This window comes from Rhizobium sp. A37_96 (genome assembly GCF_053521765.1).
Genome location: NZ_JBNWDS010000018.1, coordinates 1 through 111639 on the forward strand (window position 1 = coordinate 1; position 111639 = coordinate 111639).

General features: G+C 59.5%; 110 protein-coding genes and 3 pseudogenes. 49 read left to right on the top strand and 64 right to left on the bottom strand.

Annotated features, from left to right (window positions below; translation table 11 throughout):
- Positions 1 to 612: 612 nt before the first annotated feature.
- Positions 613 to 1395 carry an AraC family transcriptional regulator gene (locus tag ACQZ6J_RS29195; protein WP_449086579.1) on the bottom strand — a complete coding sequence of 261 codons (783 nt, stop codon included), beginning with the start codon at positions 1393 to 1395 and terminating at the stop codon, positions 613 to 615.
- 105 nt (positions 1396 to 1500) lie between these two features.
- Here ACQZ6J_RS29195 and ACQZ6J_RS29200 point away from each other — a divergent pair, with 105 nt between their 5' ends.
- Positions 1501 to 1917 carry a nuclear transport factor 2 family protein gene (locus ACQZ6J_RS29200; protein WP_449086580.1) on the top strand — a complete coding sequence of 139 codons (417 nt, stop codon included), beginning with the start codon at positions 1501 to 1503 and terminating at the stop codon, positions 1915 to 1917.
- Between the two features lie 39 nt (positions 1918 to 1956).
- Here the strand turns inward: ACQZ6J_RS29200 and ACQZ6J_RS29205 are convergent, their stop codons facing one another.
- Positions 1957 to 2799, bottom strand: a complete 843-nt coding sequence (locus ACQZ6J_RS29205; RefSeq protein ID WP_449086581.1) for an alpha/beta hydrolase — start codon at positions 2797 to 2799, stop codon at positions 1957 to 1959.
- Between the two features lie 182 nt (positions 2800 to 2981).
- On the opposite strand from ACQZ6J_RS29205, the gene ACQZ6J_RS29210 reads away from it, so the two are divergent.
- Positions 2982 to 4253, top strand: a complete 1272-nt coding sequence (locus tag ACQZ6J_RS29210; RefSeq protein WP_163989355.1) for a metal-dependent hydrolase family protein — start codon at positions 2982 to 2984, stop codon at positions 4251 to 4253.
- Between the two features lie 65 nt (positions 4254 to 4318).
- On the opposite strand, the gene ACQZ6J_RS29215 is transcribed toward ACQZ6J_RS29210, so the two are convergent.
- The 6 genes from ACQZ6J_RS29215 to ACQZ6J_RS29240 all read right to left on the bottom strand — a co-directional run bounded on the left by ACQZ6J_RS29215 (position 4319) and on the right by ACQZ6J_RS29240 (position 10577).
- Complete coding sequence (locus tag ACQZ6J_RS29215; RefSeq protein WP_449086582.1) at positions 4319 to 4849, bottom strand: hypothetical protein; 531 nt, start codon at positions 4847 to 4849, stop codon at positions 4319 to 4321.
- Positions 4846 to 6228 carry a substrate-binding domain-containing protein gene (locus ACQZ6J_RS29220; protein ID WP_163989351.1) on the bottom strand — a complete coding sequence of 461 codons (1383 nt, stop codon included), beginning with the start codon at positions 6226 to 6228 and terminating at the stop codon, positions 4846 to 4848. The genes ACQZ6J_RS29215 and ACQZ6J_RS29220 overlap by 4 nt, the downstream gene beginning before the upstream one ends.
- Before the next feature lie 109 nt (positions 6229 to 6337).
- A complete protein-coding gene (locus ACQZ6J_RS29225) occupies positions 6338 to 7363 on the bottom strand; it encodes an ABC transporter ATP-binding protein (protein WP_449086583.1) in 1026 nt (341 codons plus the stop codon).
- 31 nt (positions 7364 to 7394) lie between these two features.
- Positions 7395 to 8276: an ABC transporter permease subunit gene (locus ACQZ6J_RS29230; RefSeq protein ID WP_204326702.1), complete on the bottom strand. Its 882-nt coding sequence runs from the start codon at positions 8274 to 8276 to the stop codon at positions 7395 to 7397.
- Positions 8273 to 9181 carry a carbohydrate ABC transporter permease gene (locus ACQZ6J_RS29235; protein ID WP_449086584.1) on the bottom strand — a complete coding sequence of 303 codons (909 nt, stop codon included), beginning with the start codon at positions 9179 to 9181 and terminating at the stop codon, positions 8273 to 8275. The genes ACQZ6J_RS29230 and ACQZ6J_RS29235 overlap by 4 nt, the downstream gene beginning before the upstream one ends.
- A gap of 73 nt (positions 9182 to 9254) precedes the next feature.
- A complete protein-coding gene (locus ACQZ6J_RS29240; RefSeq protein ID WP_449086585.1) occupies positions 9255 to 10577 on the bottom strand; it encodes an ABC transporter substrate-binding protein in 1323 nt (440 codons plus the stop codon).
- Positions 10578 to 10950: 373 nt separating this feature from the next.
- On the opposite strand from ACQZ6J_RS29240, the gene ACQZ6J_RS29245 reads away from it, so the two are divergent.
- Positions 10951 to 12120, top strand: coding sequence for a Gfo/Idh/MocA family protein (locus ACQZ6J_RS29245; protein WP_449086586.1), 1170 nt, complete (start codon positions 10951 to 10953; stop codon positions 12118 to 12120).
- A 13-nt stretch (positions 12121 to 12133) separates the two neighbouring features.
- Entirely contained in the window at positions 12134 to 12895 is a 762-nt protein-coding gene (locus tag ACQZ6J_RS29250) for a sugar phosphate isomerase/epimerase family protein (protein WP_449086587.1), read from the top strand.
- Positions 12896 to 13091: 196 nt separating this feature from the next.
- Here ACQZ6J_RS29250 and ACQZ6J_RS29255 read toward each other — a convergent pair whose 3' ends face one another.
- Positions 13092 to 13994 (bottom strand): NAD-dependent epimerase/dehydratase family protein, encoded by a 903-nt coding sequence (locus tag ACQZ6J_RS29255; protein WP_449086588.1) that lies wholly within the window; start codon positions 13992 to 13994, stop codon positions 13092 to 13094.
- A gap of 113 nt (positions 13995 to 14107) precedes the next feature.
- Here ACQZ6J_RS29255 and ACQZ6J_RS29260 point away from each other — a divergent pair, with 113 nt between their 5' ends.
- Positions 14108 to 14920 (top strand): helix-turn-helix domain-containing protein, encoded by an 813-nt coding sequence (locus ACQZ6J_RS29260; RefSeq protein ID WP_449086589.1) that lies wholly within the window; start codon positions 14108 to 14110, stop codon positions 14918 to 14920.
- 109 nt (positions 14921 to 15029) lie between these two features.
- On the opposite strand, the gene ACQZ6J_RS29265 is transcribed toward ACQZ6J_RS29260, so the two are convergent.
- Positions 15030 to 16004 carry an SDR family NAD(P)-dependent oxidoreductase gene (locus tag ACQZ6J_RS29265; RefSeq protein WP_449086590.1) on the bottom strand — a complete coding sequence of 325 codons (975 nt, stop codon included), beginning with the start codon at positions 16002 to 16004 and terminating at the stop codon, positions 15030 to 15032.
- A gap of 140 nt (positions 16005 to 16144) precedes the next feature.
- Here ACQZ6J_RS29265 and ACQZ6J_RS29270 point away from each other — a divergent pair, with 140 nt between their 5' ends.
- Positions 16145 to 16732, top strand: a complete 588-nt coding sequence (locus tag ACQZ6J_RS29270) for a TetR/AcrR family transcriptional regulator (RefSeq protein WP_348643501.1) — start codon at positions 16145 to 16147, stop codon at positions 16730 to 16732.
- 198 nt (positions 16733 to 16930) lie between these two features.
- Here ACQZ6J_RS29270 and atzF read toward each other — a convergent pair whose 3' ends face one another.
- From atzF to ACQZ6J_RS29310, 8 genes are read right to left on the bottom strand one after another with little or no spacing between them, the layout of a single operon-like run.
- Positions 16931 to 18730: an allophanate hydrolase gene (atzF, locus tag ACQZ6J_RS29275; protein WP_449086591.1), complete on the bottom strand. Its 1800-nt coding sequence runs from the start codon at positions 18728 to 18730 to the stop codon at positions 16931 to 16933.
- Positions 18727 to 19080 carry a cupin domain-containing protein gene (locus ACQZ6J_RS29280; RefSeq protein ID WP_163989323.1) on the bottom strand — a complete coding sequence of 118 codons (354 nt, stop codon included), beginning with the start codon at positions 19078 to 19080 and terminating at the stop codon, positions 18727 to 18729. The genes atzF and ACQZ6J_RS29280 overlap by 4 nt, the downstream gene beginning before the upstream one ends.
- Positions 19073 to 19741 carry a cysteine hydrolase family protein gene (locus ACQZ6J_RS29285; RefSeq protein ID WP_449086592.1) on the bottom strand — a complete coding sequence of 223 codons (669 nt, stop codon included), beginning with the start codon at positions 19739 to 19741 and terminating at the stop codon, positions 19073 to 19075. Before ACQZ6J_RS29285 ends, ACQZ6J_RS29280 begins: the two co-directional genes overlap by 8 nt.
- On the bottom strand, positions 19741 to 21291 hold the full coding sequence (locus tag ACQZ6J_RS29290; protein WP_449086593.1) for an ABC transporter ATP-binding protein: 1551 nt from the start codon (positions 21289 to 21291) through the stop codon (positions 19741 to 19743). The genes ACQZ6J_RS29285 and ACQZ6J_RS29290 overlap by 1 nt, the downstream gene beginning before the upstream one ends.
- On the bottom strand, positions 21288 to 22004 hold the full coding sequence (gene biuH / locus ACQZ6J_RS29295) for a biuret amidohydrolase (RefSeq protein ID WP_449086594.1): 717 nt from the start codon (positions 22002 to 22004) through the stop codon (positions 21288 to 21290). The genes ACQZ6J_RS29290 and biuH overlap by 4 nt, the downstream gene beginning before the upstream one ends.
- A 10-nt stretch (positions 22005 to 22014) precedes the next feature.
- Positions 22015 to 22941, bottom strand: coding sequence for an ABC transporter permease (locus ACQZ6J_RS29300; protein ID WP_449086661.1), 927 nt, complete (start codon positions 22939 to 22941; stop codon positions 22015 to 22017).
- The gene (locus tag ACQZ6J_RS29305) at positions 22941 to 24071 is read right to left on the bottom strand and encodes an ABC transporter permease (RefSeq protein ID WP_163989315.1); all 1131 of its coding nucleotides are present in this window, start codon (positions 24069 to 24071) and stop codon (positions 22941 to 22943) included. The genes ACQZ6J_RS29300 and ACQZ6J_RS29305 overlap by 1 nt, the downstream gene beginning before the upstream one ends.
- Before the next feature lie 22 nt (positions 24072 to 24093).
- Positions 24094 to 25221 (bottom strand): BMP family ABC transporter substrate-binding protein, encoded by a 1128-nt coding sequence (locus ACQZ6J_RS29310; RefSeq protein ID WP_449086595.1) that lies wholly within the window; start codon positions 25219 to 25221, stop codon positions 24094 to 24096.
- Positions 25222 to 25557: 336 nt separating this feature from the next.
- Between ACQZ6J_RS29310 and ACQZ6J_RS29315 the strand changes: the two genes are divergently transcribed.
- The 4 genes from ACQZ6J_RS29315 (at position 25558) to ACQZ6J_RS29330 (ending at position 29766) form a co-directional block, all read left to right on the top strand.
- Positions 25558 to 26229 (top strand): GntR family transcriptional regulator, encoded by a 672-nt coding sequence (locus tag ACQZ6J_RS29315; RefSeq protein WP_449086596.1) that lies wholly within the window; start codon positions 25558 to 25560, stop codon positions 26227 to 26229.
- Positions 26230 to 26654: 425 nt separating this feature from the next.
- On the top strand, positions 26655 to 27236 hold the full coding sequence (locus ACQZ6J_RS29320) for a cytochrome b (protein ID WP_449086597.1): 582 nt from the start codon (positions 26655 to 26657) through the stop codon (positions 27234 to 27236).
- 46 nt (positions 27237 to 27282) lie between these two features.
- A complete protein-coding gene (locus ACQZ6J_RS29325) occupies positions 27283 to 28827 on the top strand; it encodes a DHA2 family efflux MFS transporter permease subunit (protein WP_449086598.1) in 1545 nt (514 codons plus the stop codon).
- Positions 28828 to 29031: 204 nt separating this feature from the next.
- The gene (locus ACQZ6J_RS29330; protein ID WP_449086599.1) at positions 29032 to 29766 is read left to right on the top strand and encodes an SDR family oxidoreductase; all 735 of its coding nucleotides are present in this window, start codon (positions 29032 to 29034) and stop codon (positions 29764 to 29766) included.
- Here the strand turns inward: ACQZ6J_RS29330 and ACQZ6J_RS29335 are convergent.
- The 7 genes from ACQZ6J_RS29335 to ACQZ6J_RS29365 all read right to left on the bottom strand — a co-directional run bounded on the left by ACQZ6J_RS29335 (position 29717) and on the right by ACQZ6J_RS29365 (position 37123).
- Positions 29717 to 30655: a LysR family transcriptional regulator gene (locus ACQZ6J_RS29335; RefSeq protein ID WP_449086600.1), complete on the bottom strand. Its 939-nt coding sequence runs from the start codon at positions 30653 to 30655 to the stop codon at positions 29717 to 29719. The genes ACQZ6J_RS29330 and ACQZ6J_RS29335 overlap by 50 nt on opposite strands.
- A gap of 708 nt (positions 30656 to 31363) precedes the next feature.
- Positions 31364 to 31585 (bottom strand): Sf3a2-prov protein, encoded by a 222-nt coding sequence (locus tag ACQZ6J_RS29340; RefSeq protein ID WP_449086601.1) that lies wholly within the window; start codon positions 31583 to 31585, stop codon positions 31364 to 31366.
- A gap of 521 nt (positions 31586 to 32106) precedes the next feature.
- Positions 32107 to 32799 carry an alpha/beta fold hydrolase gene (locus ACQZ6J_RS29345; protein ID WP_449086602.1) on the bottom strand — a complete coding sequence of 231 codons (693 nt, stop codon included), beginning with the start codon at positions 32797 to 32799 and terminating at the stop codon, positions 32107 to 32109.
- Positions 32800 to 32913: 114 nt separating this feature from the next.
- Positions 32914 to 33681 (bottom strand): alpha/beta fold hydrolase, encoded by a 768-nt coding sequence (locus ACQZ6J_RS29350; protein WP_449086603.1) that lies wholly within the window; start codon positions 33679 to 33681, stop codon positions 32914 to 32916.
- Between the two features lie 157 nt (positions 33682 to 33838).
- Positions 33839 to 34741 carry a helix-turn-helix domain-containing protein gene (locus ACQZ6J_RS29355; RefSeq protein WP_163993368.1) on the bottom strand — a complete coding sequence of 301 codons (903 nt, stop codon included), beginning with the start codon at positions 34739 to 34741 and terminating at the stop codon, positions 33839 to 33841.
- Between the two features lie 155 nt (positions 34742 to 34896).
- Positions 34897 to 35862: a helix-turn-helix transcriptional regulator gene (locus ACQZ6J_RS29360; RefSeq protein WP_449086604.1), complete on the bottom strand. Its 966-nt coding sequence runs from the start codon at positions 35860 to 35862 to the stop codon at positions 34897 to 34899.
- 343 nt (positions 35863 to 36205) lie between these two features.
- Complete coding sequence (locus ACQZ6J_RS29365) at positions 36206 to 37123, bottom strand: LysR family transcriptional regulator (RefSeq protein WP_163993460.1); 918 nt, start codon at positions 37121 to 37123, stop codon at positions 36206 to 36208.
- A gap of 81 nt (positions 37124 to 37204) precedes the next feature.
- Here ACQZ6J_RS29365 and ACQZ6J_RS29370 point away from each other — a divergent pair, with 81 nt between their 5' ends.
- Entirely contained in the window at positions 37205 to 38101 is an 897-nt protein-coding gene (locus ACQZ6J_RS29370; protein WP_449086605.1) for a DMT family transporter, read from the top strand.
- Here ACQZ6J_RS29370 and ACQZ6J_RS29375 read toward each other — a convergent pair.
- Positions 38085 to 38549, bottom strand: coding sequence for a hypothetical protein (locus ACQZ6J_RS29375; RefSeq protein ID WP_449086606.1), 465 nt, complete (start codon positions 38547 to 38549; stop codon positions 38085 to 38087). The genes ACQZ6J_RS29370 and ACQZ6J_RS29375 overlap by 17 nt on opposite strands.
- A gap of 54 nt (positions 38550 to 38603) precedes the next feature.
- Between ACQZ6J_RS29375 and ACQZ6J_RS29380 the strand changes: the two genes are divergently transcribed.
- The 3 genes from ACQZ6J_RS29380 (at position 38604) to ACQZ6J_RS29390 (ending at position 43553) form a co-directional block, all read left to right on the top strand.
- On the top strand, positions 38604 to 39488 hold the full coding sequence (locus ACQZ6J_RS29380) for an MBL fold metallo-hydrolase (RefSeq protein ID WP_449086607.1): 885 nt from the start codon (positions 38604 to 38606) through the stop codon (positions 39486 to 39488).
- 242 nt (positions 39489 to 39730) lie between these two features.
- Positions 39731 to 40939 (top strand): diguanylate cyclase, encoded by a 1209-nt coding sequence (locus ACQZ6J_RS29385; RefSeq protein WP_449086608.1) that lies wholly within the window; start codon positions 39731 to 39733, stop codon positions 40937 to 40939.
- Positions 40940 to 40982: 43 nt separating this feature from the next.
- Complete coding sequence (locus ACQZ6J_RS29390) at positions 40983 to 43553, top strand: bifunctional diguanylate cyclase/phosphodiesterase (protein ID WP_449086609.1); 2571 nt, start codon at positions 40983 to 40985, stop codon at positions 43551 to 43553.
- Positions 43554 to 43999: 446 nt separating this feature from the next.
- On the opposite strand, the gene ACQZ6J_RS29395 is transcribed toward ACQZ6J_RS29390, so the two are convergent.
- Entirely contained in the window at positions 44000 to 44362 is a 363-nt protein-coding gene (locus tag ACQZ6J_RS29395) for a hypothetical protein (RefSeq protein WP_449086610.1), read from the bottom strand.
- A gap of 207 nt (positions 44363 to 44569) precedes the next feature.
- Positions 44570 to 44758 carry a helix-turn-helix transcriptional regulator gene (locus ACQZ6J_RS29400; RefSeq protein ID WP_449086611.1) on the bottom strand — a complete coding sequence of 63 codons (189 nt, stop codon included), beginning with the start codon at positions 44756 to 44758 and terminating at the stop codon, positions 44570 to 44572.
- 578 nt (positions 44759 to 45336) lie between these two features.
- Here ACQZ6J_RS29400 and dld point away from each other — a divergent pair.
- Entirely contained in the window at positions 45337 to 47106 is a 1770-nt protein-coding gene (dld, locus tag ACQZ6J_RS29405; RefSeq protein WP_449086662.1) for a D-lactate dehydrogenase, read from the top strand.
- A gap of 21 nt (positions 47107 to 47127) precedes the next feature.
- On the opposite strand, the gene ACQZ6J_RS29410 is transcribed toward dld, so the two are convergent.
- Positions 47128 to 47475: an amidase family protein gene (locus ACQZ6J_RS29410; protein WP_449086663.1), complete on the bottom strand. Its 348-nt coding sequence runs from the start codon at positions 47473 to 47475 to the stop codon at positions 47128 to 47130.
- 14 nt (positions 47476 to 47489) lie between these two features.
- Here ACQZ6J_RS29410 and ACQZ6J_RS29415 point away from each other — a divergent pair, with 14 nt between their 5' ends.
- Positions 47490 to 47648: a hypothetical protein gene (locus tag ACQZ6J_RS29415; protein WP_449086612.1), complete on the top strand. Its 159-nt coding sequence runs from the start codon at positions 47490 to 47492 to the stop codon at positions 47646 to 47648.
- Positions 47649 to 47829: 181 nt separating this feature from the next.
- Here the strand turns inward: ACQZ6J_RS29415 and ACQZ6J_RS29420 are convergent, their stop codons facing one another.
- Positions 47830 to 48471 carry an HD domain-containing protein gene (locus ACQZ6J_RS29420; RefSeq protein ID WP_449086613.1) on the bottom strand — a complete coding sequence of 214 codons (642 nt, stop codon included), beginning with the start codon at positions 48469 to 48471 and terminating at the stop codon, positions 47830 to 47832.
- Between the two features lie 118 nt (positions 48472 to 48589).
- On the opposite strand from ACQZ6J_RS29420, the gene ACQZ6J_RS29425 reads away from it, so the two are divergent.
- The 3 genes and pseudogenes from ACQZ6J_RS29425 (at position 48590) to ACQZ6J_RS29435 (ending at position 51117) form a co-directional block, all read left to right on the top strand.
- On the top strand, positions 48590 to 49549 hold the full coding sequence (locus tag ACQZ6J_RS29425) for a GlxA family transcriptional regulator (RefSeq protein WP_449086614.1): 960 nt from the start codon (positions 48590 to 48592) through the stop codon (positions 49547 to 49549).
- A gap of 35 nt (positions 49550 to 49584) precedes the next feature.
- Positions 49585 to 49872: pseudogene (locus ACQZ6J_RS29430) on the top strand (NAD(P)-dependent oxidoreductase); the annotation flags it as partial.
- Positions 49873 to 50205: 333 nt separating this feature from the next.
- Entirely contained in the window at positions 50206 to 51117 is a 912-nt protein-coding gene (locus tag ACQZ6J_RS29435; protein ID WP_449086615.1) for an HNH endonuclease, read from the top strand.
- Positions 51118 to 51420: 303 nt separating this feature from the next.
- Here ACQZ6J_RS29435 and ACQZ6J_RS29440 read toward each other — a convergent pair whose 3' ends face one another.
- The 3 genes from ACQZ6J_RS29440 to ACQZ6J_RS29450 all read right to left on the bottom strand — a co-directional run bounded on the left by ACQZ6J_RS29440 (position 51421) and on the right by ACQZ6J_RS29450 (position 53794).
- Positions 51421 to 52197, bottom strand: coding sequence for a molybdopterin-dependent oxidoreductase (locus ACQZ6J_RS29440; RefSeq protein WP_449086616.1), 777 nt, complete (start codon positions 52195 to 52197; stop codon positions 51421 to 51423).
- Positions 52194 to 53054 (bottom strand): cytochrome b/b6 domain-containing protein, encoded by an 861-nt coding sequence (locus tag ACQZ6J_RS29445; protein ID WP_449086617.1) that lies wholly within the window; start codon positions 53052 to 53054, stop codon positions 52194 to 52196. Before ACQZ6J_RS29445 ends, ACQZ6J_RS29440 begins: the two co-directional genes overlap by 4 nt.
- A gap of 128 nt (positions 53055 to 53182) precedes the next feature.
- On the bottom strand, positions 53183 to 53794 hold the full coding sequence (locus ACQZ6J_RS29450) for a hypothetical protein (protein WP_163993910.1): 612 nt from the start codon (positions 53792 to 53794) through the stop codon (positions 53183 to 53185).
- A 260-nt stretch (positions 53795 to 54054) separates the two neighbouring features.
- Between ACQZ6J_RS29450 and ACQZ6J_RS29455 the strand changes: the two genes are divergently transcribed.
- From ACQZ6J_RS29455 to ACQZ6J_RS29465, 3 genes are read left to right on the top strand one after another with little or no spacing between them, the layout of a single operon-like run.
- Positions 54055 to 54612, top strand: coding sequence for a sigma-70 family RNA polymerase sigma factor (locus tag ACQZ6J_RS29455; RefSeq protein ID WP_449086618.1), 558 nt, complete (start codon positions 54055 to 54057; stop codon positions 54610 to 54612).
- Positions 54599 to 55240 (top strand): NrsF family protein, encoded by a 642-nt coding sequence (locus ACQZ6J_RS29460; protein WP_449086619.1) that lies wholly within the window; start codon positions 54599 to 54601, stop codon positions 55238 to 55240. The genes ACQZ6J_RS29455 and ACQZ6J_RS29460 overlap by 14 nt, the downstream gene beginning before the upstream one ends.
- 31 nt (positions 55241 to 55271) lie before the next feature.
- Positions 55272 to 55712 carry a hypothetical protein gene (locus ACQZ6J_RS29465; RefSeq protein ID WP_449086620.1) on the top strand — a complete coding sequence of 147 codons (441 nt, stop codon included), beginning with the start codon at positions 55272 to 55274 and terminating at the stop codon, positions 55710 to 55712.
- Positions 55713 to 55790: 78 nt separating this feature from the next.
- Here the strand turns inward: ACQZ6J_RS29465 and ACQZ6J_RS29470 are convergent, their stop codons facing one another.
- Positions 55791 to 56651 (bottom strand): NmrA family NAD(P)-binding protein, encoded by an 861-nt coding sequence (locus ACQZ6J_RS29470; RefSeq protein ID WP_449086621.1) that lies wholly within the window; start codon positions 56649 to 56651, stop codon positions 55791 to 55793.
- Positions 56652 to 56708: 57 nt separating this feature from the next.
- On the bottom strand, positions 56709 to 57131 hold the full coding sequence (locus ACQZ6J_RS29475) for a DoxX family protein (RefSeq protein WP_163990730.1): 423 nt from the start codon (positions 57129 to 57131) through the stop codon (positions 56709 to 56711).
- 120 nt (positions 57132 to 57251) lie between these two features.
- Between ACQZ6J_RS29475 and ACQZ6J_RS29480 the strand changes: the two genes are divergently transcribed.
- The 4 genes from ACQZ6J_RS29480 to ACQZ6J_RS29495 all read left to right on the top strand — a co-directional run bounded on the left by ACQZ6J_RS29480 (position 57252) and on the right by ACQZ6J_RS29495 (position 60548).
- Entirely contained in the window at positions 57252 to 58157 is a 906-nt protein-coding gene (locus tag ACQZ6J_RS29480; RefSeq protein ID WP_449086622.1) for a LysR family transcriptional regulator, read from the top strand.
- A 452-nt stretch (positions 58158 to 58609) separates the two neighbouring features.
- Complete coding sequence (locus tag ACQZ6J_RS29485) at positions 58610 to 59194, top strand: NUDIX hydrolase (RefSeq protein WP_449086623.1); 585 nt, start codon at positions 58610 to 58612, stop codon at positions 59192 to 59194.
- 89 nt (positions 59195 to 59283) lie between these two features.
- On the top strand, positions 59284 to 59892 hold the full coding sequence (locus tag ACQZ6J_RS29490; RefSeq protein ID WP_449086624.1) for a DUF2026 domain-containing protein: 609 nt from the start codon (positions 59284 to 59286) through the stop codon (positions 59890 to 59892).
- Positions 59893 to 60065: 173 nt separating this feature from the next.
- Complete coding sequence (locus tag ACQZ6J_RS29495; RefSeq protein ID WP_449086625.1) at positions 60066 to 60548, top strand: hypothetical protein; 483 nt, start codon at positions 60066 to 60068, stop codon at positions 60546 to 60548.
- On the opposite strand, the pseudogene ACQZ6J_RS29500 reads toward ACQZ6J_RS29495, so the two are convergent.
- The 8 genes and pseudogenes from ACQZ6J_RS29500 to ACQZ6J_RS29535 all read right to left on the bottom strand — a co-directional run.
- A pseudogene (locus ACQZ6J_RS29500) lies at positions 60545 to 60721 on the bottom strand (Lrp/AsnC ligand binding domain-containing protein); the annotation flags it as partial. The gene ACQZ6J_RS29495 and the pseudogene ACQZ6J_RS29500 overlap by 4 nt on opposite strands.
- Positions 60722 to 60727: 6 nt before the next feature.
- Positions 60728 to 61525, bottom strand: a complete 798-nt coding sequence (locus ACQZ6J_RS29505) for an SDR family oxidoreductase (protein WP_449086626.1) — start codon at positions 61523 to 61525, stop codon at positions 60728 to 60730.
- Entirely contained in the window at positions 61522 to 62133 is a 612-nt protein-coding gene (locus tag ACQZ6J_RS29510) for a cysteine hydrolase family protein (RefSeq protein WP_449086627.1), read from the bottom strand. The genes ACQZ6J_RS29505 and ACQZ6J_RS29510 overlap by 4 nt, the downstream gene beginning before the upstream one ends.
- Complete coding sequence (locus ACQZ6J_RS29515) at positions 62130 to 62663, bottom strand: aromatic-ring-hydroxylating dioxygenase subunit beta (RefSeq protein WP_449086628.1); 534 nt, start codon at positions 62661 to 62663, stop codon at positions 62130 to 62132. Before ACQZ6J_RS29515 ends, ACQZ6J_RS29510 begins: the two co-directional genes overlap by 4 nt.
- An 11-nt stretch (positions 62664 to 62674) precedes the next feature.
- On the bottom strand, positions 62675 to 64012 hold the full coding sequence (locus tag ACQZ6J_RS29520) for an aromatic ring-hydroxylating dioxygenase subunit alpha (RefSeq protein WP_449086629.1): 1338 nt from the start codon (positions 64010 to 64012) through the stop codon (positions 62675 to 62677).
- A gap of 130 nt (positions 64013 to 64142) precedes the next feature.
- Positions 64143 to 65399 (bottom strand): NAD(P)/FAD-dependent oxidoreductase, encoded by a 1257-nt coding sequence (locus ACQZ6J_RS29525; protein WP_449086630.1) that lies wholly within the window; start codon positions 65397 to 65399, stop codon positions 64143 to 64145.
- Between the two features lie 3 nt (positions 65400 to 65402).
- The gene (locus ACQZ6J_RS29530) at positions 65403 to 65726 is read right to left on the bottom strand and encodes a 2Fe-2S iron-sulfur cluster-binding protein (protein WP_163990706.1); all 324 of its coding nucleotides are present in this window, start codon (positions 65724 to 65726) and stop codon (positions 65403 to 65405) included.
- Positions 65727 to 65926: 200 nt separating this feature from the next.
- Positions 65927 to 67381 carry an aldehyde dehydrogenase family protein gene (locus tag ACQZ6J_RS29535; protein ID WP_449086631.1) on the bottom strand — a complete coding sequence of 485 codons (1455 nt, stop codon included), beginning with the start codon at positions 67379 to 67381 and terminating at the stop codon, positions 65927 to 65929.
- Between the two features lie 278 nt (positions 67382 to 67659).
- Between ACQZ6J_RS29535 and ACQZ6J_RS29540 the strand changes: the two genes are divergently transcribed.
- From ACQZ6J_RS29540 to ACQZ6J_RS29550, 3 genes are all read left to right on the top strand, one after another.
- On the top strand, positions 67660 to 68610 hold the full coding sequence (locus ACQZ6J_RS29540; RefSeq protein WP_163990702.1) for an AraC-like ligand-binding domain-containing protein: 951 nt from the start codon (positions 67660 to 67662) through the stop codon (positions 68608 to 68610).
- Positions 68611 to 68741: 131 nt separating this feature from the next.
- Positions 68742 to 70127, top strand: coding sequence for an aminotransferase (locus ACQZ6J_RS29545; RefSeq protein ID WP_449086632.1), 1386 nt, complete (start codon positions 68742 to 68744; stop codon positions 70125 to 70127).
- Between the two features lie 144 nt (positions 70128 to 70271).
- Positions 70272 to 71732, top strand: coding sequence for an APC family permease (locus tag ACQZ6J_RS29550; RefSeq protein ID WP_449086633.1), 1461 nt, complete (start codon positions 70272 to 70274; stop codon positions 71730 to 71732).
- A 281-nt stretch (positions 71733 to 72013) separates the two neighbouring features.
- On the opposite strand, the gene ACQZ6J_RS29555 is transcribed toward ACQZ6J_RS29550, so the two are convergent.
- The 10 genes from ACQZ6J_RS29555 to ACQZ6J_RS29600 all read right to left on the bottom strand — a co-directional run bounded on the left by ACQZ6J_RS29555 (position 72014) and on the right by ACQZ6J_RS29600 (position 81471).
- Positions 72014 to 72547 (bottom strand): NADH-quinone oxidoreductase subunit B family protein, encoded by a 534-nt coding sequence (locus ACQZ6J_RS29555; RefSeq protein ID WP_449086634.1) that lies wholly within the window; start codon positions 72545 to 72547, stop codon positions 72014 to 72016.
- A 12-nt stretch (positions 72548 to 72559) separates the two neighbouring features.
- Positions 72560 to 74074 carry a hydrogenase large subunit gene (locus tag ACQZ6J_RS29560; RefSeq protein ID WP_449086635.1) on the bottom strand — a complete coding sequence of 505 codons (1515 nt, stop codon included), beginning with the start codon at positions 74072 to 74074 and terminating at the stop codon, positions 72560 to 72562.
- A 12-nt stretch (positions 74075 to 74086) separates the two neighbouring features.
- Entirely contained in the window at positions 74087 to 75550 is a 1464-nt protein-coding gene (locus ACQZ6J_RS29565) for a hydrogenase 4 subunit F (RefSeq protein WP_449086636.1), read from the bottom strand.
- Entirely contained in the window at positions 75547 to 76212 is a 666-nt protein-coding gene (locus ACQZ6J_RS29570) for a hydrogenase-4 component E (protein ID WP_449086637.1), read from the bottom strand. Before ACQZ6J_RS29570 ends, ACQZ6J_RS29565 begins: the two co-directional genes overlap by 4 nt.
- Positions 76212 to 77168 carry a respiratory chain complex I subunit 1 family protein gene (locus ACQZ6J_RS29575; protein ID WP_449086638.1) on the bottom strand — a complete coding sequence of 319 codons (957 nt, stop codon included), beginning with the start codon at positions 77166 to 77168 and terminating at the stop codon, positions 76212 to 76214. The genes ACQZ6J_RS29570 and ACQZ6J_RS29575 overlap by 1 nt, the downstream gene beginning before the upstream one ends.
- Positions 77159 to 79180, bottom strand: coding sequence for a hydrogenase 4 subunit B (hyfB, locus tag ACQZ6J_RS29580; protein WP_449086639.1), 2022 nt, complete (start codon positions 79178 to 79180; stop codon positions 77159 to 77161). Before hyfB ends, ACQZ6J_RS29575 begins: the two co-directional genes overlap by 10 nt.
- Entirely contained in the window at positions 79177 to 79566 is a 390-nt protein-coding gene (locus tag ACQZ6J_RS29585) for a helix-turn-helix domain-containing protein (RefSeq protein ID WP_449086640.1), read from the bottom strand. Before ACQZ6J_RS29585 ends, hyfB begins: the two co-directional genes overlap by 4 nt.
- Before the next feature lie 577 nt (positions 79567 to 80143).
- Positions 80144 to 80407: a hypothetical protein gene (locus ACQZ6J_RS29590; protein ID WP_449086641.1), complete on the bottom strand. Its 264-nt coding sequence runs from the start codon at positions 80405 to 80407 to the stop codon at positions 80144 to 80146.
- Between the two features lie 97 nt (positions 80408 to 80504).
- Positions 80505 to 80651 (bottom strand): hypothetical protein, encoded by a 147-nt coding sequence (locus ACQZ6J_RS29595; protein WP_449086642.1) that lies wholly within the window; start codon positions 80649 to 80651, stop codon positions 80505 to 80507.
- Positions 80652 to 81174: 523 nt separating this feature from the next.
- On the bottom strand, positions 81175 to 81471 hold the full coding sequence (locus ACQZ6J_RS29600) for a hypothetical protein (protein ID WP_163990680.1): 297 nt from the start codon (positions 81469 to 81471) through the stop codon (positions 81175 to 81177).
- A gap of 381 nt (positions 81472 to 81852) precedes the next feature.
- On the opposite strand from ACQZ6J_RS29600, the gene ACQZ6J_RS29605 reads away from it, so the two are divergent.
- The 11 genes from ACQZ6J_RS29605 (at position 81853) to ACQZ6J_RS29655 (ending at position 90129) form a co-directional block, all read left to right on the top strand.
- Positions 81853 to 82062, top strand: a complete 210-nt coding sequence (locus ACQZ6J_RS29605; RefSeq protein WP_163990678.1) for a cold-shock protein — start codon at positions 81853 to 81855, stop codon at positions 82060 to 82062.
- 146 nt (positions 82063 to 82208) lie between these two features.
- Positions 82209 to 82394, top strand: coding sequence for a hypothetical protein (locus ACQZ6J_RS29610; protein WP_449086643.1), 186 nt, complete (start codon positions 82209 to 82211; stop codon positions 82392 to 82394).
- Between the two features lie 221 nt (positions 82395 to 82615).
- The gene (locus ACQZ6J_RS29615) at positions 82616 to 82873 is read left to right on the top strand and encodes a hypothetical protein (protein WP_449086644.1); all 258 of its coding nucleotides are present in this window, start codon (positions 82616 to 82618) and stop codon (positions 82871 to 82873) included.
- Between the two features lie 79 nt (positions 82874 to 82952).
- Positions 82953 to 83093: a hypothetical protein gene (locus ACQZ6J_RS29620; RefSeq protein ID WP_204326745.1), complete on the top strand. Its 141-nt coding sequence runs from the start codon at positions 82953 to 82955 to the stop codon at positions 83091 to 83093.
- Between the two features lie 313 nt (positions 83094 to 83406).
- A complete protein-coding gene (locus ACQZ6J_RS29625; RefSeq protein WP_163990672.1) occupies positions 83407 to 83652 on the top strand; it encodes a hypothetical protein in 246 nt (81 codons plus the stop codon).
- A gap of 59 nt (positions 83653 to 83711) precedes the next feature.
- Positions 83712 to 84611: a transglutaminase family protein gene (locus tag ACQZ6J_RS29630; RefSeq protein WP_449086645.1), complete on the top strand. Its 900-nt coding sequence runs from the start codon at positions 83712 to 83714 to the stop codon at positions 84609 to 84611.
- A 67-nt stretch (positions 84612 to 84678) separates the two neighbouring features.
- Positions 84679 to 85494, top strand: a complete 816-nt coding sequence (locus ACQZ6J_RS29635; RefSeq protein ID WP_449086646.1) for a transglutaminase-like domain-containing protein — start codon at positions 84679 to 84681, stop codon at positions 85492 to 85494.
- A gap of 204 nt (positions 85495 to 85698) precedes the next feature.
- A complete protein-coding gene (locus tag ACQZ6J_RS29640; protein WP_281411076.1) occupies positions 85699 to 85923 on the top strand; it encodes a DUF4167 domain-containing protein in 225 nt (74 codons plus the stop codon).
- A complete protein-coding gene (locus ACQZ6J_RS29645; RefSeq protein ID WP_163990663.1) occupies positions 85920 to 86957 on the top strand; it encodes a fatty acid desaturase in 1038 nt (345 codons plus the stop codon). The genes ACQZ6J_RS29640 and ACQZ6J_RS29645 overlap by 4 nt, the downstream gene beginning before the upstream one ends.
- 232 nt (positions 86958 to 87189) lie before the next feature.
- Positions 87190 to 89547 carry an Orn/Lys/Arg family decarboxylase gene (locus tag ACQZ6J_RS29650; RefSeq protein ID WP_449086647.1) on the top strand — a complete coding sequence of 786 codons (2358 nt, stop codon included), beginning with the start codon at positions 87190 to 87192 and terminating at the stop codon, positions 89545 to 89547.
- Between the two features lie 21 nt (positions 89548 to 89568).
- Complete coding sequence (locus tag ACQZ6J_RS29655; RefSeq protein ID WP_163990661.1) at positions 89569 to 90129, top strand: GNAT family N-acetyltransferase; 561 nt, start codon at positions 89569 to 89571, stop codon at positions 90127 to 90129.
- Positions 90130 to 90205: 76 nt separating this feature from the next.
- Here the strand turns inward: ACQZ6J_RS29655 and ACQZ6J_RS29660 are convergent, their stop codons facing one another.
- The 7 genes from ACQZ6J_RS29660 to ACQZ6J_RS29690 all read right to left on the bottom strand — a co-directional run bounded on the left by ACQZ6J_RS29660 (position 90206) and on the right by ACQZ6J_RS29690 (position 98523).
- On the bottom strand, positions 90206 to 91240 hold the full coding sequence (locus ACQZ6J_RS29660; protein ID WP_449086648.1) for a DUF1254 domain-containing protein: 1035 nt from the start codon (positions 91238 to 91240) through the stop codon (positions 90206 to 90208).
- Between the two features lie 11 nt (positions 91241 to 91251).
- A complete protein-coding gene (locus tag ACQZ6J_RS29665; protein WP_449086649.1) occupies positions 91252 to 92649 on the bottom strand; it encodes a DUF1254 domain-containing protein in 1398 nt (465 codons plus the stop codon).
- 20 nt (positions 92650 to 92669) lie between these two features.
- Complete coding sequence (locus tag ACQZ6J_RS29670) at positions 92670 to 93500, bottom strand: hypothetical protein (protein WP_449086650.1); 831 nt, start codon at positions 93498 to 93500, stop codon at positions 92670 to 92672.
- Positions 93501 to 93932: 432 nt separating this feature from the next.
- Entirely contained in the window at positions 93933 to 95444 is a 1512-nt protein-coding gene (locus ACQZ6J_RS29675; protein WP_449086651.1) for a sugar ABC transporter ATP-binding protein, read from the bottom strand.
- 1 nt (position 95445) lies between these two features.
- On the bottom strand, positions 95446 to 96402 hold the full coding sequence (locus ACQZ6J_RS29680; RefSeq protein WP_163990657.1) for an ABC transporter permease: 957 nt from the start codon (positions 96400 to 96402) through the stop codon (positions 95446 to 95448).
- Positions 96399 to 97412 carry an ABC transporter permease gene (locus ACQZ6J_RS29685; RefSeq protein ID WP_449086652.1) on the bottom strand — a complete coding sequence of 338 codons (1014 nt, stop codon included), beginning with the start codon at positions 97410 to 97412 and terminating at the stop codon, positions 96399 to 96401. Before ACQZ6J_RS29685 ends, ACQZ6J_RS29680 begins: the two co-directional genes overlap by 4 nt.
- 76 nt (positions 97413 to 97488) lie before the next feature.
- The gene (locus ACQZ6J_RS29690) at positions 97489 to 98523 is read right to left on the bottom strand and encodes a sugar ABC transporter substrate-binding protein (protein ID WP_449086653.1); all 1035 of its coding nucleotides are present in this window, start codon (positions 98521 to 98523) and stop codon (positions 97489 to 97491) included.
- Between the two features lie 175 nt (positions 98524 to 98698).
- Between ACQZ6J_RS29690 and ACQZ6J_RS29695 the strand changes: the two genes are divergently transcribed.
- From ACQZ6J_RS29695 to csgH, 6 genes are all read left to right on the top strand, one after another.
- Positions 98699 to 99664 (top strand): alpha/beta hydrolase, encoded by a 966-nt coding sequence (locus ACQZ6J_RS29695; protein WP_449086654.1) that lies wholly within the window; start codon positions 98699 to 98701, stop codon positions 99662 to 99664.
- 1 nt (position 99665) lies between these two features.
- Positions 99666 to 100682 carry a GntR family transcriptional regulator gene (locus tag ACQZ6J_RS29700; RefSeq protein WP_449086655.1) on the top strand — a complete coding sequence of 339 codons (1017 nt, stop codon included), beginning with the start codon at positions 99666 to 99668 and terminating at the stop codon, positions 100680 to 100682.
- Between the two features lie 500 nt (positions 100683 to 101182).
- Positions 101183 to 102478 (top strand): hypothetical protein, encoded by a 1296-nt coding sequence (locus ACQZ6J_RS29705; RefSeq protein WP_449086656.1) that lies wholly within the window; start codon positions 101183 to 101185, stop codon positions 102476 to 102478.
- Between the two features lie 723 nt (positions 102479 to 103201).
- The gene (locus ACQZ6J_RS29710) at positions 103202 to 104326 is read left to right on the top strand and encodes a helix-turn-helix transcriptional regulator (RefSeq protein ID WP_449086657.1); all 1125 of its coding nucleotides are present in this window, start codon (positions 103202 to 103204) and stop codon (positions 104324 to 104326) included.
- Between the two features lie 193 nt (positions 104327 to 104519).
- Positions 104520 to 104879 carry a hypothetical protein gene (locus ACQZ6J_RS29715; RefSeq protein ID WP_163990649.1) on the top strand — a complete coding sequence of 120 codons (360 nt, stop codon included), beginning with the start codon at positions 104520 to 104522 and terminating at the stop codon, positions 104877 to 104879.
- 61 nt (positions 104880 to 104940) lie between these two features.
- Positions 104941 to 105255 carry a curli-like amyloid fiber formation chaperone CsgH gene (gene csgH, locus ACQZ6J_RS29720; RefSeq protein ID WP_163990648.1) on the top strand — a complete coding sequence of 105 codons (315 nt, stop codon included), beginning with the start codon at positions 104941 to 104943 and terminating at the stop codon, positions 105253 to 105255.
- Between the two features lie 84 nt (positions 105256 to 105339).
- On the opposite strand, the pseudogene ACQZ6J_RS29725 reads toward csgH, so the two are convergent.
- Positions 105340 to 106076 (bottom strand): annotated as a pseudogene (locus tag ACQZ6J_RS29725) (oxidoreductase); the annotation flags it as partial.
- A 78-nt stretch (positions 106077 to 106154) separates the two neighbouring features.
- Complete coding sequence (locus ACQZ6J_RS29730) at positions 106155 to 106868, bottom strand: SDR family NAD(P)-dependent oxidoreductase (protein WP_449086658.1); 714 nt, start codon at positions 106866 to 106868, stop codon at positions 106155 to 106157.
- Positions 106869 to 107003: 135 nt separating this feature from the next.
- Here ACQZ6J_RS29730 and ACQZ6J_RS29735 point away from each other — a divergent pair, with 135 nt between their 5' ends.
- Both ACQZ6J_RS29735 and ACQZ6J_RS29740 read left to right on the top strand, forming a co-directional pair.
- Positions 107004 to 107927 carry a LysR substrate-binding domain-containing protein gene (locus ACQZ6J_RS29735; protein ID WP_449086664.1) on the top strand — a complete coding sequence of 308 codons (924 nt, stop codon included), beginning with the start codon at positions 107004 to 107006 and terminating at the stop codon, positions 107925 to 107927.
- Between the two features lie 127 nt (positions 107928 to 108054).
- A complete protein-coding gene (locus ACQZ6J_RS29740) occupies positions 108055 to 108705 on the top strand; it encodes a glutathione S-transferase family protein (RefSeq protein ID WP_449086659.1) in 651 nt (216 codons plus the stop codon).
- 15 nt (positions 108706 to 108720) lie between these two features.
- Here the strand turns inward: ACQZ6J_RS29740 and ACQZ6J_RS29745 are convergent, their stop codons facing one another.
- A complete protein-coding gene (locus tag ACQZ6J_RS29745) occupies positions 108721 to 109323 on the bottom strand; it encodes a TetR/AcrR family transcriptional regulator (protein ID WP_163990631.1) in 603 nt (200 codons plus the stop codon).
- Positions 109324 to 109458: 135 nt separating this feature from the next.
- Here ACQZ6J_RS29745 and ACQZ6J_RS29750 point away from each other — a divergent pair, with 135 nt between their 5' ends.
- Complete coding sequence (locus ACQZ6J_RS29750; protein ID WP_449086660.1) at positions 109459 to 110682, top strand: MFS transporter; 1224 nt, start codon at positions 109459 to 109461, stop codon at positions 110680 to 110682.
- A gap of 60 nt (positions 110683 to 110742) precedes the next feature.
- On the opposite strand, the gene ACQZ6J_RS29755 is transcribed toward ACQZ6J_RS29750, so the two are convergent.
- Complete coding sequence (locus ACQZ6J_RS29755) at positions 110743 to 111528, bottom strand: class I SAM-dependent methyltransferase (protein WP_163990627.1); 786 nt, start codon at positions 111526 to 111528, stop codon at positions 110743 to 110745.
- Between the last annotated feature and the right edge of the window lie 111 nt (positions 111529 to 111639).

A 111639-nucleotide genomic window follows, 5' to 3' on the forward strand; every position in this document is an offset into this window, starting at 1 on the left:
ATGATATTGGCGCTCATCGCATCGAGCGCACCGGTTTTCATCGTTCCAGCAGCACCATGGAGTCCTAACATCACCGTCATATCCTTCCGGCTATTCAACCACTGATTTATTCAACGCGGGGGGCTAATTCGTTCGAATTCGTAAAATTAGTATTCTCAATTTTATTAATCTATAATACTTAACAAAGACTTTAGCATGTGGTTTTACGCTTTCTTTACTTCGTGAACCGGATTGCAATACCTGAGGCGGGTAGTTTAGTTTAGCGCGTATGTAGAATTCCATGTAACGTTCGCGTTCTTGTTGCGCTTTTATGTTTTCGAGTGCCCACGAGACGAAAGCTGTCAATTTGCAATTCGAACCTAGGTTGCAGCGCCTGATGATGATTTCGATTGCTGGCGAACGATCTGCAACCTAGGAGTTTATCCCTTGCTCAAGTGCATGGAGGCTTCGATTCCCATGCGCCCCTCGAGCTATTCTCGGATTTCCATGAGAAGCAGCCATTGCTTTCCTGAGATTGAAATTGCGCGACCACTACATTCATTCGCGCGCAATATTCACGCCGACACCGGCGCGTCCGATGGCGATCCGGACTCCCTCCGCTGGTATCTTCGTTCAGGTGTGCCCGCGCTTGAAGTAGCGCGCGGGTGTCGTGCCGAAATGGCCGCGGAACAATTCGATGAAGGCACTCACCGTTTCGTAACCCAGATCGAAAGCAATGGTGGTGACCGAGTTTCCGGCCGCCAGCATTTCCAGGGATCGCAATAGCAGCGCGCGCTGTCGCCAGGCGCTGAATGTCAGGCCGGTTTCCAACACGAATCGCCGGCTCAAGGTACGCGGTGCAATACCCGCAAAAGCGGCCCAATCCGCCATGTGCTGCCGTGTTGCCGGATCATCGGCAAGAGATCGCGCAATTTTCTGCAGTCGCGGATCGGTCGGCATCGGCAATTCAAATGCCTCTTCCGGCGTTGTGGCGATCTCATCCAGAATGACGCCGGCGATGCGTTCCTGCGCCGGAGTAAGCGATCCGCCCGGCCAATTCGCCGCACGGGCTACCGCCTCGTTCAACAGGCCCGAAAGGCGGATGACGCGCGGCCTGTCCGGCAGGGCGAGGCAGGCAGCTTCCGCCACATACACGCTCCAGCCGTGGAAGGCGCCGTGTGAAACAAACTCGTGCTCGACATGCGGGGGAAGCCATATCGCGTTGATGGGCGGAATGAGCCAGCGACCGTCATCGGTCCCCAGCGCGATCAGGCCCTGCATCGTACCAAGCAATTGACCGCGCGCATGGCCATGTCGATCGGTGCGCCGCATTTCGCCCTGTTGCCGGCGGGTGGCAAGGATCACCGGTTCCGCCGTTGAATCAAGACGAAGGGGATCGATCAGGAAATCGTGCATGGCCTCAAACCCGTATTGAATGGCCTGGATACGTTAGCAGCGCAAAATCCTTCGAGCTAGATACGAGATCGTCGCAACTCATGAAGCACCACGGAGAACCCAACCATGACCAAGACCGCCATGACACAAGAGGAAGTCCACGACCTGCTCCGCCGCATGTTTGACGCCTTCACCAATCCGGCCACCAAGGCGGAGCAATTCGCCGAGCTGCTGACGCCCGACTACATCCAGCGTGTCGATGGCAAGCAGCTCGACTATGAAGGTTTCCTTCGTCACAGCGAGGCGCTCAAAGCCAGCCTTGTTTCGAGCAGCGTTACGTTCGAGCACATCGTTACCGACGGAGTTTCCGCGGCGACGGTTCACATTGCCGAAGCCGTGAAGACCGGCGGCGAGCGCATTCGCCTCAAAGTGGTCGCCTACTATCAGTTTTGCGGAAATCGCATCAGCCTGGTGGACGAGCTGACACACCTTGTCGAGGGTTCGGCGCAAGACCAGGATCTGGGTTCGCGAATGCCGGGCTGAGGGACGGGACACGGCAACGGACGTGTGACCGATGGCGCATCAATATCCCCGGATTGACGCCTCGGTCTCCAGAAACTCTCGAAAATGACATCCCATCTGCGTGCTCGCGTCGCCCATGTCGCGTACGATCGACATGTGATCGGCGCCGCGGATATGAAGCTGAAGGCTGGATGATGTCATGTTTCCAAGGGCTTGCGCCTGTTCGATGAAGGGCCTTGTTTCCTTGCCGCCGACCGCGATCGTGATGCCCGTGCCGGGGCGAGGCTTCGAATTGAGCGGAGACCATTCCACGGTCTCGTCATCCCGCAGCGATATTTCGGCCTGCAGGAAGCTGGAGACGATCGGTCGTAGATCATAAATTCCGCTGACCAGAAGGATCGATTTGACCGGTGTCGGCTGAAAGCCGGTCTCGGACGGCCCGCGGGCGGTGAGATAGAAGGCGAGATGCGCCCCGGCGGAATGACCACTTGCCGATATCGCCTCGGGATTTCCGCCGAAACTCGAGGCGTTGCGTTCCAGCCAGCGTACCGCGCCGCGAACCTGCTCGACCAGCGCGGCCATCCTCATTTTGGGGAGCCGGCCGTATTCCACTATGGCGGCGATCGAGCCTGCGGCGCAAACCGTGTTCGCGATGAAGGCATAGTCTTCCTTGACGTTTGCCCGCCAATATCCGCCGTGAACGAAGATATGGATCGGGCACCTGCCATCCGCATTCTCGGGGAAGAACAGGTCGAGACGATCGGAAGGACCGGGGCCATAGGCCATATCGGTCCTCGCCGACCATCGTGATCGTGCGGCATCGCTTGCCCGGCGATATTCCTCGGAGATGGGATCGAATTCGGGAACATGCGCCCGGATACGGAACGGATCGGTCTCAGACATGGGTCAATCCAGAATTGGCAAGGTATGCCTGCACAGAAGACAAGAGAGCGTCTTCCGTCAATTGATGTGTCTCAAATGGACGACTCCCCACCATGAAACGGCGTGGCGAGTTCGAAACCGCCCTCATATCCTTCTCGCCACCTGCCGCCAGAACGACCGGCGGAACCATGTGGAGGAAAAGAATGGGCTCTTATCTATTTCGAAACGTCACGGTCTGGGACGGCATCAATGACGAAGCCTACAACGGCGAGGTACTCGTCGAGGGCAACCGGATCAGGACCGTCGCGCGGGGCTCGAACCAGATCAGCAGCGAGAACGCCGCCGAAGTGATCGATGGCCGTCAGCGCTTTCTGATGCCCGGCCTCGTGGAGGGCCATTGCCATCTTTCCTTTGTCGGACCGACGCGAAACCAGGACCTCGGCGAGATCCCGCCAGAGGAGCATCTGCTCAAAACCTGCCGCAACGCCACGATGATCCTCAACCACGGTTTCACGTCATGCTATTCCGCCGCCTCCGCGAAGCTGCGCATCGACGTCGTCGTCCGCCAGGAAATCGAGGATGGCTATCTTGCCGGCCCGCGCTACAAGGCGGCCGGCCCCGAAATCACCGTGACTGGAGGTCTCGGCGACGAACGCAAGGCGCACATGCATGCTGAAAGCTTCGGGATGCTCGCGGATGGGCCGGACGAGATACGGCGCGCTGTTCGGCTTTGCTGCAGGGAAAACGTCGACAACGTGAAGTTCAACGTTTCCGGCGACGAGTTCGTGGGGCATGCCAGAGCGGAAATCGTGTCTCTGTCGGAAGAGGAGCTGCGTATCGGAGTGGAGACCGCCCATGATTGGGGAAAGCGCGTCGCCTGCCATAGCCGGGCGGCGGAGTCGGTAAAGCGGGCGGTGCGGGCCGGCGTCGACTGCATCTATCATTGCGATTTTGCCGATGAGGAGGCGCTCGACATGCTCGAGGCCGCCAAGGATCGCGTGATCGTTGGCCCGGCCTTCGGCCTTGTGCATAATTCGGTATTCGAGGGGGATGTCGTCGGGCTGACGAAAGACGTGGTCGACAGAATGGGGCTGCCGAGAAAGCTTGAGCATACGGTTGCCACCTATCACGAAATGCGCAGACGCGGCATGCGCGTCGTCGTCGGCGGAGACTATGGTTTCACCATTACGCCCATGGGGCAGAACGCCCGGGATATCGGCCATTTCGTCAAGTTTTTCGGCTACAGCCCGGCCGAAGCGTTGAAATGTGCAACGGCTGTTGGCGGCGACCTCATGGGTCACAAGGGCGAGCTCGGCGTGATTTCCGAGGGTGCCTTGGCGGACATCCTGCTTGTCGACGGGAATCCGCTGCTGGATCAGTCCGTTCTGGTCGGTCCCTCGAAATTCGACATGATCATGAAGGACGGGTCCATGTACCGCGATCCCCGCACGTCGCAGGCGTGGCGTTCGCATTGAGGCCGGCCGCAGGGTTTCGGCCGACGGAACCCTGCCATGTCCGGTTGGGCTCACGAGCGAATTGCTCAGGCGCGCAGAAAGTTTTCCAGTTCCCTGGCCGTTGTCGCCGCGAGCTCCTCGCATCGTCCGAGGTCCTCGGCTCCGGTGTCGGGGTGTGGCGTGACGCGCAGCAGCGCGACTTCGGCGCATTGATATTTAAGGGAGATCATGATCGGTGGCTTGCGCGGCTTGCCGTGATCCCATCTGGCGGCATAGTTCAGCAGCATCGTGAACTTGGCGCCGTCGGAGGCGAGCAACGCTATCGAAGCGTTCGTTCTTTCGCGAAGCCAGGGAAGGAGTGTCTGCGCTGGACCGAACAAGGGCCCGACCCGCATTCCCGCATAGGCGAATTCTCCGGCGGCATTGCCCGGCAGAAGGTGTCCGTTCGGGTGCCTCGATACCAACCCCGCCGCTTCCATCCGCTTGACGACGTCAAATGCGGTCGAGCGCACGATTCCCTCGCTCTCGACGAGGCTGGCGACATTCTCCACGTTGCCATCCGCGATCCGTGAAAAGATCCGGGCGAATGCCGCGATGCCGGCCGATTCCTTGCTCATGGACCGAGCCTCGGTTCGGCGGAGGAGCGATTGTGATGGTTGCCCGGATAGTTCACCTTGAATGCCGCCGGGTTATAGGCCGCGCCCAATCCTGCGCCCATGATAAGCTCGTCCGGCATATCCCACCGCACGCGTTCTTCCGCCCAGAGGTGCGGTTTCGTCGGCCTTGTTCCACCCGTCCTCGTCGTGATGAAGGGAGAGGCGACGTCGAGATATTTTGGAATCCAGCTTCCCCTCAGGGCGCATAGCAGGATTTCAAACGCCCTGATCCCCATCACCGGCGGATAGTCGATCGATCCAAGCGGTACGCCCGCTCCCAGGGCAAGCTTGTACGAAAGGTTGAGATCGCCTCCGGTGTGCGGCGGAACGTGGCCAGGCTTGTAGCCAGCATCCAGAAACGCCTGGATCGAACCGGCGGAATTCAAACCGCTGTCGCACCACACGCCGGCGATCCGTTCGCCATGGTGTTCGATGACCTCCATTGCCGTTCCATAGGCTCTGTGCCGGTTGAAGTCGGTGGAACTGGCGACGACCGTGCGGATATTCGGATATCGCGCAAACACCTGCGCCGCCGCCGCCTGCCGGCTCTGCGTGAGTTCCGGATCCGCATGGCCGAAGAGCATCATCACGAGCCCGTTTCCCTCAAGCGTCCGGGCAAGCCATTCGGCTGTGAGTTTTCCGATCGTCACGTTGTCGGACGTCACGAAGCTGGCGCACGGCAGGTTCGGAGTGCCGCCACGCTCGACGAAGACGACCGGGACGCCGTGTCTCATGAGATGTGCGGACACAGGCGCGAGTTTACGGGGGGAAACGGCGCTGACCAGAAGTCCGTCGACACCGCTTTTTTCGAGAGAGAGAATATCTTCCGTCTGCTTTTCCGCATCGCCGTCGGCGTGCACGACGGTAACGCATTCCAAGATGTCGCTTAGTCTCGAGGCGGCAAATTCAACGCTGTGGACGAGGGCGACCTGCCATGGATTGTCCATTGCGCCATTCGAAAAGCCGATGCGGAACCGCTTGCGGCGCGTCGCTATCGCCGGCCGTGACAAGGGCGGCGGCTTCGGCGCTGCGATTTCGGTCGAAGTGACGACCGGACGGACTGCCTCGCCCAACAGATGATCCCGCTTTCGGTCGGCGACCTGCATTTCATGGCAGAACGCCGAAACCAGCTTGTTGGCTACCGGTCCGACGCCGACCTTGCCTCTGGAACAGATAACGATGCCATGCTGTGCGAGAATCCGGGTCATGCGGTGAAAGCTGGCGCGAGGGATTCCCAATTCCGCCGCCAGAGCCGAGCTGGGACCGCTTCCGCCGCGGCGCGCGAGCGCCAAGATGATGTCGAGCGCGGCATCGACGCCATTCCGTTGCAAACCAGCCATATCGTCTCCTCCCTACGACATTGCCAGGGAGAAGAGTCGCTTAAAATCGATGCAAGTCAACGGGATTGTCTCAAATGCCGGACTCGGATCTCCGATTGACAGGTCATCGTCATCTGCCGATCGCCATTCCATGCGCGTCGAAGGCATGGACCCGGTTTTCCTGGAAGCCGATGCGAATTTGCTGGCCCACGGCGGCAGCGGCGTCGCGCGGTGCCCGTATCGTTATGAGATCTCCGTCCTTCAGAGCGACGTAGGCGAACGTGTCCGATCCCAACCGTTCCACGACTTCGACCTTCGCGTCGAGGTGACCCTTGCCGTCCTCGGCGATATAGATGTCTTCCGGCCTGATTCCGATATGGGTCGCCTCGCCTGAGGCACCGGGCATCGAAATCCCACCGAGCCGGGCCGGCAGAATGTTCATTTTGGGCGACCCGATGAATTGCGCCACGAAAAGATTTGCCGGGCGCTCGTACAGGTCAAGCGGGCTTCCCGTCTGCTGGATAATGCCCTTGTCGAGGACCACGATGCGATCCGCGAGCGTCATCGCTTCCGTCTGGTCATGCGTGACGTAGATCATCGTCGCCCCGAGTCTCTGGTGAAGCTTTGCGATTTCAAGCCGCATCTCGACCCGCAGCGCCGCATCCAGATTGGACAACGGCTCATCGAACATGAAGGCGACCGGTTCGCGGACGATCGCGCGCCCGATGGCAACCCTCTGGCGTTGTCCGCCGGACAGCTCCCTCGGTTTCCTCTCCAGCAGATGGGTAAGCTGCAGGAGCGCCGCAACCTTTTCGACCTGAAGCCGAATCTCCTCGCGCGGCACCTTGGCAACTTCCAGCGCGAAGGACATGTTCGCGCGCACGGTCTTGTGCGGATAGAGCGCGTAGGATTGGAAGACCATCGCCAGTTCGCGTTCGGCCGGCCCCAGAGCCGTCACGTCCCGGCCATCGATCATGATCGACCCGCCGGTCGTCTCCTCAAGGCCGGCGACAAGGCGCAGGAGCGTCGACTTGCCGCTGCCCGACGGGCCGACGAACACCACGAACTCCCCGTGCCCGATCGTCAGATCGACACCGGGAATGATATTGAGCGCCCCGAACGATTTGCGGACGGACTTGAGCTCGATGACTGCCATGGAAACTGCTCCGAATTGCCTGGTAGGTCCGCTATGCCTTGACGCCGCCCGAACTGAGGCCGCCTTGCCAATAGCGTTGCATGAAGAGAAAAGCCGCAACGACCGGGAGGATGCTGACGAGCGCACCTGTCATCACGACGGAAAAGAGAACGGATCCGCCGCTGCCCGCCGTGGCAAGCTGATACCATTGCGACAGGCCGACCGTGACCGGGAAATTGTCGGAGGAGCTCAGCATGACCAGCGGCAGGAAGTAGTTGTTCCATGTCGAGACGAACGCCAGGATCAGCACGGTCGCGAAGCCGGGCATCAGCAGGCGAAATGCGACACTGGAGAAAATATGGAACTCGCCGGCGCCATCGACGCGACCTGCTTCGATCAGTTCGTTGGAGAGCGCGTCCTGCGCGTAGACGCGCATCAGAAAGACACCTGGCGGGAATACCAGCGAAGGCAGGATCATTGCCAGCGGTGTGTTGACAAGGCCCACCTTTGACAGAAGCAGGAAGATCGGGATGACGAGCGCCGTTTGCGGGATCATCACCGCGCCGAGCACGAGTGCGAACATGAGACGCTTGCCGGCAAACTCGTATTTGGCGAAGGCGTAGCCGGCAAAGGTCGCGAAGAAGGCTGCTCCAGCCCCGGATATCACGGCGTAGAGGATGGTGTTCAGCAGCCATCGCGAGAAGATCCCATCCTGAAACGTGAAGAGATCGCGAATGTTCTGCACCAGATGGAAATCGCTCGAAAACCAAAGACCGAACGTCCCGAAGAGGTCGGCGTTGGTCTTCGTTGCGGAGACGATGACATAGAGCAGCGGGATGAAAGTATAGATGAAATAGAGAACCAGGGCTGCGGTGAGCAACCGGCGGCTGCGGCGAAACGAAGGCGAATTGGCGGTCTTTGAAACGATCGTCACCGTGAAGCCCTCCGGTTGGCAAGAAGCATGAAGGTGTAGGAGGTGATAGCCACGATACCGCCAAGCACGAACGAGATCGCGGCGGAGTAATTGTATTGCTGGTTGGTGAAGGCGAGAGTGTAGGCATAGTAGTTGGGCGTATAGTGGCTGTTGATCAGCCCCGGCGCGAGAGTTCGGATCAGATAGGGCTCGGTGAAAAGCTGAAGCGTGCCGATGATGGAGAACATGATCGTGACGATGACCGTGGGCAGGATCAATGGCAGCTTGATGCTCAATGCGTGCCTCAGGCCGCCGGCACCGTCGACGGCGGACGCCTCTTCGAGATCCTGTGGAACCGCCTGGAGAGCGGAATAGTAGATGATCATGTTGTAGCCCATGTATTCCCACACGGCGATATTGGCGATCGACGGCAGGATCGTGGATTCGGACAGAAAGTTCGGTGCGGGCATTTTTAGGAATGCGGCCAGCTGCGCGAACGGACCGAAGGCAGGCCCATAGAGATATCCCCACAGCAGCGCCGCGATCACCGCCGGCACCGCATAGGGGACGAAGAAACTGACGCGGAAGAAGTTGCGCGCATAGACCCTGCCGCTGTCGAGGATGAGGGCATAGAGGAGCGCCAGACCCAGCATCACCGGAATTTGCATCGCGCCGAACTTGAAGAGAAGAAGAACACCCTCCCAGAAGGATCTATCCGTTAAAGCGCGGACATAGTTCTCGACTCCCACGAAGCGATTGCCGGCGGCCAAGGTCTGGCGGAACAGGCTGAGCCAGAAGGCATAGGCGAGCGGTGCGATGAGAAACGCCGTGAACAGCAGCATGAACGGGAAAAGAAAGAGGTAGGGCGCAACGGACTTGCTTACGAAAATTCGAGCACGCCGCTTTGCTCCATGGACATTGGGCATGGAGTTTTTCCTGGATGAGCTTGATCGGGAGGCGGGGAGGGGCCGGGAGGATGGCCCGACTCCCCGGTCGGGATCAGGAGACAGTAAAGCCCTGATCCTGAGCATAACTCACCACTTTGTCCTGAAGTCTGTCGAAGGCATCCGCCAGAGTTCCGCTTCCTGCGATGGCTGCGGAGAATTCGTCCTGTATCTGCTGGTTCACGTAATCCTGGAACGGCGCAAATTCGAAGGACGGATCGACCTGGTTTTCGGATGCCGCGAAGATCTCGTTGACCGCCTGGCCGCCGTAGAAATCATACTTGTGGCCCATCAGTTCCTTGTCGTCGATGAGTTCCTTCAGCACCGGGAACAGGAATTGCTTGGTGTTCCACAGCCGCGCGGCGTCCGGATCGCTCCCCATGAAGGCCGCGAACATCGCCGCTTCCTTGGGGTGCTTGCATGAGTTCATCACGACGATCGTCGAGCCGCCGAGATTTGCGGTGATCTTGTCGCCCGCCTTCCATTGCGGAAGCGAGGCGGCTCTCCATTTCCCGAAACTCTTCTTCATCGACTGTTGCATGAGGATCGGAGCCCAGGCGGCGGTGACCCAGGTCGCATAGGTGCCGTTGTCCAGCCCAGCGAACCATTCCGTCGTCCAGACGGGTTTCGTGTCGATGGCCTTCGCATCGAGAAGCTTTTGCCAATAGGCGGCCCACTTCTTCGCGACGTCGTCATTGAGCTTGATCTTGATGTTCGTTCCTTCGGTATGGAAAGGTCGCCATCCGGCCTGCCAGAGCAGCGCGACGACCCAGCCGGGATCCGCGGCGCCGAAATCGGTGAGGTAGGTGCCAGGCGCGTCCTTGGCCAATTTTACCGCCGATTCCGCAAAGGCGTCCCAGGTATCGGGCGGCGTGATCTTGTGCGCGTCGAAGACGTCTTCCCGATAGAGAACGCCCATCGGGCCGCTGTCCCATGGAACGCCATAGACCTTGTCGCCATCGCTCACCGCCTTCCACGTCCAGTCGATGAACTTGTCCCTGGTCGAGCTGACGTCCGTCCCAATATCGGTAAGGGCGCCGAGCTGCCTAAAGCTCAGCAGCGAGTTGAATTCCATCTGGGCGAGATCGGGAAGGCCGCTTCCGGCCTCCAGGGCATTGCGAAGCTTCACATAATGGGGCGCGCCCTGACCGACGTTCTCGACCTTTACCGTGATGTTCGGGAACTTCTTCGTAAACATGTCAGCCTGGACCTGCGTGTCGGGCGTCCAGGCCCACATGGTAAGCTCGACTTTCTCCTGCGCGTTTGCAAAGTCCGGCAGCCCCATCAGCATGGGGGCTGCCAATCCAAGGCCTGTGGCTTGCAGAAAATCGCGCCGCCCCAGCGCGCCATGCAGGAGCCGCTTTCCAATGTCTGTCATTATTTGTTCCTCCTCCGATGCCGAACTTATGGGATGGCAGGCCTGCTGCGCATCGATGACCGGCTGACGTTCGTGACGCTTAAGTGGCACCAGAAACGGGGATGGATGTCAAAGCGCCGACAGACCCCTTCGAGCCCATTGTCGCAAACTTCGGACTCGGGCAGGGCTTTCGTCTGGTGACGGGGTGCGGGCGGGCAGGGGTCTCAAGCCACGGGAAATCGGACAGCGCGCCTGGAATGTCCCATTTCTCAAATGGCGGACTCGTCGGGGGGAAACGGCATGGTCGTGACGGCGAACGCCGAATAGTTCTTCTCTCCGGTCGCTGATCGACGCGACCGAACATTGGCGTCAATAAAATCGAGCGGAAGAGCACATGGCGGAAAAGCGTTGGAACGTTGGCATCATCGGATGCGGTCACATATTCGATGCCTATGCGCGCCTTTCGCGCGTCTTTAAGCCGATCAATCTTGTCGCATGCTCGGACGTGGACATATCGATCGGCCAGCGGCGGGCCGGCCAATACGGTCTGCAGGCACTGACCGTCGACGAGCTTCTGGCTCGGCCGGATATCGAAGTCGTCATCAACCTGACGAACCCCAGCAGCCATGCGCTCGTCACCGAGGCGATCCTGAATGCGGGCAAGCACGCATATACCGAGAAACCGCTTGCCCTTGCGATGCCGGACGCAAATCGGTTGCTTGCCACAGCAAAGGCGCAGGGACGGCTCATCGGTTCTGCGCCGGACACTTTCCTTGGAGGCGCGCATCAGGCGGCGAGACGCCTGGTCGATGAAGGAAGGCTCGGCGTGGTGAAGAGCGGCAGCGCTCACTTCATGAACCATGGAATGGAACATTGGCATCCCAATCCCTTCCCTTATTTCCAGGTTGGCGCGGGGCCGGTCCTCGACATGGGCCCCTACTATGTGACGGCCCTTGTCGCGCTGCTCGGACCGGTGCGGCGGGTCGTGGCGCTGGCATCGAAGTTCTTCGAGGAGCGCCAAGTGACCGCGGACGGCCCGGCGAAAAATACCGTGGTGCCGGTGACCACGCCCACCACGAGCCAGGCCTTGATAGAGTTTCGATCCGGCGCTCAGATCCACTTCTCGGTGAGCTACGACAACTGGGGCCATGGACACACCAATCCGATCGAATTGCATGGAACCCGCGCCTCCCTCATGGTGCCGGATCCCAACTATTTCGGCGGCGCTCTGACGATCATCGATGCGGAAGGGCGTCATCCGGTCGAAACCGCGGCAACCGTTTTCGGGAATCTCAACTGGCAGGAACCGGCAGGCGCGACCATAAGCAACTACAGAGGCTTGGGGCTGGCGGATCTTCTCTCGGCAGCCGAGAGCGGCCGCCAGCCAAGAGCTTCCGGCGAACTCTCCCGCCACGTTCTTGAAGTCTTGCTCGGTATTGTCAAATCGGCGGAGGTCAACGATTTCGTCGTGATCGAAAGTACGGTCGAACCGCCGGCTCCCCTCAGTGAAAAAGACGCGGCGCTTCTGAAAGCCGTCGACGCTCCATCCACTTTCATGGCCTAGAAGAGGTTCCCCGATGACGCACTATTCCATCTCGTTCCAGCTCTATTCCTCCCGTCTTTCCCCGCCGATCGAAGCGCATCTTCCGTATCTTGCCGAGGTCGGCTACGACGCTGTCGAGCTCTGGCTTCCGGCCTACGAGACGAACACGACGGACTTCCGTCGACGCATGGATGACGCCGGCCTTGTCTGCTCGGGAATCCATATGCCGCTGACGGGACTGATCAACGAGCCGAACAGGTTCTTTGACTATGCCCATAAGCTGGGAACCCAGACCTTGATCCCACCCTACATTCCTGCCGCCGAACGAAGCGCGACGGCCGACGGATGGCGCAGGGTAGGAGAGAGTTTACGGGTCGGAGCCGAAGCCGCCAGCAAGGAAGGTCTCAAGGTCGCCTGGCATAACCACGATTTCGAATATCATCGGCTGGAAGACCGCAGCCGGCCCATCGACATTCTACTGGAGGCAGCCGGTCCCGGCGTCGATTTCGAAATCGACATCGGCTGGGTTACCCGGGGATGGGCGGATCCGGCGCAGGAACTGCAGAAATATGCCGATCGGATCACGACAATACAGCTGAAGGACACAGCCCCTGCCGGGGTCACGCTCGACGAGGGCTGGGTGCCGACCGGTGATGGAGTAATCGACTGGAAAGGCCTGTATCCGTTGTTTTCCAAGACCCGTGCCGATGTTCTCGTCGTGGAGCACGACAACCCGACCGACTGGAAGGTGTTGGCGAAACGTTCGGCCGATTACATAAAGGCGCTGATCGCATGAGCGACATGGCTGCGCACCCACGGGCTCGAAAGCGAAGCAGGGCCGGGTGATTTAGGCTCCGCAACGGGGACTGTCCGGTCAAACCCTGTATCGCCTCTCTCCGAGGCTCGTCCCTGTCGTCTTGACGCGCATCGGAGAGAAGGGATGACGTCGAGCCGCCGCGCCCTCAGGATTGGGGAACGGCACTCGCCGTCCGCTACCGGGATCGCAGCGTATCCTCGACCATCGCCTCGAGGCTGCTGGCGTAAACGCCGAGTAGCTGCTCGGTGTCCGATGCGTCGATGATGCAGGGTCGCTCGAAGAGGTAGGCCATTTCCGGAATTTCGCGCATGAGCTCGTCATCGCGCCCCAGCGCCTCCAGGTCGTCGCCCGTCAGTGCCTGCAAATCGGGAAGCGGAGCGCCGGCGAATTCGGTGAAGCGAACCGCAAGGTCTCGAACCGAAGCATGCTGTGACGGGACATGGAAAGCCCGTCCCCAATTGCCTGAATAGCGCGACGCTGCAACGAGGGTTCGAGCGACATCCTTGGTAAAGGACCACGCATGCAGGGCGTCGAGATCGCCGGGCATGAAAGCCGGCTTTCCGGCGAGCAGGGGTGGAAGCGTCATGAGCGTGAACAGCGAGCCTGCGCCATCACCCAGATAGTCGCTCGCGCGCACCTCAAGGGCCGGAACATTGGAGGTCAGGGCACGCTCCCACATCGCGGTCCTGACCTGGCCCTTGATGCTTGTCGGCGCCAATGGCGCGGTGGGGACGAGTGGCGATGCCGCTCCTTTGCCATATCCGTAGACATTTCCAAGCACGACCAGGCGAGCCCCGGCAATTTCCGCCGCTGTCGCGACCCCATCCATGATCGGCGGAAAATCCGTCGGCCATCGGGTGTAAAGCGCCATGGCGCACATGAAGATCGTTTCCGCACCGGCACTGATCCGGGCGAGTTCCTGCCCGTTCCGGGCATCGAGTGCCACACCGTCGATGCCGGTGCCCTCGGGCGCGGCGCCGCCTCTGCTGACCAGCCGCACCTCATGTCCCTCGGCTGCGAGAAGACGCGCCGTCGCGCGTCCGACAGGGCCGGCGCCGACCACCACAAACAAAGCCATCTGAAATCTCCGTGGATATTGAACCGGAGGTAATATTTTCCCCCAAGCGTTGAAAGTCGCGCAGGAAACGCCGATCTTTGAGCATGTTCTGCTTTAAGTCCGGGGCAATCTTCATGCATGATTTGACTGGCTCAACATGGCCGCCGATCGGCGTCAGCGTCTCGCCGCGGCGCAACGAGGCCGGGCCGATCCTTTTGCGGCCGATCGACCATCACCGTATTGTCGTCCATACCAGCCGAAAGACCTGGTCCATCTGCCTAGCGGCAGGCACGCGTCACCTGCGTCAGGAAGGCGACATCGATCTCGTTCCGGCCGGTGAGGAGGGTGGTTACGAAGCCGAAACGGCCTGCGAGGCGTTGGAAATCCGGCTTGCGCCTGCCGTCCTCCAGCGCGTCGCCCACGAGATGGGCCGCGGCGACAGGCAATCGAGGTTCGAAACGCGGCACATTTTGAGAAACGAAAGCATCGTCCATCTGGCGCGGGCACTGGACAGCGAGCAGCAGGCCGGCGCGCCCAGCGGCTCCCTCTATGCCGACACCATCGGCATCGCGCTCGCGACGCAACTCGTGAGCCTGTCGAAGACGACGATCGATCGGAGGGGCGGGCTTTCGTCCGAGCAACTGAGGCGGTTGTTCGATTTCGTCGAAGCTCATATCGATCAGTCCTTGACGATCGAGGTGCTCGCTCGCGAGGCTGGTGCAAGCAGCTCGCACTTGCGCCATTGGTTCAAACAGGCCACCGGCACAACCGTTCATCGCTATGTCTTGCAGCGGCGCGTCGAAAGGGCGCGATTCCTGCTCCTGCAGGAAAGGTTGAGCGCGGGCGAGGTGGCGTTGGCCGCCGGCTTCTCGCATCAGTCGCATATGGCGCGATGGATGCGCCTTGTGCTGGGCTACACGCCGCGCCGGTTGCGAGGGGAGCAGTGACATCCGCGCCGGCACGTCAAAAACTGATCCCGTTCTCTTGTCGTCAAGTCCGGCGACACGCCAAGATGAGCGCCGGCCGGTTTTTCCCTGGCCGGCGCAGTCGTTCTTGTCAGATGGCGAAGCTCTCGCCGACCATTTCCTCGCTTTTGGCCCAGAGCGCCTTTGCGTGCTCGGGATCAAGCGCGTAAGAGCGCACGCCCTCGCTGATCGGATTGATCAGCCCTTCCGTCACCACGGATACATGGCAATTCTCACAATATTTGCCGCCGACTTCGCCTGCTTCGGCAACGACACCGGCCCAGACGGATGTGGCGGCACCCTGCGGTATCGTCTTGAACTGGAAGGGGGGCTTGCCATCTGCGGCCAGCTCGGCGTTGATCCTCGTCAGCATCTCCTCCAACGCATTTGAGGGAAGATGACGGCCGAGTTCGGTCTGGATGCCTCCCGGATGGATCGCCGTCGCCCGCACGCCGCGCGCCCGATGACGCCGGTCGAATTCGACCGCAAAGAGGATATTGGCGGTCTTGGAGCGGCCATAGGCCACCCAGGGGTCGTATTCCTTGCGCTCGAAATTGGGATCTTCGAGATCGACATCGGCGAAGCGATGGCCCGAAGACGAAACATTCACGAGCCGCCCACCGGGTGCAATCAACGACGCGATACGGTTGACGAAGACGAAGTGGCCGAGGTGGTTGGTGCCGAACTGCGTCTCGAAGCCGTCGGCGGTATGGCCGAAGGGGGCCGCCATGACGCCGGCATTGGCGATCACCAGATCGAAGCGCCGTCCATCCGCAACCAGCCCGTCTGCAGCCTTGCGGACACTGGCAAGTGAGGCGAGATCGAGTTCAATAAGCTCGAGACCGCCGCCGTTTCTGGCATCGCTGCGAACCGGTGCAGTTGCAGTCTCCGCCTTCGCGAGATCACGGGCGGCTCCAACCACCTGTGCGCCATGCGCGGCGAGGGTGCGGGCGGTTTCGACGCCGAGGCCGGCCGAAACACCGGTGACGAGCACGCGTTTGCCGCTGAGGTCGATGCCGGCAAGCACCTCGTCTGTCGTGGAAGTCGCTCCAAAAAGTCCGGTCATGAAAATCTCCTTCAACCGTGGACCCATAGGCACGCCACGACGGCGGGCCATTGCCCGCCGCCCTCGAATGAATTAAGAGGAGGGTGCCTCCGGATTAAATACGGAGGCACCCTCCGTTTATCAAGAGGCATTTCGCGGACGTGACGAAAAAAGGTGATCAGCCCACCGCGCGCAGACCGCGCGCCGATGCCGAGCGAAATCGTGCCCGTCTCATGGAGGCGGCCAAGAAAGCCTTTGCGGAAAAAGGTGCCGATGCCAGCCTGGAGGAGATCGCGCGCATCGCCGGTGTCGGCATCGGCACGCTCTATCGTCATTTCCCGACCCGCGATGCGCTGATCGGCGATGTCTATCGCAACGAGACGGAACAGCTTGCCAAAGCGGCGGCCGAACTTGCCGAGAGCCTTCCGCCGAAGGAGGCGCTACGTCAATGGATGCTGGTATTCATAGACTATATGGCGACCAAGTATGGGATGTATCCGGTGCTGAATTCGCTGGTAGGCGGCACATCGACGCTTTACGCCGCCTCCGGCCCACTGATCAGCGGATCGATTGAAATGCTGACGGCGCGCGCAGTGGAAAACGGCGATATCCGGCTCGGCATTTCGCCCCTTGACCTTCTACGGGCCATCAGCGGTCTAGCGAACAACAACGGACCAGAATGGAAAGACGCCGCCAAGCGCCTGGTCGACATCATGATCGCCGGCATCGAAATCCGGCCGAATACGTAAGGGCTGGAAACTTCCTCTTTCATTGGTAAAGCGAGTGCGGCTCATACCGAGCCGTTGCGGGGTCTCCGCGACCGGATAACCGCGTATCGATGATACATCGCTCCGCATCATGCCCGAATTCGCCGCTGAAATTTGATTTGTCCATAACTGTTTCCCTGTCTCGGTTCCGGAAAACAAGGTGTCCATGGAAGCGCGGCCCTATGTCGTTGCGGCGACATAGTCGCGCCATCCGCCATAATGGGTGATGTCGGTCGCGTCAGCGATGGCGGTGGCTTCGACCAGAAATCCCTTGGCCGAAGTGCCATCAGACAAGAAGAGGGTGCCGATGCTGAGGGGGGATGGGATGGCCGCAACAAATTGACCGAAAGCGGCCGGCGCCATTTGCCAAATCTCGACATCGATTTGACCGCCGGTTCCTTGTGCGACGCGGATCAGCCCCGGCTTGGCCGGTATCTGGCCCGGCAGGGCATAAAGCCGGTAGCAGTCCGAAGTTCGTGCTTTTCCGAGAAGACGGCCGTCAAGGGCAAGCAATTGTGCGTTCAGAGGCATGCCGGAAAGATGGGCGCCGACGACCGCGATATCGACCAGCCCGAGGTCGTCAGCAAAGGTCGTGTCTTTCGTCGCGGGCTGCGGCCACCCAGTCGCGCCCAGCGCCAAGCCACTGTTTTTGTGAATGTCACGGGCGAGCGATGCCGTGAGACCGTCGCGTCCCCAAGGGGCCAAGAGGGTAACGCTGGCTGGGCGGCCATCGCTGCGCGTACCCGCCGGCACTGCTATGCCGCATAGATCGAGCAGATTGACGAAATTGGTGTAGGTGCCGAGACGCGAGTTCTCGCGGATCGGTTCGGCTTCAAGGTCCGCGCGCGTATAGTGTGTCGGGGCGGTTGGCACGCAGAGGACATCGACCGAAGCGATCAGCGGAGCAACCTTCTGTTTCAAGTCTTGCAGCGCATAGAGGCCACGGAAGGCGTCCACGGCCGAAAGCTGTTTGGCGCCGCCATAGATCTTGCGCGTGACAGGGTGAAAGCTTGCCGCGCTGGTGTCGAAGAAATCCTTCACTGCCGCATAGCGTTCCGCGACCCAGGCGCCTTCGTAAAGCAGCTCCGCCACCCGGTAAAAGTCGCCGAAGGGAACCTCCACGAGGCGATGGCCCAGCTCTTTCAACATGCGCAAGGCGTGGTCATAGGCTGCTTCCATGACGGCGTCGCCGAAAAAGAGCCGTTCCGCCTTTGCCGGCACCCCGATCGTTAGGCCCGATGGCGTTCGGCCGAAGCCATCGGTTGGAACGGCTCTCGAGTAGGCGTCCGCGGCATCACGGCGTGCGGCTACCTTGAAGACGCGCCAGGCATCATCGACCGTCAGTGCGAAGATCGAGACGCAATCCAGGGTGCGGCAGGCGGGAATGACACCACTGGTCGACAATGCGCCGAGGCTGGGTTTCATGCCAACAATGTTGTTGAGACCGGCTGGAATGCGACCTGAGCCGGCGGTATCGGTGCCGAGCGCGAAGCTGACGATACCCTGCGCCGTCGCCACGGCCGAGCCGGAGCTCGATCCCCCCGGCACCAAATCGGCATCGATGGCATTGCGCGGAACAGGATGGGGCGTGCGGACGCCGACAAGGCCGGTTGCGAACTGATCGAGATTGGTCTTGCCGATCACCAGGGCGCCGGCCTCTTTCAGCAAGCGAACGACGGTGGCATCCGTTTCCGGCATGTAGGCATAGTCGGGGCAAGCGGCGGTCGTCGGCATGCCCGCAACGTCGATATTGTCCTTGACGGCAAAGGGTATGCCCCAGAGCGGTCTTACCGTCGGATCGAAGGTTTCGAGAGCGATTGCCTGTTCAAGCACGCTCTCCTTGTCGGCAAGGTGCAGGAAAATGCCGGGATCTCCGACCTCGGCGATGCGTGCGAAGACGGCCTCTATAACGGCGGAAATGGTGCCGCCGCTTGCATAGAAGGCGTGCAGGGACGAAATGTCGAAGGCGGGGCTGCTCATGGCGTTTCCTCTTCCAATATTCTGACTGGTCGATCCCATTGGATCAGCACGACGCAGCCTGTGTCGCTCCAGACCGAATGCTCGGTCCCGGCAACATTGACGATATAGCAGCCCTTGGCATAGTCCCCAGCTTCATCCGATTGTATGCCCTCGAGCACGAGAATCGTTTCCAGACCCTCGTGGCGGTGGCGGGGCACAGAAGCGCCGACGTCATATTTCAGCAGGGCGACGCCTGGTTGGTCGCGCTCGAAAGGCTTAATCCAATGGATCGTGACACCGTCCCGAAACGGGCCGAATGTCAGCTCCCTCCAGCCTCCCAGCGTCAGCAGTTCGCGTGTCGTTTCAGGCATGATTGATCGCTTCCAGGATATCGTCGACATGTGCCGTCCAGCCGACGATGGCGCCCTGCGCACGGATCATCGCGATAGTGGCGGCCTTGAACTCGGGAAAATAGCTTTCGGTTGCGTCTTCGGCGAGCAGGCACTCATAGCCGCGGTCGTTGGCCTCGCGCATGGTGGTCTGCACGCAGACTTCCGTGGTGACCCCGGCAAAGACAAGCTGCCTGATATCCTTGCTTTTCAGGATATTGCCGAGCTCGGTAGCGTAGAAGGCGCCCTTGCCCGGCTTTTCGATGACGATCTCGCCGTCGACCGGCGCGAGTTCGGGCAGGATTGACGTACCGGGTTCGCCGGCAATGAGAATGCGGCCCATGGGACCCTCATCGCCGATCCGGAGCGCGGGATTGCCGCGATCGCGCTTGGCGGCTGGAAGATCGGAGAAATCCGGCTTGTGGCATTCCATCGTATGAACAACCGGCAGGCCGGCATCGCGAAATCCCTCGATCAGCCGCTTCACGTCAGGGACGATCCTGGTGATGCGGCTGACATCGTTGCCGAGACTGGCGCCGAATCCGCCCGGCTCGGCGAAGTCGCGCTGCATGTCGATAACGATCAGCGCCAGCTGGTCGCGTTTCAGTGGGAATGCGAAGGGTTCAGCCTTGATCTCCGCCATCAGTGGTGCCCAGCCATGTGCGAACCGATCAAGGAAATATCGGCGGCGCGTGCTGCCGTCTCGTAGACAAGCCTGCCTTCAGAAATCACCATGATGCGATCGGACATTTCCAGCAATTCGTCGAGGTCTTCGGACAGCAGCAGAACCGCGGCCCCTGCATTGCGGGCGCGCATGATTCTTGCCCGGATTTCGGCGACAGCCGAAAAATCGAGCCCGAAGCAGGGGTTTGAAACGATCAACAGGTCAACCTCGCCGGTCAGCTCGCGGGCCAGTACCGCGCGCTGGACGTTGCCGCCCGACAGGGCGGCGATGGGGGACGAGGAGGAGGCGGTCTTGACCTTGAAGTCGGAGATCAGATCGATCGCGCGTTTCTTCATCTTCCCCTTGTTCAGCCAGATCGCATCCGTGCCGTCGGCCTTGAGATCGAAGGTGCGGAAGGCGAGGTTTTCGCTGACGGTCATTTTCGGTGCGCAGGCGTTCTGCAACGGCTCCTCGGGGATGAAGCGCACGTTGTTTTTCCGTGTTTCCTGCCGGGTCGCTCCGTAGGCTGCGCCGTTGACGCTGACCGTACCAGTATCCGTCGGGCGCTGGCCGGCGAGGATTTCGCTCAACTCCTTCTGCCCATTGCCGGAAATGCCGGCGATGCCCACGATTTCGCCGGAGCGCACCGTCAGGCTTTCGATCTCGATTGTCTTCAGGCCGGAGCGATCCGGCGCCTTGACCTGCTCGACCTTCAGCACCGCCTTTGCGGTTTCCGGCACAGGTATGCGCGTATCGAGTTCGGCAAGCTTGACGTCGCCGATCATCATCGCCGCCATGTCGTTGGTCGAGAGTTCGCCGACCTTGCCGCCGCCCATCAGCTTGCCGCGCCTGAGGATAGAGACGGCATCGGCGAATTTCGTGACCTCATGGAATTTGTGCGAAATCATCAGCACGGTGAGTTCGCCGTGCTCTGTCATGCCGCGAACGAGGCCGAGCATTTCGGCAGCTTCGGCTGGCGTCAACACCGAGGTCGGTTCATCGAGGATGAGAAAGCTGCGGCCGAGATAGAGCTGCTTGACGATCTCCAGCTTCTGCTTTTCGCCGGCGGCAAGTTCGCTTACCGGCCGTTCCAGCGGAATCTTAAAGGGCATCCGCTCCATGAAGGCCGCGAGATCCCTGCGTTCTCTGGCCCAGTTGATGACGGCGGGCACTTCGGCGCGGCTGATGACCAGGTTCTCCGCACCGGTCAGGGACGGGACCAGGGTAAAGTGCTGGTAGACCATGCCGAGGCCGTAGGTCGCCGCGTCCTTCGGGGAGGCAACGGTCACCTCCCGCCCATCCACCGACAGCGAGCCCGAGGTCTGGTGGTAGAAGCCCATGATGCATTTGACGAGCGTCGATTTGCCGGCGCCGTTTTCACCGAGCAACGCATGGAACGTGCCGGCGGGGATGTTGATCGAAACATGATCGAGCGCGGTAAAGCTGCCGAAGCGCATCGTCATGTCCAGGGTCTGGATGCCGACTGCCTTGCCGGCTCTGGGAAGGGGCGTGTCGCGGATCGTGCTCATGGCAGCTGGCTCACGAGCGTTTCCGAATTCGAGACGGAGCCGAACACCCCGCCCTGCATTTTGACCATCTTGATCGCGGCGAGGTGATTGCCGTAGTCGGTCGCGCCGCAGCAGTCTTCGAGCAACAGGCATTCGAAGCCCCGGTCGTTCGCTTCGCGCATGGTGGTGTGGACGCAGACGTCGGTGGTGATGCCGGTGAGGATGATGTTTTCGATGCGCTTCTGATTGAGGATCAGCTCGAAGTCCGTGGCGCAGAACGAACCCTTGCCGGGCTTGTCGATGATGGTTTCGCCTTCGATCGGATGGAGTTCGTCGATAATGTCCCAGCCCGGTTCGCCGCGCACGAGAATGCGGCCGCACGGCCCGGGATCGCCTATGCCGGCGTTGATGCGCTGCGAGCGCCAGCGCTTGTTGGCCGGCAGGTCGGCGAGATCGGGGCGATGGCCTTCGCGGGTGTGGATGATGTGGTAGCCCTTGGCGCGCATGGCGGCCAGCACCTTCTTGATCGGCTCGATCGGCGCGCGCACCAGCGACAGGTCGTAGCCCATGTGATCGACATAACCGCCGGGGCCGCAGAAATCGGTCTGCATGTCGATGATGACCAAAGCCGTGTTGTCGGGCCGCAGATTGCCATTATAGGGGTAGGGATAGGGATCGGCGTCGAGATAGGTGAGCTTTTCACCGGTCAGCGCGGGGGCCGCGAGATTGTTCATGGCTGATCTCCTATTTCGTCAACGACAGGGCTCCCGGCGCGCCGGCGAGCGAACGGGTGGGGGAGGATGTGGCAATCATGATGATGAGGGTGAGCACATAGGGTGCCGCGTAGAACAGATAGTATCCCTGGGTGACGCCGACCGACTGCAGCGCCGGCCCGAGTGCGCCGGCACCGCCGAAGAGCAAGGCTGCGAGGAAGCAGCCGATCGGGTTCCAGCGGGCGAAGATGACCAGAGCCACCGCCATCAACCCTTGCCCGGACGAAATCCGTTCGTTCCACGAGCCGGGATAGTAGAGCGAGAGATAGGCGCCCCCGACCGCCGCCAGCGAGCCGCCGAGGGCGGTGGCCAGCAGGCGCACGCGGTCCGGATCGATGCCCATGGCGCGCGCCGCATCCGTACTGTCGCCGACGACGCGCAGGATCAGGCCGAGCTTGGTGTTGCGAAACGCCCACCACAGGAAGACCGCGAGCGCAATACCCAGCAGGAAGAGCACGTTGATGTTCAGCGCCGCCTGCACCTGCGGCATGCTGGACCACAGTCCGAACGGGATCGACGGCAAGTGCGGCGCAACCGGCTGGATGAAGGGCTTGCCCAGGAAGAAAGCGAGGCCGAGGCCGAACTGCATCATGGCGATGCCGATGGCGATGTCGTTGACCTTCGGCCATTTGCAGATCCAGCCGTGCACGGTCCCGAAGACCGCACCTGCCGCCATGGCGGCGAGTACGCCGAGCCAGGGCGATCCGCTCATGACCGCGACGGCATAGGCCGTCATGGCGCCGAAGACCAGCGTGCCTTCGAGGCCGAGATTGATGCGGCCGGAACGCTCGGTAATGGTTTCGCCGAGGCTGACGAAGATGAAGGGCGTCGATACGCGGATCGCGCCGGCGAGAATGGCGAGTGGAACGCCCCATAGACCGATGCCGGTATCGTCCATCATGCGCTCCTTTTCCAAAGGTCGGGATTGAAGATCTTGAAGCGGCCGTAGAAGGTCTCGCAGAAGAGAATGACGATGAAGAGCGTGCCCTGAAGCACCAGCACGGTGGCATCGGGCAGGCCCATGCGGCGCTGTATCAGGCCGCCGGAGGCATCAATGCCGCCGAGCAGGATCGCGACCGGGATGATCGCCAGCGGATTGTGGCGGGCGAGGAAGGCGACGAGGATGCCGGTATAGCCGTAGCCCGCGGCAAGCGAGGCATTGGCGCTGCCTTGCACGGCGGCGACCTCTATCATGCCGGCCAGGCCGGCCAGGCTGCCGGCAATCGCGGTAAATCCGACGATCAGCCGACCGACCGGCAGGCCCTGAATCTGCGCGGCGCGAACATTGCCGCCGGCGATGCGGGCGGCAAAGCCGTAGCTCGTCACTTCGATCAGGATCCAGGAGATGATGCAGGCGACGATGCCGATCGCCAGCCCCCAATGGACGTCCATGCCGGGAATGTTGCCGAGCATGTATTCGGGCGGCAACGGTTTGGTCGATGGCTTGTTGAGGCTTGCCGGATCGCGAAGCACGCCTTCGACGAACTGGTTCATCAAGGCGATGGCGATATAGGCGAGCAGGAGCGAGGAGATGGTTTCGTTGACGCCGCGATAGTGGCGCAGGAAGCCGGAAATGCCGATCCAGATGCCGCCGACGACCATGGCGGCAATCGCCATCAGAAGCAGCACGAGCAGCGGCGGGAGGACGCCGACGACAGGCAGCGCGATCGCGGCAGCCGCGACGCCGCCGAGAACCACGGCGCCTTCGCCGCCGATGATGACGAGGCCGAGACGGGCGGGAAGCGCAACGCAAAGTGCGGTGAGCAGCAGCGGGGCCGCCCGGCTGAGGCTGTTCTGGATCGAGAACCAGCTTCCGAAGCCGCCTGTGTACATCAGCCGGTAGAGGTCTGTCGGCGATTTGCCGACCGCCACGATGAAGAGAGAGAAAAGCGCCAGGCCGATCAGGATGGCGCCGAGGGTGATCGCCATCGGCTCCGCTCGCCGCGCCAGCCATTCGAGAGCTGGACGCAGCAAGGCTTGCCGTTGCGGAGCGATGGTTATTGCCGGCTCGTTGACTTCGACCGTCATGACGCTTTCTCCCCTTGGCAAATCAGGCGGTGGAACCAACCACGCCCTCGACCAGATAGCTCATGCTTTCGAGTTCGATCGCGTCCTCGGCGTAGCTCTTGCCGTCCGGAACGACCACGTTGCCCTTGTTGTCCTTCATCGGCCCCTTGAAGACCGAGAATCCGCCCTTCATCATCTCCGCCTTGGTGGCTTCGAACTTGTTGCGGGATTCGTCGGACACGCCGGGGCCGAGCGCGCTCATCTTGACGAAGCCGTCCTTGAGGCCGCCGCGCACGAAATTGCCGAGCTTTTCGCCGGCCTGGGCCTTCTTGACGAAATCGGAGTAGACGTTGCCCCAGGCCCATTCGGCGCCGGTCAGATATTTCTGCGGTGCCAGCGGGCTCTGGTTGGCATGGTAGCCGCAGACGAAGGCGCCGCGGCCGGCGGCGGTTTCCACGACGACCTTCGGGCTGTCGACATGGCAGGTGATGACATCGGCGCCCTGGTCGACCAGCGCGTTCGTCGCTTCGGCTTCCTTGACGGCCAGCGACCATTCGCCGGTGAAGATCACCTGGCAGGTGATGGCCGGATCGACCGAGCGGGCGCCGAGAAGGAAGGAGTTGATGTTTTCAAGAACCTGCGGGATCGGCTTGGCGGCAACGAAACCGATCTTCTTGCTTTTGGTCGCATAGCCTGCGGTGATGCCGTTCAGATATTGGCCTTCGCCGATATAACCGAAGTAGGAACCGGTGTTCATCGGGTGCTTGCCCTCCTGCCAGAGGCCGCCGCAATGGCGGAACTGGACATTGGGGTATTTTGCCGCCATCGCCAGCATGTGGGGATCGAAATAGCCGAAGGAGGTCGGGAAGATCAGGCTGGCGCCGTCCAGGTTGATCATTGATTCCATGGTCTTCTGGACATCGACGGTCTCGGGCACGTTTTCCTCTTCGACGACGGTGACGCCGGGGATCGCCTTCACCACGGCTGCGCCCTCGGCATGCGACTGGTTATAGCCGTAGTCATCCTTCGGGCCGACATAGATGAAGCCAACGGTGAGCGCGGTCTGTGCGTAGGCGCGAGAGGCCAGAAGACCCGGCGCGACGCTGACGAGCGCACCTGCGGCCGAAGCCTGGAGAAAATTGCGGCGATTCATGTGAAGGAGTCTGGTCATGGAATGCTCCTTGAGGGCGGGAGCCCGGTTCGGAAAAATGGTTGCATGAAAGTGTATGCAATCGCCATGCCAGATATTAACTATATGATATTGCTATATAAAATATTCAGCCAATATTTGAAGGCAAAAAGTGTATGCAGATTTACCCTCTGTTTTGCCTGATAATAGGCATTGCCCTTTTTTTAATCTTAAATTTTATGAGAAGAAGCGCGTGTGCTGCGGGGTGAAGTTTTCTGTTGGGAAATACCATTTGAAAACAAGTGATTAAATCGACAATTGACTTTGCTCGTCGCGGGCATACATCTGTATGCACAATCTAAGGATTCGCGTATTCCCGTGAAGCAGATCAAGCGCAAGGAAATTGTCAGGGCTGGGACGACCGTCGAACAGATGGTCCGGGCCGTTGCGGACATGATCGTAACGGGTGCGCTCCTGCCCGGCGAGAAGCTTGACGAGGTAACGCTCGCGGCCCGCTTCGAAGTGTCGCGGACCCCGGTTCGCGAAGCGTTGCGCGAGCTTGGCGCCATGGGGCTTGTCGGCCGCGAACCGAACCGCAGTGCTGTTGTGACGAATGTCAGTGGCGCCTATCTACATTCGATGTTCGAGGCCATGGCGGAGCTTGAGGCTATTTGCGCCCGCCTGTCGGCGGAACGAATGACGATCGACGAACGTCGTACCTTGGAGCTCGAACACCGCAATTCCGCCCGGCTTGTGCGCGCCGGCGCCGAGGAGGATTATGCGACATACAATGTCGAGTTTCACAATCAACTCTATCGCGGCGCGCATAACGACCATGTTTTCGAACTGGTAACGCAGACCCGCGCTCGACTTTCCCCCTTCCGCCGCGCCCAGTTCCGCCTTCCCGGACGCCTTGCCAAATCCTTTGACGAGCACGATGTCATCGTGACCGCGATCATGCGCGCGGATGCCAAGGCAGCGATGCAGGCCGCCTATGCGCACGTCGCCACCGTCAGCGACGCCAGCATCGTGTTTGCCGGACCCGGCTAGCGTCTTTGGGCCCAGGCGACGCAAAGGCGTGAGGCTTGAGTTCGCACAATGATGGCTTTCAGATTGTTGGAATGGCGTGTGTAGTCCATCGCAAAACTTTCTCTGACATCAGCGTCGGACTGACAATCATGACCGTTGATGTTCGTGCGGCCGAAAGACTGAGTTTCATCGGGAACAGCAGCAATTTATCGAAAAGCCCCGTATCCAGAATGCTTCCGTCCATGGTTCCGAGCTCTCGAAGGACGGAACAATACGGAGATTGGACAAGCGATTGCCAATAGAGGCAATCCCAATTTGTGAGACGCCAATAGGCTGCACGGGGCCGTTTTCGACATCACCCTACTCGAGTGCCGAATAAAACCTCCATGAGACGTGTTCACCACCGCACGCCCGCGATTTGCCGTGTGGTTTAAGGAGTTCCTTGCATGACAATTCAAAGTACCGTTCTCGATGCAACACCCAAAAACGTTGCCCGTTACGACCGACTCACGATTACCCTTCATTGGCTTACTGCTCTGCTCGTCGTCTCACTTTTCGCGCTTGCCCAGGTGTGGGACATCCTTCAAAAGGGAACGCCTTTGCGTCTCGGCTTGCAGTCACTTCATATTTCGCTCGGAATGACGCTTGCGGCGGTCATCGCAATTCGAATCGTCTGGCGGTTGGCGCACCGGGGCGATTTGCCGCCTGCGACCGGCGGCCTTCAGCACCTGCTGGCAAAGGCCGTTCATGGCCTTCTTTACCTTCTCCTCCTCCTCCAGGTGGCGCTCGGATTTTTGTTTCGTTGGTCGCAAAATCAACCGCTCTCGTTCTTCGGGCTTTTTGCGCTGCCGCAGCCTGACGGATTTCCAGTCGATATGCGCGGCACCTTTGCGCTCATGCATTATTGGGTTGCCTGGTCGGTTATCATTTTGGCTGGTTTTCATGCATGCGCTGCGCTGCTTCATCACTATGTTCTGAAGGATCGCGTGCTCGGACGCATGCTTCCGATCCCGGCCAATAAACGATAGTTCACCGAGCCCAGAAAATTGGAAACACACTCGCGCAGGAACGCCAATGTCGAAACAGCACCAAGCGGCTGATGCAACTCCGGGGTCTGTCGTGGTCTGGATTGGCTTCGTTGCCATGTGCGTTGGCATGTTCATGGCGATCCTCGACGTCCAGGTCGTCGCGACATCCCTGCCAACCATCCAGTCCGCGCTCGAGATCGACCCGGACCGGATGAGCTGGATCCAGACGGCCTATCTCATCGCCGAAGTGGTCGCCATCCCGCTGACAGGTTTTCTGACGCGGTCGCTGACGATGCGGTGGCTGTTCTTCACCGTTATCTGTCTGTTCGTCATCGCTTCCATCGGCTGTGCCTTGAGCGGCAGCTTCGGCGAACTGGTGGCCTGGCGTGTCCTTCAGGGTTTTTCGGGCGGCACCCTGATCCCGTCGGTATTCTCCGCCGTCTTCATCCTCTTTCCGAACGAGCGGCAAGCGGTGGCGACGACGATCGCCGGCGTGCTTGCCGTTCTTGCGCCGACGGTCGGGCCGATAATCGGCGGCTGGCTGACGCAGACCTATTCCTGGCACTGGCTGTTTCTGATCAATGTCATCCCCGGCATCGTTTCGGCCATCGTCGCGTGGCGAACGCTGCCGCGCGGAACAGTCGACCGCTCAGAGATCGTTCACCTCGACGGCCTGTCGCTCGTCCTGATGGCGACCGCGCTGACGACGCTCGAACTGAGCCTGACGGATGCGCCTACCAGCGGCTGGTCCTCGGTCTATGTGTCGAGCCTGCTTGCCGTGTTCCTCGCATCAGGCTGTATTTTCGTCTGGCGTTCGCTGCGCCGTAGCCGGCCGGTGGTGGATCTTAGCAACTTCGGCGACCGGAACTTTCTTGTCGGAGCGATCCTCAGCTTCATCCTCGGGATCGGCCTGTTCGGATCGGTCTATCTGATGCCGGTCTTTCTTGCCTTCGTCCGCGGGCACAACGCACTCCAAATCGGCACGACGATGCTCGTTACCGGGATTGCCCAGCTGGTTACGGCGCCGATCGCCGTGGCGCTGGAAAAGCGCACGGATCCCCGTCTGCTTTCGGCGCTGGGCTTCGGCGTCTTTGCGGTCGGGCTCGCCATGAGCGCCTTTGAGGATCCGCGCTCCGATTACGATGCGATGTTCTGGCCGCAGATCGTCCGCGGCGTCGCCATTATGTTCTGCCTGCTGCCGCCCACGCGGCTGGCACTCGGCAATCTGCTGCCCGAACGTGTTCCGGACGCGAGCGGTCTATTCAACCTGATGCGGAACCTCGGCGGCGCAATCGGCATCGCGCTGATCGATACGATCGTCTACACGCGCTCCGGTCCGCTCGCGCAGAGCCTGTGGGACCGCCTCCAGTCCGGCCACGCCGACACCGCCGCCTTCGTCGGGGCTCCGGTTCGGACGATCGCCGGCCACACCGGAGCTTTCGACGTCGACACCACGGCAATGCTGGATCCGCTGGTTCAGACGGCTGCCAGCGTCCAAGCCATCAACGAAGCCTGGCTGGTTGTCGCCATCCTAACCGGCTGTGCGGTGCTGTGTGTGCCATTTGCCAAGCGGGTCTCGCCGCCGCGATGAGTTTGGGGATTGGAGCAGGTTCCGATCAATATCATGTGCTCACTGCCAGGTCGCCGCCACCGCGCAGCCCGCCGCTTTCAACGGGCACAACTCGGCAAAAGAGCAATCGGAACTCCCGATGACGCCATCGGTCTTATCCGTTTCCATGCCTTGGGGCTTCCTGCGAAATCTGTGCTGCGGACAGCACATGCAGGAATGGAAACAATGGCAATCGGAAATATCGCAAATACAAGAATCCTGATCGTCGGTGGCAGCTCCGGAATGGGACTGGCGCTGGCAAAACAATCTCTGGAGGCCGGCGCCGAGGTGATTATCGTCGGGCGCAACGAAGATAAGCTCAGGCACGCTTATGAAAAGCTGGGAAGTCCGGCAATTTCAACGGCAGTAGCCGACATTGCCCGAGAAGAAGACGTTGCAGCTCTTTTCGACGGAATCGGACGGCTCGATCACATCGTCAGTACCGCTGCCGATATTGAAGGCGCATATGAGCTGCTGCCCGCGCTGAAACTGGAAGCCGTGCAACGGGCCATGGCAAGCAAGGTCTACGGGCCGCTGTTCCTGGCGAAATATGGCGCCCAGACCCTTTCCGCCGGCGGCTCCATCACCTTTACCTCCGGTATCGCGGCGTATCGGCCGGCCATGCGCGGATCGGTCGTCGCCGCCATCAATGCCGCGCTCGAGGGGCTCGTCCGTGCTCTTGCCATCGAGCTGGCCCCCATTCGTGTCAATGCCGTCTCGCCCGGCTGGGTCGATACGCCCATCTGGACCTTTGTCGCCGGCGACAGGAAGGACGAGACGCTGGATGCCATGGCAAAGCGCTTGCCGGTCGGCCGGGTCGGTCGCCCCGAGGACATCGCCGATGCTATCGGCTACCTGATGGGCAACGGTTTCACGACAGGATCGGTACTGCATGTCGAGGGCGGACATCGGCTGATCTAGGCGACGCGAAACCCTCGCTCGCAGCCGCCAGCAACAATCTCAAAGCCGGCGGCTGAACCCGCCGGCGCCGCCACACCATGACGAGCGACGCAAACTGGTCGGATCCTGGCCAAGCCACTTCCCTGATCTCACCCCTTTCAAGAGCATCGGCAACCGCCAGACGCGGCACAAGACCGATACCGGAGCCGGCCGCCGCCAATCGCGCAATCGCGCCGATGCTGCCCACTTCAACGGCAAGCCTTGGTGCTCTCATGCCCGCTTCGGAAAACGCGGCATCGAGCATGGTCCGATAGACGCAACCGGGCTCGGTTCCCAAGAAATCCATCGCGCCGAGCTCAGCCAGATCCGGCTTCCATGTGCCAAAGGCATTAGCGGTGGATGTCACGAGAACCAGCGGCTCCCTTGCTATCAAGCGCTTGACGAAACGCTGATCGAGATCGCCCTGATCGAAGCAAAAGGCGACATCGATCTCGCCGTTCTCAAGCTTCCGCAAGAGTTCGCCGCTACCCGCAACCTTCAACTGCAATGCGATCTCGGGGTGATCACCTTGGAAGCCGGATAGCCACGCGGGCAGCCTGACGGCAGCGATCGTCTCCAGCGCGCCGACGGCGATCGATCCAGGCGCCTGTCCGCCCGCCGTCGTGACTGCGGCGCGCGCCTCTTCGTTCAGCGCCAGTATCTCGTCGGCATAGGAAACGAGCGTCTCCCCCGCCTCCGTTAGCGCGAGGCCCTGCCTGGAGCGAGTGAAAAGCACAACGCCCAACTCGGCCTCCAGCGCCTGCATCTGGTCGCTGACGCTGGATTGCACGAGGTGAACCTTCTCGGCAGCCCGTGTGAAGCTTTTGCTGCGAGCGACCGCCAGGAATGTCTTGAGGACTCGGGGATGCATCAACACTCACGCGATTGTTTCAGAAACCGTACCGCGGCACACAAGGCCTATCCGCAGTAGTCGTTGGAACGCTGCCACATCGCGTATGTTGTCGTCAACAAGGGACAGTATGCGCCTGGCGCGTATGCATAAGTATCGTGTGATGACCCCGCTCGTCTCAGCGAAAACAATGACTTATTGTACCGATCGGCATCGTGGCCCCGATGCCGTTTCACCACATCGATTTTAACGGAAAGGAAACCGACGGTTTAACCAACTGGTCTCTCCTCGGCGCTTGGTCCAATAACTGGAAAGCCGCGCACGAGTTTTGACGGCGAGGGGACAGAGATCGTTGAAGCGGGAAATCACAGGAAGGCGGAGATCAAAAAAGCCCCGCCTGCGAGACGGCGGGGCAAGCAAAGTGGCGCACGTCCCAATCCAGCGCCAAGAAAGGGCGTGAACATTCAGAAAGCAAGAAACTGATGGAAGTCGAGCCCGCGTTCTCCGCTTCCGTGCTGTTCAGCCGCAGGGATCGATCTGATGAACGGGCCGTATGTGTAGATCTTCGATATCGGAAGCGTGTTTCTCGAATTGGCCGAGCCGAAAGATGCAGGAACCAATGCTACAGTCCGCCGGGCGGAGGGTCTATATCGGGGATGAAATTGGCTAGATCGCGCAACTGACCGCTGTCGAATTTCTCGATGAGGTTGTTGAATGCTTCTTGCCATCTTATCGCCCGGGCGGTTTGTCGCTGCTTCTGACCTTTTGGGCGTCTAGTTGTCCGTGCTCGAACGATTTGGCGGCGCTGCTTCCTTCGGGATATGGGTTCCCATCACCCGTGTCCTTTTGTTTCCCGGCATTTGCGCCACGCTCGTATGCGCCGGCATTGCTCTTCGAGGCATGCTTTCCATCCGATGCGCTCGATACAGGCGATTTGTCATGCTTTGTCATAGGTTCCTCCTTATCCCGGTAGACCTTCGCTATTGCTGAGCGGGGGCAGTGGCCGGCGGCGTTGCGGTGGCAGGCTGCTGTGTGGTCGTCTGGGCCGGGGCGTTAGAAGATATGGTGTTGGAATGGGGCCAGAAGCCCCAGGTGAGAGCCGCGACCACGATAATCACAAGGACAGCGATCCATGACATCCAAGGCTGCTGAGGCGCGGGCGTCGTTCTGAGATCTGGCCTCGGTTTGTTGATGTTGTTGCTCATCGGAATACTCCTCCGAGTCATAACCGTTAACTGTACCGAAGGTTCCAGAGTGTCCGAGCGTTGCGGCCAAGATTAATAGTGGAACTGATCCGGCACCTGGACGCGCCAATGGACGTTAGCTTTAAAAGCTGATGCCCATAGGCATGCAACGAGAGCACCCGTAGATGACCACACATGGCGAGTGTCCGGAGATCAACCCGCGCCTGGCGCTGGTGACCTCCGGACGGCCGCTCTGGAACGGGCCTTAACCCGGCACTAGGACGGACGCTATCTTTCCTTCACCGTCCGGGCTGCCTCGAAAATAAGTTGAGCTGCAATATCGGGGTGCGACAGCATTGCCAGGTGGCTGGAGGCAACCTCCACGATGGTGGCATGCATGCGCCCAGCCATGATGCGCTGGAGTTTGGGTTGGATCGCGTGATCCTCGCTGGCGAGCAGATACCAGCTCGGCTTCGATTGCCACGCAGGTTCCGAGATCGTTCCCGTCAGCGAGGCGATGGCGGTGGGGCCCTGCGTTGCAAACAAGACCGTCTTTTCATCATCGGAAAGATCCTGCGCAAAATGCTGATGAATTCCAGTTTCCGTAATCTTGAGAAAATTGGATGCATCCGGTCTCAGCTCGGCGTTCATCGGCGCCGGCTCGACGGTTTCACCCAATGAGGCAGCCGACTCCCCCGCCGCCGGTGCAAAGGCGGCGATATAGACAAGCGCCGATACTTTTTCATCGCGTCCCGCCTCGGTGATGACGGCGCCGCCATAGGAATGCCCGACGAGCACGACCGGCGGCTCGGCCAGGGTCAGCGCGCGGCGTAAAGCGGCAACGTCGTCAGCGAAACTTGCCAGAGGCATCTGGACGGCAGTCACCGTTAGGCCTTGCGCGGTCAATTGCGGAATGACGCGCGCCCAGCTCGATCCATCCGCCCAAGCGCCGTGAACCAGAACTACAGATTTGGCTATCATGTGTGTCTCCATATTAGACGTCAAAGCCGCAGCGATTGCAGCCGGAGTTGAAGGGACGCGCCCTGGTCGCGCCTGATCAGCGATCAAGCCGCGCCCGGAGCGCGTCGCATACGTTCAGTGGGCCACTGCGTCTTCGATCACCGCAGCCACTGCCGAGGGTTTGGACAGCATGATCAGATGGCTGCCCTTCACCGTTGTCGTCTTTGCATGGATCGTCTTGGCCATGGTGGCTTCGAGGGTCGGAGGTATGGCTCGATCCTCGGCGGCGACGATGTACCATGAAGGCTTGCTGTGCCAGGCTGCCGCGCTGATGTTCCCGCCTAGAGAATTGGTGTTCGTAGACGCTTGCGCAACGTAGAGCTCCAACTTCTCGGCAGAGGTGACATCCTGGGCAAAATCCTCATAGACGCCTGTCTTGGTCAGCTTCAGGAAGCCCTGGGAATCGGGTCTGACCTCGGCGCCCATGGGCGGGGGAGGGACGGAGGCGCTCAAAGAACCCGCCGACTGGCCGGTGTCGGGAGCAAAGGCGGCGACATAGACCAAACCAGACACTTTCGGATCGTTGCCGGCTTCGGTGATCACCGCGCCGCCATAGGAATGGCCGACCAGCACGACCGGTCCGGTCTCCAACGCCAGCGCTCGCTTTACCACGGCCGCGTCATCGGCGAGCGACGTCAGGGGCAACTGTACAGCGGTGACATTCAGGCCCTTGGCCGTCAACAAGGGGATGATCTTGGACCAGCTGGAGCCATCGGCCCATGCGCCATGCACTAGGATCACGTTTTTCGCGGGTTGCGCATGGACGGCCGCGGGAAGGCTAACCAGACCGAGCAAGGCGACCGCGAGGTATGGCCGGCGAAGGAAAGCGGGAACGGTAATCATATACTACTCCATGGGGTTAGAGCCGGAACAAAACCGGGGCGATGCTTTTATCCACCGGGGATGGCGCTCGGCGCATGTATGGAACTGACGGCATTTGTAAAAAACCGGTGCAAACCAATGGCGAACCAGGCGGGCAGGGATGTCACCGACGACCGCGTCAGTCGAGATGAAGGCGCCGCCATCGCGCCGGCGGATGTCCCTCGCGGAATGCGAACGCCCGAGTGAAGTGGCTCTGGTCTGTAAATCCGCAGGCGACCGCTATTTCGGCGACGGGCAGGGCGCTGTATCTAAGCAGGTCTTTGGCGCGCTCGACCCGTTCGTTCATCAACCATCGGTGCGCGGTGACCCCGACCGAATGCCGGAATGCACGCGCAAAATAGCTTGCAGAGAGTCCGCACTCTCCAGCCAGTTCAGCAAGCCCTACCCCTTCCGACAGCTTTGCGAGCATCAACTCACGAGCGCGCCGGAGCTGCCACGGGGCCAGTCCACCTCGCAGAGGCTGCTCGCTGCGAAGTTCGCCATATGTCTGGGCAAGATGGATATGAAAAGCGAGCGCCACATGGTCCAGGAATAACGGGTCGCTCCCGCCATAAAGCCGCAATCGGCTCAGCAGCGCAGAACTGAGGCCATGCAATGCCGGATCGTGAGCACCGAAGGTCGCTCTGAGGCTGCTCGAGCGCTGCCCGCGATCATACGCCAGGTCATCGAGCGTCCGCTGGGAGAAATGAAGGCGAACGGTATCGAGCGGGTCCTGGATCAGCGAGATGGGAGAGGTGCTGAGATCGAACAAGCAGATATCGCCGGCCTTCAGCGGATCCAACTTGGCGTGACGCCCTTCTATCCAGGTCTGAAGTCTGGGTAGAGGCGCCATGACCACATGGACTGAAAAGGCAGCCTCGGGATCCGGCGTTTCTGTCCAGCGGCCGGTGGGAGCAGCCAGGTTTAGCATGGAAATCGCGATCGGATCCTTGGAGATAGTCTTCGCAAAAAACGTCGTCGCGACGTTGGTCCGGAAGCGACGCGCAACAGCCGCTCCATAGGCCTCGACTTCAGAATTCATGGTTTGAATGTAGCTAGCCGGTTGGTAAGGGACGGTCCCGAATGGGAGATCCAATGGGAGTAAAGCACGGTCGATGCGGCCGCTCTTTCAAGAAATGGCTTTGAATTTCGAAAACAGCCCAAAAAGGCAACGCTGGAGCGGCGCAGAGACGTGCGTCATTCTGCGAATCTATCGTTCCTCATCGCGAACGAGCGGCGCCAACGCCCGGGGCTCATATTTGTGTCGCTCTTGAATGTCGCGTTGAAATGAGACTGGTTGGAGAACCCGCATGCCAAGGCGATATCAGCCAGCGTATCGCTCGTTTCCGTGAGCAGAAATTTCGCTTTGCTGATACGCCGGGCAAGCAACCATTGATGCGGCGACATTCCGGTCGACCGCCGGAAACCCCGAACGAAATGCGTTATGGACAAGCGGCATTCCCGTGCCAGTTCTGGCAGCCCGATGTCCATATGCTCATTCATCATTTCCTTCACGCGCAGCTCCTGCCATCGTGCCAGGCCAGGCGCGGAACGGCTGACCGGGATAGGTCTGTTGCCGTACCGTCCCAACGTGTGCGCGCACGCAGCACCCAGAATTTCGTCAAGCAGCAATCCGCTTGCAATGTGTTGCTCCCGAAGCGCGGCCAAGGCCGCCTGACCCAGATATCGCGTCACAGGATCGTCTTGACCAGCCATCGGCCGGTGGGTCAACTCCGAGATCGACGCGATATCGTTCTGATCGGCGAATGCGTTGAGCGTTGCAAGCGGTAGGTAGAAGTGGAGCGCATGCGTTGGTTCGCGCACCAGCGCCCTGGGGTCGAGCCGCAGATCATGGATATAGGTCATGCCGGCAATAGCGGGTGCAACGGGTATCGATCGGCCGTCCAGCCAGTATTCATGCCCGACAATATTGCAAAGCTGAATTCCCACCAGGAAAGCTTCGTCGTAGCCAAGCGAAGCGCTTGGCTCTGCCGCCGGAACATCGACTCTCAATTCCGATACAGCGACCTTGCCACGCTGTAGCGTGCGTTGCACGTTCAAGCCAGGTTTGGGCATATCAAAGCACTCGGCGAGATGCTCTCCATAGGCGCGATCGCTTGATCTGCCTTCCGTTCCAACCGCATTGCCTGAAACAGTCGCCATTGAGGAACTCCCACGAAACTCGCCTCAGGACGCGCTGCCGACCAGTTGGCAATATGAATGATGTTGACTGTTTCGCGAGCTGGGGTGTCAACCGCGGCCTGCGAGTTTGTCGTGCCGTTACAAACAGCGCATAGTAAGGTTGAGAAGCAAAAATAAAAGGCCTTGATTGTGGTCGTCCGCACACAGGTGTCGACAAGCAAGTTGTATTGCCGAGCTGTTCGCTTGCACCAGCGAGCCGGGCAATGATCTATGGTTTCAATGGGGACATGCGAAAAGGCGGAAAACTCACGCTCGAGCGCCTGTAGCACGCGGGTGCGCAGCTATCTGTGATTGCGTTTTCGCCCTAACCCGGTGAGGCGAAAGCCGCTATCGCCGCCTCGTTGTGCCCTGCCTCGTCAAGAAGTCGCCGAGCCAATTCGCAGGCCGGTCCGCTTAGCCGTCCGTCCGGTCGCACGAGATGGAATGACACATGATTGTTCAGCTCCCTGTCACAGACCCGGACCAGGCGCCCGGATGCCATCGCTGCGTCCGACAGAGGCGGTCGGGCCAATGCGACGCCGATGCCCTGCGCACAGGCGTCGATGATCAGATTATAATCCTCGAAGCGGCGGTCCTGGCCGCGGGGCAGATACTGGACATCCTCGACAGCCAGCCAGCGTCGCCAGCCCTCGATGTTAGAGTCATGCAGGATCGGCAGGGTCAGGATCGATTGAGCGTCGCAGTTCCGGCCAAGCTGCTCCGCGAGCGATGGCGCGGCGATCGGAAAGGATCTCTCCTGCCAGAGTGGTGTCGCGCGAACGCCGGCCCAGGGGCCTTTTCCGCACCGAATGGCGAGATCCGTCCCTTCACCGAGATCTGCCAGTCGGTGCTCCAGGGACAGATCGATATGGAGGTCGTCGCGTTCCAGCTTTGCCAAACGTGCGAATAGCCACAACGAGGCGACAGACGGTGTCACGGAAAGGCGCACTGTCGTCTTATGCCGCCGCGGGATCCACCGCTCGTCAGTTCCGCTAAGAAGGGAAAGCGCCTCCTGAGCCCGAGCAAAAAATCGTATGCCCTCCGGGGTCAGCGCTACACCCCTGGCCTGACGGACGAAAAGTCGCACGCCAAGCCACCGTTCCAGGCGCGCAATCTGTCGGGATACGGCCCCATGGGTGATTCCCGCTTCTTCCGCGGCGGCGGAGAACGATCCGAGACGCGCAGCCACCGAGAAGGTCTCGAGCGTATCGAGCGGCGGAAGGGTTTGCGAGCTGTGAACCATAGACACATGAGAGCATCGATTGCCGTGCTTTTCAAGCTGGGGGTGAGAGGTTTATCTGCGGCGTGTGCAAAGGGGTGAGCAATGAGCGCAATAGCCGGCAATATGGAAACCAAGTCGAAATTTGATCTTCCGGCCTTTCTGGCAATCATTGTCACGATTGTCTTCTGGGCTTCCTCGTTCGTTGTCATCCGCGTTTGTCTTGGTCCTTTGACACCCGTCGAACTTGCGAGCGCGCGGTACGTGACCGCCGGCATTATTGCTCTTGGCTACCTGGCATTTCGCTGGACGGTGCCGAGCAGGAAAGATCTCGTCCGGATTTCGATCGCAGCCGTCCTTTTTATCGCGGTTTATGCGGTTCTGCTCAATACCGGAGAGCAGACGGTACCGGCCGGTCCCGCGAGCTTCATCATCAATACGATGCCCGTCTTCACGGCGTTGATCGCCACCTTCGCCCTTGGAGAGCGTTTCGGGATCTGGGGATGGGCCGGCACAGCCCTTTCGTTTCTCGGTGTTGCGCTGATTGCCGTCGGCGCGGGCGGAGCCCTCAGCCTCGATCCCAATGCCATTCTCATCCTCGGCGCAGCTCTATGCTCGGCGATTGCCAGCGTTCTTCAGAAACCCGTTCTCGGCCGCATGCCGGCATTGACGGTGACCGCATGGGTTTTGCTCATAGGTTCCGTTCCGCTTCTGCCTGCGGTTCCGGCAACCGTTACGGCTCTCCTTGCCGCCCCGCCAATCGTCAATTGGAGCGTTGCCTATCTGGTGGTTTTCCCGACCGTGGTCGGTTATGTAACCTGGGCGATCGCCCTGAAGCGGCTTTCGGCCGCGCGCGCGGCGAATTTCCTCTATGGCGTCCCGCCGACGGCGACGTTGATCGGCTTCTTGTGGCTGGGTGAAACGCCTTCCGTGGTCGGCGCAGCCGGAGGTATCATGGCAATCCTTGGCGTCATTCTCGTCAATGTCATGCGGAAGAGGTAACAGCCTGCCGGCGACGGCAAACGGATTCGTCAGAGTTCCGGAACCACTTGCCGAAGTTTGAGCTGACAGCAAAATAGCGCATCGCCTCCTCAACATCTGCCCAGGGAAATACCCGGTCCATCACCGGCTTCGGATCGAGGCCTTCGATGGCGCGGTTCATCGCTTCGAAGGATTCGCGCGAGCCGACGGGAATGCCGCGCGCGTCGACCTGCTTGCGGGAGATATCGAGTGGATTGACGGATACCTTCCGACCCGCCCAGGTAGCCGGCAAAGGCCGGCGCGCCGTTGGCGCTTGTTCGTACCAGACGAAAACGCTCGTAATTTCACCAGACTGTGAATAAACATCGTACGCCGATCCCGGTTGTCTAAGCGAAAACAATGGCTTATTGTGCTGATCGGTGCCATAATCCCATACCGATCTATACTCCAGGGTGAATACGGTGATCATTTGGGAAGAGACCGGCCGCGCTTCCGCTTCCCTCGCAATCGTCAGGAGTTCGAGATGGTAAATCCTCTCGTGAAGCCATTTTGGGACAAGGCAACGGGGAGCTGGCAATATGTCTTCCATGATCCCGAGACCATGAAGGGAGCGATTGTCGACCCGGTTCTCGGATACGATCTGATCGCAGGCGCCATCGATACGACGCAGGCCAAGGACATCGTTGCCTATGTGGAGCAAACGGGAATCGAGATTGTTTGGATCTTGGATACTCACCCCCATGCCGACCATTTCTCGGCCGCTTTCTACCTGAAGGGGCGGCTGGGGGCGCCAACGGCGATCGGCGAGTTCGTGACAAAGGTCCAAGTCCTTTGGAAAGGCATCTACAATCTCGGCGACGATTTTCGTGTCGATGGGTCTCAATGGGACCGGCTGTTCAAGGACGGCGAGACGTTTCAGGTCGGCAATGTACCGGTTACCGTCTTCTTCTCCCCCGGCCATACCATGGCGTCGGTGACTTACGTTGCGGGCGACGCCGCATTCGTCCACGATACCCTGATGATGCCCGACAGCGGTTCAAGCCGCGCCGATTTTCCTGGAGGGTGTTCACATGATTTGTACCGAAGTATTCGCCGAATACTTGCGCTTCCCGCCCAAACTCGTCTCTTCATCGGCCATGACTATGCGCCAAACGGGCGGGCGCCCCTATGTGAGGCGTCCGTCGAAAGCCATCTGGCTTCAAACAAGCACTTTGCCGGATCGCCGGAGGAGGACGACTTTGTGAAGATGCGCGACGAACGTGACGCCACGCTGCCTCTGCCGAAGCTCATGCTGGCGGCTCTGCAGGTGAATCTTCGTGGTGGTCGCTTGCCGGAGGCGGAGAGTAACGGCCGATCGTATCTAAAGATCCCTGTCGGTTACTTCACATCTCGCTCGGCGGACGGTTAGTCACTCCGGAAGATCATCCTTGCGACATTCAAGGCGATCTTTTGGGGCCAATTCCTCGCGCCACTTTCGAACTGCCGGCATGGGCGCCGAGACGGAAGCCAGCGGTAAATGACTTCGTTGTTTTAGAGCGATTTGCGTAACGACCTGTTTAGCATCAATCAGAACCGCGGATTAGGAGTATTCGCGTAGGATCTCATGGAAGAGTTCTCCATGGGAAGGATGATGCCAGAGATTTATCGAACATGATGGAGGCGGGAACCGTATTTACAACCGTATCGCTGATGATGCTTGCAAACGGTGGCGTTCTTGCTGTCGTTTCTCGTGATCTGCCATCGACTCTGCGACCGGCGGCGACATATTGGCAGCTGGGGACTTTGCTCATTGCGGTTGGTTGCGCATTCTTCGCGTTTGGCGAAACGCTGCCAAGGCCGATCATGCTTCTGGCAGCCAACGGCCTGATCGTATTCGGGCTTACAGCCTATCATGCTGCAGTTCAGCAATTTGACGGTATTCACCCCAGAGCATGGCAGCTAATCCCGGCCATCCTCGCCAGTGCCTGTGTTTTCTGGTTTTCCGCAGTCAACCCTGACTTCCGCGTACGGATCGCAGTCGTTTCAACCATCTGGATATGGCTGATGTCCGCCTGCCTGTGGACGCTGCTTGCCAGTTCGCATGGGGATTCCTCGCTCAGCCGCAAGATTCTTATCGGCAATTTCGCCTTGGTGCTGGCGTATACGCTCGGCAGGGGCGTCGCTTATCTGGCGATGGATCTCAGCAGCGACTTCGCCGTGGAAACCGGCGCGAACTGGTTGAACCTGTTGTCGCCCATTTTCATGACCCTCCTGCCCGTTGTCGGGACGACGGCTTTCCTCCTCATGTGCTCCGACAAGCTAAGGCGACAGTTTGAGATTGCGGCATCAACCGACTATCTTACCGGGCTACCCAATCGCCGGGTCCTCGCGACGCATGGCATAAACAAATTTGTTTCGGCCCAAAAGCATGGCGCCGATTTCGCTGTTGCAATCCTGGACATCGACAATTTCAAAGCCATCAACGACGCCTATGGTCACGACGTGGGAGACGAAGTGCTTGTTGAGGTGGCGGGTCGTTTGCGGGAGCGGATAGGCACCTTCGGTATGGTGGCGCGCACTGGTGGTGAGGAGTTTACGGTCCTTTTAAGCGGTCTCGATCACATCATGGCGGCGGACGCGATTGAGCGAATGCGCTTCGCAGTTGAACAAGCACAAATCGGCGACGGGATGTCGAGGATCCCTGTCACCGTCTCCGCCGGCATCGCTGTTTACTCTTCTGAGGACGGAGCCTTTGAAGACATGCTTCGACGCGCAGACATGGCTCTCTATTCGGCAAAGGCAAGAGGCCGCAACTGTGTGGAAGTCGCTCTGCAGACGGCGATTCCGGCGTTGACAAGGGGGGTAAATTGCGTCCAATGAGTCCCCATCAGGCTCTTTGTCTCCACTATTGGAGGATGGTAGCATGAGCTTCGATCGCCACCTCATACTAGAAACCGCGCTCGAGGAGGCCATCGATGCCGTCGTCCTGGCTGACGACGTTAATCGCATCACGTTCTTCAATGCGGCTGCAGAGCGTCTCTGGGGTTGCCATCGCGGTGATGTGCTCGGTAAGGATATCAAGGACTTCGTTCCTTGCGGCATCTGTCCGGCCCGTGACGTTTATGTCGATGCCAACCGGGATGGCTACGCAAACAAGATCGTCCGCACCAGCCGGGAGGGCCGCATTGAGAGGGAGGACGGCAAGGAAGTCTGGGGCTCTTTTTCCCTTTCCGAGGTCGATATCGGCGACAAGATTCGCCACCTGGTCTTCATCCGTGATGTGACGGAGGAGGTTCAGCGCCGAGAGGAACTCCGCCTTCTGTCCTTGGTGGTGAACGAAACCGACCGCACCGTCATGGTGCTCGACCAAAACCGTCGCATCATTTACGTCAATCGCGCCTTCAGCGACCAGTTCGGCTATAGCATCCCCGATGCCCTCGGGAAATTGCCAACGGATTTTCTCGTCGGTGAAGGTACGGATGTGGATACTCTTGCCCGGCTGCAACGGAAGGCCTGGCAAGATCAGGGCTTCACCGAGGACATCCTTTGCTATGATCGTAGTGGCAATCCCGTCTGGGTCTCTGCAGCGGTGAATCCGATCCGCGACGCTCAGGGCGACGTCACCAACGTCGTCGTGGAGTTGACCGATATTGCCGCGCTCAAGCGGGTTCAGTCCTTGCAGGATGACGTCCTTGAGGCGCTCGCCAGCAATATCTCGCTCGCGGAGGTCATGGATTTCTTGTGTCGGCGGGTGGAAGCCATTGCACCGGAGATCGTTTCGTCCATCCTGCTTGTCGACACCGAACAGAAATTGTGGTCGCTGGCGGGGCCAAGTCTTCCCACCGCTTATAACGATGCAATAGCCGGGGTCCCAGCGGGCGAGAACACCGGTTCTTGCGGAACGGCCGTCTGGCGTGGCGAACCTGTTTATGTCACCGATATCGCGACGGATCCTTTGTGGACCAATTACAAGCATCTGGCGCTGCCGCATGGGCTCAGGGCCTGCTGGTCTTCACCGATCAGGCTGGGCGACGGCCGTATCGCGGGCACCTTCGCGTTCTATTATCGCGAGCCACGGGGACCGAGCGCATTCCATCGGCAGATCGTCAAGGCCTGCCTATATCTATGCAAACTCGCCATTGAACACCAAGAGGCGCGCCGTCAGATCGCGGTGCTCTCCCATTTCGATTCTCTGACCGGCTTGCCGAACCGGTCGCGGCTTCTGGAGGAAACCGAAAGCATCCTTCGCAAAGCCGAGGATGAGGGCCTGAAGGTCGCAATCTTCACGGTCAATCTCGATCACTTCAAGGACATCAACAGCAGTCTCGGCCACGCTATCGGCGATAAGGTGCTAATCGAGGCGGCCTATCGGCTGCAACGACTTGTCAGCGACTTTGCCGCAATCGTCGCGCGCGCGGGTAGCGACTCTTTCGTCGTCGTGCTGTCTGATTGCGATACCGCTCGGGCTGCGGTCAGGGCGGATAAGATCCTCCGCGCAATTTCCGAACCGACGGAGATAAAAGGCTTCAATCTGACCCTGTCCGCCAGTATCGGCATCAGCATCTCCGGTGACAAAGGCACCGATCCCGAGAGTCTTCTCAAGCACGCGGAAACCGCGATGTTTCAGGCGAAGTCGGCGGGCCGTGGTGTGTATCGCTTCTTCAGCCCGGAGATGAACCGGCTTGCCCAGGATCGCCTCGTGCTCGGCGCTGCCCTGCGCAACGCCCTGTCGACGAACAGCCTGAACCTCCATTACCAGCCCCAGATCAATCTCAACTCGAACACGCTTCACGGTGTCGAAGCGCTTGCCCGCTGGCATGACCCGGAACTGGGCAATATCCCTCCAGACCGCTTCATTCCCCTGGCCGAGGAAATCGGTCTGATCGATACCATCGGCAAATGGTCCCTTCGCGAATCCTGCCGCCAAATAGCCGCGTGGCGCAGCGAAGGCATCCCAATTCCCACTGTCTCGGTCAATCTGTCGCCGCTGCATTTCAACGACAGCGGCTTGCCCGGTTACGTGGCCGGTCTGCTCGAAGAATTCAATCTCCCCGCTGCGTGCCTCACGATCGAGATCACTGAGAGCGTGATGATGGATGCCGGCGTGGAAACACTTCGAACGTTGGCTAAATTGCATGAAACTGGGGTCGGTCTGTCGATGGACGACTTTGGCACCGGCTTTTCCTCCCTGTCGAGTCTTACGCGAATGCCGATTACCGAACTCAAGCTCGACCGCAGTTTCATGCGCAATTTCGAAACCGATCCCAGTGTACAGGCGGTCGCGGCGACGGTTGTCGGTATCGGCCTGAGCCTCGGGATGACAGTCGTTTCCGAGGGCGTGGAAAACGAGAACCAGGCAAGGCTTCTGCGGCGGCTCAACTGCACCGTCGCCCAAGGCTATTATTTCGCCAGACCCATGGAGGCTTGCGATATCGAGCGATGGATCTGCGCCACTCGGTTGGATGACACAGCGCCACTCAATATCAGCGCGTGAGCCATTGGAAATTCTGTAGCCGTTTTCCTGACGGAACACCCTCGGCGGATCGGATTTCGTATGATGTCAGGGGCCTCCTTGCCTTATAATTCTGCAGGTTAACCCTTTCAGTTTTGCTGAGGTGTTAAGCCGTCCTACAACGACGATCGAACACCTTTGCGACGGCTCTCAGGATTGCCGAGACGTGTTCGTATCGGACATCCGATCGCCCAACATGATTTCCGAGCCTGCTGCGGAGAGACACGCTTCGTATTTTATCTGGCCGAACATTTTCGCGCCTGCTGGCAACGATGGCCATCCTTGCTCACGTCAAGTTGCCGGGTGCGACAATCGACGTCTGGCTGTTGATTGTCATTAACGGATCTCATTGGATCTGACATACACAGCCTGTCGATACAGGAGGTATTCCCATGAGGCGCAGTGCAGGCATGGCCGAGCTCAAATCCTCAGACGAATCCAACATGCTCTCCAAAGGGTACCTCTTCCTCAAGGTTACCTGTTCCGATACGGACGCTCTCCCCTGACAGCCTCTCATCCTCAGCGATTCCTTCGGGATGATGAGCCTGCCCAGGGTGATGATCGAGGTGTCGTTCGGAGGCTTGCTCATCTTCATCGACGCTAGCGTCGTCATGATCTTCATCCCGGAGCACAGCACGCTCTTCGTTCATGATCTCGAGATCTGCCGTGATCTGGGCCTGGCGCTCCGCAACCCACGCCCGGTCGGGTTCCGAGGCTATCGACATGCTGTGGTTTATCTGCGTCGCCGACGAGGAAGAGGTGGGGGATGTCGCAGCGATTTTCTCGACCATGATGACCTTCTTTCGGGGCGTGCCAAATCCAGCGGACGCCGGATTCATCACAGTGTGACTAAAGTAAAGTTCCCCTGTCAATGTCGAGATACGCAAGGCGGTCAGCAGACTGTGCCGGGTACCGCTATAGCGCCCAAGTGGGCGGAATTCCAAACGCCACGGAGAGTACGCATATGAGGTGGTTCTGGTAGGTGAAGGCGATGTCATTTAGCGGCGTCGATGTGCCACATCAATTTCATCGCCCTTTCTGAATGGTGGTACCGGATCTTCCATCGAAAGGGGCGTTCCCGTTGTCTGCCTGAAGGCTTGAGAAAATGGCCCCGACGAGAAACTGCAGGCTTCGGCAAGACGCGAAATAGGCATTTTCGTGGTAATGTCCGCATCGATCAATACCAATGTGCGGCGGACCTGCCACGCAGTGAGATCGTCTGGGCGAGCTGACTCCGACTATCGGGCGACACCGTTTGTCATAGACTGGGGAGCGATGACCGGCAGCGAGGCCGAGCGCGCAAAAGAGCTGGCGGAATAGAACGCAGACTGTGGTTAGTTGCGATAGGAGCCGAGCGCGCGGAACTATAACGCCTCCGTCAAGTCCATGATCTCTCTGACGGTGTAGGCTGGTGCGTGAACTCGATCTCATGGAAGCCGGCGCAAGGCCAATAGACTGATAGCGAAACCCTCAAGCGATCCACGCTGACGCATTCGCATGGGGACAGCGTTGCTGTGTGGGCCGCCCGGTTGCCTGCCCGCTAAATAAAATGCACAACATCCAACTTGCCTTGGGCCTGTTGTGGGAGCAGGCTGCCCCTTGTCACGACGCATAACGTTTTTGAACGCCGATCGCTCGGTTAAGACTCGATGGACAGTGGGCTAGCGTATCGATGTCCGCAAAATGGACAGCATTGCTTGATTGTTGTGTACTTGCGTCGAGGAGTCTGTCGCGGCGGCGATCGTCTGAGCACAGTGGAGGCAGGATGACTTTTGCTGCAACGCAAGCGCCGCTCGCAACGAGTTCGACAAGGGCGGCAAACAATTCCCAACTCGTCGATGAGCTGAAAGCAATCGTTGGAAGAAGATATGTTCTGACGAGCCCTTCGGCAACTCAGAGATTCCGGAAAGGCTTCCGGTTTGGGAACGGGCCGGCCCTAGCCGTGATACAGCCGGGCAGCTTGCTCGAACAATGGCGCGTCCTTAACGCCTGCATCAAGGCGAACAAAGCCGTCATCATGCAGGCTGCCAACACCGGCCTGACCGGAGGATCCACGCCCGACGGCGATACATATGATCGCGATATCGTCATCATCAACACCTTGCGCATGAACAGGATCCATCTTATCGGAAATGGCCAACAGGTCATTTGCCTGCCGGGCGCCACTCTTTTCGAACTCGAAAAGATGCTGCAGCCACTCGGTCGCAATCCACATTCGGTGATCGGCTCCTCATGCATAGGCGCCTCGGTTTTTGGCGGGATCTGCAACAATTCCGGAGGCGCGCTGATCCATCGCGGGCCTGCATTCACGCAAATGACACTATATGCGCAAGTGACCGAGAGCGGGGATGTCATCCTTGTGAACCACCTAGGTGTCCGGTTAGGGACCGATCCGGAGGCCATTCTCACCAATGCCGAGAATGGAAGCTTCAAAGCCGAGGATGTTGAATATTATCCTGATCGCTTCTGCTCGGACCACGACTATCAGCAGCATGTGCGCGATATCGAGGCGCCGACGCCTGCGCGTTTCAATGCGGATCCGAAGCGCCTGTTCGAGGCCGCCGGCAGCGCCGGAAAGGTCATGCTTTTTGCCGTTCGCCTTGATACTTTTCCCAAAGAACAGAAGACCGGTGACTTCTACATCGGCACCAATGATCCAGGTGAGCTTACGCAGATAAGGCGGCACATCCTCGCGCACTTCAAATCTCTTCCCGTCCAAGGCGAATATCTGCACAGGGACGCTTTCGATATCGCCGAGAAATACGGCAAGGACACCTTTTTGGCGATACAATATCTCGGGACCGACCGTCTCCCGACATTATTTGCGGTGAAGGGATGGTTTGACGCGCTTTGCGCGCGCGTCAAGTTTGTCCCGCACGATTTCTCGGATCGATTTATGCAGGCTGCCAGCAGCTTCTTTCCGAGACACCTGCCAAAGCGACTGTACGAATATCGCAATCGGTTCGAACATCACCTGATGCTGCGGATGGCGGACGACGGGATCGCAGAAGCGCGCGATTATCTCGCCAAGCGCTTTCCCTCTGCCCAGGGGGCTTTCTTTGAGTGTACGCTTGACGAAGGGGTTAAGGCGTTCCTGCATAGATTTGCGGCGGCCGGCGCGGCGATCCGTTACCGCGCCATCCATCGCAAACACGTTGAGGACATGGTCGCTCTCGATATCGCTCTTCCTCGCAATGGCACAGACTGGTTCGAGCGTCTGCCGCCCGATATCTCCAATCGGCTTGAGCAAAAGCTTTACTACGGTCACTTCTTTTGCCAGGTTCTCCATCAGGATTACATCGTCAAAAAAGGCTTCGATCCCATGGAGGTCGAACATGCGATGTGGACGATCCTTGATACGAGGGGTGCCGAATATCCGGCTGAGCACAATGTCGGGCATCTCTACAACGCCAAAGCCTCGCTGGTTGACCACTATCGGACACTTGATCCCTGCAACTGCTTCAATCCGGGGATCGGTCATACCCCGAAGCTTCTGCGATGGCGGAAGGATGAGCCGCTTCCAGGTCCCGAATAGGTCCTGGCGCCGAGCCAATAGTCACTGAAAAACCTGTTTCCGGATTGTGCCTTGCATGGGGAGGATCACTGAATCCCATGTCGCAAGGCCGATCGGTGACATGCCGGCGGCGAGTGCAGCCGATTCTCCACCGGACGAACCGCCAGGCGTGCGCTTGAGATTCCAGGGAGTAATGGTGCGGCCGGTCACGAGATCGTCGCTCTCTGCCCAGAAGGAGAATTCGGGCTGGTTAGCCTTCATGAGCGGAACGCCGCTGGTCGCCTTGAAACGTGCGACCAGCGGCGTTGCTTCCTTGTCCGGAATGTTGCCCACGAACAGCTTCGAACTGCGCTGGGTGAAGAAGCCTGCGGTATCCAACGAACCCCTGATCGAGAAAGGAACCCATGCAGCAGACCCAGAGCGGTGCCATCCGCGCCCGCATGGTCAGCAAAGTCCGTGCCCATTATCGCAGCTTCGACCTTGAGCGTCACGACCGCGTTGATCTGGTGGTTCACGACATCGGTGTGGTCCAGATGCGCCGGCACGACCTCGCGCCACGATAGTTGCTTCGCGCGAATGAGCGCCGCGAGAGCTATCGCATGCTGATAATAGATTGGGTTGGTGTCGATCATACCCGTCTCCTTCGAAGTTCTATCTATCGGTAGACAGGCAAAACTGAAGCAACGAAAGACCCAGCGCTCGTTGAGACGTCGGGTCCGTCGATCCAGGCCGGAAGTGGCAATATCAGCCGTGCCAGTGCGATCCGCGGATGACGCTGCAGAAGTTCCCGCGATGGAAATGCGGGTCCTTATCCGCGAGCACGTCGGCCTTGACGTTCCCGAATGTGGTGTCCGGTTTGTGCTTGATACCGTCGTAGAAGGCTTGGAGGATATCTTCCTTGAAATGCGGCGTCCTCGGGAACGCCCGCACGACTGCCTCCCGTTCGGCCTCCGAATATTCCCCATAGGTCAGGCCAAGGACATCCATCTCGACGCCGGCCGTCACCAGCGCGACGACCGGATGCATATGCTTGGGGATGCCGGGCGTGGTGTGCAGCGCGATTGCCGCCCAGACTGTATCGATGTCGGCCTGCTTGATACCGTGCCGTTTCAGGAAATCCCGCGCCGCGTTGGCGCCGTCGACCTCGAAGCGTTCATCAGCGCTGCTGTAGGCTTTCATCAAGCCCATATCGTGGAACATGGCTCCTGTATAAAGCAGTTCCGGATCGAACTTCAGGCCGCGATGTTCGCCGGCCAACGCGCCGAATAGATAGACCCGGCTCGAATGATTGAAGAGCAGCTCGGACTCCGTATCGCGGACAATCTCAGTCACCTCTCGCGCAAGCCTGCTATCGGGGATTTTAAGGGCGTGATTTGCAGTGGTCATCATGTGCCTCCTTTCGTGGCTCTTCCAACCCTAGATATCCCTGTCTGTGTCCCCTATAGTCGTATTACGACGAATACGGACATTTGACCCAAATATGAGACACCAAGCTGATTCAAGGATGATTGGCATCCTCGCACTGCCAGGCGTGCAGATGCTCGACGTCGCGGGTCCTCTCGACGTTTTTGCCGAAGCCAATGTGCAATCCGGCCACCAGGCCTATGCACCATGCGTGATTTCCACTGTCGAAGGCCCCATTGTCAGTTCATCCGGGCTGCGCGTTGTTCCAGACATGATCCTCGGTCTTCACGTATCCACCATCTTCGACACGCTGCTTGTCGCCGGTGCCCCGCATCTTGGCGATGTCCCTGCAGATCCGAAGCTGGTGGACTGGCTGCGTCGGGAGGCGCCGCAGAGCCGCCGGTTTGGCTCTGTTTGCAGCGGCGCCATGGTGCTGGCCGCGACCGGATTGCTCGACGGGCGGCGCATCACCACACATTGGGCTGTTGCCGAGCCGCTTGGACGGCTCTTCCCGGAAGTCGACATCGAGATCGATGCGCTGCACGTTCGCGACGGACAGATCCGTACGGCGGCGGGCGTGACGGCGGGCCTCGATCTGGCGCTCGCGCTTGTCGAAGAGGATCTTGGCCGCGAGGTCGCCAAGAAGGTCGCTTCTCAGCTCGTAATGTTCTTCAAGCGTCCGGGCGGCCAGCTCCAGTTCAGTCGGCGAGGCGAGGCCAATCCCGCTGGCCGGTCGGCCCTGCAGGAAATCCAGCGCTGGGTGGTGGCCAATCCGACCGCCGACGCCAGTATGGCGGCGCTTGCCGAACGCGCCGGTCTCAGCCCGCGCCATCTTGCGCGATTGTTCAGGCAGGAAATCGGGATGACCCCATCAACCTGGGTCGAAACGGTCCGGATCGATGTGGCTCGTCAGCTACTTGAAGCCGGCGAGCGGCCCAAGCAGGCTGCTGCCGCTTGCGGCCTTAGCGACATCGATACTTTTCGTCGCGCCTTCCGTCGCCAGGTCGGTATCACGCCCACCGAATATCGACGCCGCTACGAAATGGCAGACGCCGGCTAGCCTGCAGATAAGCAGAACCGGAGCATCAGGGAATCGAACTGCGGCGGATGAAGAGGGGCGCCATCTTCATCAACAACTCCCGCGGCACGGTGGCCGATCTCGACGCGCTTGCGAAAGTCCTGAGGGAAGGACATCTGGCAGGCGCCGCCGTCGACGTGTTCCCCAAGGAGCCAGCGTCGAACAACGAACGCTTCGAGACACCGCTGCAGGGTTTGAGCAATGTCATTCTGACGCCGCATATCGGAGGCTCGACCGAAGAAGCGCAAGAGCGCATCGGCGGGGAAGTTTCAAGAAAGCTGGTTGAGTATTCAGATATCGGCTCGAAAGCTGAAAGGCTTTCGCCGTCGGATTCATGATCGTTCTGGTTTCCCTTACAGATGAGATTCCAGCCCCGAGGCATGGCCTGCTAAGGAATGAATGTTAGCGAAGGGTTAAAATCGGGTGCTTTGGGACGTGGCGGGGAATTCCGGTCAAATCATGGACCGGATCGACAGCGACCCCGCAAAGGCCCGATATGATTGGCAATCCAAGGCACCGCTGCTGTTCCGGAGCTTCATAAAGTGTTCCCCTTAAAACCTTCCACTCCGAACAATTTGTCTTCGAACGAAAAATAGACATCATATCCGAAACCGATCTTGTCGTGCTAAGCATCGAGCATGGGATTCGGAGTTTTCATTCATCGCTCGGACTCGATCTATGACGACAGTCCGGCTGAACAGTATCAGTTTCCAAGCCAGTACCTCGGTCGTGTTCAAGGCTGCGTAGGGGATTGGATCATCTATTATGAACCGCGCAAGGTTGCCGCCACGCGCGGCTATTTCGCCGTGGCCAGGATCGCCCAAGTCATCCCGGACCCGAAGATGGCTGGCATGTATCTGGCGCTGATCGAACCTGGCAGTTATCTTGATTTTGTCAATCCTGTTCCGTTCAATGGCCCTGATGGGGTCATTGAGCGTGGCGTATTGAACGACGACGGACGGATTTCAGGGAGGGCGCAATCGGCGGTGCGGCCCATTTCCGCTGCAGATTTCAACCACATCCTATCGGTCGGTCTCAATGAGACTGAACCCGAATTGCCGCGGCTGGGTGGAGCGGGAACGGCTGATCTTACAAACGGATTTGAGGACGCCGCTCAAGCGCCATTCATCTTTGAGCAAGAGCGTGACCGCGTCATGCAGCTTACCTCCCGCGCTATTCGCAATCGGCTGTTTCGGCGGCTCGTTCTACAAGCCTACGACAAGCGCTGCGCGATCACCGGCTTGAAACTTATCAATGGTGGTGGACGGGCTGAAGTGGACGCGGCTCATATCCGACCTGTGGAGGCGAATGGACCTGACACCCTCGGTAACGGCGTTGCCTTATCGGGTACGGCACATTGGATGTTCGATCGCGGCCTCATCAGTCTTTCGGATGACCTGGATATCCTGGTTTCGCGGCAGGCGAATGATCCGGAGAGCATAAGGGGTCTGATCAACAAGACTGGCAGAGCGATCGTGCCCTTGCGACCGTCTGCGCGGCCGCATCCGCATTTTATTCGGTGGCATCGCGAAAATTGCTTCAAGCATTAGCGGAAAAGACAATCGATCGACAAGTTAGAAACCGAATTGTGTTGAAGCGGTCGACTTAGGCTGTCGACCGATTGGCTGCGGCCTAAGCTGCAGCTATCAAACACTCGCAGGTCGCCCAAATGGAATTCTATTAGCGTGTCCGCTTGGTTCAGATACAAAAACTCTCCGCAAACTTCGATGAGAGCAGTTCGAGGGTTCAGATCGACTCAAGGCGAGGCTAAATATTGCGCGCTTGAGGTACGCCTATGCCACGGTTATCGTCTACGGTCGCCGCGCCCCATTATTGACGTCTGATACGACATCTCAAATGCCGGCATACCATTCGTAGCCACGATCTTCCCAGAAGCCGCCGTTACCACCCCAGAGATCATCGAACCGGTCACGGATTTCGATGCGCATGACGTATTTGGCGTGTTTGTAGCCAAGATGACGCTCGACGCGCAGGCGCAAGGGGGCACCGTGTTCGACTTCCAGATCCTTGCCGTTAAGCGAATAGGCGAGGATTGACTGCGGATGAAAGGCGTCGATCAGGTCAATACTTTCATAATAGCGGCCGCTGCCATCGAGCGTCTGTTCCAGTTCATCCGCACAATAGAAGACGGCGTAGCGAGCGCCTGGCTTCAACCCCGCAGTCTGCAGGATCAACCCGAGAGGAACACCCTGCCATTTACCGATGGCGCTCCAGCCTTCGACACAGTCGTGGCGGGTGATCTGGGTGCGAGAAGGTAGCTTCTTCAGATCAGCCAACGAAAATTCCATCGGCCTGTTGACCATGCCGTCGATCTTGAGCCGCCAGTTGGCGAACTTGGTTTCGACCATCTGGACATATTCGGCGCTGTTTGGCTGAACTGATCCATTCGGATGAAAGCTCGGTGAAATGTCCGCGTCGGTATATTCTCGGGCAAGCGTTTGCGGCGAAACGATGAGCCGCTGTGTGCCCATGGTCAGCCGCTCAGCCAGAGCGAGCACCTTCTGCACGTGCTGGTTCTGAGAAAGGTCATCGCATCCGGTCAGGCCCACGGCGCCCAGACTGGCGGCCGAGCTGACGAGAAAACGGCGGCGAGTGAAGATGGAGCTCATCGGTCGGTCTCCTCGTTGATGATAGCGTAGCGGCCGGTCACCATCGAACGTATGTTGTTCCAAAGGCCGGAGAGAATGACCATCGCGATATGCACGACGACGAAGGCCACCAAGCTCCAGGCGGTGATGAAATGAATGGAGCGGGCCGATTGGCGACCACCGAAAATATCGAGCAGGAAGGGGTAACCAGCGTCTATCGCGGGCGACATGGTCAATCCCGAACCGATCATCAGCGGCAGGAGGATGAAGATAACGATGAGATAGGTCAGCTTCTGTAGCGCATTGTAGCGCCGCGCCTTTTCTCCTTGCGGGAAGCGCAGCCGGGCGTGGTCCTTAATTTCATGCCATATATTTGTGGGTGAGATATCTTGAGCCGTCGGCGCGAGATCGCGGCGGAAATGACCGTCGGCCAGACCGTAAGCGAGGTAGACGAGCCCGTTGATGACGAACAGCCACGCAAAGAAGAAATGCCAACGTCGGCCAGCTGCAAGATCCTGGTAGCTCGGTATCGTCGCCCAGGCCGGGAATGCGCGCGGCATCATTTCGCCGTCGGCCGTGGAAGCACCGAGTATGCCGGTGGTGGTGATCGAGAGACGGCCGATGCGCACTATTCCGACGATGTTGTCGCCATCCTGATTGCTGGCGATTTCGAACCACGACGGATCTTCCACCGCTCCGTAATTTCCCCAATGTAATTGTGGATCGGCATTGAAGATCTGCATGCCACTCATCAGCAGCAAGGTCAGACACAACACATTGATCCAGTGCGTTATTCGCGTAAGGGCCGAATGACGGCGAATGAAGATCTTGGCCGGGGGAGATGGCGGCGCGGTGCCGATCTGCTCGATGCTTGCCATGGATAATTCTCCTGACGTGCCGCCGGAAGGCGGTGTCCGAAATCATATGCTGCGACGCTATCGCCGCTCATTGAGCTGCCCGGATGCGCTCGGCAACCGGGCAGCCCCGTGTTGTCGGCATGGATGCGTCACATTGGCGGGATGACGCCGTTTATGCCGACCACGATACTGTCGGATTCAACCGTGTTGTCTCCATTGGTCGTGCCGTTGATGATGACCCCTGCACCGGGTTTGATGTCGTCCTTCGTCGCCTTGCCGAAGGTGACGACCGGCGTGCCCGGAGGGATCGAGATCTTCTTCTCGCCGCCCTTGTAGGTGAGCGACAGAGTGGGACCATTGACCGAGGTGACGGCACTGGCAACCGTCGCATTGGTCATCGAGCTCTTCGGCTTCAGATCCCAGCCGTAATCGCCCTCGCCGGTGCCTTTCATCGCGGCCGGGAAGATCAGCACTTCCAGCGCCCCGTTGATGCCGCTGTCGGTCGGAACGGACGCGATGCCGACGAAATCCCCAGGCTTGATGTCTGTCACGGAGGCGTTGACGATGCCGTTGACGGCCCAGCCGGATTTCAGCTTGATCGTCACGTCCTTGCCTTCGCGCGATTTGACCATCAACGTATCGCCGCTGAGGCTTTCCACGACGCCGCGGACGCGTGCCTTGTCGGCAGCCTGTGCGGATAGTGTGGTCACGGCTCCAAGCGCCAGCACCACACCCATGATCTTCAACTTCGTGAGCGCCATTCTGCTCTCCATATCTTTCATCTTTTCGATATGATGCCCATCCGGCAATCTGGAGCGGGTAGGGCGATCGCTTTGGAAATGAGACAAGGTGGCTATGGCATCCTACCGGAGACAACCGATTGTCCCTCAATTCCGTCCCCTCATTCGGCGCTTTTGAGAATGCGTTACAGTGATCACGCCGTTGTGATCGCAATAAAGGCGACAAAAAATCCGGTTCAGGATGTAACAAATAGCGCCGATCAACGAATGACTGCACGCGGATGACGAAATCGGTATCGGAACAGGTCCTGAAAGGCTTGATGCTTCTCTCGCTTGACGGCGATGAGGCTGCGTACAGACGCTTGCTCGTCATTTTGCGAGATCTGCTTTTGGCATTTTATCGAAGGAGGCTTGGATCGAATGCAGACCGTGACGCCGAGGATCTGGTCCAGGAGGTGCTTTTGGCGGTGCATAGCCGGCGCATTACCTATGATCGGGAACGGCCGTTCACCGCGTGGTTTTTCCAAATCGCGAAGTACAAGCTGATCGACCACTTCAGGGTGAATGGTAGCAAAAGAGGCGTCGAAATTGCTTTGGGAGACGAGATCGCGGCTGAATTTCGAGAGGAGGCACTCTTTGCCCACCTCGACATCGACCGTCTTCTCGATCAATTGCCTGCCAAACAGAGAGAACTTCTGCGCCAGGTAAAGATTGCCGGAAAGACCACTGCTGAAGCCGCCACCGAGAGCGGGCAGTCTGAAGCAATGGTTCGTGTCAGCATTCACCGCGGGATGCGCGCGATTGGACGCAAGCTGGGTTTTGCCAATGACGAAAAATGATGAATTCATCGAGGCTCTGGTAAGCGATCTCACTCCGGTTCGCCATCATGCGCTGCGAGTAAGGCTTGCGCTGACAATCATTGTCGGCGTGATCGGTGCGGCCATCGCGCTGCTGATGTCGCTCAGCTTTCGCCCGCATCTGCACCACGTAACGGTGGCGGCGTTTTGGGTGAAATTTTTATATACCGCCGTACTAATGAGCGCGACGATCGTAGCCCTTGAACGGGTTGCGCGCCCAGAGGGTTCGATTGGGAGTATGGTTAGGGTTCTGGTCGTGACATTCAGCGTCGTCGTGCTTCTGGCCATCGCTCAACTCGGACTGTCGCCGGCTTCATCCTATCCGGGTTTAATCGTCGGATATTCGGCGTCTTTTTGCCCCTTCCTGATCGTGGCTTTCGGCATTCCCGCCTTCTGCGCCAACATGTGGTTTCTCAGGCGTGCAGCCCCCACGCGCCCCGTCCTTGCCGGTTTCGTTGCGGGCGCTTGCGCCGGCGGCATCGGCGGCTGGGTCTACTCCTGGGCCTGCGTCGAAAACGGTATTCCATTCATCGCGATATGGTACACGCTCGGCATCTTGCTGAGCGGGCTGGTCGGAAGCCTGGTCGGCAAATTCAGTCTGCGCTGGTAGCCTTGTTTTGACCTGCCGAGGTGCTGCAGGCATGCCTCCCGATCAGATCAGTATCGTCTCGCGCAAGGACGGTAAGGAAAAGGTCGAAGGGCAGGGCAACAATGCCGCCGAAGGTGCGGGAACAGGCGCTGAAATTGGTGTTGTCGCTGGTGGCGCTGCAGGCGGGATCGTCGGCGCAATGATCTCATCCGGCGTTCCTGAAAAGGACGCCCACTTATATGCTGAAGCCTTGCGTCGTGGTGGCTCCGTCGTCATTGCCAAAGTGGCAGACGACAAGGTTGCGGCATCGCAGACGATCCTTAACGACGCACGAGCGGTCGATCTTGATGACCTTCGGGCCAAGTATAGTGCCGTCGGCCCAGAGCGATCAGACCCTTATGATAAGACGCAAATAGCGGACTTTCATCAAGCCAGAAAGTCCGCCATTCTAAGATTCAGAAGATTGGGCCAGAGCAGACGTGAGTCGGATTGACATGAACTGTTGAGTGTTTGCCAGAACGCGTCCGACGCAGAAGCAGATAGTCTCTGTCGTGCCTGATCCGTCCAGGGCTTATCCCTTGGCGGCTTTCTGCGCCGCCTCGAAGACTTCGCGTGCGGACGTCGTACCCGCGATGTGCTCCGTTTTCTCGGCTCCGAGATCCATCCATCCCGCATTTACGGCCTCATACATTTCTTCCGCAGGTCCCGTGTGGCCTTTGGGGATACCGAGCTGCTCGAACGCTTCCGCCCACCCCGCACGCGGGACTGCAAAGGCTTTCACGTCGAGCTTCAGGACTTCGCCCAATTGCTCGGCGACTTCATCCGCGCTGATCATCGAACCAAGCTCGATGACGCGCTGTCCTGACCAGGCTGCCCCGGTCAAAAGCGTTGCCACCTCCGCGCCGATGTCGCTCGTCGCGACCATGGTCGATTTCCGGTTTGTCGGATTATAGTAGACCGGTAGCATCCCACCTTGAGCGACCTGCAAGCCGTATAGGAAGTTTTCGAAGAAACCGCCCGCGCGCAGAAAGGTGACCGGAGATGTCAGATTGCGAAAACCTTGCTCCAGAAGCGAGAGCGCCGTGATCATCCCGAGCCCGCTGGTTCTGTTCGCACCCATCGACGAGAGCGCTATCACGCGCGGCGGCGCTGCCTCGGTGAGCGCTGCGACATAGTTCGCAATCACGCCCTTCGCTTCTTTATAGTCAGGCGAAGGTGCCCATACAGAAGGCAACATGACAAACGCACCTTCAACGCCTTTGAGCGCCTGCTCGATGGCTGCCGCGTCATTCCAATCGCCGTCCACCAATTCCACGCCCTGGTCCGCCCAGATAACCGCCTTTTCGCGACTACGGACCAATGCGCGGACTTTATTGCCTTGTGCCAACAGATGTTGTGCCGTTGCACCACCGACTTTTCCGGTAATTCCCATTACTAAAAACATGCGTTTTCTCCTGATTTTGAGGGACAGAACAATGCCGCTGTTGGTTCAATGGACGAGCGGCAAAATGGCCCGGATACGAGGATCGCGCAGATAGAGGCCGCCCCATGTCGTCGCGCCTAGAAGCAGGGAAATAAGTTCGGGCGGCGACCCCAGCTCACCGATGCGAATATGGGCGCAGATCGCGCCTCCCAGAAAGCCCGTCACCAGGATCGCCCCGAGGACGGCGGTCGCCGGAATGGCGTAAAGTATGGCACAGGCGAGTATGATTGGACCAACGACACGGGTCAGGCCCATCGCGAATCCGGCTTCCTGCAATATGCTGGCGATCTGTTCCGGCGCGAGAAGCTGAATAGCGCCGTCTGCCACCAGAGCGATAACGACGAATGCACTCATTATCCGGCCGGTCCACAGGGCGCGACGCAAGGGAATGGTTGCAGGCACCTGATTTAGATTCATAGTTTCGGACACTTGCTGTTCTCCGAAGGGTGGATCCCAATATTTGGAACTTACTGTGCCTCTCATGTGTGATAAATATCAAAGAAAAGAACTCATTGTTCTCCTAGGTGATAACAATATAGAGGCACGAAAATGCAGAATCTCGAGCCCGTCCTTATATTCGTGACGGTAGCGGAAATGGGGAGCTTCACCCGCGCAGCCGATAGCCTCGGCATACAAAAAGGGAGGGCCTCGATGGCGGTCCGGAAACTGGAAGAAGATGTCGGTGTCAGGCTCCTGCATCGGACGACGCGAAGTGTGCAGTTGACGGAGGACGGACGCGCATTTCACGCCCGTGCCCGCGATCTTCTTGCTGAAGTTGATGACCTGCACACGATGTTCGCAGACGACCGCGTGGCACTTCGCGGACGTCTACGAGTCGATCTTCCGACCGAGGTGGCGCGCACAACGATCGTGCCGGCATTGCCGGATTTCATGGCGGCTCACCCCGAGTTGGAGCTGGAGGTATCGAGTACGGATCGGCAAGTTGATCTGGTCCAAGAGGGGTTCGACTGTGTATTGCGGCTTGGCCCCATCAGGGACGAGACGCTGATTGCCCGCCCACTGGGTCTCTTACGCATGGTCAACGCTGCCAGTCCCGCCTATCTGGCGTGCTATGGCGTCCCTCGATCGCTGGAAGATCTCCAACGTCAGAAGCATAGGACAATTCATTTTTCGACGGCGCTGGGTGCAAGACCCTACGGATGGGAATATCCGGACGACGACCGCTATGCGACGCTTCAGTTGCCGGGTGCGCTACACGTTAACAGCGCGCAAACCTACGATGCCGCTGCCCTCGCTGGCCTTGGCCTGATTCAGGCGCCGCTCTTGGGAATTGGCCAATACTTGGAGAGTGGAGCGCTAGTGGAAGTTCTCCCCAGTTTTCGTCGCCGGGCGGTCGCCGTATCCCTCGTCGTAGCACATCGGAGCAATCTGTCGCGCCGTGTCCGGGCATTCATGAAATGGATCGAAGATGTGCTGACGCCGTATATGGAATAGATAGGCGCTTTCGAATCGAAGATCGGTATCCACGGCTATGGCTTCGTGCCGATGCGGGTCCCGGCGGATTTCGACTATTGGGGCCTATTTCATGCGGTCGATGAGCGCATACCTGTCGATTCCCTGGCTTTCGGGGCGCGCGTCTTCAAGCAGTGTAGCGGCGTCTTCCCTGGCTGGCCAATCCATATCACATGGGCGGCGATGGCGCTTTCGCTTATGGCCTGGGGGCCGGGAAAAGCGTCTGTCGATCATCTTCTGACAAAGTTTCTCACGGCCATAGAATGGATCAACATCTCTCAGCACCTAATCGTTTCGACGCAAGCGTTCCATAATATACCTTATCTGATTTTGTCTTGTAGCCGGGGTGGGTTCAAGTTTGAAGTGCGACTTAAGAATGATACCAATGGCTTAGATGACGAAAGCAGTGATGAAACGGGAGAGGCTTAAGCATCATGAAGAATGCGATTGATGTATTGGACGAGTCGGGGTTGAGGACCGGTGAGGTGCTTTCTCGATCGGACACCCATCGGCTGGGGAAGTTACATAGGGTTGTGCACCTATATTTATTCGACACGAAAGGTCGGTTACTTCTCCAGCGCCGCGCATCGACGGTCGATCACTTTCCGGGTGCACTAACAATTTCCGTGCTGGGCCATGTGGATGCGGGAGAAACCAGCATGGACACGGTCGAAAGAGAGCTGGAAGAGGAGCTTGGTCTTTCGCGCGAGAGAGTGTCGACCCGCTTCTTATTCTCGTACCGACGCGACGCGGTCCTGAGCGAAGAATACATTGATCGACAGTTTAACGATGTGTATGCGGCATGGGGAGATTTCGCGCTTTCGGATGTGGCGGTCGACAGCGCGGAAGTGGCGGGCGTGTGCCTGGTCGAGTTTGCTGAATTCGTGGCGATGGCATCGGATCAGAGCAGCGCTCTTGCCGATGTCTATCGGGATGAAGCCAGGGATCTCGTATATTTCTTGGCAAAGCGGTTCGGAACAACGTCGCAATCGATTTGCGAAACGCACCTCCCCTCGTAAGCGGCCGCAAATAGTCACATGTGCGGTTTACATGGCCGCCGCAGTCGCTTACGGGAATGTCGATATTGTGGGTTCAGGGGCGAAGGATCATGTTGATCACGCAAAGCGACTACCATCGAATCTACCGGGTCATCAACAGCCTGCTGATCAACGAAAACGCCAATCCCGCTACGGCGTCGATGTATTTTAGCACCTTTGGTGCCTTCATCCTCGAACATCATTTCAAGGTGAATGCAAAGCCGAAAGGCGGTCTCGCCGCCTATAATCTTGAAGGAAAGCACATCCTTTTCGCAGACCAGCGCGACGATGGCTACGTCTCCGGTGCCGGTGAGAATTTCCACTGCTGGGTCGAAGCGGACGGTTGGGCAATCGACTTCATGACCCCCGCCTTCCCGGAGAGCGCGCCGGATTTGGTGATACCTTCAAGGATGTTTCAGCGTCCGCTTTCGTCCATGGCCCCGTCCATCAACGATCTCGGCCAATCCGGAGATTTCTTCTATCGCTCCGAGCCTGAGGCAACGAACCGTCGCTTCGCAGACTGGCGCAAGCATCCGATGATCGGAGATCTCGCCACCGTCGCCACGAACTGGTTTCGCAAGTCTCCCAAGAAAATGCAGGCATCAATTACCGTTCGGGACCAGGGCGGCAAAACCAACGTTGTGCCGCTTGTCGGCAATTCCCTCGTCGGCGCATGGTGATCTTCGAAAGCCCGTTCAAACCGAGGTGTAAGCCCGCGAAAGATCTCCTCGATACCGTATGAAGGCCTTGGGCGCCGTCAACGGTGCCCGTGGGGCAACGATTGCATTCGATTCCAGACCCATGACATCCCGGCAACAGTCGGTCATGTGATAGCAATTTGAGGCATTGAGAGATGGTCATCGAACACCGAAGCCGGTCTGGCTGGCAAATCCTTCTGCTACCCTTGCAGCTCGTCATAGCCGTGTTCGTGATTATCAGCGAGGTCGCCCGGCCGCTGTACCGGCCATTCGTGACGTGGTTCTCCTCACTCTCCATCGTGCAGCACTTCGGCGAGTTTGTTGGTTCGTTGCCACGAGCTGTCATCCTCATATTGTTCGTCGTGCCGCTTGCGATTGCCGAGCCGCTGAAGATTTATGCCTTGTTCGTTATCGCCAGGGGGCATGTGATCTCCGGGCTCGTGATAATCGCATTGGCATATCTGATGAGCTTCCTCTTGGTTGAACGCCTCTTCCACGCAGGCCGCGAGAAGCTGCTCACTTACGGCTGGCTCAAATGGATCATGGATCGCGTTGAGATTGTGCGAAACTGGGTCTCCGAGATGAGACAAAGCATCATCGCCTCGGTGCGCGGTTGGCTTGGGTACCCCGGAAACTAAGACGCCAAGGATAACTCAAAGCTTCGCGTCGGTGTCTCCATCGGCACCTCGATCTTCACGTTCAACACGCTCGCGATACCGGTCAGATGGTCGGCCGTGACGATGCGCAGCACAGCGTCACACTCTCCCGTCGTCGGATGACATTCCATGACTTCCGGAAGCCGCCTGACAGCCCGCCCCTATTCACGACCGGCCGTTCCACTCATCCAAGGGCGGGGCCCGAGACCCTGATCGGGCCCAAGACTCGTATAGCCGCCATCGACGGCAATGTCGCAACCGGTGATGAAGCTTGCAAGGTCGGAGCATGCAAAGACGACGGCGTTGGCGACCTCCCGCCCTCGCCCGACGCGGCCGAGTGGATGCAGAACGGCCGCCCGCCGATCCGCGACCTCTATCGAGCCGGTCGAGGATTCGACGCTGGGCGACCAGGTTACGGCCGGCGAAACCGACAGGACGCGGATCTTCCGCCCGGCCAGCGTCACGGCCAGGTTCTTCGTAATCTGCAGCAAGGCTGCTTTCGAGGCCGGATAGAGCATCCGGTCGACCGCGCCCGACTTGCCTCCGATGCTGCCGATATTGACGATCACCCCTCCTTCGTCCGGCATGCAATCGGAAACTTTGGCGCTGATGATCGCGGCCCCGATCAGGTTCACGTTGAGGAGCCGGATCCAGTCCTGCCGCGTCGCCTTCAGGCCCGGATCGTCATACATGCAGGCGTTGTTGACCAGGCCATCGATCCTGCCGAACAGCCGGACTACCTCGCTTACGCATCGGTCGATCGCGTCGTCGTCCGACAGGTCGGCCTCGATAAAATGCGCGTCCGGCCCCAGGCGGCGCGCGAGTTCCTCGCCCTTTGGCCGCTCCCGCCCCACCAGAGCCACTTTCGCTCCCGCTTCCAGCAGGCATTCGGCAATATCCGCACCCAGCCCTTGCGTGGCACCCGTTACTATGAAACTGCGTCCATCGAGCCGGATCATCGGAAACCAGCCTTGATCAGATCGTCGACATCGGCCACCGCGCCGATCAGCCCGATATTGAACAGAGCCGCTTCATGCACGTCGGCGCTGGCGGCCGAACAGGCATCCTGGGCAACCGTCACGACATATCCCATGTCGGCTGCGTGCCGGGCGGTGTGCTCGACACATGAGTTGGTTGCCACGCCCGCCAGGACGAGATGCGTCGCGCCAAGCTCGCGAAGGCGCATCTCAAGCGCAGAATCATAAAAGCCGTTGACGCGGTTATGGACCACGACGGCCTCGCGGCCGACGGGGCCGAGGCCCTTGAAAAATTCGGAGCCCCATTCACCCTCTATGACAGCGCCGTTGGCGACCACATTGCGGAATATGGGCGCGTTCTCGAAGAAGGATTTCGAGGTGGGTGGACGGGCGGTGCGGACGTGAACGACGGGAATGGATGCCGCCCGCGCGCCACCGAGCAACCGCTCCGCGGCCATCAGCACCTTCTCTCTGTTGGTCCCGCCTTCGCCAAAGCCAAGCCTTATCCTGCCATCGGGATGAAGGACATCGTTTTGATAGTGAAGAACGACCAGTACCGTGGCCTGAAGGGTTGGTGTCCGGTCGATCAAATGAAAACCTCCAGGGCGTTGTGAACGCCGTCGCAATTGATGAGGTCCACACGCTTCTGCTTGATGCGCCATTCGTCTTCGATGAGAACGAGCGAATGTGTGTAGTGCCCGGCAAGCTGGCGCTGATCACGCCGCGCGCACCATTCCGTCAGCTGGAAGGTCGAGCGGACGATCAGTTCGCCGGCGATGCGCGATCCACGGACGATCATCACGTTTCCGACGATGCGGGCGGTCCGGGTCACGGGCGATTGCGACCACGCGCGCACATGGTTCAGCCGCCGGCGCCTGACTTCACGCATCACGGCATCCTCGTAGAAGAGCGAGGCGTGGTTGAGCGCATCCGTCTGGCCATGAGCGAGTGGCACCCAATAGGTGCCGCCATCGGCAAAGAGGGCTTCCCACCTGTCCCATTCGCGATCGTCCAGAAGTGCGGCCTCGTGATAGAGATACTGCTCGATCTCGTGATGGAAGTCCGGCGTGGTGGCCATGTCCACCGCCACTCCGGTTTTCTGGGTATTGGACGTTGTCATCCTCGGCTCCCCTATTCTGCTGCGGTTGCGGCGCGGCCATCACCGCCGCCCGGTGCTTGCATGTATTCGCGCCATGCGCGGAACTGGTTGCGCATCGGAAGCTCGGTCACGCCTTTACCGATGATCTCGTGATCGCCTTTAATGTCTCTGCCGTAGTTGCGGTGGTGGCTGATCCACTTGCCGCCATCGGAATGCATCCCTTCCTGGCAGCGGCGATAGAGATCGACGTCGTCCACCATGACCAATGAGGAGGGCGAGTTGACGATATTGGTGTAGCTGATAGTTCTCTGGAAGAACTCGTCATTGGTGCCCATCAGGCGGAATGTGAAGAACTCGATCATTGTGCGACCGACCGAGATCGGGCGAATGACGCGCATCTGCTGAAAGCCGACATGAGGCGAACAGCTTGGATAGAACACCGTATTGTGACGGTTCAGCTTGAGGATTTCTTCCGCGCGTTCCTTGCCATAGGCAGTGTCCAGTTGCTGGCGATACTCAAGCGAAATGCGGTCGCCCGGCGCATTGAAGATCGCGTCGAAGTAGCTGTGGCCATAGTCATAGCAGCGGAAATCGAGCGATTCCCAGAAGGCATTCGGTTCGCCGTTGCCCTCGATGATGTGCAGCTGGAACGGCGACTTTCCGCCGAAACGGCTCTGCGCCGTCTGCTTGGCGGCGGCCCATGACGACTCGTGCGTTGCGGGAGCGTGCGCGGTGTCATTCATGTTTTCCAGAAACAGTTTCCAGTTGTTTTCCTGCCAGACGCGCTGAACCCCGCCCGCAACCTGGACCTTTCCCTCCGGAGCGCGGTCGGCAAAGTTGTCGAGCGTGCTGATCGCGCCGCCGAGGAAGGTCCTCAGGTCCGGCCCTTCCCTGCTCAGGCTGGCAAAGACGAAACCGCGATGAGATGCGACGCGAGCAACCGAAGACATCGAGAAGCTTTCGCCCTTCGGATCGAAACCGGTGCCCTCGTACCAGCTGCGGTGCGGGACGCCCAGCAGCGAACCATCCAGCTTGAAGGTCCAGGCATGATAGGGGCAGCGGAAGAGCGGCCCGGCGTTGCCGCAGCCTTCGGAAACGACTTTGGCGCCTTTATGCGGGCAGCGGTTGTGCAGGACATTGACCGCGCCCGACTTGTCACGGACCATGAGGACCGGATCCCGGCCGATCAGCGTGGTCCAGTAGTCGCCTGCGTTCGGAACCTGGCTTTCATGGCCGACATAGACCCATGCCTGCCCGAAAATCCGATCCATTTCGAGCTCGAAAATCTCCGGATCGGTATAGACGTCCTGATGAACGTGGTCTGGATGGACCAGGTCATTCAATCGTGTTTCGAATGGCTCTGTATGCATGGAATCCTCCTTTGTAGGACAGACGGGAAGAGGCGACCGTGGAACTCCCCTCCCCGGAACTGGATTGCTGCGGATGCCGATTCATGCCGTCGCAAACGCAAGATCGGCTCACGCTTTTGCGGGAATTGCTCTAGGCGATATCCCGCAAGGCATTGGCGGGATCCGACACTGCCCGCGCGCTTACACGGACACCCGCTTCGATCAGCCGTTTGCCCTGCACGTAATCCTTCGCTGCATTGACGCAGTCCAAGGCGATGATCCTTCCCTGTTTCAGGTATGCCACGGAGAAGGAACGGGACGAGACATCGCCGCGCACGACCTCCTCGTCGTAGCCCCGCGACAAGCCGACCGTCTGAAGCCGAAGATCGTATTGGTTCGACCAGAACCACGGCACGGAACGGTAAGCCTCGGGCAAACCGACGATCGCCTTGGCAGCGGTCGTAGCCATGTCACTGGCGTTTTGAACCGATTCAAGGCGGATCTGCGCACCGTCGGCAAACGGATTGTTGTGAAGGGCGCAGTCGCCGACAGCATAGATGTCCGGCATGGTAGTCCGACAGAACTCATCGACGACAACGCCATTGCCATAGGCGTAGCTCGCACCGGCGGAAATCAATGCGTCGATGGATGGGGCGATGCCGATGCCGACGATCACCATCTGGCACGGGATTGTTTCTCCCGTACCGAGCCGTACGCCACACGCCCTGCCGCCGCTTTCCTCGATCGCGTCCACCGTTGCGCCGAAACGGATATCCACACCATGAGCGCGGTGCTGTGCTTCGTAGAAGCGCGAAATCGCGGGACCGGCGACACGGGCCAGAACCCTGTCCTGCGCCTCGAGAACCGTCACTTTCTTGCCGAGTCCGGTTAGGACCGCGGCAGTTTCCAGGCCGATATAACCGCCGCCGACAATGGCCACATCTTCGACATCGCCAAGTTCCGCCTGGATCCTGTCGACATCGGCACGCGTGCGCACGTTGTGTACGCCTTCAAGGTCGCCGCCGGCACATCTGAGGCGGCGGGGCCGGCCGCCGGCCGCCCATATCAACGTGCCGTAGACGATCACGCTGCCGTCGTCGGCAATGATCTTCATGTCCGATGGATCGACCATGTCGACCTCGCGGCCCGTCAGCAGCGTGATATTCCGCTCCTCCCAGAAGCTCGCCGGGCGCAGCAGGATACGGTCGAAGGTCTTTTCCCGCGAAAGATAATCCTTGGAAAGGGGCGGCCGTTCGTAGGGCAATTCCGGCTCGTCACCGATAATCGCGATCGATCCGTGGAACTTGAGCTGCCGCAGAGAAATCGCCGCCTGTGCCCCGGCATGGCCGCCGCCCACGATCAGAACGTCATAGCGCGTCTTTACATAGCCAAAAGTGTCGTCCGGCATGGTCTAGTCCTCCGGCGCCACGGCGATCTTCAGGCCGTTCAGTTCGTCGCTGAAGCGTATCTGGCACGCCAACCGGGAAGACAGGGTTCGATGATCGGAGGCATCGAGCAAAGCGTCTTCATCGACACCCATCGCGGGCAAGCGTCCCCAATCCGCATCATCGACATAGATGTGACAGGTCGAACAGGAACAGCAGCCGCCGCAAACAGCGAGTATTTCCTCGACGCCACTATCCCTCACGATCTCCATCAGGCTGCGGTTCGCGAAATTTTCTCTTGCGATTTCATGTTCCTGTCCCGCTCGATCCTTGACTATGAGTTTCAGCATGATCCGCCATCTTCGTTACGTTCATCGCTTTCATTCGATACGGCCTCTGCGCTGTATCCGTCGCAACCGACCCGAATGAAGGAAAGTCTGGTACTTCGTCAAAAACAGCGCGATAGCGGCGGCATGGCCGACGCCGATGGCGCGGTGGCGACGCGCTGTCCGGTCGCCACCGTTCACCAGCCCCTGCTTATGCGCTGGGTTCAATTGCTTCCGTTTGGAAAGGTGACCCACTTCCATTCGGTGAGAGTATCGACATCGACATCGGTTCCCTCGCGGCCGAAACCGCTGTCGCCGACGCCGCCGAACGGCACATGCGGCTCGTCGGCGATCGTGGGCGCATTGATATGAACCATGCCCGCGTTGACTTCCTGCATATAGCGGAAGGCCTTGTTGAGGTCCTTCGTATAGATCGCGGCGCTCAGCCCGTAATTGGTGTCGTTCGCACGCTCGATCGCCTCGTCCAGGTCTGCGACAGGATAGATCGATGTAACGGGGCCGAAGGTTTCTTCACGGCAAACCGTCATCGTTTCATCCACTCCTGAAAGGATGGTCGGGCGGCAGCGGTTGCCGACCCATTCGCCACCGGTCAGCACCTTGGCGCCTTTGGCACGGGCGTCCTCGATATGTGTGCGCACACGCTCGCGCTGACGGCCAGAGATGATCGGCCCCAGCCATGTGTCCAGGTCGCGGAGGTCTCCCATGCCCAGGGTCTCGGCTCTGGCAATGAAACGGCGCGTGAACTCTTCCTCGATGCTCTTTTCCACGTAGATCCGGCTTGAAGCCATGCAGGCCTGACCCTGATAGAAGAATTGCCCGATACAGGCTCCCTCGACCGCGGCATCGAGATCGGCATCGGCCAGTACGACCAGCGGGTTCTTGCCTCCGAGTTCAAGCAGCACGCGCCGCATCATCGATCCGCAAAGCGCACTAATATGCTTGCCGACGCGGCTCGACCCGGTGAACATGACGGCCTTGACCAGCGGATGGGTCGTCAGCGCATCGCCGATATCGGCGCCGAGCCCGGTCACCATATTGACCGCTCCGGCCGGTATCCCCGCCTCCTTGTAGATATCGACGAGACGACTCGTGACCATCGAGGCTTCCTCGGAGGGCAGCATTACCACCGTGTTGCCCGTCGCGAGCGGTGAGGCGCTGAGCTTCGACGCCTTCAAAAGCGGCACGTTGAATGGCGAGATGGTCGCCACGACGCCGAGCGGCTGGCGGATGGTCATGGCGAACCGGCCTGGGGTGTCCGAAGGGATCGTCTGGCCCGCGATACGACGCGCCACACCGGCCGCAGAGCGTAGGCAGCCGGCCGCATACCCGACTTCGAAATGCGCCTTGCCGATGGGCGAGCCCACCTCCTTGACGAGAATGTCAAGAAAGTCGTCACGGTATTTTTCGACCAATGCCGCCGCCTTCGACAGCCACGCCTCGCGCTCCAGCGTCATGCTCTTTCCGTAGGTCTTGAACGCGTCGTGGGCGCTTTGGACCGCGCGGTCGATGTCTTTCGTGTCGCCTTCGGCAACCCGCGCATAGGGCGTGTCGTCCTCCGGATTGTTGTCGGTGAAATAGCGACCACTCGATGGTGCGATACGCTCGCCCCCGATCCAATGGTCGATCGATTGAACGGTGGTCCCGCTGCTTATGTTCATGGTCCTCTTCTCCTCCCAAACCAGTTGCCGGCATGGGAGGATGATATGAAGACGCCGGGAAGATCTCCTGCCTGTCCGTGCAGGATTTCTTGCCTATCCGTGCAAATCTCAAAAATCGCCGTCCGGGTCCGGCGACATCCGGCGCAAGACGGCGGCCGCGAGGCGTTCGAACGCAGCATTCGGGGATGTTCTCTGCGATCGAGAGCACGGAACTCGACAAGAGCCGGCCAGTGTACGATAGTTCATGGGTTGCTTTGAACAAATCGGCGAGAGCCAAGATGGGAACCATCTCCACAGATCAGATTCATATCGGCCGCCGAGGCCGCTTCTGGGAGGAAGCGATCTCCGACCTCTATACCAAAACGACGGTGGCGATTGAAAATCCGGTCCAGTTCTATGGGCGGATCAATTGGCACAAGATCGGAGATGTCGTTCTGTCGGACATTCGTTCCACCTGCTCGGTTGTCGCTCGTGAAAGCAGGCATATCCGGCCCAGCGGAGACAACCCCATCCAAATCAATTTCCAGCTCGAGGGCACGGGAACGGTTCTGCAAGACGGCCGGGAGGCCGTGACGCGACCCGGCGAAGTGACGATGTACGATAGCGCTCGTCCCTATGAGATGCGGTTCGATGGGCCTTTTCGACAGCTGTCCGTCGATTTTCCGCGCGCGATGCTGCAGGATCGGTTGAAATGCAGCGAGCGTGTGACTGCCCGCGGCTTTTCCGGAACGAGCGGGCCAGGACGGTTCCTGTATTCCTACGTCCAGTCGCTTGTCATGGAAAAGAACGATGATGACCTGCTGATTGCCAATTATCTGCAGGATAACCTGATGGAACTGCTGGGCATCGCCCTCTTTTCGCTCAGTCAGACCGGCCCGCTTCAGGATTCCGACACGAAAGCGAGTACACTGTCGCGGGTCAAGGCCCATATCAGGGCCCACCTTTCCGATGCGACGCTGTCACCTGCCACCACGGCGAAAGCCCAGGGATTGTCGCTGCGCAATCTTTACTACCTGTTTGAAAGCGAGGGGACGACCGTGTGGCGCTTCATCCAGGATACCCGGCTGGATCAGTGCCGGAAGGAAATCGAGGATACCCGCATGTTCGGGCGATCGATCAGCGATATTGCACTAGCCTGGGGCTTTAAAGATTCCGCGCATTTCAGCCGTGCCTTCCGCAGCCGGTTCGGATTGACGCCACGGGAATGTCGAGCGGTGCGTCGGACGTAGCCAAACTCGCAAGGCAATGCCGGAGAATTGCACGGATAGGCAAGAAACCCTGCACGGACAGGCAGGAGATCTTCCCGGCGACTTCATATCATCCTCCCATGCCAAGACTGGCCAGGCAGGAGATCCCGCATATGAACGAAATTTCGACCATAAAGTCGCCGATAACCGCGCTGCAGCTCCGTGACAATTCACACTATCTGCACCCTTTCACCGATTACGCCGAGTTGCACGCCGAAGGCTCGCGCATTCAGGATCATGCGGAGGGAGTCTACATCTGGGATACCGACGGCCGCCGCATAATTGACGGACTGGCGGGGCTGGGATGTGTCACCCTGGGATATGGCCGCAAAGAGCTGGCCGAGGTTGCAGCCAGGCAAATGCAAAAGCTGTCCTACAGCCAATCTTTCTTCAAGACGTCAAATGAACCCGCGATCCAGCTGGCTGAAAAGCTGGTGGAACTGACCCCAAAAGGGCTCAACCACGTATTCTTTACGAATTCGGGCTCGGAAGCCAACGAAACCTGCCTTAAATTGGTTCATCGCTACTGGAACCTCGCCGGCAAGCCGGACAAGCGGGTAATCATCGCGCGGGCGCAGGCCTACCATGGAAGCACGATCGCAACCACCAGCCTTTCCGGCAACCCGGTCTTCTATACGTCCGGAGGCGGAATGCCGATCTCCGGGATAGAGCGTATCGAAGCACCTTACTGGTATTTGAACGGAGCGGGCGAAACTCCGGAAGAGTTTGGCTTGACGGCGGCGCGCTGGCTTGAAGACAAGATACTGGAGCTGGGCGCCGAGAATGTCGCGGCCTTTTTCGCCGAGCCGTTCCAGGGCGCCGGCGGCGCCATCTTGCCGCCGGATACCTATTGGCCGGAAATCCAGCGAATCTGCAGGAAATACGATGTTCTCCTGGTCATCGACGAAGTTGTCTCCGGCTTCGGGCGAACCGGCAAGTGGTTCGGTTGCGAAACCTTCGGCATCGAAGCCCCGGACCTCATGGCAATAGCAAAGGGCATCACATCCTCGTATTTCCCGATGTCGGCAACGATGGTGAGCGACCGCATCGCATCGCTGCTGATTGAAAAGGGCGGCGAATTCTACCACGGCTTCACCAACTCCGGTCATCCGGTCGGCGCCGCGGTTGCTCTGGAAAACATCCGCATCATGGAGCGCGAACAGGTCGTTGAAAACGCCGCCGAGCTCGGAAAACACTTCGGCGAGCATGTCGCAAGCCTTGCCGACCATCCGCTTGTCGGCAATGTCCGCAGCTGCGGCCTGTTCGCAGGCATCCAGCTCGTTGCAGACAAGGATAAGCGCGTCCTTTTCGACGAGGCGCTGCGCGTGGGCGATCATTGCAGCACGGAGGCTCTTCACCGCGGTCTGGCGTTGCGCGCCATTGGCGATACCATGACCTTGATGCCGCCGCTGATCATCACACGCGGTCAGATCGACGAGGTTTTCGCAATGACGCGCGATGCCTTGGATGCGACCGCCCGCGCCTTCAAGGCGCGCTAAACCCGGATGATCGGGGAAGCCGGTGGAACCGCGATGAAATGAACGGTTGCAGGCATCTCCATCTTCTCGCCAAATGGCGCCTTCCCCAGACGAAGACGCCGTTGCTTTCCTACCATAAGCTCAAAAACAAGAGGGGAATATTCGATGAGCAATGTCGGATTGAAAGAAGCGCCAAGTGGAAGATTGGACAAGAATTCCATAGGCGTTACCCATATCGTCTTTTTCGTCGTTGCAGCTGCTGCGCCAATGTCGGCTCTTGTCGGCGCAACGCCACCTGCCTTTGCCTTCGGCAATATCGGAGTGCCGGCCGCCTTCGTCACGCTGGGGATCGTCTATCTGCTCTTTGCGATAGGTTTCACGGCGATGACACCGTTCGTGAAAAGCGCAGGCGGCTTTTACTCCTATGTCACCAAGGGGCTGGGCGGGCCTTGGGGGATGGCTGCGGCAATGCTGGCCTTTCTTGCCTATTTCACCATCCAGATCGGCATATACGCGATCTTCGGTGTGTTCGTGAACGCAACCGTCGGACCGCTGGGCTATTCTTTGCCGTGGTGGGTCTGGTCCTTGGCGCTGCTTGTGGTGGTTTTCCTTTGCGGAAGACAGCATGTGGTCTTTTCGGGACGTCTGCTCGGCCTGTGCATGATCGGCGAAATCACATTGCTGATGCTCTTCGCGATTGGCGTTCTAATCAGGGGCGGAGGGCCTGACGGCTTGACGAGCGCGGGTCTGCGGCCAACGGATTTCCTGGCACCGGGCATTGGCGTCGTGATCGTCTTCGTCGTCGGGGCCTTCATCGGTTTCGAAGCGACGGCAATTTTCGGCGAGGAAGCCAAAGATCCCGCAAGAACCATTCCCCGCGCAACCTATCTGGCAGTCGGCATTATCACCGTATTCTACGCGTTTTGCAGCTGGGCTATCGTGCAGTATTACGGCGCAGAGAAGATCATGTCCATTGCGGGAGCCAATCTCGATACATTCTACATGACGGCCTTGCAGGACATTCTCGGAAACTGGGCCGGGTATGCGATGAATATCCTTCTTCTCACCAGTTATTTTGCCGCGCTGCTTTCGTTTCATAACACGTTGAACCGGTATTTCTTCGCCTTCGGCCGCGACGGACTGGTTTGGAAAGGCCTGGCAAAGGTGCACGAGAAGCACAAGTCGCCCTATGTCGCCGGGGCGGTTCAAGTCATCATCGTGACTTCGGTGATTGCCATTTTCGCTTTGATCAAGGCCGACCCCTATACGACGGTGTTTTCAGGAATGGTTACCGTCTGCGGATTGAGCATTCTTCTTGTGCAGGTGCTCGTGGCCGTTGCGATCTTCGGCCTGTTCAGCAACGGCCGCCAGGGCAAGTCGATATTCCGGGTGCGTGTGGCGCCGTTACTTTCCGGAATAGCGCTCGCAGGGGCGTTCCTGCTGGTATCCGTCAATGTCGACCTGATGACCGGGAGCACGAACCCGCTCGTATACGGGCTTCCGGCGCTCGTCATCTTGCTTGCCGCTGGGGCGGTTGCCATGGGGCTGCGTATCCGCACGCGCAATCCGGCTCTCTACAAGACGCTCAGCGCCGCTTTCGATGATGCCGAACAGGCGGCGCAATGAGCATATGGTCGTAACGACCCCATGCTGAGCCGGCACGGCGCCGATTGCTTTGTCGTGCCGGCTCGACCTCGGAGATTGGGCGCCTCGCCTTCATCGAGCCGGTCGCCGGCGATGCATTCACTCCTCTTGCCGCCCAGCGCAATGTCACGCCTCCGGCGTGGCGGTGGTCTCGATGGTGCAATCCGGTGCCGAATGGCCGCAAGCAGCCTCGCCGCCGCCCTGGTCAGCATGGCAATGGCTATGATTCCAGCCTGCGGAAGTTGAACGATCGAACCTGCCCGTCACGAAACGCGGCCCTCCCTGCTCACATTTTCTAGCAGCCCGAGCAAACCCTTGAGGATTTCCATCGGTGAAGGCGGGCATCCGGGAATATGCAGATCGACCGGCACGACTTTCGAAACCCCGCCGAGGACGGCATAGCTGCCCGCGAAGCAACCTCCATCACGACCACAATCGCCGAGGGCTACGACCCATTTGGGGTCAGGTGTGGCATTGTAGGTCCGTTCGAGCGCCTGTGCCATGTTTCTCGTCACGGGGCCGGTCACCAGCAGAACATCGGCATGGCGCGGCGAAGCGACGAAACGAAGCCCGAAGCGCTCGATATCGTAGAAAGCGTTGCTGAGGGCGTGCATTTCGAGCTCGCAGCCGTTGCATGACCCGGCGTCGATGGCACGGATCGACAGGCTGCGCCCGAGCCATCGTCGCGCGCTCCTTTCGATGGCGGCGGCAAGCTCTGTCATCGCAGCGTCGGAAACCGCCGGCCTAGCTTCGGTCAGTGGCGGCCGGATGAGACTTTCGAAGAGAAGCTTGCGCATGACGGGTCGCCTTCAGAGATCGTGACCGGAATAGGAGCAATTGAAAGACTTGTTGCAGAGTGGAAAGTCCGCGACGATATTGCCTTCGATCACGGCCTCCAGCAGCGGCCATTGAAACCAGGATGGATCGCGTAAATGGCAGCGTTCGATCCCGCCATTTCGTGCCAGCCGCAGCCAGACCAGCACATCGCCACGAAAGCCTTCGACGAGCGCCATGCCCTCCCGGTTCTCATCGATGACGGGAATATCCTTCAGGATCGGACCGTCCGGCAATCTGTCGAGGATCTGGCCCAGCAGCGAGAGGCTTTGCTCGACCTCGCGAATGCGGATCCAGACGCGAGCGTTGACATCGCCCTCGTTCAGCACGGGAACCTCGAAGGAAAGCTGGTCATAGGGCGGGTAGCGCCGGATATGCCGCGCATCGAAGCCGCGCCCGGAGGCCCGCCCGACATAGCCGCCGGCTCCATATTGCCTGGCCAATTCGCCTCGCAGCCTGCCGGTTCCGACCGTCCGGTCCTGAAGCGAGGCCGTGTTGTCGTAAAGTTCCACCAAGGCCGGCAATTTCCTGTGAATTTCATCCAGCAGGATCTTCAAGCCGGCACGCCCCTCTTCTCCGAGGTCGGTGGCAACGCCGCCGGGAAGGATACGGTCGCGCAGCAACCGGTGGCCGAAGGCGGTGTCGGCGGCGCGAAGCACACGTTCGCGCAGCACGCCGCAATGGGCCAGCATCAGCGGGAACGCGGCGTCGTTGCAGATGGCGCCGATATCGCCGAGATGGTTGGCGAGCCGTTCCAGCTCGGCCATCAGGGCTCGCAACCACACGGCACGGGGCGGAATATCAAGCCCGACCGCTGCCTCCGCCGCCTGCGCAAAGGCATAGGCATAGGCAACCGTGCTGTCGCCGGATGTGCGCCCGGCGAGCTGCATTCCGCGCAACAGGTCCGCGCCGGCCATCAGCGCTTCGATGCCCTTGTGGACATAGCCGAGACGTTCTTCGAGACGGACGACCGTTTCGCCGTTGGCCGTGAAACGAAAATGTCCCGGTTCGATGATGCCGGCATGCACGGGGCCGACCGGGATCTGATGCAGCCCCTCGCCCTCCGCACGCAGGAAAGTGTAGGGATGGGGCTCGGTCTGGGGAGCCGCCCGCTGGCCAAGTGGATGGCGCAGATCCCAGCGTCCATGATCGAGCCATGGACGGATGTCCGGCGGACCCTGCGGCTCCAACCCGGTAAGGTCGCGGATTGCCCGCTCCAGCCGCAGCGCGGGCGGATGATGCCGCGCAACGGAGGGATAGCCATCCGCCACCCCCTCAAGACTGATGACCGCGATCGCATCGGCGGCTTCATCGAGGAGAGCCATATGAACCGCGCGTGCCTCTCCCCAAAGTCCGAGCAAGGTCAAGCGCCCTTGCGCAAGCTCCAGGGCAGCCGACGTCCATACCGCCGGATCGACGACAGCACGCGGCCACGGCGCATGATGTGGAACCGACGCCCCCTTTTCAATCAGATCGCTCAGCGCCGACATCTTTCCCTCGCATCATCGAAGAAGGTTGGCGATATGCTGGAACCAGGCGACCAGCGGCGGCGGCAGGTAGATGCCGGCGGCGAGCACCAGCGCGAGATGGGCGTACATCGGCAGGTACGACGCTTGGGCCGGCGCCGTGCTGCCGCGTGGCTGGCCGAAGACCGCGCCCGTCAGCCTCAGCATCAGAGCGCCGAAAGCGATCAGCAATCCGAAGACCAGCGGGATGGCGAGCAGCGGCTGCTTGGCGAAGGTCGAGCTGACGATCAGGAACTCGCTCATGAATACGCCCGCCGGCGGCAGGCCGGCGATGGCGATGACGCCGGTGAGCAGACCCCAGCCAAGCCCCGGATGCGTTTCGCTCAGGCCGCGAATGGCCGAGAGCCTCTGCGTTCCCTTGACCTGGGCTATATGGCCGACGGCGAAGAAGATCGCCGACTTGGTCAGCGAATGCATCACCATATGCAGCAATCCGGCGAAATTGGCGAGCGGCCCGCCCAGACCGAAGGCAAAGACGATGATGCCCATGTGCTCGATCGAGGAATAGGCGAACAGGCGCTTGATGTCGCGGCGACGGTAGAGCATGAAGGCTGCGAAGATCAGCGAGGTGAGACCCATCGTCATCATCAGCGGCCCGGGCGCGAGCGCCTCGGGACTGGCGGACAGCAGCATCTTGAAACGCAGCACTGCATAGAGCGCGACATTCAGGAGCAGGCCGGAAAGCACCGCCGAGATCGGCGTCGGCCCCTCGGCATGGGCGTCCGGCAACCATGCGTGCAGCGGAGCAAGGCCGACCTTGGTGCCATAGCCGAGCAGCAGAAAGATGAAGGCGACGTTGAGAAGCGCGGGATCGAAGGCGGCTGCGTGGTTGATCAGGATGGTCCAGACCATGGCGTCGTAACCTTCGCCCACCACCGGCTGCGCCGCCAGATAGACCAGAATGGTGCCGAAGAGCGCGAAGGCGATGCCGACGCTTCCCAGAATGAAATATTTCCAGGCGGCCTCGAGCGCTTCATGCGTGCGGTAGAGGCCGACCATAAGCACGGTCGTCAGCGTCGCAAGTTCGACCGCAACCCACATCAGGCCGATATTGTTCGACACGAATGCGAGATTCATGCCGAACATCATGATCTGATACATTGCGTGGTAGAAGCGGATATTGGCTGGTATCAGCCGCCCTGTCTCCAGCTCGTGGGCGATGTAGCTGGCGCTGAAGACGCTGGTGGTGAAGCCGACGAAAGTGTTGAGGACAATGAAGACGATGTTGAGATCGTCCACGAGCAGATATTGTCCGGGCGCCGGGCGATCGGTCACGAACAGGCAAAGGGCGGCAAGCAGGGTCAGCAGGCTCGCGAGGACGTTCAGCCGGGCCGTCATCCGGTAGCCGGGCAGAAGCGCCAGCAGGGCCGCCGCGGCAATCGGTATCGCGAGAACGGCCGTGACCGCGTCGAAGGCCAGGACCGGGGAGAAAACGCTCATTTTCGCCGCCTCCCCTTGAAGTCGTCCAGCGCGCGGATATCGACGGTGTCGAACCGCTCGCGGATGCGGAACAGGAAGACGCCGATGACGATGAAGGCGATGAGGATCGAGAAGGCCACGCTGATCTCGACCACCAGCGGCATGCCCTTGGCGCCGGTTGCGGCAAGCACCAGCCCGTTTTCGAGCGACATGAATCCGACAACCTGACTGACGGCGTTGCGGCGGGTGACCATGATCAGAAGCCCGAGCAACAGCACCGACAAGGCAAAGGCGAGATCCTCCCGCGCCAGCGGATCCGCCTCCGGCGTCACCCGCAGCATCACCACCGTCGCCAGAGCGACCAGTCCGATCCCGGCGAGCATGGTCGGGCCGATCCCGACGACCGTTTCGATCTCCCGATGGATGCCGAGCTGGCGGATCATGCGGTGGAGCACCACGGGAATGACGATGGCCTTGAAGACGAGAGCGATTGCCGCCGTTACGTAAAGATGCGGCGCATCCTGGATGAAGGCCTGCCAGGCGACCGACAGCGTCAGGATCAGCGAGTGCAGGGCAAAGACGTTGAGGAGCGCATAAAGACGATCCTGATAGAGCATCATCATGCTGACGAGCACCAGGCCGCCTGCGAGCATATGGGCAATATCGAAGACCGGCCCGTTCATCAAAGGCTCCTCGAGACGAACCGCAGAAGAGTGGCGAGCAGCGCGAGCATGAGTGCCGCGCCGAGGAATTCCGGCACGCGGAACACCCGCATCTTGGCGGTTGCGGTTTCGAACAATGCAAGCAGCGCGCCGCCGGCCGCAAGCTTGACGAGATAGGCAAGCAGGCCGGCCAGATAGGCGGTGGCGCCGGCCCCTGGACCGGCCAGTTTCCACGGCACGAAGATGCAGGCGATCAACGAGATGTACAGCAATAGCTTGAGTGACGCCGCAAGCTCGATCATCGCAAGATGGCGTCCGGAATATTCGAGCACCATGGCTTCATGAACCATGGTGAGCTCCAGATGTGTCGCCGGGTTGTCGATCGGAATACGGGCATTTTCGGCGACCGCGACCATGACCAGGGCTATCAGAGCGATCGCCAGGGAAACACGAAGCCCCACCTGCGAAGAGGTCATGAAAGCGGCGATGGACGAAAGCTGGGTGGAGCCGGCGATAAGGGCAAGGACGAAGATGATCAGCAGCATCGAAGGCTCGGCGAGCGTCGCGATCATCGCCTCGCGGCTCGATCCGATGCCGCCGAAGCTGGTGCCCACATCCATGCCGGCAAGCGTCAGAAAGAAGCGTGCGCTGCCCAGCAACGCGACGATGGCGATCAGGTCCGCGGTCCAGCTGAAGATGAGACCGGTGGCGAAGGTGGGGATGATGGCGGCTGCGACCCATGTGACGGCGAAGATCAGATAAGGCGTCACCCTGAACAGCCAGGAGGCGTTTTCAGCCAGCACCACCTCCTTGCGCAAAAGCCGCAAAAGGTCGCGGTATGGCTGGATCACGGAAGGTCCCCGCCGGCGCAACAACCGCGCCTTGACCAGGCGTATGAAGCCCGTCAGCATCGGCGCAAGCAGTACGACGAGCGTCATTTGCAATGCCTGGACGAGAAGAGCCGTTATCAGGACCATAGCGCCAGCACCAGAAGCAGGAAGACGAGCGCGAGAAACACGAGGCTGAGATAGCGCCGGATCGTCAGAAACTGCAGGTAATTGAGCTTTTCCGCCACGAAGCCGACCGCCCCTGCGATCGGCAGGTACAGCCCTTCCCAGATCAGATCATGCGTCTCAACGGAAAAATGCGCCGGACGGGGATCGCCGGGCGCCGGCATGTCGACCCGTTCGCGTCCCCGGAAGATCAGCGTGCCGAAGACACGCCGGACGGGCTGGGCGAAGCTGCTTCCGCCGTATTGCGTCGTCGGGCCAACCTCGGGAAAGCCGCAATCCCAGGCCGGCGCCCGGCGGAGCCGCTGCGAAGCGAAGCGATGGATGAGATAGGCCGTGAGCGATGCCGAGAAGAGGGTGAACAGGAAGACCAGCAGGCCGTTATAGGAACTGCGGCTTTCTGCGATCGGCATGATCGACAGCCACGGAATATCGGCCTGCAGCGGCATCCGCTCACCGATCAGCGATAGCGTCACCGGCGCAAGGCCGTCGATCGCGATCCCCGGAAGGATGCCGACGAGGAGGCAGAGCATTGCCAATACGGACATGGCCGCATGCGAGAAGCGGTCGACCTCACGCGCCTGCTCGGCAACGGCGGTGCGAGGACGGCCGAGAAAGGTGACGCCGAATGCCTTGACGAAGCAGGCCGCAGCCAGCGCCGCCGACAAGGCCAGCAGCCCGCCCACCGCCGGCACCAGGATCTTCAGGCCCCATTGCGGCAGAGCGGGGCTTTGCAGGATTGCCTGAAACGCCAGCCACTCGGAAACGAAGCCGTTGAGCGGCGGCAGGGCGGAAATCGCGACGCAACCGATGAGGAACAGAAAGCTGGTGACCGGCATTCGGTGGATGAGCCCGCCGAGCTTGTCCATATCCCGCTCACCCGTTGCCGTCAGCACGGCGCCGGCACCGAAGAAAAGCAGGCTCTTGAAGAAGGAATGATTGACAACGTGGAGCAGCGCGGCGGTCAGCGCCAGCGTCGCCGCCGGAGCCATGCCGTTCGCCTTGAAGGCGAGCGCCAGACCGAGGCCCACGAAGATCACGCCGATATTCTCGATCGTGCTATAGGCAAGCAGGCGCTTGAGATCGCTTTCCATCATCGCATGCAGGATGCCCAGTACAGCCGTGCCGCCGCCGAGCACGAGAACGATGACGCCCGACCACCATGCCGGCGCGCCGATCAGGTCGAACACCACGCGGACGAACGCGTAGACCGCGACCTTGGTCATGACGCCGCTCATCAGGGCTGAAACATGGCTCGGCGCAGCCGGATGTGCCAATGGCAGCCAGACATGCAACGGTACGAGACCGGCCTTGGACCCTGCGCCCAGCAGCAGCAGGACAAGCACGAGACCGGCCGTGAACGGCGTTTGCCCGGATACCCGCATCGCGGCGAAACCATAATTTCCGGCAGCTCCGGCAAGCAGCCCGAAAGCAAGCAGCAGCGCGAGCGTGCCGAAACTTGCCATGACGATATAGAGATAGCCGGCCTTGCGGTTGCCGGTGTCGCGATGATGGGCCATCACCATCGCCCAGGATGCGAGCGACATGAACTCCCAGGAAATGAGGCAGGTGAAGGCATCATCGGCCATGATCACAAGATTCATGCCGGCGAGAAACGCCGGGAAGAACGGCAATACCCGATGCGGTGCGTGTTCGTGACGGCCGTAGCCGAGGCCGTAGAGGCTGGAGAGCGCGCCACCGAGATTGACGACCACGAGGAACAGGGCCGCAAGCGCATCGATCCGGAAATGGCTCCCGAGCCATGGCAGCCCCAGAGGAAGAACAAGCGTCGGCGCCTCGGCGGCAGGCGGAGCCATGACGAGATAGGCAAGCGCAATAACAAAAGCGACGGAGGAGAAGACCAGGCTGGCAACGTAGACGACAGGCGTGGACGAGGACGAACGGGCGATCGCCACGGCGAGCACAGCCGTAGCCAGCAGCGCGGCCACACATGACAACAGGATTGAAACCGATGTCATGAATCATCCCTCTCGGCAGGGAGGGGCTTTGACGGTTCCGCCGCCATGCTCTCGGATGGCTTCAGCTTTGCCCGGAGCCTGACGCCCCGCCCACCGTCCGAGCTGACGGCGCCCTCGTTGATCACCTCGATACCGGCGCTTTCCAATGCCGCCAGCAAACGCATCAAGGTGTCGACATTGCCGCGCACCACATCGACGCTCGCTTCCATACGCTGAATTGTCGGGACAGAAACTCCCGCCAGTTCGGCCAGTTGGCGCTGGTCGATACCGAGAAGGGCCCGGGCGGCCCGCATCTGAGCGGCAGTGATCACGATTGAAACATCGCTTGTCTTGCACGAACTCTGATAATTGACACTTATGATGTGCCTATTGATGTCTAAAATCAATATTCTGATGTGCCAGCATCGTTTCGAGATGAACCTTTGCTTGTGAAGCCCGCTCGGCTGGGAGCAAGTTGGACCGTTCCCAAACTCTGGGCTGGCAGAGGATAGTGTTTTCCGGCTTCATTCAGGGAGGCGGGCTGGTTGCCCCTCCCGATTTCATCAGATCCGCGAAATTATCGCTGGCCGTTTAGGCTATGGAGGTCTCCGAACCTTGTTCCGCTCCACAGCATTGCTGCCGCAATGGGCAACGAGTAGCCGCTATGCGGGAGGTTACTTCGCAATATCGGCCGCGTGGCGATCTGCCGGGTCATGATGGTTAGGTGAGCTACTTGATGCGTAGAGTACGGAAAGAGCCAGGCCGACAACCATGGCTGCCATCATCACTCGTCTAGCAAAGCGGGACTCCATTCTGGTTCTCCTTGGACGATCTATAGGCTTTCTGTGGTGATCGGCCCCAGGGTGCGCGGCTCTTGCCCGGCCATTCCCAAGCGGTGCCACCACCTATTTTCTCAGGCACGGAAAAACTAGATCTCGAACATGCCGCCTTGATCGCGGGACGGCCGGTGAGTTGCTCGTCGCGTCAATCTCCGGCTCTCGCGTCCTTGGCCAAGGCGGTTTCAATCTCTTGCGAAGACACTTGCAGGCGCTGCCGGGTGCCGATGGCCGTTGCTATCGACGGTATCTCGAGCTGGGTGGACGTTCTTTTGAATGCCGAGAAAGACAGCCCTTCGATTTCCTCCTCATCGACAATCAGCCGATAAGTTCCGGCTTCGAGCGGCATCTTGAACGAGCTCAGCACGAAGGGATGGATGAAGGTGATCTCTGTTTCAATCGTGCGTTCCATGGTGGATAACCTCGAATGCGGTGAGAAATTCTATCTGTTACCGTCAGCGCAACGAAAGACAGGGCAATTGCGTGACACGAGCATCAACCGCCCGGTGTCACCAAAGGATACCCTTCAGAAGCACGTAGACGATAAACGCGATGCTGATGACTGGGGTCGATTTGAGCAGAAATTCAACGTACCGGAACCGACGAGCGGATTGCAGCAGACTTTCCCAGGAGTAGATGCCTTGAACGGAAGACATGCTGTCCTCCTTCTTTGGGGCTGAGGCACGTTATGCGCCCGCACTCGGCTGCGCCCGTTTCAGATGCCGCCGGTGAATGTTAAATGGCGCGCGCGCCCGTCAACTTCAATGGAAAATCGGCCGAGGCGGATTTTTGTTTTCCGACATTGCAAAGACGGCTTCTTTCACGCGGCCCCTACCCTTCGGGTTTGCCATGTTTTCCAACCGGCTGCGTTCGCCGAGGTCATGACTGTCAAGCGGCCGGAGCATTGTCGCAATTCCGGCCTAACGACGTCCTCAGCACAGCGCGACCCGCAGAATTCAACGTTATTTCATGAGGATAGCATATGATTTCGAATATGAGACGTGAACTCGAAGGCGGCCCCTTATCGTCCCACTTATCGAAGGACCGCCCCTATCTCAAGATTGGCACAAGCCAGCCACCATGCGAAATGGCACAGGGAGGCGCCGCAATTCGTAAGCCCGCAGATACATATGCATCGAGGCTCGATCGGTCCGAATAGCGGTGACGACCTTGGACTGTCTATTCTGAAAGCCGGCCGATCAAAAATCCGGCAAACAGACCGAGAAGAACGCCGCCGACAAATATGGAGCTCGTTGCGGCGGGGTTTTCTTTGGCGGCTCGAACGAGATTTCTGCCTTCCGTGCGCGCCTGGTCCGAAACATGAGAAGCCTTGGCCTTCGCAGACGAAAGCATCTCGTTGGCGCCTTGCGAAGCAGCTTCAATCCTGCCGGACAGTTGTGCTGAAAGATCGCCGATCTGACTTCTAAGCTCCTCGATTTGAGCATTGATGTCTTTATCCAGCGTCGTGTCAGCCATAATATCTCTCCTAGCGGATTGCCAAAGCTCTTGTCAGAAACGATCGTGAACGGTTTCGGTTCCGGGTAAGACAGGCATTTCTACCGAAAGCGGATGGGCCACTGATATGCAGGTGAGAAGTACAGGCTGGGTGCGGTGACCTGCGTTGGATCATCGGGTCCCTGCCCCCGCGTGCTCCATTTCTGAATTCGCCCTCTGAATTGCTATATTTCGAACAGCGCCCTTGCAAAATCAGAAATTGAGCATAAGTTACACATATCGACCATTGCTTGTGATGTCGGCCAGAGCCTGACGGCTCCCCACGGATTTCCTCTCAAATAATCGATCAAATCCCGCAATGTATTGCAGGAGCAACAACGATTGCTTTGAAAGGAAATCGTTATGAATACTGGCACTGTAAAGTGGTTCAACGCGAGCAAGGGCTTCGGCTTCATTCAACCCGATAACGGCAGCACGGATGTGTTCGTGCACATCTCCGCAGTAGAGCGGGCTGGCCTTCGGTCGCTCAATGACGGCCAGAAGATCACTTTCGACATCATCCAAGACCGCAAGACCGGCAAGAACTCCGCCGACAATCTTCAGGCGGCTTGAATTTGTCGTTCGCTCGGCTGACCACGGATGTACTGGCAGCAGAGTTGAGTGACTGTGAGAGGTCGGGTTAGCGCCCGGCCTTTTGTTCTCTGGGAGCTGAGGAGGGTCCGGTGTCCGAAATCCGATATTTTCCCGGGGATACAATCGTGCTGAAAAAGCGTGAGGCGGGAAGCATCCAGCCAAAAGGCTCCGGGCAGATCATCGCCGTTCTGCCGGATATTCAACGGTCGGCGCGCTACAGGGTGCGCCTTCTCAACGAGAATTTCGACCGCAGCATCGGCGGGGACGATATCGATACGGCCTCCTCCTCCGCGAGCAACCAGAACGGATAGAAGGCCCCATCCCGGACGCTCGTAAAGTGCTATCCACCTCACCTCAATCGGCTCATTGCACCGCCCCGAAAGGAAGCCGCCATGATGATTAGAAAGAGGAAATGACGCCAAGCACTTGTCGGGAAGGCGATATAGGCGCACACTTCTCGCATCAGCAACTCTTTCAAGGGCATTGCTGCAGGAGGGTGGCGACACCCCGACCACAACGAAAGGAGGGCGCGATGTCTTCCAACATTTACCCACCATGCGTTTCACGAAATCTGGTCCAGACGGGCTCGTTCGGATATCGGGAAAATACAACCCTTCGCCTCGCCGTAGACACTGCAATTCCTGCTGGTGCCCGGATCAATCCGTCGATGGTGAATTTCACCGTCTTTCCCGATTTCGGCATGAACGCAAAGGGAAAAAGCGCGCGTCTTCTGAAACGGCATCCTTGTCCGCATGACGACGTAGCCGCGAAGAATTCGACCAGCGTTTGACATACTGATTTCGGTCGCACCATCCGACAGCGCCGGCGTCAGGCTTCACACTTCATCAAGACACATCCTGGAGGGTCCCATGGCCAAAGGCCAAGTACGCGGCAACCGCGAAGTCCGCAAACCGAAGAAAGACAAGACCGCAGTGACACCGCCGCCGTTGGCAGGTTCACAGGTCAAGCGATTGGACAACGGCGCGGCAAGTTTCGGCAAAAAGGGATAGACCCCGGATTGCCCCGATCCCTAGCAGAGCGATGGGCAAACATCTTACCCATCGCCTATGAATACCGTCATGATTGCTTGATATCACCAGCATTGCTGCAGAAAGCCTCCCTCGCAAAGTTGGCGAGGAAACAGGCTCAGATATCAAAAATGCCTGCATTTGCAGAAGCAGTTGCAGGCGAACAGGCGTGGCCTCCGACCAACGGAGCGGAAAGTCCGGCGCAAGAAGCGAGTTCCGCAAGGGCGCTTCTCGGCCCGCCGTCCCCTCTCCTCGCGCGGGCGACTGATCGTTCAGGAAACCGAAAGATAATCGCGTGACCAAATTCGACTATACGAGCGAAGCCGGGCTTTACGCCGGCAAGAAGCTACGGGGGAGCAGCGGCCTTCGCTACAGGCGCTTCGAAACGGTCGCTGAGGCCCTGCGCTTTGCAATGGAGACCGTGCCGCGCTCACAGCAACAGGGATCCATACTGGAAGTCGACGAGGTGCGCTTCGACCATAAACAGATCCGAACACTTTATGAAGCGCACGACTACCCTCTCCCCCGCGAGGCCAAATGACGAAGGGGCGCTCGTGTCAATCGCAAACGTCGCCTGTGTCTTCCATCCAGTGAGGGCGAATGACGATTTTTTCGGTTCGGCACAAAACCACCTACCGCTACGTGCGGCCGGTCAAATTCGGCCGGCACAGGCTACTGTTCCGGCCACGCGACAGTTTCGATCAGACACTTTTGGGCTGCTCGTTGGATGTCTTCCCCAAGACGCATACAGTCCGCTGGATTCATGACGTCTTCGGCAACTGCATCGCGCTGATCGACATACCCACAGCATCGCGCGAATTGCGTTTCGAAACGGCCATCCGCCTCGACCATAATGCGCAAATACCCCTCGACCTCGAAATGGACAGGCAAGCATTCGATTTCCCGTTCGCTTACGATCCCGATGAATCACCGGATCTCGAGCAAACCATATTGCGGCACTATCCCGACCCCGATGACGACGTGGGGAAATGGGCAAGACAGTTCGTGCCCAAAGGTAAAGTGGCGCGCACCGGCCATGTTCTCATGACGCTTTGCTACGCGGTTCGCGAGAGCTTCAGTTATGTCAGGCGCACCGAACACGGTACGCAGGTGCCCTGTGATACGCTTCGACTGCGCAGCGGCACCTGCCGCGATTTCGCATTGTTGATGATGGAAGCGACCCGCTCGCTCGGCTTCGCCTCCCGCTTCGTTACCGGTTATGTCTATGTTCCCGATCGTGACGGATCGACCACGCTCGGCGGCGGCTCGACCCATGCGTGGTGCCAGGTCTATCTGCCGGGCGCCGGTTGGGTGGAGTTCGATCCCACGAACGGCATTGTCGGAAATCGAGATCTGATCCGCGTCGGCGTCGGCCGCGATCCGCATCAGGTGGTGCCGCTTTCCGGCAGCTATGCCGGCGGATCGCGCGACTTTGACAGCTTGCAGGTGCAGGTCAACGTTACATCGGAGCCGGAATTGGATACCGCAAACAGGGGATAAACGGAACGACCCACGCGTCCATGCGTTCGCTTGCACGATCATCACTGAATTCAAAGGATCAAGATCCATGAAAATACGCGCAGGCTTTCACATTGGCTATGAATGCGAATACGAAACACCCATGCTGTTGGTCCTCAACATCCACCCTTCCCGACGCGTGGATCTGTTGACCGAACAGGTGCTCAGTTTTGACCGGCCGATCGAGGCCTGGGGCTACACCGATAGCTTCGGCAATGCCTGCAGTCGCATCGTCGCTCCGCCTGGCCTGACGACGATTTCCAGTGGATTCGAGGTCTATGACGGCGGTTTGCCCGACCCTGTGCCCGGCGACGCCGTCCAGCACGACATCAACCACCTGCCCGACGACGTGCTCGTCTACCTGCTCGGCAGCCGGTATTGCGACACTGACCGGCTGGCGGACTTCGCCTGGAAGACCTTCTTCGCTACACAGCCCGGCTGGCCGCGTGTCCAGGCCATTCTCGATTTCACGCACAACCATATCGCTTTCGACTATAGCAAAGCCGACCCGCTCAGAACCGCCTTCGGCGGTTTCATGGAGCGCACGGGCGTGTGCCGCGATTTCGCCCACCTCGCCATCACGCTCTGCCGCTGCATGAACGTTCCCGCACGTTACTGCACGGGCTATCTCGGCGATATCGGCGTGCCAAAAAGCCCCAATCCCATGGATTTCAGCGCCTGGTTCGAAGTCTATCTGAGTGGCCGCTGGTATACGGTCGACGCTCGTCATAATACGCCGCGCATCGGACGCATTCTCATGGCGACCGGCCGCGACGCCACCGATGTCGCCATGTCGACGGCGTTCGGGCCGGCGATCTTGAAACGTTTCCAGGTGGTGACCGAGGAGATTCTCGACGCTGCCTAGGCGTTGCACATCGACATTCAGGCCTTCGAGGTAGCGGAGCCTTCTTGCCCAACATGAAACGGCCGCAATGGGAGTATAGAGGTTGTATCAGGCTGCAATGCCGCGCCACAAGCGTCAGCACATTTGACACAAGCAATCCCAGCCGCGTCAGTCATTCCCCATATTACCGATAAGGAGCAAGCCGTATAAGGCTTGAATTGTCAGTTGGTTTCACCACGACGACCCCAGCTATCGACCAACAAGGCCACCTTCGACACCGCCGCATCAGGGCAGACGTTCGAGAGCCTGAGGCGTCGATATGAACACTATATACTGCTGGCGCGCGAAAGCGCTCAGGCCGGAGACCGCATCGAGGCGGAAAACCTCTATCAGCACGCCGAGCATTATTACCGCAGCGCCGCCATGCGGAAAGTAGGCCAACCACAATGATCGCAAAGGGTGTCTCTCAATCTCCCGACAGCCCGGATGAAGGAAACTGGCTAAAGATCCTCTCGAAATACCGCACGCCCAATACGGGCCGCAGCATCTTCGAACTCGCGGTAAGCGCCATTCCCTTTGCCGCCTTCTGGGTCCTGACCTGGCTGGCGGTGCATTACGGTTTCTGGTGGGGCCTCATTCTTGTTGTTCCTGCTGCGGCCTTTCTACTGCGCTTGTTCATGATCCAACATGATTGCGGCCACGGCTCGTTTTTCGCACATCGTCGCTCCGACGATTGGACAGGACGCATTCTTGGCGTCCTGACGCTGACCCCTTATGATTACTGGCGCCGCGCTCATGCGGCGCATCATGCTTCCGCCGGCAATCTCGATGAGCGCGGCGTCGGCGACATAACCACTCTTACGGTACGCGAATATTATTCCCGATCCCGATGGGGACAGATCAGATATCGTCTCTATCGGCATCCGCTCGTGATGTTCGGGATCGGGCCGGCATGGCTCTTCCTGTTCAAGCAGCGCCTGCCAGTTGGCATGATGCGTGGCGGCACCCTTCCTTGGCTGTCGACGATGGCAACCAACCTGGCGGTCGCGCTGATCGCGGGGCTTCTGATCTGGGCAGTCGGTTTTCCGGCCTTTCTCATCATCCATCTGCCCATCGTTCTCCTGGCCGGAGCCGGCGGCATCTGGCTTTTTTACGTACAGCATCAATTCGAGGAGACGCACTGGTCGAAGGAGCCGGAATGGCAATTCCCAAAGGCGGCCCTACATGGCGCCTCGCACTACGACCTGCCACTTGTCTTGCGTTGGATAACCGGAAATATCGGCATTCACCATGTGCATCATCTCTCCAGCCGCATTCCCTATTACCGGCTGCCGGAGGTCCTACGAAATCATCCGGAGCTTGGCAAAATAGGCCGGCTGACACTGTGGCAGAGCCTTCGCTGCGTAAAGCTGGTGCTCTGGGATGAGCATGGCGGGAAGCTGGTTTCGTTTCGCGATGCTGTCCGTATCGCGAGAGCTGCCTGAGGCGCCCTCATGCGCAAGAACCTCGGCCTATCACCCTCATTTGATTTTGCCTCGCCGGCAAAGTTGTCCGCCGCGCGGTGAGACTGCCCCCGAAAATATCGTAAGAAAGGGTCGGCAAGATAATCAGCGCGTAGCTGGCTGATAGGCCGGAGCGATCCCACGAATGGACGTTGTCACATCCATGTCATGAAATGCGTCGACACCTCGTACCAGATCAAGAGCGGGTACCCAGATGGACTATTTCAGACGTTTCAACTTTCTGTTCGCAACGCCGGCCTTCGACAGCGAGGATCTGGAAGGCGCCCGCTACAACCAGATCGTCGAGGAAATCGAACGTTCGGGCTTTGAAGTGGTACGAGCCCGCAATCTCGAAGACGCGGAAATTGCCGTACAGACGGACGCAGCCATCGGCTGCATGCTGGTCGACTGGGGTAAAAAGGGTCTCGAGGGCAAGACGGCCTCCCTCATCAATCTGATGCGCCGGCGCGGCCTCGAATTTCCGATCATCCTGCTGATCCGCCGCAAGCGCTTCGAGGATGTGCCGGTGGAGGTCCTCGATTTTATCGACGGCTATGTCTTCCTGTCCGAAGAAACGCCCGCCTTCATTGCCAAGAGCCTTATCAGCCGGCTCAAGCAATATGCCGAGACGCTGAAGACACCATTTTTCGGCGCGCTGGTCGACTACGCCGAAGAAGGCAACCACCTCTGGACCTGCCCGGGCCACAATGGCGGCATCTTCTACAGCCGCAGCCCGATCGGCCGCGTCTTCATGGAGCATCTGGGCGAAGCGGTGTTCCGTGACGATCTCGACAACTCCGTGCTCGACCTCGGCGACCTTCTGACCCACGAGGGGCCTGCGCTTGCCGCACAGAAGGAAGCGGCCAAGATCTTCGGCGCCGAGAAAACCTATTTCGTCCTGAACGGCACCTCCACTTCCAACAAGGTCGCGCTCTCCGCGCTCGTTACCGACGGCGATCTCGTGCTGTTCGACCGCAACAACCATAAGGCCGCCCATCACGGCGCCTTGATGATTTCCGGCGGCATTCCGGTCTACTTGCCCACTATACGCAACCCTTATGGCCTGATCGGTCCCATCGATTTTTCGGCCATGGACGAGGAAGCACTGCGCGAGCGCATCCGCACTCATCCCCTGGTGAAAGACCCGGAGGCCTACAAGAAGCCCCGCCCCTTCCGCGTCGCAGTGGTGGAGCAGTGCACCTATGACGGCACGATCCACAATGCCGAGATGATCCTGAAGCGCATCGGGCACCTGTGCGACTACATCCTTTTCGACGAGGCCTGGGCGGGCTTCATGAAATTTCATCCGCTCTATGCCGGCCGTTTTGCCATGGGTCTTTCCGACCTAGGCCCCGATGCGCCGGGCATCATCGCCACGCAATCCACCCACAAGCAGCTCGCGAGCTTTTCGCAGGCCTCGCAGATCCACATGAAGGACCGGCACATCACCGGCCAGAAACGCCGCGTGGAACATCGGCGCTTCAACGAAAGCTTCATGCAGCACGCCTCCACCTCGCCTTTCTATCCGCTGTTTGCCTCCCTCGACGTTGGAGCGCAGATGATGAAGGGCCGCTCGGGCGAAGTGCTTTGGGACGACACGATCCGTCTCGGCATCGAGCTGCGCAAGAAGATCCGCGCCGTGCGCCGCGAATTCGAGGAGAAGGAGCATCGCCCGGAACGCCGCTGGTTCTTCGAGCCCTTCGTGCCCGACCGGGTGGCGATCCCGGACGTGTCCAGCCCCGGCGCGGTGCATGACGTGCCGTGGGAAAGCGTCGCCACCGACCAGCTCGCCACCAATCCCGCCTTTTGGCACCTGACACCCGGCGCGTCATGGCACGGCTTTTCGGACATGGAACCGGGTTTTGCCATGACCGACCCGAACAAGCTGACCCTGCTCACCCCCGGATTTGACCGGGCGAGCGGCAAATACACCGAACATGGCATACCGGCGCCCGTGGTTGCCCAATACCTGCGCGAAAATCGCATCGTCGCAGAAAAGAACGACCTTAATTCGCTGCTGTTCCTCCTCACCCCGGGCGTGGAGGCGAGCAAAGCCGGCACCTTGATCAGCGGCCTCGTCGCCTTCAAAAAGCTCTATGACGACAATGCGCTGCTGGAAGAGGCTATCCCGGAATTCTATCGCCGCCGTCCGGCACGCTACGCGGGCGTGCGACTGCGCGATCTCTGCACGCAAATGCACGACTTCTTCCGGCAGGCCAATGTCAGTGCGCTTCAGACGATGCAGTTTTCCGCCGACCATCTGCCACCGATCGCCCTGTCGCCGCATGATGCCGCGCGCTGCCTGGTTCGCAACGACGTGGAGTATCTGCCGATCGATGCCATCGCAGGCCGCATCGCCACGACACCGTTCGTGGTCTATCCTCCGGGGATCGCGACCATCGTGCCAGGCGAGCGGCTGACGGATGAGGCAAAGCCGATGATCGACTATCTCAAGATGTTTGAGACCTGCTTCAACATGTTCCCCGGTTTCGAGGTGGAGATCCAGGGGCTCTATCGCGAGACGGATGCGTCCGGTCGCATCCGGCTTCATACATACGTTGTCGCGGAATAGGTTGGAAACGCAGGTTCAGGCATGAAGCAGGACAAAACGATCGTCATCCGCCCCTCCCGGGAAACGGACGTTGATGCCATGTTGACGATCTATCGTCGCCATATTCGCCACGGCATCGAGGATGGAGTGGACGATGGCGACACACCACAGCCTGACGATCTGCGGGAACGGCGCAAGAATTTAAAGGACCGCCGCTTCCCGCACGTTGTTGCGATCGAAGGCGACAAAGTCGTCGGCTACGCCTATGCGGTACTGTTCCGCAAACGCCCGGCCTATCGCTATACCGTCAAACACTCGATCTATGTGCATCACGACCATGTCGGTCAGGGCGTCGGGAGCTTGCTCATGCGCGGGCTGATCGATGCCTGTGCGGCCGCCGGCTTCCGGCAGATGATCGGCTATATCGACGCCGATAACGCTGCTTCGCTTGCGCTGCACGAACGCTTCGGCTTCGTTCGAGTCGGCCTCTTGCCGGCAGTTGCCTACCGTTACGGCCGCTGGGCCGATACTGTGATGGTGCAGCGTTCGCTCGGTCCCGGCTCGACCACGCAACCGCCGCAGCCGCCGCTTTCCAGACGTTGAAAGCCGGACTGCTGACCCGATAGGTATCTTCGGGTGCGACCTTGTCAGGCAGTGTAAAATTGCCGCTGCGAAGCGGTCATTGTGCTAGTGGCTCAGCCTTGGGAAATGTCCAGCTTCCATCGAGCACCTGATCGCGAGGCCGGTAGAGGCGCACCGTGTAATTCCAGCCTGCCATGGTCGGAATGCAGTTCTCGGCCGTCTTCTTGTCGCAGCCGCCGAATTGCACGTTAATGGAGCCGTCCGCAGCCTTGACAGCCGTAACGTCGTTCAGCGTATAGGCGTTCAACTTGTTCTTCTCGAAATAGCCCTTGGCGTTATAGACGCTGACCGACCAGAAGCCGTCGACCGGCACGTCCTTGACGGAGAGTTTATAGACCGTCTTGCCGTCGTTCCTGGCCGGAGTTACATTCAGATAGGTTGCGTCCCGTTCGGGATTGCCACCCCATGCTGCGGCAGTGCCGATCAGATGGCGGATCGGATCGACCTTGTCTTTAGCGCCGAACGCACCTTTGAAGTCCGGTATGGTCGAGCCGAGCACCAGCAGGGCGTCGCGCACCTTCTTCTGGCTCGCCTCGTTCCAGTGCGGGGCCTCGAATTTCCCGGCGCTGGCCTGGCTGACCTTCGAGGCATCCTGCAGGCTGTGAACCTGCGCAATATCATCCGGGCTGTTGGGATCGACCAGCGTACGCAGTCCGATCAGGACGTAGCGCGTTCCGGCCTGGTCGCGGTTATAGGTGTAGCTGCCGGCGTCGTATTTTTCGTCGCCCACCAGATAGTGGTCTTCGTTGATGACCTGCAGCGAGCGAAAGCGCTTACCGGCGTCAGGAAGAGTGACGGTAACGGGTCCGGCGTCGAGATCGATAAGGGCGACCGAATACAGCGTATCACGGTTGGGTCGGACAACTGTCTGATGATCGATCGACATCGGCTCGCGATGGTGGCCGAATTTGCCGGTCGCGCCGCCCGCATCCTTCAATGCGTTGTTGAAATAAAGATCGGTCTCGGCGCGCACGAAATTGTCGGCGGTCACGGGCGTGTCCGCAGCCTGCGCTGCTTGCATTCCCGCACCGGCACAGAGAGTAACAACAGAGGCAAGATATAAAAACCGCATGTGTGCTTCTCCTATTGAACCGCCTCGATATCGGGCAGAACCCAGCTCTTGTCGAACAGAGGTTTCTCCGGTCCGTAGAGCCGGAAAAGCACCTCGAAACGCTGACCGGTCATCGTCGGAATCCAGTTGGTCTCGCCGTCCGGCGGGGCGACCGGGCCGAAGCTGATATCGACGGACCCATCGCCATTGCGCTTCAGACCCGGTGTGTTGGAGGCGCGGCTGAAGCGTTCCAGATTTCGAATAAAACCGTGCGTATTTGCGTCGTAAACGGTCGCCGACCAGTATTGTCGGGCGGGGGCGTTGGCAGGGACCGTCAGGCGGTATCGTTGAGTGCCGTCAAGCAGATCTCCCGCCTTGTCTCGTACCGACATTATGTAGAATTGTCCGGCACCGAGATGCTTGATCCCGACATAGCCCATTGAATAGGTGATCGCCCGTGAGTCCGTGGTGTAGCTGTCGGCTTTCGCGAAGTTATCGGACTGGGCCTGAATACCTTCCGGCAACGCCGGAACGAACCATCTGCTGTTTTCGAAATAAGGCGCGAAGATATGCTGGCGCTGGTATTCCAGCCAGACTTGCGCCGCTCGCGCACCCGCTGAGAGCGCTTCATTGACATCGCCATCCGGTTTGAAGGCTTTGCCTTTTTCGATGCCAAGCGACTTCAGCGGATCGATCATCGCGCGATCGCGCTGAAGCCAAGGTTCGCTCTGCACGACCGTGTCCAGCGAAACGAAATATGCCGCGTCATACGGAATGGTCGCGTCGAACAGGTCGTCGACGACATCGACGAAGATCGTCTTCTGCGGCTTCGACGCCGTTGAAAGCGGATAGAGCTTCATCCGTTTGCCGTAGGCGACGGCCTTGGCCACGTCCTCCTCGCTTCCGGTCTTGGGCGTCGACCGTATCAGCGCATAGCCGGTAAAAGTATCCGATCGCAGGGGTATGTATCCGGCTGGAACCTTCTTCGAGTATCCCGGCGGAAGGATGAGGTATTTACCGCCGGCGCCCTTATCAGCTCCGGCCGGCCCGGCATCCTCAAGGGCAACCTGCCATATATTGTCGATATTGGCGGTAATCGAACCGGTATCCGCCGGTGGAAATTCGAGCACCATCGGCCCGGTCGATTTCGTATCGAAGAAGGGGATCAGGTAAACGGTGTCCGGATTGGGTGTGAGCGTCTGGTTTTTCCAGGATGGCAAGCGCGACCAGAGCGCTATCTGGTTGGCCTCACCGCCCGCCTTGCGAAAGGCTTGGAACATAAGGTCCGTATTGACGGCAGGCATGCCCCAGATGACCGCCTCGGTTGCCCTGCGCTCGATCTGTTGCCTTACGATATCGTCGAGGGCAAGGCTGTCGCTGACGGCAAGGAGCGAGATCAAACCAGCGCCCAACAAAGCAACCGACTTCATGTCATGCTTCCTCTTCGTGATCAGAAATGGACGACGAGCCCCAGAATCGGACCTTGTTCGACAATGTCGTTGGTCAAGCGACCATTCGAATAGTTCACGCCAAGGGCGCGGTAGCCGATGACGGCGGAGACGGATTCCTTGAACTTGTAGCCGATGCCACCCATGACATCCCAGTCGATGTCGGCACCACCTGCACCGACAAGGCCCCAGCCCGTAAGATAGACGTTTGGCGTGATCGAATAGACGCCCCTGAAGCCCGCCAATCCGTCGACCCAGGTTGCCTCTTCACGCCCCGAAGCACCGCCAAGCGGACCGCCCCGGAAGGAGATCGTGGTCTCGGTCCACCAGAGCTTCGCTCCAGCGACGGCATCGAGGTGGCTTTGTTCATCTCCGAGGATGGTATAGCCAAAGCCGAGCATCCCGGTAAAGGTCTCCTGCTTCAGCGCCACGCTGTCTGCAAACACGCCTCTTGGCGTTGCAGAATCGCTGGTGACACGCGCGTAGGAAAGATCCGTGAGAACGGAGAACTTGCCGTATCTAATTTCGCCGGCGCCCGTAAAGCCGAAATCGACATCCTTTAAAAGGTCAGCGAAACTCTCCTGGCTATGCACTTCGGGAAGGCCGAAGACAGCGGTGTCGCCACTGATACCCGCGGCCCACAAATACGGCGAGAATGAAAAGGTTAGATGATCGGGCTGTTGTTCGCCCGGCTGTGCCGCTATGACCGGCATGACATCGGCGGCCCGCGCTGATGTGGACACCAGTAAGAGAGCTGCGACACCCCAAAGCCATTTCCCGACAATATCGCGGCGAATGCTCCGCGCTGCTCGACGACCTTCGCTGCACTTCATCGCACATCCCCCTCAATGGTCGCGATTACAGCCCGCGGCCGTGACGATACACGACATTGGGTTGAATACAAAGCAACTAATGGAAGGCGCAGCCTGAGATTCCAGCAAGCAAGGATAATACTCCGTGGACGACGAGAACGGTTCGTCCTGAACCGAAACGTTCGGCGCCAATTACCATGTCACCGAAGGGACGACTGCGGCTACGGGTGAAATCCGCCTTGTGCGATCAGACGGTTGCATGGCCGCAGCAGCATCCGGTCTGTTAATGACTGTTGACTATAGCGATAAGCATGGCGGGCAGATACGCTTCACGCCCTTCTCAGCAGTCGACGAGAGGCATCACGACTGCAAGCACCGTTGCGGCGGCTTTGTAGGAACGACGCTATTTTTCGCGAAGCCTACGCCACAAGGAAGTTCTCCTGCCGATCCGCATTATTTGACGGTCAGTTCAGCCGCGTGTATCGCCGACATGATGGCCCTGCTGGCGGTATCGTAGCGGCGGTCGTTTTCGAATTCGTGGACTATCGCGAAATCATGCATGACGAGTATGCGATCCGCGAGCGCGATCATCTCCGGCATATCGCTGGAAATCAGCAGGATCGCCATGCCTTTATCGGCCAAGCCGTTTAGAAGCTCGTGAATGCTGGCCTTTGCCTTGATATCGATACCCACCGTCGGTTCGTCAACGATAAGAATGTCGACGTCGGCGGCAAGCCATTTGGCGAGCGAGACCTTTTGCTGGTTGCCTCCCGACAGATTGCCGACGAGCTGCTCCAAATCAGGTGTACGAATCTCCAGGCGACGGGCAAGCGGCTCGCCGATGGCCCGCTCCTTTGCCGCAGTCAGCAGGCCAAGGCCTTTTGCGATACGCGACCAGACCGTCATCGCGATGTTGGATCGGATCGAATGAGTGAGGATGACGCCCTCGTGTTTTCTGTCCTCGCTGACATAGCCCATGCGAAAGCGCCTGATCGCTTCTTGCACCGAACGAATTCTTGCCGTCTTGCCATCGATCAGCAGATCGCCATCAGTAATCCTATCCTTACCGAGAAGGGCGCGCGCAAGCTCCGTGCGACCGGCTCCGACAAGACCGTAGAGACCGAGGATTTCGCCGCGTTGCAACGCAAAATTGATATTGCGATGGCCTGAAGCCGTCGCCAATTGCCGAGCCTCCAGCTTCGGCGTCCCCTGTCGCGGGCCGCCAGCACGGACCATCACCGGCCGTTCCGCGCGGCCGATCATGGCTTCGATCAGCGTGTGCCGGGTCATGCCGGTCATGGCCGCTCCGGCGAGTGTCGTTTCTCCGTCGCGCAGCACGGTTACGCGATCACAAAGCGACAGCACCTCCTCAAGCTTGTGACTGACGAAGAGAATGGCCGTGCCCCGGTCGCGCAGCTGCCTCACGAGACGAAACAGGATCTCGCTTTCCGCATCGGTGATCGATGCCGTGGGCTCGTCGAGCAACAGAACCTTCGCTTCGTGGCTGAGAGCCTTGGCGATTTCGACCATCTGCATCTGCGCGACGCTCAAACGCCGCACCTCCGTGGATGGATCGATATCAAGCCCGACCATGCGTAGATGACGGCGTGCTTCGGTGTTGGTCCGTTCGAAGTCAATGAGGCCGTTCTTAACCGGAAGCGTCTCGAGGAGGATGTTCTCGGCGACGGAAAATCGCGGAATGAGATTGCGTTCCTGATGAACGGCGGAAATTCCAAGCTTGATGGCGTCGCGAGGCGAGGAAAGGGAGAGCGCCTGGCCATCGAAGGTCACCAGACCGGCATCGGGTCGATGGACGCCGGTCATGATCTTGATGAGGGTCGATTTGCCCGCGCCGTTTTCACCCATGAGGGCGTGAATTTCGCCGGCCGCGAGCGTCAGCGAAGCGTCCTTGAGGGCACGCACGCCAGGGAAGGATTTCTCCACATGGTCGAGCACGAGGGTCATGTCAGTCCTCCCCGACGCGCACGGCGCGGAAACGATTGATCCAGACAGCAATCAGGATCAGTCCACCGAGCAGGAACGTGACCCAGTAGGGATCGACGGCCAGCAGCACCATTGCATTCTGAATGAGGCCGACGAGCAGCACCGCGATCAACGTGCCGACGATCGAGATGGAGCCGCCAAGAAGGCTGGCGCCGCCGATAATAGGGGCTGCGAACGAAATCACCAGCCAATCCGCGCCGATCGTCGGCTGGGCCGAGCCCAGCTGCGCCACGGCAAGCACGCCCGCGGCCGCTGCAAGAACACCGGAAAGAACATGCGCGACGAGGATTGCTCGCCCCGCCGAGACGCCGGACAGTTCAGCGGCATGGCTATTGCCGCCGACGGCCAACAGATAGCGCCCCTGCACCGTCCTCGAAAAGAAAACCGCCAACAAAACGGTCACGACCAGCGGCACGATGAGCAGAGACGGAAACAGGCCGAACCGACCGTTACCGAAGGCGACGAATGATGCGGGAAGATTGTAGAACGGCACCGCCTTGGTAATGCCGAGATTGATGCCCGAGAAGGCGGAGGCGGTGGCAAGCGTGACGATGAAACCATTGATACCGGTGCGCACCGTCAGCCAGCCATTCATGAGCCCGGCCGCTCCGCCGACGACCAGCGCGGCCAGCACCGCCGGAATCGTCGGCCATCCCCAGGCTTCCATCAGGCCGCCGACGATGATTGCGACCAGGCCGCCGAGCGCGCCCACGGACAAATTCATCTGTCCGACCGCCAGCATCACCATCTGGCTGAAGGCGACCAGCAGTGAGACGCAGATGCTGCGCAGCATGACGAACCAATTGAATTCCGTCAGGAACGCCGGCGCGGCAAAGCTCAATGCGGTGCCCCCGAGGATCACGGCCGCCAGGATGCCGGACCATTGAGTCCGCGCGGCAAAGGAAACGATCCGCTTCATGCTCGCCTCGTCTGGTGGCGCAGGGCAAGCAGCGCCCGATAGCGTTCTATGAGGATCGCCCCCAGGAGAAAGATGCCCAGGAAGAGCTGAAGCCAGAAATTGCCGATCTGCAGCACCAAAAGACCGCTGCGAATGGTGGCCACGAGCAAAGCGCCGAGGATCGTGCCAATGACCGATACCATGCCGCCCGAAAGCGCGGTTCCGCCGATGACCGGCGCCAGGAAAGACGGCAGAAGCCAGTCGTCGCCGGCCACGGCGGGCATGGCCGCTCCAAGCCGCGCGGTCAGCATCAAGGCGGCCGCGGCCGCCAGCACGCCCGACAGTCCGTGGACGAAGACGATGACGCGATCGACGGGAATGCCCGACATCTCCGCCGCCCGGGCATTGGCCCCCACGGCAAGAATTTGTCGGCCAAGTACGGTATGGACGAAGAGAATATAGAGCACGATGCCAATGGCGATCGCCACGAATGCAAGACCGGGAACAGGACCGAAACTGACGCGGCCGAAGGCGCTGAAGGCTGGCGGCAGCGCATTCAGCGGCACTCCCTTCGTCAGGATCAGCATGCCGCCGGAAAACAGGCTGGCGCTGGCAAGCGTGACTACGAAACTGCTGACGCCCGTTCTGGTGATGGCAAATCCGTTCAGCCATCCGAGCAGCCCCCCCATCGCCAGGGTCGCGACCAGCGCCACGGGCACCGGCAGGCCGAGCACCTGCAGAAGATAACCGGCAGTCATGACCGCACAGACGCCAATCGCGCCGACCGCAAGGTTCATCCCGCCGGTGGCGAGAACCACCATCTGCGCAAAGCCCACGACGACATCGACGGCAACGGAGCGACCAAGTGAGTTGAGATTGAAGCGGGAAAGGAAGCCAGGTGCGAGGCTGGAAAACACCACCCACATCGCGATGAGTATCAGAAGCAGGCCGAGTTGCGTCGAGCCGCGTATCAGGAGGCTGACCGGACGGATGCCGGGCGGCTGGGTTGGAACGGCTTGTTGGGTGGGCATCTTCGCGCCTGTTCTTGAAACACTTGGCTTCGGAGGTCGCGTGCGCATGTTTTTCGGTCAGCGCACGCGGCGTCCGCTACTTGCAGGACAGATAGGTATCCTTGAACGTCGCCTGTATCTTGTGACTCAGCGCCTTCAGATCGTCCTTGTAGCTGTCGATGTTCGATGAGGAGATCAACACCGTGCCGGAATCGATGAAATGCGCGGTCTGTGGTGTCTTCGTCCACGGCGCGTCGGGCTTGGCGGTGCAGCCGCTTGCGAGAAGATCGAGAGCGTAGGTGCCGATATAGGCTTGACCATAGGGATTTTGCCCGATGGTCCCGGCGACGAAACCGTCGCGGATACCGTCCAGGACGATCTTGTCATCGTCAATGCCGATCATCTTGATGCGTTTGTCGCCGAGATTTCGAAGGGCTTTGGCGGTGACGACGGAAGAAATATAAGCCGTCGCTATGATTCCGCTGATCTGGTCCTTCTGCGAAGCGAGCAGCGCGTTGATCTTCTGGTCGCCTTTCTCCTGATCGTCGGTATCGCCGACCGTCTGCAGCAGTGTCACCGCGCCGTTCGTCTCCGCAACGGCCTTTTCGACCGCCTGTTCGCGCAGCGTCGTGTTCGGATCGATCAGCAGCCCGGCGAGATGCACGATCGCGCCCTTGCCGCCGATTGCCTTGATCAACGCTTTCGTGCCGAGATAAGCGGCCTGATAGACGTCGGTTGCGAGGCAAAAATTGGCATCCGTCGGATCCTGAGCACAGCCGCCGATCGCAACCGCGGGAATGTTGCTGCCCTTGAACTCAGAAAGCGTCGAATTGATGCCGACGGGATCACCGGGGAAAATGCCGAAGGCGTTGACGCCCTGCGCGGCCAGGCTCTCCAGCAACTCCGTCTGAGCCTCGAGCTTCCACTCCGCCGGAACGTTATACTGTGCCGAGCCGATGCCGAAATCCTTTGCAGCGTCATTTCCCGCCTGCTCCCAGCTGGCAAAGTACGGGTGGGGGCCGCCGGGCACCAGCGCGATCTTGTTGCTCGAGGCTGATGCCACGACCGGCGAAAAGGCGACCGAACAGGCGAAAGCGGCAGCAAACATGCCGCGCCCGACGCGAATAGTCATTGAATTACCTCCCGTTAAGGGCCGGCTGCTTCCTCTTCAACGCGCCGCGCCACGGTCATCGGTAACACAAGCGTATAACGCATGCAATATTCGATTATTGACTTTCGCGGGGGAGCGGCGCATCTAGTGACTGGCCGGCATGAAGGGATAAGCGGGCCTCGGGGAGGAAGCATCAATGGTGGACATATCTGAGCGGCGCCCAGCGGACCGCTCGCGGCTATTGCCGGAATTGCGATCGATGCTGGAGGCGGCGGACGCTGAAAAGGCGGCGCCAATGCACGAACTCTCCGCGTCCGAGGCCCGACGGCAAGCCGAGATACAGATACCCGCGCTATGGGGCGACAGCGATGAGGTGCAGGCCACCGAGGATCTAGCGATCCCGGTTGCTGCCGGCGACATCAAGGCGCGGCTTTACCGCTGGCGGGACAGCGCCGATATCATTCTCTTCTTTCATGGCGGCGGCTGGGTCCTGGGAAGCGTCGAGACGCATGACGGTGCCGTGCGGGCACTGGCGCGTTCGGCGGCAGCAAACGTGTTGTCGGTGGAATATCGCAAGGCTCCCGAAGCCCCCTACCCGGCCGCTATCGACGACGCGGAGGCGGCGCTTCGATGGCTTTGCGCGATCGGTCCATCCAAGGGCCTGTCGGTGGATCGGATCATCGTTGCCGGCGACAGTGCGGGCGCGACCATATCCGCGGTCCTTGCTCTTCGCGCCCGTGAAAAGCAGATAAGCCTTGCGGGTCAGGTGCTCATCTATCCGGCGACAGATCTCGGGGGATGGAGTGAAAGCCGCGCACTGTTCGCAAGCGGCTTCTTCCTCGACCAGAAGACCATGGATTGGTATGTCGGGCACTATCTGTCCGGAGGGGCGAACCCGAATGACCCCGGCGTGTCGCCTTTGCATTCAGCCGACCTGTCCGGCCTCGCGCCGGCTCTCCTCGTCACAGCCGATCACGACCCGCTTCGTGACGAAGGGCGTGCCTATGCGCAGCGCTTGATTGCCGCTGGCAATGACGTCTGTTACGAGGAGTGGCGGGGCGTTACGCATGGCTTCTTCAACATGGACCGAAACACGCCGCAGGCGCGCTTGCTGAGCGCGCGCATAGGAAGCTGGGTCAACCAGATTTGGAGCCGACGATAGAATGAACTTGGGCGGGGCAATCAGCGGGAATGTTTCACCTGGTTCCGGCGGCCGCACCCAGCCTGCTTATTCGACGATCTATTCGGTGCTTCGGGATCATCTCGATCGCAACGCGCTTCGTGCCGGCCTTGTTCTCGGCCAGGCCAATATCGGCCGTGCTTTCAATGTCAGCCGCGTGCCGGCCGGTATCGCGCTCAACCAACTTCTGCAGGAAGGCCTGATCGAAACGTTCCAAGGCCGCGGCTATATCGTACCCGGTGGCGAGCCGTTGCGTATCGATCTGACGGACGGTGGCCTGAATATTCCCGCCGATGCCGCAGCGCCGGCCGCAAACCGCCGCGAGCAGATCTATCCGGAGGTCGAGCATGCGGTTGCGGTCTGCCTGGCCTATGGGCGGTTCGTGCTCAACGAAACGGCGCTCGCGGCGCATTACGACGTCAGCCGAACGATTGCGCATGAGGTCCTGACGCAACTGGAGCGCGCCGGCGTCATCGAGCAGGACAACAACAACAGGTGGTATGCCGGGCCGCTGACGGCGACCGAATTCAAATATCATTTCGAAATGCGCATCCTTCTGGAGCCGCAAGCGCTTCGCCAGGCTTTTCCGCATCTGAAAAGGAACGAGGTGCAGATGCGCTTGCGGCGAATACAGGCGGCCGAGCGCGATGCCGTAGTCCCCGCCAAACTCGAGGAGCTGGAAGCGGATCTGCATATCCACACGCTTCAATCCTGTACCAACACCATCTTGTTGAATACTTTGCGCCGCAGTCAGCGGTTGCTCATTGCCACGCATTCGACGTTTGCCGAATACCGCCAGCTGGATGATATTGCATTCATGGCATCGGAACATGCACAGGTCTACGAAGCGCTTCTCAATCAGGATGTTGCGCTTGCAGCATCGGCGCTGGAAGCGCATTTGGAGCGGTCTGTCGACGTGAATGTCGCGATATTCGACCGGCTTGGCAGCCTGCCATCGCATCTTTGTCCACCTTATCTGGCGCTGGCAAAGGCTGCATGAGTAGTTTGAAGATGCACTATGTGCTGCCATGGTCGCATGGTTTGTGCAGAAGTTGTCGACATTTGGCAATGCACTTCATGCTTCTCTCCCCTCGTCAGATAGGCGGATGGAATATTTAAGGCATGCCAACCAGTGCTTGGTGCTGCTGGCATAGCTGCAACCTCGTTCAGGTCGAGCGGATCGCGGTCATGTACGGTCATGGCGCTCGTTCCGACATCTCTTGGGAAAGCCAGCCAGGTTCGCAGTATAGCCGTAACGACGGCGCCATCGGCAGATCAACCTGCTGATGCATTGTGGTTGATGATGTCTCCCCTCCCCCAGCTTCGGCGCCGGCAGGAAATCATACAGGGCTTGCATGAGTCGATGTGCTTCCTGACGATGCAAGTGCCACGGCATAGGCCGGACAGATGAAAGCAACCGATCGCAGGATCGACACACAGTCCTTGTCATAGGAAGCGCCCGCAATTGTCAGGGATTTAACCTATCTGCCTGGAAATATTATGACCTGTCTCGCGATCATGTTAGAATGCGATTCGAAGAATTTGTGTTCTTCGAATGAAGGGCGGGGACATAAGCCTATTCCTACCTTGAGGTGGACAGTTTTCTTACCTTGTCTGTCGATGCTCGCGGCATTTTGCGCAAGCCAGGCGGTTGCCCAGGAGCCAGCGAGTATAACCGGTCAAATCGATTTTGACTGGCAGCAGTTCTCGTTCCCGACAGTGACGATGGCAACGCCGTCGATCAGGCAACAGAGCTTGACCGCCTCTGGCGCGGAAGTGGGCATTTCCGCAACCATGCCTCTATCGCAACAGCCGGACGCCTTCACATTTACCTTGAGTGGAACGCGTTACGATCTTTCGGGACATTCCGCCTCGACTGCCTCCCTTGCCAACAATCCATTCAACATCGCGGTCGGCTCTCCAAGTCCCGGAGAGATCGATCTCGAGGCCCTGACCGACACATCCGGGGCGGCCGCCTTGGCCAATGTGAGCTTCACGGACAGGGCGGGCAGCTCTGCGGCAATCTTCGCATCGGCGTCTTCTCCGACAGGTCCGAATTCGGTGACTCAATATGCGGTCAGCCAAACGGCCGCTGGCGCTGCTTTTACAGCCCTTGCGACGAACGGCTCGATACCGGGCGCGGCGGCTTACGGTGCCTATGCGGACAGCAACGGCTTGCTTTTTTCAGGGGTAAATGAGTCTAGCCCGGGCACAGTGCACGCATGGAGTTTCGTTCACGCCACCGGCTATACCCAGACCGTCTGGCTGGCGAAGCCCTTGATCTCGGAAACCGACCTCGCGTTCAAAGTGGGAGCTACCTACCGTAGCGGTCGCGAACACTTCGGAAACGGCCTGACCTTCGATCTAGCAGACGAGGCTGTCGGCGCCGGAATACCGCCTGTCAGCCTGAGCGAAACCGGCAGCTTTCGCGTCGAGTCAGGTGGCCCGATGCTCGGCTTTGAAGCGCACTTCCGGCCGCATGCTCCTTTCAGTGTCGAGCTGACGGGAACGGCCGGCGTTGCTATGTTCGGGGCGCGATCGCGAACGAGCCAGGAGATCGTCCTGCCGGTGGCGGGCAGCATCGAAGAGGCGGGAAGCACCCATCATGCCAACGGCGCGATGGGGTTGGCAGGCCTCCAGCTCAGCCTTGTCTTCCCCTTGCAAGAGCAGATCGAACTGCGCGTATCGGGCGGTGTCGATGCCACGCTGTGGGGACCGCGCCCGACTGCCACGGGAATTGGCCGGACGACCTCGAGCCAATATGACCTCGGTCTCTCTTTGGCGGCCCATTTCTGAGATGCGGGCGGCAGCGATCAGCAGCCGTCATCCTCCAGCCATGGTTCTGCGGTTTCGCAGCCGGCAGCGGCGATTGCGGGCGCGCAGCAAAACCTTTGCTTCGTCAGAACAATACTGGCGATAAAGCTTGCTCCCGGCTTTCGCAAACTCCGTTTCATCACCGAAGGAAAAGCAGATCCGCGATAATATACATTATTAATACTTTTACATCGATAAAAATACTTAAAATAAATTCAAAATACAATTAGAGGTAACACCAATTGAATCAAGTTATGAGGGGTTGAAAAATGTTCTTTATTGATTCAACCGTTGAATATAGATATTATTTTTCCCAGAAAAATCATGCCTTTGACCGAAGACTACTCAGAAAATCTGAAAATTATTAAGATTTTATATTTGTGTGTCCCTTGATGAAATTTTGCATGTCGCCCAATGGCTGCGAATTCTATCAGTCTTATCTGCCATCCATTCCAGGGGATCATCATGAACAGTGGGGAGGAACAAATGGCCGGGTTTGAATATGTTACGTGCGGTGGCTCAAGCAGAGCTGCATGCAAATGCTCATCACCAAAAAGGGGGTATGCGTCCTTTCGCGTCTCAGCCCCAGCCTGTCCGTCGGCCCTCCATCAGATCCAAAAATACACCAACTTCGCATAGTAATCCGTCCTGCCACGAGTGGCTCGCTCCGGAACCTTGCGCGAAAATAGGATAGGGGAGGGAAAAATGCCGACTGATTTCGATCAGGAAATGCAATCTTACGTCGTCCAGACGATCTATCAGGTTATCAACAACCCTGAAGGTTGGAGCGAAGTTCTGGTCGAAATAAGAAAGATGACCGGCGCAACGAGCGCTTTCTTCATGGGTTTATGCTCCGGCACCGAGCGGAGCGCCAGTGTCGTTTGCAAGTGCGTGGACAAGGCGCTGCTCGTCCAACCGGATGTTGTCGACATTGTGCACGCTATGACTGCGAGCCTCGGCCCGGGAAGCAGCCTCATGCTTGACGTGCGGCGAGACGGACTGCCGTGGCAGTCTCGCCTGGCGGATATGTTTAGCTTCGAAGGGCAATTGTTTATCGCGGTCATTTCCAAGGAAGGGTATCGACGCTTCAATCTCGGCCTGATTTTCAGCCGCGACGATCAAACCGACATGAAGCTGGCCAATCAGCTGCTTTTGGCAATAACGCCTCATCTCCAAATCGCCGTTGGCATTCACCGGCAGATGTGGAGAGACCGGGAAAAAGCCGTGCAACTGGACCGGCTGTTCTCGCTTTCGATCACGCCTCGCGCCATTGTTCGCAGCGACCTCAGGATTATTGACGGCAACCGGGCGTTTGAGCGTTTGACGGAGAAAAGCGGCTCGCTTCTCAAAATCTCGGAAGGGTCGCTGATCGTCGGCAATCCTACCCTGCGGAAGGAGATCGACCGGCTTTTGGAGCAAGCGGCCAGTGGCCAGGATATCGCGCATGTCGCCTGGGTCAAAGATCCCGCGCAGTCCTTGGGCTGGCTGTTGAAAGCCGATCTCGTCGGGCTGAAATCGCTGTCCACGACGCCATTCGTGAATCTCTACCTCGATGGCGAGCTGAAATTCATGTTGAGCTTTTACAAGATCGGAGATCACAACGGGCTGACGCCGGCCCTGGTCAGTTCTGTGCTGGGCTTGACGACCGCTGAAGCGAACCTTGCCTGTGCCCTTGCCGTAGGAAGAGCGCCGGCAGAAATCGCCCAGGCTCGAGGCGTCGCCAAGAACACAGTTCACAATCAACTAACATCAATTATGGCGCGCAGCGGCTTTCACAGACAAGGACAGCTGCTCACTCTCTTGTCGACGCTCGCATTCTTCGTTGGATAGTCCATTTAGACTAAAAGGCAGGGCTGATTTGGGGTCCCGAATAGACGTTCGGCATGGTCACGGGTGAATGACGGTCCATTCAATGGCTCGAAACTGACTAGATACGTGGTGAGGTTGAGTAACTGCGAGCAGGTACGGAAAACGCTACTCTCCGACGACCGTCAATAAGGACGGCAACCTGGAGGAGAAATATATGTCCACAAGAACCCTTCTTTTTTCCGCCGCCTTCGCGCTGGTCTCAACGGCTGCTTTCGCGGGCGGAAACGTCTCGGTCACCTCGCAGTCGGGCAACGGCAACGTCTCGGCTATCGGACAGGTCGGCCACGGGAATTTTGCCGGCATCGGGCAGGTCGGCAAGGGCAATTACGGTCAATCGATTCAGACCGGACGAGACAATATCTCGGCGACCGCACAGTTCGGCAAGAACAACCAAAGCTACACGACCCAGGCAGGTAGGGACAACCTGTCGGCAACCGTGCAGTTCAGCCATGGCAACTATTCGGAAACAACACAATCCGGCAAGAACAATACGTCCGTGACAGTCCAACACTGAACGGATCGGGAGGGTCGATCCACCATATCGACCCTCCAAAACATCAGGAGCTTGATAGAAGATGGTTACCACCTTACCCCCTGCGGACATTTGCAAGATCGAATATCATGAGGCTGGTGGCATGGCACATCTTTCCGCGGTCTTGATTCCAGTGGCCGCCCGCGAGGGTACGTACCAGTTCAGAGTGCGCTCAATGTCGGAAGGCGGAATGTCCTCCAACTCTCAAGGCGGCGAGTTCTCGATCAAAGGAGGGCATCAAGAAGATCTCTCAAAGGTTGTCGTCAACGGCGCTCCTGGTAAATGGGCTGCAGAATTGCAGGTGTTTGACACATCCGGCAACCTGATCTGCCACTCCACCTTGCCTGAGACCAAGTAAACAGCAGCGAGCTACGACAACAACGCCAAGCATAAAAAGGGACATGCGGCCGTCCGGAGAGATTGTCCTGACGAGGTCGCGGCCGTAGACATGGCCCGTCAGCCAGCCGGCCAATCGCGCTCGAAGAAGAACTTGGCGCTCTCGGCGAAGGTCCTGTTTGGACGGGTCGGGAACTTCATGACGTTTTCATCCAGTCGCACGACGATCTGCTCCTGACTCTGGGCGTCAAGCTCCTTCCGGAAGCGAAACTCCTCGAGCGGACCGGCCCCGGCCGCCGGAAGGAGTTCGCCATCCGGGTAGTAGATCAGGCCGGCCTTGTCGCTCATTATTGCCTGGACTTCCGACCGGATCGACTTTGCGGTCAGGGGACGTCGGGTCTCAGAAGTGCAAGCAATTCGGAAGCGCCCTTGTGCGCTCCGGCCGCAATAGTCTTCGCCTGGGACGGCTTTGCCCTACCGCTCGCCGCGATGTGCGCCGCAACCCTGGTTCCGAACATTTGCCCCGCATTCAACGCCTCTCCGACGACATAGCCCCCCTGCGAGGTCGCTTCGCGCCCCGCTGTCGGCCAGGAGGCCACCGTTTATATGCTGGTTGGTGATTGCGAACTCCAGCGGTTGCGCGGCGATATCGACCTTGGAGCGGCGATTAAGCTCTATCGCGAGCGGGTTCAAGTGGCGCAGCCGCTAGATCGACGGTTCCTATCCGACCCCGGCATTACCAAGATATCGCTTCATATCCTCGTCGAGCCGTTCCAGATCGAACGGAAGGTCGCTTGGCACCACCAGTAGATTCCGATTGAAGTCCATGAACATGCGGCGGCCGCAAAGTCAGGACTGCCGCCCTAACCCGGAAGGATGCACCTGCGGACATCGATGAAGGCGCCGCGTCTCGTGGACCGGTTACCATGGAACCGTTCGGCCCAGATAGTCCAGATATTGCAGGCCGGTGCTTCCCCGCTGATCGAGAAGCACGTTCACCAGGTTCGGAACGCTCTCCTCGATGGTAAGCTTGCCATCCGGGCCGCCCATATCGGTCTTCACCCAGCCAGGAGCCATGAGCACCAGCGCACGCGCATCCCCGGCGTGCCGGGCGGCATAGCTACGCATCAGCGTGTTCAGGGCGGCCTTGCTGCCGCGATAGACTTCCCTCATGCCCGTCGTATTGTTGGCGACACTGCCCTGCCCCGACGACATGACGCCAATCAGACCTGTCGGCGAGACGAGGTCCTGCAGCCCCTCGACGGTTCGCATCGGACTGAGCGCGTTCGTCACCATCACGCGGATAAATTCATCGGTCGTCACCTCGGCGATCGTCTCGGTCGGAACGTTCGTTGTTCCGGCATTGACGAACAGGATATCGAAGACCCGACCAGCCAGACGCTCGCGCAGCGATGCAAGCTGCGCGGGCTCATTGATATCCAGTGTTTCGATCGTGACCTGCCCATCGGAAGCGTCGGCCAGCTCATGCAGCTTCGTCCGCGCTGACGAGGCCCGCACCGTGCCGACGACGGACCAGCCTTTCTTGAAGAATTCTTCCGCCATGGCATGGCCGAGCCCTCGGGATGCGCCGATGATCAATATGCTGGCGGCGGTGGTGGAATTGGGTGACGGCATGCTGGATGCCTCCTCTGCTTGTTTGCTGTGTGGTGAATATGAAAGCTATACGCGGATTTCGCCAGACGCACAGAATGCAAAGAATAGTTGCGTCCGACGCTAGGCGTATTGGCTGATTTGATCTACCAACTCACCATGGAAGACATCGATCTCAATCTTCTCGTCGCGCTTGACGTTCTTCTTGCCGAAGAGAGCGTGACGGAAGCGGCAAAGCGGCTGGGGCTCAGCCCCTCCGCCATGAGCCGCACCCTGTCGCGGCTGCGGTCCGTGACGGGCGACCCGCTTCTCGTCAGGGCCGGCCGCTCGCTGGTGCCGACACGTTTTGCCGAGAGCCTGCGGGAGCGTGTGCATGCCGTGACCGAGGATGCGCGGGCTCTCTTGCGGCCCGCTGCGAGTGAACTCGACATCGCCACGCTGGAAACGACCTTTTCGATCCGCGTCAGCGAGGCGTTTCTCGAGCTGCTGTCGGCGCCCCTCGTATCGGCCGTGACCAGGGCCGCACCGCATGTTCGCCTTCGCTTCGCTCTCAAGCCGGACAAGGAACCCCATATGCTTCGGGAGGGGTTGATCGATCTGGAAATCGGCGTCCTCGGTATTCCCGCGCCCGAATTGAGAACGCGGCTTCTGTTTCGCGATCGATTGGTGGGAGTGGCGCGGGAGGGGCATCCGTTGTTATCCGACAAGGCGGTGACAACCGAGCGCTATGCCGCCTGCAGCCATGTCGTCGCGTCCAGAAGGGGAGAGTTTGCCGAAGCGATCGACGACACATTGGAGACGATGGGTCTGAAGCGGGAAATCCGTGTCGTGGTGCCGGGGTTCCCGGATGCGATGAGAATTGCCGCCTCGACGGATCTGGTCGCGGCCGTCCCCATCTCCTGCCTCGGAAAGAACAAGGTGAACGAGCCGGTGGCGGAATTCGGCATTCGCAGTTTCGAACTGCCGTTCAAGACGCCGGAAATACTGGTTGCCGCAATATGGCATCCGCGCGCCGACGCCGATCCGGCTCATCGCTGGCTGCGCAGCATCGTCGCGCAGGTATGCCGGGCCGCCTATCCATGACGTGATCGGGCACATGGCCGCCATGTATCCGGGCTGGCCGTTGCCGAGCGCGGGAATATTCGAGCGGGCGTGTCGGATTCTCGTTTCGCCAGCCGTCTTCAGGATAGACCAGCCATGGAGAGCGACGATGACGATTACTCTGACTGCCTTTGAACAGTCGCCCGATCGCGGCAGGGGCCTGGCGCGCGACATGCGCATTCGCTGGGCGCTGGAAGAGGTCGGGCAGCCCTACGACGTTCGCCTGCTTTCGTTCAAGGCGATGAAAGAGCCTGCGCATCTTGCGCTTCATCCCTTCGGGCAGATTCCGACCTATGAAGAGGGCGATCTTGCCCTGTTCGAGTCCGGGGCCATCGTGCTTCACATCGCCGAGCACCATGCAGGCCTGTTGCCGGATGATGCGAATGCCCGGGCGCGTGCGATCATGTGGATGTTTGCCGCACTCACCACGGTGGAGCAGCCGATCGTCGATCTCGCTATCGCCAAGCTCGTCGAGGGTGGCGAGAGTTGGTACGAGCAACGCCGGCCCCTCGTCGAGGAGCGCGTCCGCACGCGGCTGGGCGAGCTTTCCAATCGTCTCGGCGATGCCGAGTGGCTGGACGGCAGGTTCAGTGCCGGCGACCTTCTGATGGTATCGGTGCTGCTTCGATTGAAAGCATCCGGGATATTGGACGAATACCGGAACCTCTCCGCCTATGTCGCCCGGGGCGAAGCCCGGCCCGCATACAAACGCGCTTTCGCCGCTCAGCTGGCGGTTTTCGTTGCTGCATCGACCGAATGATCGCCGCTGTCGGCCTCAACCGCGATCGGGCTTCCCGACCAGAAGCCCTTCAAGGAAGGTACGGAACGTCTCGACTGCCCGTTTCGACGTCGCTTCCGGATCGTCTGAATTGGCGATCCACTGCGCGGCGATGCTGCTTGCCGCATTGATGAGGCGGGCGCCGGCCTCCGGGTCTATGTCGACAATGGTGCCCTCCTCACGAAGGTCGCGAAGGCTTTGCGCCACCGTGGAGATGCAGCCATTGGCGCTCGGCCATCCCGAAGGGTCGCCAAGCACGGCCGGTCCGTCGCGAAACATGATGCGCTGGATTTCCGGTTCGAGAGCCATCTGCACATAGCCGACATTCTCATCGACGAAACCCTGCCAGCGCGACGGTGCCCGGGACGAGATCGAACAAAGTCTTGCGGCCATCTCCGCATCGATCTCGCTGACCACAGCTTGAAGGAGCCCCTTCTTATCGCCAAAGTGATGATAAAGTGCGCCGCGTGTCAGCCCGGCGGTGGCCGTAAAGTCATCCATGGACGCTTCGGCATAGCCGACGCTTCCGAATGCCTTGCGGCCGGCAGTCAACAGCTTGGCTCGTGTTTCGGCAATCATTTCACTGCGAGGTTTGCGCATCGTTCGTCCGTTAGCGGCATCCGTCAATTCACATGCACCCCGCATACTAGTTGACATACGCAACGTATGCAATTATCTCATTCGCATACGTCCCGTATGCGTATGGTGATCCTACCCAATCCAGGGAATATTCCGATGCCCAATCCATACAGTGAGATTTTCCGTGCTCCGGGTGCCAAAAGCTTTTCGGCCGCCGCGTTTTTCGCCCGTCTCCCTATTGCGATGGCCCCTATCGGCATTGTCGCCATGTTGTCTCAGACACGCGGCGAATATTGGCTTGCCGGCGCCGTCTCGGCGACCTTCGCCTTGGCCAATGCCGTTGTTTCGCCGCAGATATCACGGCTCGTAGACCGGTTTGGCCAACGTGCGGTCGTGGCGCCCGCCACCTTCGTCTCGGTCATCGCCTTCGCGGTTCTCGTCATCGCTGCCAACCAGGGCTGGCCGGCCTGGACGCTGTTTGCCTCCGCCCTCCTCTCCGCCGCAATGCCGAGCATACCGGCGATGGTACGCGCTCGCTGGACGGAGATCTTCCGCAACAGGCCTGAATTGAACACCGCCTTCGCGTTCGAATCCGCGGCCGACGAGCTCGTCTACATCGCCGGCGCTTCCCTTTCGGTCGGCCTTGCCGTCTCCCTCTTTCCGGAAGCGGGGATGATCGTGAGCACGATCTTCCTCGCGCTCGGGACAACCGCTTTCCTGCTGCAACGGTCGACGGAACCCGCGGTGCGCGCATTCGATTCCGACGTCCCCCAGCGCTCGGCGATCCGCCTTCGCCCGGTGCAGATCATCACGCTTGCCCTGATCTTTGTTGGCGCCACCTTCGCCACGGCGGAAGTCAGTGCCGTTGCCATCACCAAGCAGCTCGGCCAGCCAGGAGCAGCAAGCGTCGTCATCGGCGTCTATGCTCTTGGCTCCTTCGTCGTCGGTCTGGTCATCGGAGCGCTGAACCCGAAACTGCCGCTGCAGCGGCAGCTGCTGATTGCCGTCAGCATCCTTGCCCTCACCGCTCTGCCGCTTCTTGTGGCAGGCACATCGGTCGCGCTGCTGGCCTTTGCCGTTTTCCTCAGCGGCGTCGCCATCTCGCCGACCTTCATTACCGCCTTCGGGCTGATCGAGCGTCGCGTGCCGGAAACGATGCTGACCGAGGGCGTGACCTGGGTCATGACCGGCATCGGTATCGGCATGGCGCTCGGCGCCTTCGCCTCCGGCTGGGTGGTCGACAATTTCGGCCCGGCGAATGGTTTCTGGGTCTCCGTCATGGCGAGCCTTGCGACGGTCCTGATCGTCGCTCTGGGGCAGGCAAGCCTGTCCGGCGAGCGCGCATCGGATAAGGCATCCCTCACGCAGGCTGCGGAATGAACAGGCCGGTCTGCAGCCTTTTCATCCGCATCGAAAAGCAATGAGGAATGACACTTTACGTCAGGGCTTGCGGGCCCTGATGTGCAGAAAGATCGGGGCGATACGGGTATCGGCGACCACCGGCTCGGCAAGGGCCACTTCGCTGCTTGCCATCGGCTCGCCAAAGGCCTCGATGGCGAGACCGGCGCCGACGATCATGCTTACCCAGCTGGTCAGCGTTCTATGGAAGCGCGGAATGGAGAATGGCGTCAGCCCTGCGCGCTGCTCGGCCGGAATGGTCGAAAACAGCCAGCGCTCGATCCGTCCGTCCGTTTCGTCGAAATAGTCGGCGATTTGAACCGCGACCGCTTCGCCGGTCTCGTTGCGTATGTTCTTGCGCGTCGGCGGCACGAAGCAGGGATGCAGAATGGAAAACTGCAGGAAGCCCCGGGGCCGGAGAATGCGCTCTACGCCCTTCAGCACCCCTTGCTGATCCGCCATATCCATCAGCGACATGAAGGCGGTGACGAAGTCGAAACTGGCATCGGGAAAATCGATGAACTGGCCGTCCCCCAGAACATAGTCGATGCCGAGCGGATCCTGCGCTTCCGTATCGCGGGCGTGGCGGACGAAAGTCGGCGCGATATCGAGCCCGGTCATGCGAGCACCGAGGCGCGCCACCGCCCGGGTATTGGTGCCCTCACCGCAGCCGAGGTCAAGCCCCTTCAGGCCGGCGACCGGCGGCAGCATTTCGAGAAACGCCGGCGTGTTCAAGGCGTCGCGGTATCTGTCGTAGCCTGCACGGCTGTAAATCGTCCAGGTTTCGGCATTGCTTTCCCAATGAGCGGCGACGTTACTCGCGTCCATGACCATCCTCCTGCCTGTATCATTGTCAACGGCGGAGTAAAAACCGGCCACGCGGCGGCGCAATAGTCGGCCACCTTGGCGCGCGCATGAGACCCGCGGGAGGGCGTAGCC

What these genes read in the sequence shown, in the direction of transcription:
- ACQZ6J_RS29195 (WP_449086579.1), bottom strand. Translation starts at nt 1,395, where the DNA reads ATGCACGATTTCCTGATCGATCCCCTTCGTCTTGATTCAACGGCGGAA.
- ACQZ6J_RS29200 (WP_449086580.1), top strand. Translation starts at nt 1,501, where the DNA reads ATGACCAAGACCGCCATGACACAAGAGGAAGTCCACGACCTGCTCCGC.
- ACQZ6J_RS29205 (WP_449086581.1), bottom strand. Translation starts at nt 2,799, where the DNA reads ATGTCTGAGACCGATCCGTTCCGTATCCGGGCGCATGTTCCCGAATTC.
- ACQZ6J_RS29210 (WP_163989355.1), top strand. Translation starts at nt 2,982, where the DNA reads ATGGGCTCTTATCTATTTCGAAACGTCACGGTCTGGGACGGCATCAAT.
- ACQZ6J_RS29215 (WP_449086582.1), bottom strand. Translation starts at nt 4,849, where the DNA reads ATGAGCAAGGAATCGGCCGGCATCGCGGCATTCGCCCGGATCTTTTCA.
- ACQZ6J_RS29220 (WP_163989351.1), bottom strand. Translation starts at nt 6,228, where the DNA reads ATGGCTGGTTTGCAACGGAATGGCGTCGATGCCGCGCTCGACATCATC.
- ACQZ6J_RS29225 (WP_449086583.1), bottom strand. Translation starts at nt 7,363, where the DNA reads ATGGCAGTCATCGAGCTCAAGTCCGTCCGCAAATCGTTCGGGGCGCTC.
- ACQZ6J_RS29235 (WP_449086584.1), bottom strand. Translation starts at nt 9,181, where the DNA reads ATGCCCAATGTCCATGGAGCAAAGCGGCGTGCTCGAATTTTCGTAAGC.
- ACQZ6J_RS29240 (WP_449086585.1), bottom strand. Translation starts at nt 10,577, where the DNA reads ATGACAGACATTGGAAAGCGGCTCCTGCATGGCGCGCTGGGGCGGCGC.
- ACQZ6J_RS29245 (WP_449086586.1), top strand. Translation starts at nt 10,951, where the DNA reads ATGGCGGAAAAGCGTTGGAACGTTGGCATCATCGGATGCGGTCACATA.
- ACQZ6J_RS29250 (WP_449086587.1), top strand. Translation starts at nt 12,134, where the DNA reads ATGACGCACTATTCCATCTCGTTCCAGCTCTATTCCTCCCGTCTTTCC.
- ACQZ6J_RS29255 (WP_449086588.1), bottom strand. Translation starts at nt 13,994, where the DNA reads ATGGCTTTGTTTGTGGTGGTCGGCGCCGGCCCTGTCGGACGCGCGACG.
- ACQZ6J_RS29260 (WP_449086589.1), top strand. Translation starts at nt 14,108, where the DNA reads ATGCATGATTTGACTGGCTCAACATGGCCGCCGATCGGCGTCAGCGTC.
- ACQZ6J_RS29265 (WP_449086590.1), bottom strand. Translation starts at nt 16,004, where the DNA reads ATGACCGGACTTTTTGGAGCGACTTCCACGACAGACGAGGTGCTTGCC.
- atzF (WP_449086591.1), bottom strand. Translation starts at nt 18,730, where the DNA reads ATGAGCAGCCCCGCCTTCGACATTTCGTCCCTGCACGCCTTCTATGCA.
- ACQZ6J_RS29280 (WP_163989323.1), bottom strand. Translation starts at nt 19,080, where the DNA reads ATGCCTGAAACGACACGCGAACTGCTGACGCTGGGAGGCTGGAGGGAG.
- ACQZ6J_RS29285 (WP_449086592.1), bottom strand. Translation starts at nt 19,741, where the DNA reads ATGGCGGAGATCAAGGCTGAACCCTTCGCATTCCCACTGAAACGCGAC.
- ACQZ6J_RS29290 (WP_449086593.1), bottom strand. Translation starts at nt 21,291, where the DNA reads ATGAGCACGATCCGCGACACGCCCCTTCCCAGAGCCGGCAAGGCAGTC.
- biuH (WP_449086594.1), bottom strand. Translation starts at nt 22,004, where the DNA reads ATGAACAATCTCGCGGCCCCCGCGCTGACCGGTGAAAAGCTCACCTAT.
- ACQZ6J_RS29300 (WP_449086661.1), bottom strand. Translation starts at nt 22,941, where the DNA reads ATGGACGATACCGGCATCGGTCTATGGGGCGTTCCACTCGCCATTCTC.
- ACQZ6J_RS29305 (WP_163989315.1), bottom strand. Translation starts at nt 24,071, where the DNA reads ATGACGGTCGAAGTCAACGAGCCGGCAATAACCATCGCTCCGCAACGG.
- ACQZ6J_RS29310 (WP_449086595.1), bottom strand. Translation starts at nt 25,221, where the DNA reads ATGACCAGACTCCTTCACATGAATCGCCGCAATTTTCTCCAGGCTTCG.
- ACQZ6J_RS29320 (WP_449086597.1), top strand. Translation starts at nt 26,655, where the DNA reads ATGACAATTCAAAGTACCGTTCTCGATGCAACACCCAAAAACGTTGCC.
- ACQZ6J_RS29325 (WP_449086598.1), top strand. Translation starts at nt 27,283, where the DNA reads ATGTCGAAACAGCACCAAGCGGCTGATGCAACTCCGGGGTCTGTCGTG.
- ACQZ6J_RS29330 (WP_449086599.1), top strand. Translation starts at nt 29,032, where the DNA reads ATGGCAATCGGAAATATCGCAAATACAAGAATCCTGATCGTCGGTGGC.
- ACQZ6J_RS29335 (WP_449086600.1), bottom strand. Translation starts at nt 30,655, where the DNA reads ATGCATCCCCGAGTCCTCAAGACATTCCTGGCGGTCGCTCGCAGCAAA.
- ACQZ6J_RS29340 (WP_449086601.1), bottom strand. Translation starts at nt 31,585, where the DNA reads ATGACAAAGCATGACAAATCGCCTGTATCGAGCGCATCGGATGGAAAG.
- ACQZ6J_RS29345 (WP_449086602.1), bottom strand. Translation starts at nt 32,799, where the DNA reads ATGATAGCCAAATCTGTAGTTCTGGTTCACGGCGCTTGGGCGGATGGA.
- ACQZ6J_RS29350 (WP_449086603.1), bottom strand. Translation starts at nt 33,681, where the DNA reads ATGATTACCGTTCCCGCTTTCCTTCGCCGGCCATACCTCGCGGTCGCC.
- ACQZ6J_RS29355 (WP_163993368.1), bottom strand. Translation starts at nt 34,741, where the DNA reads ATGAATTCTGAAGTCGAGGCCTATGGAGCGGCTGTTGCGCGTCGCTTC.
- ACQZ6J_RS29360 (WP_449086604.1), bottom strand. Translation starts at nt 35,862, where the DNA reads ATGGCGACTGTTTCAGGCAATGCGGTTGGAACGGAAGGCAGATCAAGC.
- ACQZ6J_RS29365 (WP_163993460.1), bottom strand. Translation starts at nt 37,123, where the DNA reads ATGGTTCACAGCTCGCAAACCCTTCCGCCGCTCGATACGCTCGAGACC.
- ACQZ6J_RS29370 (WP_449086605.1), top strand. Translation starts at nt 37,205, where the DNA reads ATGAGCGCAATAGCCGGCAATATGGAAACCAAGTCGAAATTTGATCTT.
- ACQZ6J_RS29375 (WP_449086606.1), bottom strand. Translation starts at nt 38,549, where the DNA reads ATGATCACCGTATTCACCCTGGAGTATAGATCGGTATGGGATTATGGC.
- ACQZ6J_RS29380 (WP_449086607.1), top strand. Translation starts at nt 38,604, where the DNA reads ATGGTAAATCCTCTCGTGAAGCCATTTTGGGACAAGGCAACGGGGAGC.
- ACQZ6J_RS29385 (WP_449086608.1), top strand. Translation starts at nt 39,731, where the DNA reads ATGATGGAGGCGGGAACCGTATTTACAACCGTATCGCTGATGATGCTT.
- ACQZ6J_RS29390 (WP_449086609.1), top strand. Translation starts at nt 40,983, where the DNA reads ATGAGCTTCGATCGCCACCTCATACTAGAAACCGCGCTCGAGGAGGCC.
- ACQZ6J_RS29395 (WP_449086610.1), bottom strand. Translation starts at nt 44,362, where the DNA reads ATGGTCGAGAAAATCGCTGCGACATCCCCCACCTCTTCCTCGTCGGCG.
- dld (WP_449086662.1), top strand. Translation starts at nt 45,337, where the DNA reads ATGACTTTTGCTGCAACGCAAGCGCCGCTCGCAACGAGTTCGACAAGG.
- ACQZ6J_RS29415 (WP_449086612.1), top strand. Translation starts at nt 47,490, where the DNA reads ATGCAGCAGACCCAGAGCGGTGCCATCCGCGCCCGCATGGTCAGCAAA.
- ACQZ6J_RS29420 (WP_449086613.1), bottom strand. Translation starts at nt 48,471, where the DNA reads ATGACCACTGCAAATCACGCCCTTAAAATCCCCGATAGCAGGCTTGCG.
- ACQZ6J_RS29425 (WP_449086614.1), top strand. Translation starts at nt 48,590, where the DNA reads ATGATTGGCATCCTCGCACTGCCAGGCGTGCAGATGCTCGACGTCGCG.
- ACQZ6J_RS29435 (WP_449086615.1), top strand. Translation starts at nt 50,206, where the DNA reads ATGGGATTCGGAGTTTTCATTCATCGCTCGGACTCGATCTATGACGAC.
- ACQZ6J_RS29440 (WP_449086616.1), bottom strand. Translation starts at nt 52,197, where the DNA reads ATGAGCTCCATCTTCACTCGCCGCCGTTTTCTCGTCAGCTCGGCCGCC.
- ACQZ6J_RS29445 (WP_449086617.1), bottom strand. Translation starts at nt 53,054, where the DNA reads ATGGCAAGCATCGAGCAGATCGGCACCGCGCCGCCATCTCCCCCGGCC.
- ACQZ6J_RS29450 (WP_163993910.1), bottom strand. Translation starts at nt 53,794, where the DNA reads ATGGCGCTCACGAAGTTGAAGATCATGGGTGTGGTGCTGGCGCTTGGA.
- ACQZ6J_RS29455 (WP_449086618.1), top strand. Translation starts at nt 54,055, where the DNA reads ATGACGAAATCGGTATCGGAACAGGTCCTGAAAGGCTTGATGCTTCTC.
- ACQZ6J_RS29460 (WP_449086619.1), top strand. Translation starts at nt 54,599, where the DNA reads ATGACGAAAAATGATGAATTCATCGAGGCTCTGGTAAGCGATCTCACT.
- ACQZ6J_RS29465 (WP_449086620.1), top strand. Translation starts at nt 55,272, where the DNA reads ATGCCTCCCGATCAGATCAGTATCGTCTCGCGCAAGGACGGTAAGGAA.
- ACQZ6J_RS29470 (WP_449086621.1), bottom strand. Translation starts at nt 56,651, where the DNA reads ATGGGAATTACCGGAAAAGTCGGTGGTGCAACGGCACAACATCTGTTG.
- ACQZ6J_RS29480 (WP_449086622.1), top strand. Translation starts at nt 57,252, where the DNA reads ATGCAGAATCTCGAGCCCGTCCTTATATTCGTGACGGTAGCGGAAATG.
- ACQZ6J_RS29485 (WP_449086623.1), top strand. Translation starts at nt 58,610, where the DNA reads ATGAAGAATGCGATTGATGTATTGGACGAGTCGGGGTTGAGGACCGGT.
- ACQZ6J_RS29490 (WP_449086624.1), top strand. Translation starts at nt 59,284, where the DNA reads ATGTTGATCACGCAAAGCGACTACCATCGAATCTACCGGGTCATCAAC.
- ACQZ6J_RS29495 (WP_449086625.1), top strand. Translation starts at nt 60,066, where the DNA reads ATGGTCATCGAACACCGAAGCCGGTCTGGCTGGCAAATCCTTCTGCTA.
- ACQZ6J_RS29505 (WP_449086626.1), bottom strand. Translation starts at nt 61,525, where the DNA reads ATGATCCGGCTCGATGGACGCAGTTTCATAGTAACGGGTGCCACGCAA.
- ACQZ6J_RS29515 (WP_449086628.1), bottom strand. Translation starts at nt 62,663, where the DNA reads ATGACAACGTCCAATACCCAGAAAACCGGAGTGGCGGTGGACATGGCC.
- ACQZ6J_RS29520 (WP_449086629.1), bottom strand. Translation starts at nt 64,012, where the DNA reads ATGCATACAGAGCCATTCGAAACACGATTGAATGACCTGGTCCATCCA.
- ACQZ6J_RS29525 (WP_449086630.1), bottom strand. Translation starts at nt 65,399, where the DNA reads ATGCCGGACGACACTTTTGGCTATGTAAAGACGCGCTATGACGTTCTG.
- ACQZ6J_RS29530 (WP_163990706.1), bottom strand. Translation starts at nt 65,726, where the DNA reads ATGCTGAAACTCATAGTCAAGGATCGAGCGGGACAGGAACATGAAATC.
- ACQZ6J_RS29535 (WP_449086631.1), bottom strand. Translation starts at nt 67,381, where the DNA reads ATGAACATAAGCAGCGGGACCACCGTTCAATCGATCGACCATTGGATC.
- ACQZ6J_RS29540 (WP_163990702.1), top strand. Translation starts at nt 67,660, where the DNA reads ATGGGAACCATCTCCACAGATCAGATTCATATCGGCCGCCGAGGCCGC.
- ACQZ6J_RS29545 (WP_449086632.1), top strand. Translation starts at nt 68,742, where the DNA reads ATGAACGAAATTTCGACCATAAAGTCGCCGATAACCGCGCTGCAGCTC.
- ACQZ6J_RS29550 (WP_449086633.1), top strand. Translation starts at nt 70,272, where the DNA reads ATGAGCAATGTCGGATTGAAAGAAGCGCCAAGTGGAAGATTGGACAAG.
- ACQZ6J_RS29555 (WP_449086634.1), bottom strand. Translation starts at nt 72,547, where the DNA reads ATGCGCAAGCTTCTCTTCGAAAGTCTCATCCGGCCGCCACTGACCGAA.
- ACQZ6J_RS29560 (WP_449086635.1), bottom strand. Translation starts at nt 74,074, where the DNA reads ATGTCGGCGCTGAGCGATCTGATTGAAAAGGGGGCGTCGGTTCCACAT.
- ACQZ6J_RS29565 (WP_449086636.1), bottom strand. Translation starts at nt 75,550, where the DNA reads ATGAGCGTTTTCTCCCCGGTCCTGGCCTTCGACGCGGTCACGGCCGTT.
- ACQZ6J_RS29570 (WP_449086637.1), bottom strand. Translation starts at nt 76,212, where the DNA reads ATGAACGGGCCGGTCTTCGATATTGCCCATATGCTCGCAGGCGGCCTG.
- ACQZ6J_RS29575 (WP_449086638.1), bottom strand. Translation starts at nt 77,168, where the DNA reads ATGGTCCTGATAACGGCTCTTCTCGTCCAGGCATTGCAAATGACGCTC.
- hyfB (WP_449086639.1), bottom strand. Translation starts at nt 79,180, where the DNA reads ATGACATCGGTTTCAATCCTGTTGTCATGTGTGGCCGCGCTGCTGGCT.
- ACQZ6J_RS29590 (WP_449086641.1), bottom strand. Translation starts at nt 80,407, where the DNA reads ATGGAACGCACGATTGAAACAGAGATCACCTTCATCCATCCCTTCGTG.
- ACQZ6J_RS29595 (WP_449086642.1), bottom strand. Translation starts at nt 80,651, where the DNA reads ATGTCTTCCGTTCAAGGCATCTACTCCTGGGAAAGTCTGCTGCAATCC.
- ACQZ6J_RS29600 (WP_163990680.1), bottom strand. Translation starts at nt 81,471, where the DNA reads ATGGCTGACACGACGCTGGATAAAGACATCAATGCTCAAATCGAGGAG.
- ACQZ6J_RS29605 (WP_163990678.1), top strand. Translation starts at nt 81,853, where the DNA reads ATGAATACTGGCACTGTAAAGTGGTTCAACGCGAGCAAGGGCTTCGGC.
- ACQZ6J_RS29615 (WP_449086644.1), top strand. Translation starts at nt 82,616, where the DNA reads ATGTCTTCCAACATTTACCCACCATGCGTTTCACGAAATCTGGTCCAG.
- ACQZ6J_RS29620 (WP_204326745.1), top strand. Translation starts at nt 82,953, where the DNA reads ATGGCCAAAGGCCAAGTACGCGGCAACCGCGAAGTCCGCAAACCGAAG.
- ACQZ6J_RS29630 (WP_449086645.1), top strand. Translation starts at nt 83,712, where the DNA reads ATGACGATTTTTTCGGTTCGGCACAAAACCACCTACCGCTACGTGCGG.
- ACQZ6J_RS29635 (WP_449086646.1), top strand. Translation starts at nt 84,679, where the DNA reads ATGAAAATACGCGCAGGCTTTCACATTGGCTATGAATGCGAATACGAA.
- ACQZ6J_RS29645 (WP_163990663.1), top strand. Translation starts at nt 85,920, where the DNA reads ATGATCGCAAAGGGTGTCTCTCAATCTCCCGACAGCCCGGATGAAGGA.
- ACQZ6J_RS29650 (WP_449086647.1), top strand. Translation starts at nt 87,190, where the DNA reads ATGGACTATTTCAGACGTTTCAACTTTCTGTTCGCAACGCCGGCCTTC.
- ACQZ6J_RS29655 (WP_163990661.1), top strand. Translation starts at nt 89,569, where the DNA reads ATGAAGCAGGACAAAACGATCGTCATCCGCCCCTCCCGGGAAACGGAC.
- ACQZ6J_RS29660 (WP_449086648.1), bottom strand. Translation starts at nt 91,240, where the DNA reads ATGCGGTTTTTATATCTTGCCTCTGTTGTTACTCTCTGTGCCGGTGCG.
- ACQZ6J_RS29665 (WP_449086649.1), bottom strand. Translation starts at nt 92,649, where the DNA reads ATGAAGTCGGTTGCTTTGTTGGGCGCTGGTTTGATCTCGCTCCTTGCC.
- ACQZ6J_RS29670 (WP_449086650.1), bottom strand. Translation starts at nt 93,500, where the DNA reads ATGAAGTGCAGCGAAGGTCGTCGAGCAGCGCGGAGCATTCGCCGCGAT.
- ACQZ6J_RS29675 (WP_449086651.1), bottom strand. Translation starts at nt 95,444, where the DNA reads ATGACCCTCGTGCTCGACCATGTGGAGAAATCCTTCCCTGGCGTGCGT.
- ACQZ6J_RS29680 (WP_163990657.1), bottom strand. Translation starts at nt 96,402, where the DNA reads ATGAAGCGGATCGTTTCCTTTGCCGCGCGGACTCAATGGTCCGGCATC.
- ACQZ6J_RS29685 (WP_449086652.1), bottom strand. Translation starts at nt 97,412, where the DNA reads ATGCCCACCCAACAAGCCGTTCCAACCCAGCCGCCCGGCATCCGTCCG.
- ACQZ6J_RS29690 (WP_449086653.1), bottom strand. Translation starts at nt 98,523, where the DNA reads ATGACTATTCGCGTCGGGCGCGGCATGTTTGCTGCCGCTTTCGCCTGT.
- ACQZ6J_RS29695 (WP_449086654.1), top strand. Translation starts at nt 98,699, where the DNA reads ATGGTGGACATATCTGAGCGGCGCCCAGCGGACCGCTCGCGGCTATTG.
- ACQZ6J_RS29700 (WP_449086655.1), top strand. Translation starts at nt 99,666, where the DNA reads ATGAACTTGGGCGGGGCAATCAGCGGGAATGTTTCACCTGGTTCCGGC.
- ACQZ6J_RS29705 (WP_449086656.1), top strand. Translation starts at nt 101,183, where the DNA reads ATGACCTGTCTCGCGATCATGTTAGAATGCGATTCGAAGAATTTGTGT.
- ACQZ6J_RS29710 (WP_449086657.1), top strand. Translation starts at nt 103,202, where the DNA reads ATGCCGACTGATTTCGATCAGGAAATGCAATCTTACGTCGTCCAGACG.
- ACQZ6J_RS29715 (WP_163990649.1), top strand. Translation starts at nt 104,520, where the DNA reads ATGTCCACAAGAACCCTTCTTTTTTCCGCCGCCTTCGCGCTGGTCTCA.
- csgH (WP_163990648.1), top strand. Translation starts at nt 104,941, where the DNA reads ATGGTTACCACCTTACCCCCTGCGGACATTTGCAAGATCGAATATCAT.
- ACQZ6J_RS29730 (WP_449086658.1), bottom strand. Translation starts at nt 106,868, where the DNA reads ATGCCGTCACCCAATTCCACCACCGCCGCCAGCATATTGATCATCGGC.
- ACQZ6J_RS29735 (WP_449086664.1), top strand. Translation starts at nt 107,004, where the DNA reads ATGGAAGACATCGATCTCAATCTTCTCGTCGCGCTTGACGTTCTTCTT.
- ACQZ6J_RS29740 (WP_449086659.1), top strand. Translation starts at nt 108,055, where the DNA reads ATGACGATTACTCTGACTGCCTTTGAACAGTCGCCCGATCGCGGCAGG.
- ACQZ6J_RS29745 (WP_163990631.1), bottom strand. Translation starts at nt 109,323, where the DNA reads ATGCGCAAACCTCGCAGTGAAATGATTGCCGAAACACGAGCCAAGCTG.
- ACQZ6J_RS29750 (WP_449086660.1), top strand. Translation starts at nt 109,459, where the DNA reads ATGCCCAATCCATACAGTGAGATTTTCCGTGCTCCGGGTGCCAAAAGC.
- ACQZ6J_RS29755 (WP_163990627.1), bottom strand. Translation starts at nt 111,528, where the DNA reads ATGGACGCGAGTAACGTCGCCGCTCATTGGGAAAGCAATGCCGAAACC.